Below are 112868 nucleotides of genomic sequence, written 5' to 3' on the forward strand. Positions count from 1 at the left end.
GCGCGGTGCAGGTGGAACACGACACCGGCGTCGACGTCGCCGCCCCGGGTGCCCATGATCAACCCGGATAGCGGGGTCAGCCCCATGGACGTGTCGATCGACCGGCCGCTGTGGATGGCCGCCGCGCTGGCCCCGTTGCCGAGGTGCAGGGTGACCAGGCACAGCTCGCCGAGCGAGCGCCCGAGGTGCTCCGCGGTCCGGCGGGCGACGTAGCCGTGCGAGATGCCGTGGAAGCCGTAGCGGCGGATCCGGTGCGCAGCGGTGATGTCCGCGGGAAGGGAGTACCGGTGGGCCGGCACGGGCATGCCTGCGTGCAGGGCTGTGTCGAAGACGCCGATCTGCGGCACCCCCGGGAACGCCTCGCGGGCGGCCTCGATCCCGCTCACGGCCGCCGGGTTGTGCAGCGGCGCCAGTGGCGCGAGCTCCCGGAGGTGGACCAGCGCGCGATCGTCGAGCACCGCCGGCGCGGTGAACCGGTCGCCGCCGTGGACGATCCGGTGCCCGACGGCGTGCAGCGGCGCGCCCGGCAGCATGGCGAGCACCAGCCGGACCGCCGTCGCGACGTCGGGCACCGGTCCGATCACCTCGTGGTCGGCCTCGCCGTCGCGCCCGCGCCGCGCGAGCTGGGCGCGCGCGTCCCCGATGCGTTCGACCTGGCCGGCCGCCAGCACCTCACCCGCGCGGTCCAGCCGGTACTTCAGGGTCGCCGATCCGGCGTTGAGTGCGAGCACGGTCGTCCCGGGCCGTTGCAGGGGTGTCACCGCAGCGGCCGGACCGGTCCGGTGACGTGCTCGGTGGCGGTCCGTCGCAGGTGCTCGGCCAGGTCGGTCAGCGTACGGGCGGTGGCCAAGGCCTCGCCGATGCGCGGTGCCCGTTCGTCGGTCATCTCCCCGATGACGGTGCCCTGCCCTGTGAGGTGGTCGGCGTCGCGCTGGTGCAGGTGCGCCTCGGCGTGGGTGATGCTCTCGACGCGGCGGATGTCGATCACGACCGTCCATCGCTGCACTCCGTCCACGGGTCCGTCCTCTCCTGCGTAGGTCAGGGGAGTCTGCTCCGCAAGGCGTGTGCGGACCAGGGCCGAACGTCCACGGTGACGAGACCGGACTGAGGCTGGTGACGGGTCTCAGGTCGCTGCTCTCGACGACCGCGTGGCCGACGGGACCGCGCACCGCCACGAGCGCGAAGACCCGGCGAAGACAGCGGGCGCGTGACAGCGGTCTCGCGGAAGACCGCACGCGCAGCGCTGTGGCACCCATGAACCGCTTGTCGCCCTTACCCGATCACGTTGCCACGGGCCGACGTCACCGACGCGCTGCGGGTCAGTCCCCGCCGTTGCGACGCAGACGGTCCATCTCGCGCCGAACGCGGTCCTCGCTCGGGTGCTCGGGGCGGTAGGTCTCCCAGGCGTGGGCGAGCAGCCCGGTCCCCCAGAAGAACATGGGGAAGATGGGCCAGAAGAACCCGACGTTCGTCCACGACCAGATCAGCACGATGAACGCGTTGATGGCGAGATAGACCATCACATGCCGGGCGAAGTCGGCTTTGCGCTTCAGTCGGGCAATCGCGCGTCCCCGCAGGTCCTCGGGCCCAGCGTGGTCGGCAGCACGCTGGTCGTCGTCGATGCTCATGGCGGGCTCCGATCCCTTGGCATGGACTGCGGCAGGAGGCCGTCGACCCGGCTGCCGGACCGGCGTCGACGGCCTCCCTCGTGCGTCAGGAGTGCTGGTGCACGTGCCCTTCCCACCGTGTGGCGGGCAGGGCCTCGGTGTGGATCAGGATGCCGAGTGCCCACGTGATCAAGATCGCGATCACGAACGCTGCCAACAGGGTCTGGTACTCGGTCCACATCGCGGCGACGCCGAGTGCGAGCGCGAGCACGCCCGCGGCGGTGGTGTCCTTCCAGGTGAACCTCATCTTCTCCACTTCCTTCCTGACCGGATCCAGCCTGGTCGCGAGCCGGGGCGCCCGGCAGGGACGCACGGCACAAGGTCGACGGGCCCTTCGGCGGACTGGTGGTACTTCGGTCCTGCAGCACTGAGCATCACCGGGTCCCGGAGCCCGGCAGGATCAGACCAGCCAACGATGCTGGGCGACGACGGCTCTGCTGCGGTCGCCCGAATCTTGCCGGGGCGATCCTCCACTCCGGCCACGGCTCGGTCTACACCTTCCGCGCCTACGCCCAACTCTGCGACCAGCTCGGGGTGACCCGCTCAGTGGACCTCGCTCAGCGGCTCACGGCCCAGCTCGGTGGCTTCATGGACCGAGTCCGAGGCGACAGCAAGCACCCGGACCAAGTCGATTCGGCCAAGTTCCACACCATCCTCCCGCACCCTGGTCGCGTGGCAGATCGGTGATCGTCGGAAACACCGCTCACTGCCCGACACCACAACTCGCAGCCGGCGCAGCGATGTGTCTTGAGGACGCCGTCGCCCTCGCAGATGAGCTCGGCAAGGCCAGGGCGTGGACCTCGGTGAGCTCAGTTGCCGGTGACGGCTACTTCCCCGGGGGTTCCTGGTGCGGGGCCGTCGGTCGCGCGGTCGAAGGCGTTGGTGTAGTCCACGTTGTGGCCGAGTGCGATCTGCCAACCGCCGTCGCTGTGGGCCATGGTCAACGAGAGCAGCCCGACGCGTTCGCCGACGGCGCGGCCGTCGCCGCCGCGACCGCCGCGGGTGCGCCAGCCCAGGTCGACCACCACGACGTCGGGAGCGACGACGGTGTCGGTGCGGCCTTCGACCGTCAGGGTCGCTTCGGCGAGCGGGCCGCCGAGGGGGAAGCGGTGGCCGGCTTCGATGCCCTGCCGGCCGGCCATGCGCCTGCCGAGCACGTCGACGAAGGACGCGGACTCGGTGAAGTCGGCGGCGAACCCGTGCGGGTCGTGCCGGTTGAATGCGGCGACCAGGCTCTCGACGATTGCGTCGACACGGTCGTGGTCGGTCGATTCCATGGTGTCTCCTTTCGCTACTGTGCGAGCGTGGGTGTTGCGCGTGACCAGGAATCGCCCTCGAGCGTGGTCAGAACGAATCTGGCCAGATCGGCGCGGCTGAGTTTCCCGCCGCCGCGCGGATTGGTGCCGTCAGCGACTCGGTAGTTCCCTGTGGCTGCGGTGTCGGTCAGCCGGGCCGGCCGCACCAGCGTCCACTCCAGCGAGCTCGCCCGGACGACCTCCTCCATCGCGCGCATGTCGGCGTACAGCTCACCGAAGAACAGTGGCCGGATCACGGCACGAAAGAAGACGGGTAATCCCGGATCGTCGATGGGCGCGCCGCCGGAGGAGATCACGACGAGGCGCTTCACGTTCGCGTCCTCCAACGCTGAGACCAAGGATTTCGCGCTCGCCGAGTACAAGCCGTCGGGCCGGCGGCCGGACCCGATCGTCGAGACGACGGCGTCGTGGCCTGCGACGGCCTCGCGCACGCTCGTTTCGTCGCGCACGTCGGCACGCACGACCCGCTGGGCGTCCGTCGCGAAGGTTCCCGGGTTGCGAACCACTGCCGTGACCTCGTAGCCGGCGGCCAGCAGCTCGTCGACGACGATCCGGCCCGTGCGCCCGCTCGCACCGAACACTGCGACCCGGGTGATGTCGGTCATCTGCTTGCTCTCCCCTCGCGCACCCAGACTTACAACATGTTGCTAGACTAGCAGCATGTTGCAAGACTCGCCGGGGGGCGACCTGCTGGACGTGCGACCCGATTCGCACCTGACCTATCTGATGGCGAAGGTCGGGCACCTCCTCGAACGCCGGATCGACAAGGCCGTCGGCCAGGTCGGACTGACCCTGCGCCAGTTCAGCGCCCTGGCCCACATCGCCCGCAGGCCGTGGCTGAGCAGCAGCGATCTCGCCCGACTCCTGCTCATCACCCCGCAGGCGGTGAACACTCTCGTGGCACGGCTCCTCGCGGCGGGCCTGATCGACAAGGCCCCGACCCGCCCGCGTCAACCTCTCGTCCTGACGCTGACCGACGCCGGACGCGACGCTCTGCTGCGCGCGGAGCCGCTCGCCACCGAGGCCGAAGCCGCCGCGCTCGACAGCCTCGGACCGGAGGAGGTCGCCGCGACCAGCGCCGTCCTGCTCCGGCTGCTCGATCGCTTGAGCGACAGCAATGACACCAGCTCGCGATGAATCACCGCGCATCACGCACCGACCTGGCGCGTCGTTGTCGGGATGCAGCGATCGCCTGGACGGGCCCTTCGGCGGCGCCGGAGGCGTCCATGTCGGCGAACAGGACACCGAACCGCCCCGCGACCTGCGCGGTCTCCGGCACCGCCCCGCAGCCGAGCCGGTCTGCGCCGGTGCGAGCGGCTTGTTCGAGTTCGCGGCCATCGGAGGCCCGGTAGGTGGTGCCGGGCCCACCCCTCGCGGGCCCGGCACACCGCTGTCAGCTGGTCAAGGAAACCCGCTTGAAGTCGACCGGCACGTCCAGCGCCACGTTGATGTAGTTCGTGAACACGTTGAGCGCCACGTGCGCCACCGTCTCGACGATCTCCTCCTGCCCGAGGCCCGCGCCACGGGCGGCCTGCAGGTCGGTTTCGTCGATCTGGCCGCGCTTGTCCACCAACGCGGCGGCCAGCTTCAGGACGGCGTCGGTGCGGGGGTCGTCGGAGCGGCCGCTCTGGGCCGCGGTCATCTCCTCGGTGGTGGCGCCGGCCTTCCTGCCGAGCATGGTGTGCGCGGACAGGCAGTAGTCGCAGCGGTTGCGGTCGGCGACGGCGATGGCGATCTGTTCGCCGATCTTGGCGCCGAGCGAGCCGTTGCCGAGTGCGCCGAACTGGGACCACATGCTCGTCAGGGCCGCGGGCGAGTTGGCGACGGCGCGGAACATGTTCGGCACCAGGCCGAAGGCGCCCTTGATCTCCGCCAGCGTTTCGGCGCGCTGGTCGGTTACCTGGTCGGGGTCGACGAGGTCGATGCGGGTCATGATCTCTCCTTGGGATCGGGTCAACTGCAAGTGCCGTCGATGGAGCAGACGGGCGTCGAAGTGGCGCCGGCGGGCGCTGAATCCAGCAGGCGGGCGACGGACGCCGCCAGCGTCATGTCGTCGACCGTGCCGAAGTGGCGGGCCCGGAGGGCGCCGTCGCGGTCGATGAGCACTGTGGACGGTGTGCCGCGCAGCCCGTAGCGGGCGAACGTGACCGGTGTGGGGTCGTTGCCTTCGTGAGCGTCGACGCCCACCGGGAACCCGATCCGGTATTCGTCCAGGAACGCCTTGAGCCCGACCGTGGTCATGGCCTCGTGGTGCTCGAACACGGTGTGCAGCCCGATGGTCGCGAGGTCGTCGCCGAAGGTCCGGGCCAGCCGGGTGACCTGGGGCAGGCCGTGGCTGACGCAGCCGGGGCAGAGCATCTGGAACGCCTCCAGCACGACCACTCGGCCGCGAAGGTCGGCCAGGGAGAGGGGCTCGCTGTTGAACCAGGCGGTGGTCGCCCAGGGCGGGGCGGGTGTGCTCATCTGCTTTCCTTCGCGGTATCGGGGGAATTTCCGTGGAGGCGGGCGATCTGGTCGTCGAGGTGACCGTCGAGGCGGCGCCGCAGCAGCGCGGCCCAGGAGTCGGGCAGCACGTCGGCGTGGTCGAGCAGGTACCGGGCGGCCGGCAGGTCGTCGCGGTCGACGTTGAGGACGCGGTGTGCTTCGGCGGCGGTGATGCCGTGGCGTGGGCGTTGCACGAGAGCGATGCGATCGCCGGCCTCGACGTGGCCGGCCCCGAGCACGCGACCGTAGAAGCCGGTCCGACCGGTGCGCTGCATGTGGACGGCCAGGTCGTCGACGCGGTGGTGCGCGGCGAGCCGGTGGCACGGGCGGCGCGGCTGGGTGGTCTGCAGCACGACGGTCCCCACGGTGTAGACAGAACCGAGTACGACGTCGCTCTCCAGCAGTCCCGTCGTCGTGAGGTTCTCGCCGAAGGCGGGCCAGACGAGCGGGCCGAGCAGCGGTGCCCAGGCCGCGTAGTGCTCGGCCGGGTACAGCAGGACCGCTCTGCCCGGACCGCCGTGGTGTTTCCGGTCGCCTTGCTCGTCGCCGGCCAGACCGAGCGGAGTGACGTCGACCGGCCCGTCGACGGGGGCTTTACGGATCCCCGACAGCAGGGCGCGACCGCGCCACGGCAGCGGGCGGACGGTGCCGACGGAGACGGCGAGGACCTTCACCGCGCACTGCCCACGGCGTGTTCGGCCCAGCGGCGCAGGATCCCCGTACCCGCGTCGGCCGCCGCCCGCGCCGCGGCCGGCTCGACGACGGTGCCCGCGGGCAGGTGCGGCGCGGCGCGGTCGAGCGCGTCGGCGTCGAACTCGACGTGGAACTGGAAGCCGTACGACACTCCGCAGCGGAACGCCTGGTTCGGGTACCGGGCCGAACTCGCCAGCAGGACACCGGTTTCCGGCAGATCGAAGGTGTCCTCGTGCCAGTGCAGCACGGGCAGGTCGGTCCCGGCCGCGCCCAGCACCGGGTCGTCGGCGACGAGCCGGACCGAACCCGCGCCGGCCTCGACCTCCGGCCCGCGCCGCACCTCGGCCCCCAATGCCGCCGCGAGCAGCTGTGCACCGAGGCAGACACCCAGCACGGGACGGCCGAGCTCGACGCACGCGGCGATCAGCTCCCGCTCTCCGGCCAGGGTCTCCTCCGACGCGCTCATCGGGCCGCCGAGGACGACCAACACGTCGAGCTCAGCCGCGTCCGGCAGTGCCTGGCCCTGGTCGACTCGCACCACGCGCACCTCGGCTCCGGCCGCGACCACGGCGGGCGCGATGAGGGCGGGTCCTTCGAAGGGAACGTGCTGGATCACTGCCGCCTTCACCCATGCCTCCTGGTTGTTGTGCCGCTTTCGCCAGCATGCCACAATCTAGCTAGGAGTCCTACCTATCTGTGAAGCGGGTCGAACGCAGCTGCACATCGTCGATCCCCCCTACCGCGTTGCGCGCGTCCTCGTTGCGGGTGACCAAGCGGCGCCCGCGGCATCCCCACACCAGGAAGAAGGAAGATGACACGTCACGACGACACTGGCCGGGAGCCCCTGACCACGGCTGCGGGTGCCCCGGTCGCGGACAACCAGGACAGCGCGACCGCCGGTCCGCGCGGGCCGGTGCTGCTGCAGGACCTGTGGCTGCTGGAGAAGCTGGCGCACTTCGATCGTGAGGTCGTCCCCGAGCGGCGGATGCACGCCAAGGGCTCGGGCGCGTTCGGGAGGTTCACCGTGACCCACGACATCACCCGCTACACCAGCGCCGCGCTGTTCGCCGGGGTCGGCACCGCGTGCGAGACGTTCGTGCGGTTCTCCACCGTCGCTGGGGAACGCGGCGCCGCCGATGCGGAACGGGACATCCGCGGCTTCGCCGTGCGCTTCTACACCACGCAGGGGAACTGGGACGTCGTCGGCAACAACACGCCGGTGTTCTTCTTCCGCGACCCGCTGAAGTTCCCCGATCTCGCCCACGCGGTCAAACGCGACCCGCGGACCAACCTGCGCAACCCGGAGAACACCTGGGGATTCTGGAGCAGCTTGCCCGAAGCCCTGCACCAGGTCACGATCGTGATGAGCGACCGGGGCATCCCGAAGTCCTACCGGCACATGCACGGTTTCGGCTCGCACACGTTCAGCATGATCAACGCTGACGGTGTCCGGCACTGGGTCAAGTTCCACTTCCGCACGCAGCAGGGCATCGAGAACCTCACCGACGACCAGGCCGCCGCCCTCATCGGTGGCGACCGCGAGTCCCATCAACGCGACCTCTACGAGGCGGTCGAACGCGGCGATCATCCGAAGTGGACGTTGTACGTCCAGGTCATGCCGGAAGACGACGCGGCGGACTACCGGTTCCATCCGTTCGACCTCACCAAGGTGTGGAGCAAGAAGGACTACCCGCTCGTCGAGGTCGGGGAGTTGGAACTGAACCGGAATCCGGGCAACTACTTCGCCGATGTCGAACAGGCCGCTTTCTCACCGGGCAACCTGGTGCCGGGGATCTCCGTCAGCCCGGACCGGATGCTGCAGGGCCGGCTGTTCTCCTACGGTGACGCTGCCCGCTACCGCCTGGGGGTCAACCACCACCAGATCCCGGTCAACCACCCGCGCGCGGCGGCGCTGGTCAACGCCTACCACCGCGACGGGGCGATGCGCGTGGACGGCAACCACGGCGGAGTGCCCCCGATCGAGCCGAACGGAGTCGGCCGGTGGCCGCAGCAGCCCGGCTACGCCGAACCGGGGCTGCCGGTGACCGGTGTGGCCGGCCGCTACGACTTCCGCGAGGACGACGAGGACTACTTCCGCCAGCCCCGGCGACCTGTTCCGGCTGATGTCGGCCGAGCAGCAACAAGTCCTGTTCGACAACACGGCCCGGTCCATCAAGGGCGCCCGGCCGGAAACGGTCGAATGCCACATCGCGAACTGCACCCGCGCCGACGCCGCCTACGGCGAAGGTGTCCGCAAGGCCTGCGAGGCAAACGGCGCACTCTGAGCCGGTTCGTGTTCGGGGCAGTCGGTGCGCAGTTCGGCGCGCGGCAACGGTGCCTGCAGCAGGTTGCAGTGGTGGGGCGCGGCGGGATCGAGGTGCACGTCGCGCCCGAAGAACCGGCACCCGGTGCACGTCCGCATCACCCCGACCACCCCCGCCTGCTGCAACCGGCCGATCACGTCGAGCACGGTCTGCAAGGTCGCCGCCCGATCGGCAACCGGCGTCGCGGCGAGCGCGGCCGTCAGCGGGTCGTCCCAGGTGGACAGCTCACGAGCGACCGAAGCGCCGGCGTCGGTCAACGACAGCACCCGCCGCCGGCCGTCGGTGGTAGGGGAGCGGGTCACGAACTCCTTGCGCTCCAGCGCCGCGATCGCGTCGACCATCGTCGGGGTCGTGACGTCGAACTCCTTGGCGAGTGCCCCCACCTCGCGACGTCCCTGCGGCTGCCGGGCCAGCGCGAGCACAGCCTGCTGCTGCAGCGGTGACAACCCCTGGCCCCGTGCGGTGCGCTGGGCCAGGGAGCGCAGGCCGTTCCCCAGCCGTTCGAGCGCGTCGGCCAGCCTGCGGTCGAGATCCGCATCGTGGTCCAGTTCAGTCATGCACCCACCTGGATAGGACTCCTATCCGCACAGGATACGCGGTCCCGAGAGCGAGGCAGGTCAGCCTCCTGCGTTTCTGCCCTTTCAGATCGCCCAGCAGCAAGCGCGGGACTTCACCCGGGAACCGGAGCCGCCCGCCCCGGTGCCCGCGTCCGGTCGGTCGCTGCAGCTGCACGGCGTCATCGGTTCAGCTGTGAGCGCGACCCCCAGATCCGGCTCTCGGATCAGCTCCAGGTTCGACCGGGGCGCGCACCGCGTCGGCAGTGTCGCGAGCCAGCCGCAGTGCTGTCTCGACGGCGGCGGAGTACGCCGGCCGGCGCCGCGGGCGCTCCACGTCTACCGGCTCCTCGTCGGCGGCAAGGTCAGCCACGACCGAGGAAGGGTCGATCATGGCCAGATCGCCGTGCTGAGTGAGGCCAGGTGTCGCGGAGCACGAATCTGCGCGCGCACCGGACGGCGCCGGGATCGGCCTCCGGGCGGGTCAGCGGTGCCGGTGTTCATGCTCGGGGTCGGGCGTGGGACGGACGGCGACGGTTGCCGGGGCGGACGGCGAAATACCCTGGGCACATGAACCGGTCGGTCGAAGAGGCGGAGCAGCGGATCACCCGCCGGCTCCGGGCGCTACGCCTCGAGCGTGGTCTGACGCTCGAGAAGGTGGCCGCGGCGGCCGATCTGTCACCCGGATATCTGTCCCGGGTCGAGAGCGGTCAGCGGGTACCGAGTATCGGTACGCTCGTTCTGCTGGCCCGCGCGCTGGACGTCAGCGTGGGTGCCCTGGCAGAGGAACCGCACGACGCCTCGCCGATTCTGCGGGGTGTGGAGGCGACCCGCTACGGCACCGGTGGCGCCGAGCTGATCCACCTGTCGCCCCCGGTGTCGGGAAACATCATCGAGGCGACTCGGCTGTCGCTCAAGGCGCGGGCGACGCCGCCGCGTCCGGTCCGGCACGGGGGAGAAGAGTGGCTCCACGTCGTCGGGGGGCGCCTGGAGCTCACGCTCGCCGGCGAGACGACTGTGCTGGAGGCCGGGGACTCCGCGCAGTTCCCCGGCGCGACCGAGCACGTACTGCGCGGCGCGCCGGATGCGGACGTGATCGTCGTGATCGCGGCTGCCCGGACCGGGCCACTGGCATAGGAGTTCCCGGACCGCCCCGTTCCGGGGTACTACGCCGTCGCCGCCGCGAACAGGCCCACCAGGGCGTGGTAGTCGATCACGGGTACGCGGGTGGCCGCCCGGACGGCGTCGGCCACCGCGGCCATCTCCCCGCACTCGAGGACCACTGCGCCGAGGTCGGGAACGTCCAGCAGGTCGATGATCTGGGCCGCGACCCCCGCATGGTCGAACGCCTCGGTGCGGTCCAGGACGGCGCGGCGGAAGGGTCCCTCGTGTTCCAGGCCGACCCGGAGCACGTCGGCCGCCCGGTCCGCCGGCACGCCGGGGATGTCGTCGGGTCCGGCGTATCCCAGATGGGCGTAGACCACCAGGAGGCGCCGCCCGGGCGGCAGAACGGCCAGCAGCATCGGCACCGCCAACAGCGGGGACGACACGACGGTCCGGCCGGTGGCCGCGGCAAGGCGGTGCTGTGCACGGGAGAGATAGCCGATCGTCGTGACGGCCAGACCTCCGATCCGTCCGTCCGACGCCGTGGCCAACGCGCGCTCGGTCTCGGTGACCAGGCTCGGGTCGGGCCCGCCCAGCTGGTCGGCGAGTGATCCGTGCCCCGGCGGGTAGGTGTGCGCGGCGGCGTCCGGTCGGGCGGCCGGGTCGGCCGCCGAGCCCGCGACGAACGGGCCCCCGTCGGGGGTGAGGACCAGGATGTCGGCCGTGCTGCCCCCTGCGGGGAGTGGGCGGCGTGCGACGGTGGGCGGTGGTGTCATGCGACGACCTTCCTCCGGTTCTGTCGGCGGGCGATGAGCACTGCGGACGCGGCGCCGACCAGCACGGTGGCCAGCAGGTAGAGCGAGAGCAACACCCAGCTCCCGGTGGTCCCGTACAGGGCCGCGGCGATGAACGGTGCGGGACCGCCGCCGAGGATGCCGGCGAGGTTGAAGGCGAGCGAGCTGCCGGAGTAACGGACGGAGGCCGGGAAGAGGCCGGTGAGGATGGTGGCCTCGTTGGCGAACATCAGCGCATAGGGCACCAGGCTGACCAGGATCACCCCGACGGCCAGAACGGTGTTCCCCGAGCTGATCGCAGCGAAGTAGACGAGGGACTGCACCGCCATCAGCGCCGCCCCGACGAGGTAGATCCGGATCGGGCCGAGGCGGTCGCCGAGATGTCCCATGAACGGTGTGATCAGCGCCGACAGTAGGGCGGCCACCGCCACCGACGCCAGCAACGTGGTCTGGCTCAGGCCACCGGCGTTGCGACCGTAGGTGTAGACGAACGACACGAAGACGTAGACCGGCGCCATCTCGCCGACCTTGAGGAACGCCCCGAGTGCGATTGCGCGCCAGTGCCAGCGGGCGGCTGTGAGGACGGGTGCCCGCTCCAGGCCGCCCTTCTCGCGGAGCTCGGTGAACGTCGAGGTCTCCGACAGCCCGGTGCGCATCCAGAGCCCGAGGAGCACGAGCGCCGCGCTGGCCAGGAAGGGGACGCGCCACGCCCACTCGATGAACGCCTCCGGGCCGGCGAGGCCACCGACCAGCAGCACCGAGGCGGTTGCGAGCGACGTTCCGAGCATGGCGGAGGCCTGGGGGAAGCTGGTCAGCAGTGCCTGGCGGCTGCTGCGGCCCGATTCGCCGGCCACGAGCACGGCGCCGCTCCACTCGCCGCCGACGCCGAAGCCCTGCAGGACCCGCATCAGCGCCAGAAGCAGCGGGGCGAACGCCCCGACGCTGGCGTAGCCGGGGGTGAGACCGATGCCGACCGTGCCCATGCCCATCAGCATCAGGGTCGCGACCAGGGCCTTCTTGCGGCCGAGGCGGTCTCCCATGTGTCCGAAGATCACGGCGCCGAGCGGTCGCGCGATGAAGCCGACGAAGAACGTGGAGAACGACAGCAGGACGCCGGCGAACACGCTGGACTGGGGGAAGAACACGGTCGGCAACACGATGGCCGCGACCACGCCGTAGAGCTGGAAGTCGTACCACTCGATGATGCTTCCGGCCGTGCTGGCCGCGACAGCTCGGCGCACGCTGGTCTTGGTGGGAGCGGCTGGAACTGCGTCTGTGACGGGCATCTCAACCTCCTCGAAGGTGTCCATCAGACACGAAACTGCCTCACTGGCAATACCGACCGATGTCCGATCGCGGAGCAGCGGTGGAGGGATGACGACTTGACGATATGTTGCCTCAGAGGCAACCTGTTGCCCATACGTGAGTTCGCAACGAGGAGGAACGATGACCGAGACCCCGGTGATCGGCGGTGTGGCCCCGGCCGACGAGGTGGAGCAGCTCGATCTCGACGATCTGCCCGAGCGCCGCGATTCGCTGGTCGAGGAGCGGGAGCACCGCAAGGGGCAACTGGCGATCGCGTTCCGGCTCTTCGCCCGGTACGGCTTCGACGAGGGCATCGCAGGCCACATCACGGCGCGTGACCCGGAGTTCCCGAACCGGTTCTGGGTGAACCCGTACGCCGTTCACTTCTCCCGGATCAAGGTCAGCGACCTGCTTCTGCTCGATGAGGAGGGCAAGGTCGTCGAGGGGCACAGGCGCACCAACAAGGCGGCGTTCTCGATCCACTCGACGATCCACGAGGCCCGCGATGACGTCGTGGCTGTCGCCCACGCCCACTCGCTGCACGGGCGGGCGTGGGCGGCATTGAACCGCCCGCTGGACCCGGTCATCCAGGAGTCGTGCGCGTTCTACGACAACCACGTCGTGTTCGACGAGTACAAGGGACTCGTCCTCGAGCGGGACGAAGGACAGCGGATCGCGGCCCGGCTCGGACCGAAGCGCGCGGCGATCCTGCGCCATCACGGCCTGCTGACGGTCGGCCGGACCGTGGAGGAGGCGGCGTGGTGGTTCATCACGATGGACCGTGCCTGCCAGATGCAGCTCATGGCGGAGGCGGCGGGCACGCCCCGCGTCATGACGGAGGAGGAGGCGACTCTCGCCTCGCGCCAGTTCGGCAGCACGAACATGGCGCGCAACAGCTTCCGGTTGATGGCCGATCTCCTCGTCGAGCAGGAGCCCGACGTCCTCGACTGACGGTCGACTGACGGCGATGGCGGGCGCCCGCAACCGGGAGGGCGACCGGCCCGGACAGCGGCACCCCGATGAACCTGCCGCTGCACGGCGAACCACCGCTCCGCGGCCCGGTCCGCGGTGCCTCCCGGTGGGCGATGAGGACGGGCGGTCCGGTGTGGGGCGGCGTTCGAGTCGATCGTGGGCGCGCTGGAGGGCGGATCGGCGACGGCGTTCTCCTCGGGGACCTCCATGGGTGGTTGTCGGGCAGCGCCACCAGCTTGGGTCCGGGCTACGGAACCTCACCTATCCCGCGCTGGCTGGAGCAGACGACGCGCTGCCGGCCGTCCGCGCGGGCCAGGTCGGGTCCAGCTCGCGTCGTGACCACCGCGGGGTGTCGACGTGATCACGCAAGTGGCCAGATCCAACTTTCAAGATCCGTTGACACGTGGCGGTGGCGCCCACCGCAGCGTGAGCAAACGCGGACGGGCCCTGAGACGAGGGGCCACGCTCGGTACGACCAGGACAATGTTGCGCGGTCAGACCTGTGCGTGGCGACCCTCGTCGAAGTGGCAGCTCGATCAAGCCGGTGCAGCCGAGCGCGTCAGAACTTGAAGGAGCTCACGTTCTGTGGCGTCACGACTGTTGCGGGCCCGAGGATGACGACACCGCTCTCGCCGACGGTGAAGTCGCCGAGTGATCCGGCTTTCAGGATGCTGCCGGCCTTCGGGTCGAGCTTGCAGGTGGCAAGGGCGGTGGCCGCGTGGAACGCCAGGTAGCCCAGATCGTTGACGTTCCACCAGATGTCTTGCACGTTCCCGCTCTTGATGTAGCTGCTGATGAGAGTGGCGGGTGCCAGCCCGGTCAGCTTGATGCGTCCGAGGTCGCCGGTCTGGCTGAGTGCCTCTGCTGCGGCCGGCAGGCCGATGCCGGCCGGCACGATGATGCCCTTGAGTTCAGGGTACGTCTGCGCGAGCTCGCGAGCCTTCTGTGCGTTGACGTCGGCTTTTTCCTCACCGTAGACCACGGTGACGAGTTCCATCCCGGAGAACTCCGGGTCGGACTTCAAGCGCTTCTGCATGTCGGCGATCCAGGCGTTCTGGTTGACCGCTGTCTGCGTCGAGGACAGGACCGCGAACTGTCCCTTCTTGTCGATCAGTGTGGCCATGCTGTCGAGCATCTTCTGTCCGAGTTCGGCGCTGTCGGCCTGGTTGATGAACAAGGACCGCGCATCTGCGGAGACGTCGGAATCGAATGAGATGACGTCGATACCGGCCTCGCGGGCGCGCTGCAACGCCGACGAGGCGCTGTTGAGGTCACTGCCGGAGATGGCGATGACGTCGACACCCTGGGAAACGAGCTGGTTCACGAACGGGATCTGGGCTGCGCCGGTCGCCTCGCTGGGCTCGGTGTAGATCACTTTCCCGCCGGATTCGGTGGCTGCTCGTTGGGCGCCGTCGCGGACGGTGGTCATGTACGGGTCGGTGCCGAGCTTGGGGATGATGCCGACCGTGATGGGACCTTGTGCGCACTGTGGCGCGGCACCGGTGCTGGCCGGGCCGCTGCCGGCGCAGCTGGCGAGGACTGTCCCGGTCAGGGCGAGCGCGGCGATGAGTGCCGTGGTTCGGATGGTGGCCATGTCGGTGCTCCTCATCGGTCGGGAGTGGGTACGTGAGGACCTGCCTGCAGGCAGGCGAGACCGTCGGCGGGCTCGTGCAGCAGGCGTCGCCTGCGGCGCTGACCACTGACTCGGGCCTGGATCTGTTCGGCGAGATTGGTGCCCAGAAGCGACAGGATCAGCACCAGGCCGATGGCGGTGGACTGGGCGTATCCGCTGACGCCGAGCAGCTGTAGGTAGCTGCGCAGCGTGGCGATCAGGGCAACGGCGAGCAGGACCGATGTCAGACGGCCTTTGCCACCGAGCACGCTGATCCCGCCGAGGAACACCATCGTCAGCGCGTCCAGCTCGAACCCGAGACCGCTGTCGGGGGAGGCCTGAGCGGTGCGTCCGGTCAGGATGACCCCGGCGATCGCGGCGACCCCGCCGGTGACGACGAACAGAGCCAGGACGAGCCGGCGCGAGCGCACTCCGGCGTAGTGCGCGGTCTCGGGTGACCCGCCGATCGCGTACAGCTGCCGGCCGGTGGGGGTCCGCTGCAGGACCACCGTGAAGATCGGGGCCAAGACCAGGAACGGCAGCAGGGCCAGCGGCAGCACGAGGCCCGGCACGTCGTCGTTGCCCAGCGCGATCAGGCCGGGCGCGATGTCGCTGATCGGCTGGCCGCCGACCGCGACGTAGCACAGCCCACGGAACAGGGCGAGCGTGCCGAGGGTGACCACGAGCGAAGGAAGCTTCAGCACCGTGACGAGCACTCCGTTGAGGGCACCACACAGAAGCCCTGTCCCAACCGCGACGACGACCGCGACGGCCACGGGAAGACCCGCCTGCAGCGCCATGCCGAGCGTGATCCCGGACAGGGCCGCCGTGCTCGCGACCGAGATGTCGATCTCTCGGCAGATCAGCAGTAGCGCCAGTGGCAGCGCGAACAGGGCTTTCTCCGAGATCTGCGCGAGTGAGGTCGACACGTTGAAGTCACCGAGGAACCCGGGCGCTGTGGTCGCGGCGAGAATGATCAGGGCGAGGAGGAGTACCGCAAGCAGCGTCTCCCATCGGGCGAGCAGTTGTGCCGCGCGTGCCGTGACTGGCACCTGTACTTCGGCCTTCACCGGCGCTGTCACCGTGTCCTTCTCGTGGCCTGGGCCGTTCGGGCGGCGACGATTCGGTCGAGCAGGATGGCGAGCAGGATCGCCGCACCGAAGACGGCCTGCAGGTACTGCGGGTTGAGCCGGGCGAGGGTGAGCGCGTTCTGCAGGACCAGCAGGGTCAATGTGCCGAGGGCGACGCCCAGGACGGTGCCGGATCCGCCGCGGAGCGCCACTCCGCCGACGACCACCGAGGCGATCACCGTCAGCTCCACACCGAGGGCGAGTTGGCCGTCCACGGTGGCATACCGCGACGCCCACAGCGCGCCGGCGATCCCGGCCAGCACGCCGGAGACGATGAAGGTGGCGAAGACTCGTCGTTGTACCGGAACACCGATCAGCGCTGCTCCATCGGGGTTGGAGCCGACGGCGAACACTTCGCGTCCTGCGACGGTGCGGCGCAGCAGCAGCGCCGCGCCGGCGCAGGCGATGGCGCCGATCCAGATGAGGATGGGTATCCCGAGGGGGCGGGCGGTGGTCATCTCCAGCCAGGCAGCCGGTACTGATCCTGCGGAGATCTGTTGGCCACTGGACACGACACTGCCCAGCCCGCGGAAAGCGGCGAGGGTCCCGAGCGTGGTGACGATGGCCGACACGCGGCCGTAGGCGACCAGCGCGCCGTTGATCGCGCCGCAGACGGCGCCGACGCCTGCGGCGAGCGCGATCCCGGCGATGACGGGCAGGTCGGGGTGGTCTCGCATGGTCACCGCGGCGAGGAAGGCGGTCAGCCCGATGACCGACGACACCGACAGATCGATGTTGCGGGTGAGCATGACCGCCATCTGGCCGAGCGCGACGATGCCGATGAGCGAGGCAGCGATGAAGAGGTCCTGCAGGTTGCCGAGGCTGAAGAACCGCGGGTTGACCACGCCGAGTGGCACGACGAGCACGAGCAGGGCGACGGCGAGGCTGGTCTGGCGCGCTTTCCACCACGGCGTGCGGAGCTCATCGGCATCGACCGTGCGCGGCCGCTGCGTCGGCGCGGCATCGTTCTCGGGTGGGGTCTCCGGGGGACGGGTCGCTGCAATGGTCTGCGGGTCCGGTTCGCCGGGCCGGTCCGTCGATCGGGACGACCGCTGCGGGAGTCCGAGCGCAGCAGCAGCAACGGACAGTTCGTCGGCGCGGCTGCCGTCGATCTCTGCGACCAGGCGTCCCTCGCGCATGACCAGGACGCAGTCGGACATGGTGAGGACCTCGGTCATGTCCGAGGAGATGAGCAGGATGGCGAGGCCGTTCTCGGCGAGCTCGGCCACGATGCGGTGCACTTCGGCCTTGGCGCCGACGTCGACGCCTTGGGTGGGTTCGTCGAGGATGAGCACCCGTGGCCGGGTGGCGAGCCACTTGGCCAGGACGACCTTCTGCTGATTGCCGCCCGACAGGGTCCGCGCCGGCTGATCGAGGCCCGCTGCTTTGAGCCGCAGCCGGTCGAGGAGTCCGGTGACGAGGCTGCGTTCCCGACCGTGATCGATGATCCCCATGCGGGCGGCGCTGGAGATGACCGGCAGCGTCGCGTTGTCCAGGATGGGGAAGTCCTCGATGAGGCTCTGCCCTCGCCGATCCTCGCTCAGGTAGGCCACGCCGCGGGCGATGGCCGTGGTTGGCGAGTCGGGCAGGTAGGGGGCACCGAACAAGTGCGCGGTGCCGGCGTCGGGTGGATCGACACCGAACAGGGCCCGCGCCACCTCGGTGCGACCGCTGCCGACGATGCCCGCCATTCCGACGACTTCCCCGCGCCGCAGCTCGAACGTGACGTCCTCGAACGCCCCGCTGCGGGTCAGGCCCTGGACCGACAGGACGACCTGGCCGATTTCCGCCGCCGCGCGCCGCTGTCCCAGCTCGACCTGACGCCCCACCATCGCGCGGACCACCGCATCCGGAGTGGTGTCGGCCGTTGCAGCACTCGCCACGAGGTGACCATCGCGCAGCACGGCGATGTCATCGGCGACGCGGAAGACTTCCTCGAGACGATGCCCCACGAACATCATCGCGACGCCATCGACGCGCAGACCGTCGACGATGGAGAACAGGCGATCCACCTCCGCGCCGCTCAGTGCGGCCGTCGGCTCGTCGAGCACGAGCACTCGCACCTCAGCGGCAAGGCAGCGCGCGACCTCGACGAGTTGCTGCTCTGAGGTGCTCAGGGTGCCCAGCGGAATGTCGGCACACCCGGACATGCCCAACCTGGCCAGCCACCGCTCAGCACCGAACAACATCGTGTCCGTGTCGACCCCGCCCCACGGCCGCCGGGGCAGGTGCCCGGTGAAGATGTTCTCCGCGACCGACAGGTCGGGAAACAGTCCCGGATGCTGGTGCACCACCCCGATGCCGCGCGAGAGGGCCAGCGCGGGCGAGCGCAGCACGACCTCCCGCCCCCCGATCAGGACTGCTCCCGCGTCCGGGCGATGGACCCCGGCGAGCAACTTGGCACACGTGCTCTTCCCGGCGCCGTTCTCGCCCACCAGCGCCAGCACTCGACCGGGCACCAGCGCCAGCGACACATCACGCAGTGCCACGGTCCCGCCGAACACCTTGCTCGCCCGGTGCAGCTCGACGACCGGCTCCCCGGGCACCCGAGGAACCGGGCTGCGCACGTGGTGGGCCGAAGCTGCTGACCGTGTAGGGGCGTCCACGACGACGCTCTCCTTACTTCCGAGGTTCGGTGGTGGAGGGCGACTATGCGGTATGGCAAGAGATTGCGCAAGGGTTTGCGCAGTCGCTCGCTCAGCGCGGTACCGTCCGCCGTGGCGGCTGTTGCGGGTGCACCGTGGAGCTCTCCCGCGCGCTGCCCGACCGCTGGTGAATGATCGTGCGCAAATCGTTGCTACCCTGCGGCTGTGCCAACTGGTCGCCGCCGTCCGATCACGATGGCCGACGTCGCCTCCAGCGCGAACGTGTCGGTGACCACGGTCTCCCACGTGCTCAACCGCACGCGGAAGGTCGCTCCACACACCGAGCAGGCCGTGCTGCGGGCAGTGGCCGCCACCGGCTACGTGCCCGACGACGTCGTGCGATCGATGCGGACCGTCGGCACCCGGATGGTGGGGCTGGCGCTGTCGCTCTCGCTCAACCCGTCGTTCACCGAGCTCGTGCTGAGCATCGAGCGCAGCCTGACGTTCTCGGGGTACTCCCTGCTGCTCACCGACACTCACGACGATCCTGAGACCGAGCTGCGGGCGATCTCCGACCTGCTCGCCCGCAACGTCGACGGGGTCATCCTGGCGCCCTCGGCCCAACCGGAACGGGCGCTGTCCTACTGCGCACAGCGCAACATCCCGGTGGCGGTCGTGGACCGGATGCTGCCCTCGCGGGACATCGATCAGGTTGGATCCGAGAACATCGAGGCGACCGCGAGCCTGGTTGACCACCTCGCCCGCAGCGGCCACCGCAAGGTGGCGATGATCAGCGGAAAGCCGGGGCTCACCACGAGCACCGAACGCACAACGGGTTACCGTCTCGGGCTCAAGCGCAACGGTCTTCGGTTCGCCCGCAAGTACCTGATCAGCGGCGACTCCACCGAGTCGGGCGGGTTCCAAGCGTTGCAGCAACTACTGGCACTTCCCGACCCGCCCACAGCCGTCGTGTCGGGCAACAACCAGATGACGATCGGGGTGATGGGCGCGGCCCGTTCCGCCGGCATCACCATCCCCGCAGACCTGGCCCTCATCGGCTACGACGACTTCGCCTGGGCCGACTTCTTCAGCCCGAGACTGTCCGTACTCGCCCAGCCCATCGACGCGATCGGCGACCAGGCCGTGCGCATGCTGCTCGATCGCATCGCCGACCCCGACACCCCGCACCGGACCGTCTCGTTGCGCCCTCAGTTCGTCCACCGAGACTCCTGTGGCTGCGCCGACCACAGCGAGCCCACGGAGCACACCGCAGCGTCCTGACCGCAGCAAGCCGGCCCGCGAGGCGTTGGCACCGGTCGTTGCGTTCACCCTGATCCCAGCCCTCACTCTCGACTGCCGGTCTGCGCGACGTATTGCGCAAACCGTTGCTATGCGGCAGGGTGACCGTCCACGCGCACGACGAGTGGATCGGATGTGGACACGACAATGCGCCAACGCTCGGTCGAGATCGACCAGGTCCCGCAGGTTCGGCACCTTGCGGACCTGGTCCAACGAGCGCGTGAGCTCGTTGTGGACGGGCAGCGCGTCATCCTGGGGATCACCGGCGTGCCGGGTTGCGGCAAGAGCACCTTGGCCCGGTGCCTGATGGATTCCCTTGCCTCGAACCCGCCCGACGGTCTGTCGGCCGGCGACTGGGTCGCGCACGTGCCGATGGATGGGTTCCACCTCGCGGAAAGCGAGCTGGACCGACTGGGCCGACTCGACCGGCAGGGCGCCCCGGACACCTTCGACGCGGCCGGGTACGTCGCGCTGCTGCGCCGGTTGGCCGCCGACTGCGGAGACGTCGTCTACGCCCCGGCGTTCGACCGCAGCCACGGGCTCCCGGTCGCCGGCAGCATCCCGGTCCCGCCGCAGGCGAGACTGATCCTCACTGAAGGCAACTACCTGCTGCTCGACCACGAATCGTGGCGACCGTTGCGGACGATGCTGGACGAGGTCTGGTTCTGCGATGCCGACGAGAACCGCCGCATCCAGCAACTGATCCTGCGCCACATCGTCTTCGGCAAGAGTCCCGCCGCTGCTGAGGCCTGGGCGCTGGGTACGGACGAGGCCAACGCGGCGCTGATCAGGGACACGCGTGACGCGGCCGACCTGGTCGTTCCCGATGCCGTGCTGAGGTCTCTGGCATCTCCCAGCCACGCCCGTCGGACGACCTCACGACGCACGGCCTCCTAGCCGCACGGGTCTCCTCAACGCACGGCCTCCTCAGCAACCTCCCACGAAAGGGCTCCGATGACGCAGCTGCCCACCCGACGTCGAACCGTCGCCGCCCTCAGCGCCGGCCTTCTCGCCACCTTCCTGCTCGCCGCCTGTGGCGGCGCTCCCAGCAGCGGCGCCGGTACGGACACAGCTGGCCGGCCGGTGGTCGGGCTGATCACCAAGACCGCCACGAACCCGTTCTTCGTCAAGATGCGGGAGGGCGCTCAGCAGCAGGCCGGACCGGCCGGTGTCGATCTGCAGGCCTTCGCTGGCCGCCAGGACGGCGACAACGAGTCCCAGGTGCAGGCGGTCGAGAATCTGCTCGCCGCGGGTGCCAAGGGCTTCCTCATCACCGCCAACGACACCAAGGGGATCATCCCGTCGATCGACCGCGCCCGGCAGGCCGGGATGCTGGTCGTCGCGCTGGACACTCCGCTCGAGCCGGCGAGCGCGGCCGATGCCACGTTCGCCACGGACAACTTCCAGGCCGGTGTGCTGATCGGGCAGTGGGCGAAGGCCAAGTTCGACGGAGAGGGCAAGACCGCCCGCATCGCGATGCTCGACGTCAACGCCAACCAGGTATCCGTCGACGTGCAGCGCGATCAGGGCTTCCTCACCGGGTTCGGGATCGAGGTGGGCGACAAGAACCGGATCGGTGACGAGTCGGACCCGCGGATCGTCGGTCACGACGCGACCAACGGTGACGAGGAGGGCGGGCGCACCGCGATGGAGAACCTCCTGCAGAAGGATCCCGCCATCAACTTGGTCTACACGATCAACGAGCCCGCTGCGGCCGGAGCCTACGAGGCACTCAAGGCCGCCGGTGTCGAGAAGCAGGTGACGATCGTGTCGGTCGATGGCGGCTGCCCCGGAGTGGCGGCGGTCAAGGCCGGCCGTCTCGGAGCGACCTCCCAGCAGTACCCGCTGAAGATGGCGCAGCTCGGGGTCGCGGCCATCGCCCAGTTCGCCAAGGACGGCACCAAGCCGACGCCGACCGCCGGCAAGGACTTCGTCGACACCGGGGTCAACCTCATCACCGACGTCCCCCAGGGTGGCGTCGCCTCCCAGGACACCGCGTTCGGCGCGCAGAACTGCTGGGGCTGAGACCGCTGCCGGGCGCGCGACCTCTCCGCCGACGACCACCTCGAGCTGGCACCGCGCACCACCCGCTGACCGCCCTCGACAGCCCTGCCGCGACCTGCGGGCGGGGTGCGGGCCGCCCCGATCGGGGACCAGACCAGCAGGCCACCAGTGCGGCCCGGACGCCAGGAAGGGACGAACGAGATCGTGAGCAGCATCTGGGGCACCTCCGCGGCCGCGATGGGGACGCACACGGACAAGGCGGCTGCGCCTGAGCGTTCCGCAGGGATGTCAGCCCGCATCAAACGCGTCTTGCACGCCCGGCCGATACTCGGCCCGATCGCCGTCCTGCTGTTGGCGATCGCGGTGTTCGCACTGGTCAGTGATCGATTTCTGGCTGCCGCCAACCTGGGCCTCGTGCTGGCTCAGGTCACCGTGATCGCCACCCTCGCGCTGGGCCAGACCCTCGTCATCCTGACTGCCGGCATCGACCTGTCCGTCGGAGCCATCGCGGTCTTCACCTCGATTCTGATGGCGAACGCGTCCCACTCCCTGGGAGTCAACGGCCTGGTCGCGCTGTTCGGCGGACTGGTGTCGGGCACCGTGATGGGCGTTGTGAACGGGCTGCTGGTGACCCGGTTGAGGCTCCCGCCGTTCATCGTCACCCTCGGCACGTTGAGCATCTTCTTCTCGCTCAACGCCGTTGTCTCGCGCAGCGAGACCATCCGCGGCGCCGAAATGTCACCAGTGCTGACCTGGACCGGGACCACCTTCCCGATCGGCGACTTCCGTGTCACCTACGGGTCGATCCTCATGCTCGCGTTGTTCGGTGCATTCATCTATGCCTTGAACAGCACCGCCTGGGGCAAGCACGTCTACGCCACCGGCGACGACATCGAAGCAGCTCGCCTGGCCGGCATCCGCACGGACCGGGTGCTGTTGTCGGTCTACCTCGTCGCCGGGCTGGTGTATGCGGCGGGTGCCTGGATCCTCATGGGCCGGCTCGCCTCGGCCAGCCCCAACGTCGGTGTCGAGTACAACCTCGACTCGATCACTGCGGTCGTCCTCGGCGGCACCAGCCTGTTCGGCGGACGCGGTCTCGTCGCCGGAACACTCGTCGGCGCCCTGATCGTCGGAGTGTTCCGCAACGGGCTGCAGCTCGGCGGCGTCGACGTCGTCTGGCAGGGGCTCGCCATCGGCGTGCTGGTTCTGATTGCCGTGGCCATCGACCAGTGGATCCGGAAGGTGCGCACATGACCGCCACCGACACCCGCACACCGGTGCTGCAGGCACGCAACCTGATCAAGAGCTACGGCGCTGTCACCGCACTCGCCGGCGCCGACCTCGACCTCTACCCCGATGAGATCCTGGCCGTCGTCGGCGACAACGGCGCCGGCAAGTCCAGCCTCATCAAAGCGCTGTCCGGGGCGCTCGTGCCCGACGCCGGGGAGATCCGCCTCGACGGTGAGCCCGTTCACTTCGCCACCCCGATGGACGGCCGACGGGCCGGTATCGAGACCGTCTACCAGACACTGGCGCTGGCACCGGGCCTCGACATCGCCGAGAACCTGTTCCTCGGCCGCGAGCTGCGCCGGTCCGGGTTCGTCGGCACCGTGCTGCGCCGGCTCGACCACAGACGTATGCGGGCCGAGGCCCGCCGGCACATGAGCGACCTCGGAATAGCCACCCTGCAAGACATCGGGCAGGCGGTCGAGAGCCTGTCCGGCGGTCAACGACAAGGCGTTGCAGTCGCACGTTCAACCGCGTTCGGCAGCAAGGTCGTGATCCTGGACGAACCTACCGCAGCCCTGGGTGTGAAGGAGAGCGACCGGGTCCTCCAACTGATCCGCGATGTCCGCGACCGCGGCCTTCCCGTCATCCTCATCAGCCACAACATGCCGCACGTGTACGAAATCGCCGACCGCATCCACATCCAGCGCCTCGGTAAGCGACTGACCGTCACGACCCCGCAATCGCACACGATGGCCGAAACCGTCGCGCTGATGACCGGAGCGATGCAACCAACCTGACCGCGGGCCTTGGGCGCGCCGTGACCGCGAGCAGTGTCAAGCGGGTGGCGCAGATTTACCATTTCGGGATGATGATCGCATTCCGGATCGCGGCGGCGCAGCTCGCCCTGCTTTCCGTCGGATTCGGCATCGCCGGGGTGCTCGGCGCTGAACACTTCGCCCGGACCGGTCGCATCTTGGGTGCTGAGTCGGGGTTCCCGAGCTATGACCCAGTCGGCTTCGAGCGCTGGGGCATCGAGGTCGGCGTCATCCCGGCGATCCTCGCCTTCGTCGCCGCCTGCGTGGTCGGCGTGATCGCCGCGATCTTCCTGTGGCTTCGAAAGACGGCCGTCGCCGGCGCGGTCATCGCCCTCGTCGCGACGGCTCTCCAAGCAGTCTTCTGGCTGGCCTTCGACCTGCCGTTCGGGCCGCCCGGAGGCGTCATCGTCGTCATCCTGACGGTCGTCGGCCTCGTCCTTCGGAGGCGTCGGATCTAGAGGTGCTGCGCGCACCGCTGGCCCGCCGGACCGCGATCGCCGCCGATGCGCCGCCCGTGCCGGCGGGCCCGGCGTTCTGGGGGGGAGAGCATGGGCCCCGGCTACGCCGGCGGGAGAACGAGCCTCCACTGAACCCGGCGCGGTTCACGGGCCGGCGGTCGCGGAGGCGGTGGACCGCCCGTTCACACCCCCGACCCGAGGTCGATGCCGAACAGCCGTGCCGCGTTGCCCAGCATGATCCCGGGTTTCACCGAGTCGCGGATCTCGGTCTTCTCCAGGTCCGCGGTCCAGCGCTCCGGGGTGAAGAGCGGGAAGTCGGTGCCGAAGAGGACCTTCTCCTTGAGCAGCGTGTTGGCGTAGTGCACGAGCTGCGCCGGCCAGTACTTCGGTGACCAGCCGGACAGGTCGATGTGCACCTGCGGCTTGTGCACGGCGATGGCCAGTGCCACGTCCTGCCAGGGGAACGACGGGTGCGCCATGACGATCGGCATGTCCGGGAAGTCGACTGCGACGTCGTCGAGGTGCAGCGGGTCGGAGTACTTCAGCCGGACCCCGCCGCCGCCTCTGGTGCCGGCGCCGACGCCGTTCTGCCCGGTGTGGAACAGGGCGGGGACGCGGTACTCGGCGAGCACCTCGTAGATCGGGTAGGCGGCACGGTCGTTGGGGTAGAACTCCTGGGTGCTGGGGTGGAACTTGAACCCGCGCATGCCGTAGGTCTCGATGAGCCGCCGGGCGATCGCGGCACCGCCCTTTCCGCGCAGCGGGTGGACGCTGCCGAACGGGATGATCGCGTCGCGGTGCTGCGCGGCGATCTCGCCGATCTCCTCGTTGGTCACGGCGTGCTCGGGCCGCTCGCCCAGCTGGTCGACGGTGAACGCCACCGCGGCCATCCGGCGCTCCCGGTAGAAGGCGGCCATGGCGTGCAGGTCCATGCCCAGGTGCTCGGAGCGGAAGTGGGCCTTTATCTCCTGCAGCCGGGCGCTGCCGGCGGCAGAGGCCGCGTAGTCCGTCGCGTACTGCACGTGGGTGTGCATGTCGATGCCCACCAGCCCGGCCCGGGCCAGCGCCTCGTTCTGCGCTGCCACGTGCGCCTCGTACCCGTTGGTCATGATCATTCTCCCTTGCCGAAGTAGTACGCGTGCGCCGCGGCCGACATCCGGGCCCGGACGTCGTGGTCGGGCACGAGCTGGGCGAACATCGCCACCTGCTCGGCGTAGCTCGTCGTCACCCGGGAGCCGACGAACGGCGCGTCCGTACCGAGGAACAGCCGCTCCGGCCCGGCGTGGCGCAGCAGTGTCGCCGCGCAGCGCGCCAGCAGCTCGGGCGCGACCGGGAAGCGGTGCGCCGCCGAGAGCTTCACCCGCACCCGCCCGGTGCCCAACGCCCGCAGCAGCGCCTGGCCACCCGCACCGGCGTAGCCGTCGGTGGGGCTCGGGTCGCCGAAGTGATCGACCACCACGTCCGTCCCCGCCGCGCACAGCCCGTCCAGCAGCGGCGCGAGCCGGTCCGGGTGCGCCTGCAACGCCTCCACGGTGTACCGGTTGGGGTCCGCGAGCAGGCTCATGGCCGAGACGACGGCGTGGGTGACGCCGGCGCACCCCATCAGCGCGACCAGCTCCTCGACCGGCAGCGCAACCGTCGGCCGGGTCCATGCCCGTCCGGCCACCGGCAGGTCCGAGGTGAAGACGTGGACGTGGCTGTCGACCAGGTGCGTCGTCACGCGGCCGCCAGGCCGTAGAGGCGGGCCGCGGTGCCCCCGAGAACCTCGGCGGCATCCCGCTCGGGCAGCCCGGCGACACCGGCGCGGGCCAGCGCGACCATGTCCGCGTGGGCGCCCGGGGTCTGGGTGACGTCGGAACCCCACAGCACCCGGCGGGCGCCGAACCGGTCGACGAGCCAGGCGATCAGCTCCGCGGGCTCGCGGCCGGCGGCGCGGAGCCAGGCGAAGTTCAGCGTCGTCACCTTGACGTGCACCTGCTCCAGCTCGGTCAGTGCCAGCAGCAGCTCCGACCCCGACCAGGGCTGCGGCCCGTCGGCGGTGACGCTCGCGACGTGGTCGAGCACGACCGGCACGCCCGGGAAGGCGCGGCAGACCTCGGGCAGGGCGCGCAGCACGTCGTCGCGGTTCCAGCGGTACACGTGCAGGCACAGCGACAGACCGGCACTCGCGGCCGCGGCCCACGCGCCGCGCGCCGCCGGCCCGGCGAACCAGCCGGTGCCCGCCGGCCCGCCGTGCCGGTCACCGCCCGGCGCAGTCAGCCGGATCGCGGCGGCGCCGTGCGCGGCCAGCTCCGCGACGGTGGCCGGCGCCTCCGGGGCCTGTGCGTCGATCACGCACATCGCGCGCAGCCGGCCGGGATGCCGCCGCGCGCTGTCCAGGACGTAGCGGTTGTCGTGCCCGTAGACGTGGGCCCGCTGCACGGCGACCGCGGCGGCCGCGCCGGTCGCGTCCAGCGAGGCGATCAGGCGCTCGGCCGTCATCGGGTCGTCCCGGACCGCAGCGGGGACCCGGCCCGATGGCGGGGCGAACGGGTACGCGGGATCGGTCGTGACGAGGTGGGCGTGCGCGTCGACCAGCATCGGGACCTCCGGTCGGTTCACGGGCGGCGCCGCCAGCGCAGGACCGGGGCGGGCGGTCGACCCGGCTCCGGCGCGGGGTCGTCGACGGTGGCGCGCAGGACGAGGAGGTCGCCGTCGAGGACGGCGTTGCGGACCAGGGTGGTGCCGATCCAGTTCGGGTAGATGCTCGCGTCGACATGATGGGCCACGCGGTCTCCCAGCCACTCGTAGCGCCCCGAGTAGCCGCCGTAGGTCGCGACGGCTGCCAGCCGCTCGCCGTCGGAGGCGGTCCGCCAGTTCTCCGCGGCCAGCAGCGGGCGCTCACCGGCCATGTAGTGCACGGCCATGTAGCCGTCGGCGGTGTAGACGAGCTGGCCGAGCGGCCGCGCGCCGAGTGGGTGCCGCTGCGGCGGTGGGGCGGCGGGCACCTCGTAGCCGACGAGCTCCCAGGCGCCGACCAGCCGCGCGGCTGTCACGGCCGCTCCCGGGTGCCGTGGACGCTCTGGGTGGTGCCCAGGTCGATCCAGGCGCTGAGCCGCACGCCGGGCCCGTCGAGCAGGCGGTCAGCCATGGACGGCAGCCACGTCCGGCGCCGGGTAGTCGGCGGCGTTGAGCACCCAGCCCGGTCTGGCCGAGAAGTCCGCGCGCGGCGGGCTGAAGATGTCGATGAGCTGGTGGGTGCCCTCGCCGAGCGCCTGGCTGGTGTGCTCGGTGGGCGGCGGGATGATCGCGACGGCCGGGCTGGCGACCTCGGCGTGCACGTCGGGGAGCCACTGCGAGCGCTTCCCCGTCCACGGGGTGCGGACGTGGTGGACGTAGTCGCCGGCCACGGTGAGCGAGCACTGCTCGAAGTCGTCGTGGTGGTGCGGGGAGAGCCGGTCGGGGTTGCGCGGACCGTCCTTCGGGTCCCCGAAGTTGACCATGAAGGCGCTGGACCGCACGATCCGGCCGAACCGGTCCGGGGCCTGCGGGTACGCCGAGTTCGGGTAGCAGCGGATCTTCGGGCCGTCGACCGGGTCGGGCCACGCCTGGAGCGGGGCCACCCGGGGGTGCGGCTCGGCGTAGTCGGCCGCGTTGTGGCAGCGGGGGAGCAGGTCGGCCGTCCGCACGTCGAAGAGGCGCACGACGTCGGCCTCGGTGTCCAGCGCGACGCCGCTGTCCCCGGCGGGGACGATCGCGACGCCGCGACCCGTCATGGCGGCGGCGGGCACGTCGGCGTGGTCGAGGTGCACGGTCGCCCCGTCGTGGGGAACGACGACGACGTACTCGTGCGCCTGCTGCGCGGCTGTGCGCTCCAGCCGGTCGCCCGCGACCGCGCGGGTGTAGGCGAGCACGAAGTTCTGCCCGCGCACGTACCAGGTGCGGCTGCCCCGCGCGGAGACCTCGGCCGGCGGGAGGTCCTGCAGCTCGAAGGCTGCGAACGGGGCGATCGGCTCGTCGGAACGGGCGGTGGCGGCCGGGGCGAGTGCGGCCCGTGGGTCCGTGGCGCTGTACATGGTCTTCCCCCTCAGGGCTCGTCCTCGATGCCGATCAGGAACGCCGGGTTGTCCCGCACGATCCGCTGCAGGTCCTTCTCCGGCAGTCCGAGGTCCAGCAGCGCCTCGCCCACCCGCAGGAACGAGTCGACCGGCATCGGGCGGCCGACCTGTCCGAGATCGGAGGCGAGCACGGTGTGCTCGGGACCGACGTCGGAGATCCACTGCATGAGGACCTCGGGCCCCCAGCGCACGTTGGCGACCTCCGGGTCGTACATCGCCGTCTCGTGCTCGACGAACGCGCCCAGCGCGGTGAACTCCCGGCACTGCGCCGGATCGGAGCCGATCACGAAGTTGGGGTGGCTGATCACCATCCGGCGCACACCCTTCTCCTGCGCGGCGGTGAACACCTCGCGGATGTCGGCCGGCGCCAGGTGCCCGGCCGAGAGCAGCGCGTCGCTCTCGACGACGAGGTCGATGACCCGCAGCACCTCGGGCAGCAGCGCACCCTCGGCGTCGCGGACGTCGATCTGGGTGGACGAGAGCGGGATCGTCGGGGTCGGGAAGCCGCCGCCGCGGTTGTGGTGGTCCACGTGCGCGGACGAGGAGATGGTGGGGAACCAGACGCAGCGCCCGCCCATGCGCAGCGAGAGCTCGACGGCGTAGGGGTTGATGCCGCCCACGAACTGGTTGAGCGCGATGCCGCCGAAGACCTGCGTGGACAGGCCGGCGAGCTGCTCGCGCATCGCCAGCAGGTCCAGCACCGTGTTGTGGTGGTGCGACTTCGCCAGGAAGGCGCGCATGCCCAGGCGGGCGCCGTCGCGGGCCGCCTCCACGTGGTCGAACCGCCGGGGCAGCGGGTTGGGGCCCGAGTGGCAGTGCAGGTCGACCAGGCCGTGCAGGACGCGTTCGATCGCAGGTCCGGGCATCAACCACACTCCGTTCGAGCAACACCGTCGTTGTAACGAATTGCGGACTTCCTGTACGATAATTGCGAACGCTGAGGCGTGCAAGGAGGCGACGTGGCGGACGAGGGCTACACCTGGGCCGAGATGATGGCGATCTCCATCGCGCACGAGATGGCCGACGGGGACTTCGGCTCGGTCGGGGCGGCTTCGCACATCCCGGCCGCCGGGCTGCGGCTGGCGCAGCTCACCCACGCGCCCGACCTCACCTTCTTCTGCGGGGGAAGCGGCGCGTCCAACCCGAAGATCGCGCGGCTGACCGAGTCGTCGGCCGACTACCGCAACCTGGTCACCAGCGAGTACCACTACAGCCTCGACGACGTCGTCGACTTCGAGACCGCGATCCGCTTCGACTTCGCCTTCCTCGGCGGCATGCAGATCGACAAGTTCGGCAACCTCAACATGGCGATGATCGGCGACTGGGCCCGGCCCAAGGTGCGCGGACCGGGCACGATCGGGCTGATCTTCACCGGCGGCTTCAAGACCAGCTACATCTACACCGAGCACCACACGCCGAAGGTGTTCGTCGACCGGGTCGACTTCGTCAGCGGCGCCGGCTGGCTCGACGGCGGCGACTCCCGCAGCAAGGTCTACCGGCCGGAGTCGGCGGGGCCGCGGCGGGTGTTCACCCCGCTGGGCGTGTTCGACTTCGAACCGGTCAGCAAGCACATGCGCATCCTGAAGATCCACCCGTGGACGACGGTCGCACAGATCCAGGAGGCCACCGGCTTCGAGCTGCTCGTCCCCGACGACGTGCAGACCGTCACGCCGCCGACCGCGCACGAGCTGGAGCTGCTGCGCACCCGGATCGACCGCGACGGCGTGCTGCGCCGTCACGCCGCGGTCGGCTGAGCCGTGGAGATCGCCGAGCCGGCGCCGCACCCGCACTCCCGGTACGTCGACGCCGACGGCATCCGCACCCACCTCCTCGACGCGGGGGACGGGCCCCCGCTGCTCCTGCTGCACGGGGGCGAGTACGGGGCAGCGGCGGAGCTGACCTGGGCGGGCTGCCTGCCCGCGCTGGCCGCGCGGCACCGGGTGCTCGCCGTCGACCTGGTCGGCTTCGGGCGCAGCGCCAAGATCCGCGACTTCGCGGGTGGGCAGCGGCGGCTCATGGTCCGGCAGGTGGCGGCCCTGCTCGCCGCCCTCGACGTCGAGCCGGTCGCCGTGGTCGGCACGTCGCTGAGCGCGCGCATGGTGCTCGACATGGCCGCCCGGCCCGATCCGCCGTGGCCGCTGCCCGCGATCGTCGCCGCCGGCATCGGACTGGCGGCGCCCGATGCGGCCGGCCGGGCGGTGCTGGAGGACTTCGACGGCACCCTCGACGGGCTGCGTCCGTCGATGGAGGTGCTGTTCCACGACCCGGCATGGCGCGACAGCGAGGAGTACCTGCGGCGCCGGCACGCCTTCACCGCGCTGCCCGGCGCGTGGGAGACCGCGGCCGCCGCCGCGGTGCGCTCCCCGCTGCGATCCGGCGACGAGCGGCGCGGGCACGTCCGCGCTCCGCGGCGCGACTACGGCAGCATCGCGGTGCCGGTCGCGCTCGTCCGGGGCGAGCACGACCGGCTCGTCCCCGACGCGACCTGGCGCGAGCTCGCGGCGCAGATCCCCGGCGCGCGCACGACCACGGTGCCCGGGGCGGGCCACTACCCGCAGGTCGAGCGGCCCGACCGGTTCGTCGCGGCGGTGCTGGGTTTCCTGGGCGCACTGCGGGTTCGTCGGTGACCGCCTCGCTGCACGTCGAGCGCGGCGGGCGCAGCGGGCCGTCGGTGCTGCTGCTGCACGGGTCCGGGGCGAGCGCGGCCGTGTGGGCGCCGGTGCTGGGTGCGCTGGCCCGCCGCGGCCTCGGCCTGCGCTGGATCACCGTCGACCTGCCGGGGCACGGCCGGTCCGCCCCGTTGCCGGAGTACGACCACCGTTCGTGCGCCGCGGCGGTCGCCGCCGCCGTGGCGCCCGACCGGTACGTCGACCTGGTGATCGGCCACTCGCTCGGCGGTCTCGTCGCGCTCGCGCTGGCCGACGGCACGTTCGGGGTGCGGGTCGGCGCCGTCACGGCGATGGCGATGAAGGTGCGCTGGACCCCCGAGGAGCTCGCCGGGCGCGCCGCGCTCGCCGCGAAGCCGCGGCGGGTCTTCCCCGACCGGGACGCGGCCGCGGAGCGGTTCGCCCGGGTGAGCGGGCTCGCCGCGATCGCGGAGGCCGATCTCGCGACCGGGATCCGTGCGGTCGACGGCGGGTTCGCGCTCGCGGCCGACCCGCGCGTCTCGGCCGCGCCGCCCGTGTCCGGGGTCGAGCTCGCGGAGGTGGTGGCCAGGGCGGCGGCGCCCGTCCGGCTCGTCTGCGGGTCCGCCGACCCGGCCGTCCGACCGACCGACATGTCCATGACGCTGGGCCGGCCGGTGCAGGTGGTGCCCGGTGCCGGCCACAACCTGCACCTGGAGCTTCCGGCTGTGGTCGTCGGTGTGATCGAGTCGCAGCTGCTCGCCGTCCGCCGACCGACCTGAGCCGCGGTTCCCCGAACCGAGACCGACCTGGAGCAACGATGCGCATCGAGACCCTGCTGCGCCAGAACGCCGTCCGCCGCGGGGACGGGCTCGCCGTGATCGCCGACGGCGGCCGGCTGACCTGGCGCGAGCTGGACCGCGCGAGCGACCGGCTGGCCAACGCCCTGGTCGCGCTCGGCCACGGCGAGCAGGAGCGGGTCGCGCTCGTGCTGGCGAACGACCACCGGGTCGTGGTCGCCTACCACGGGCTGTGGAAGGCCAACCTCGTCACGGTCGGCATCAACCCGCGGCTCACCGCGCCGGAGATGCGGCGGATCCTCGTCCACTCCGGGGCCTCGGTCCTGATCTGCGACTCACCGGTCGCCGTCGAGGCCGCTGCCGGCGCGCCGGCGATCCGCCGGATCATCACCGTCGGGGACGTGCCGTCCGGATCGGCGCGCGTGCCCGTCGAGGACTTCGACGAGCTCGTGGCGTCCGCCGACCCGACCCCGGTCCCGCCGACGGGCAGCGGCACCGACCTGCGTTCGCTGCGCTACACCAGCGGCACCACCGGTGCGGCCAAGGGCTGCATGGCCACGCACGAGCAGCAGCTGGCGAGCACGGCGAACTACCTGTGCGAGGTCGAGGTGCCGCGCAACGGCCCCACCTGGATCTCCCTGCCGCTGAGCCTCGGCGTCGGTGCCTCGTTCGTCACCACCACCGCCTACCTCGGCGTGCCGCTGCTGCTGCGCCGCCGGTTCGACCCGGCCGCCTTCGTCGACGACATCGCCGAGCACGGCGTCGTCCACACGTTCCTGGCGCCGACGATGCTGGTCGACCTGGTCGCCGCGCTGCCCGCACTGGACGCCGAGCGGGCGCGCGCGCTCCGGCTGATCGGCTACGGCGGTGCCGCCAGCTCCTGGGACCTGGTGCGGGCGCTGACAGCCGTGCTCGACGTCGGGCTCTACCACGCGTTCGGGGCGACCGAGGCCGGCGGGTTCAGCGCTTTGCTGACTCCGGAGGACCATCGCCGGTTCCTCGCCGCGGGGGCCACGTCGATCGTGCCGGTCGGGCGGCCGGCGGCGTTCGCCGACGTCACGATCGTCGACGGGAACGGCGCCGAGGTGGCACCGGGCGAGGTCGGCGAGATGCGGATCCGCTCGCCCGCCGTGTTCTCCGGCTACTGGAGCCAGCCGGAGGTGACCCGGACGGTGCTCGCCGACGGCTGGCTGCGGCTGGGCGACATGGCCCGCCGCGACGAGGAGGGCTACATCTACCTGGCCGACCGCGCGCAGGGCGTGATCCGCTCCGGTGCGCAGAACGTCTACGCGGGCGAGGTCGAGGCCGTCCTGCAGAGCTGCCCCGGCGTGCACCGGGCGGCCGTCGTCGGGGTGCCGGACGAGCGCTACGGCGAGGCGGTCAAGGCGCTCGTGCAGCGCGTGCCCGGCAGTGGGCTGACCGAGCAGCAGATCCTCGAGCACTGCGCGACGCAGCTGTCGCGCTACAAGCGGCCCCGCGAGGTGGAGTTCGTCGCGGAGCTGCCCGTCGACGACGGCGGCAAGATCAGGAGAGCGGAGCTCGCCGGCAGCACCGGGCTGGTGCTGCTCGGCGCGACGAAGGAGCCACGCCCATGACCAGCAGCAAGGTGACCACGCCCGAGGAGGCGGTCGCCGACATCCCGGACGGCGCGACGATCGCGCTCGGCGGCGTGCACTCGCACAACAGCCCGATGGCGCTGGTCAACGCGCTGATCCGGCGCGGGGTCAAGGACCTGGAGCTGATCCCGACGCCGAGCGGCGGGCCGCCGGTCGACATGTTGATCGCGGCGGGGTGCGTGCGGAAGCTGCACGTCTCCTACGTCGGGTTGGAGTTCCTGGGGCTGGCGCCGAACTTCCGCCGGGCCGCGGAGCAGGGGACGATCGAGATCGTCGAGGGCGACGAGGCCTACGTCGTCTACGGGTTCCGGGCCGGCGCGAGCAGGCTGCCGTTCCTGCCGCTGCCGCCGCTGTACGAGGGCACCGACCTGCCCAAGGTCAACCCGATGATCCGCACGACGACCGACCCGTACACCGGGGCGGTGGTGACGACCGTGCCCGCACTGCGCGCGGACTACGGCCTGTTCCACGCCCAGGTCGTGGACCGGAAGGGCAACACGCAGATCTTCGGCCAGCGCAAGTTCGAGGACGTGATGGCGAAGGCCAGCGACCACGTCATCGTCTGCGCCGACGAGATCCTCGACGAGTACGCGCCGGCGCCCGACCCGCGGATCGTCTCCATCCCCGGGGCGATCGTGGAGCGGGTCGCGCACGCTCCGTACGGGGCGCACCCGCTCTCCTCGCCGGGCCACTACGGCTACGACCGCGAGCAGCTCGTCGCCTACCGCGACCTGGCCGTGGCCGACGACACCAAGAGCTACCTGCAGCAGCACGTGTACTCGGTGGACAGCCACGCCGAGTACCTGGAGCAGCTCGGCGTGGGCCGGCTGCTGGGGCTGCGGCAGACCTTCCGCTGAGTTCTCACCAGGCGTAGGCCTCGGGGGCCGGGCCGGGGCCGGGGAAGAGCTCGTCCAGCCGGGCGAGGGTGTCCTCGTCGAGGGTGACGGCGAGCGCGCCGGTCGAGGCGTCGAGCTGCTCGACGGTGCGCGGCCCGATGATGGTGGCTGCAACGCCGGGACGGGCCAGCAGCCAGGCCACGGCGACGTCGGCCGGGGCGTGCCCCAGCTTCGCGCAGAGGTCCTCGTAGTCCGCGATCTGCGCGCGGTGCCGCTCCAGCTTGGCCAGGCGCTTGCCCCGGTGCGTGGCGATCCGAGCCCCGGGCAGCGGCTCACCCATCCGCTGCTCCGCCTCCTTGCGGAGGATCCCGCCGAGCAGTCCGGCGTCGAGCGGCGACCACGCCATCATCCCGACGCCGTAGTGCGCGCAGGAGGGCAGCACCTCCAGCTCGGCGGTGCGCTCCAGCAGGTTGTAGATGGTCTGCTCGCTGACCAGCCCGGTGCCGCCGCGGCGTGCCGCGGCCTCCTGGCCGGCTGCGATGTGCCAGCCCGGGTGGTTGGACGAGCCCACGTAGACGATCTTGCCCTGGGCCTTGAGCAGGTCCATGGCTTCCCAGATCTCCGGCCACGGCGTGTGCCGGTCGATGTGGTGGGGCTGGTAGAGGTCGATGTGGTCGGTGCCGAGCCGGCGCAGCGACGCCTCGCACGCCCGCCGGATGTGCAGCGCGGAGAGCCCCTGGTTGTTGGGCCAGTCGGCCATGCGGCCGTAGAGCTTGGTGGCCAGCACGGTGCGTTCGCGGCGGCCGCCGCCCGTGGCGAACCACTTCCCGATGATCGTCTCGGTGAGGCCCTCGCCGAACCGCCAGCCGTAGACGTCGCCCGTGTCGATCACGTTGATGCCCAGCTCGTGGGCGCGGTCCATGATCGCGAAGGCGTCCTCGGCGGTGGTCTGGGTGCCGAAGTTGTCCGTGCCGAGGACGAGCCGGGACACCGTCAGCCCGCTGCGTCCGAGATGGGTGTACTCCACGGGTCTCCCTCGCGCGACGATGCGGTTGTCCATCTATCGGACTTTGGGTCCGATAAATGAGTAGATCCATGGTAGCGTCGATCAGCGGCCGAGGTAAGGGGAGGCGCGATGGACACCGTCCGGTCCGGCCGTCCCGACGTCGTCGACGTCGCGGCGACGGCCGAGCACACCCACGTCGACGGGGTCGCCCGGGCGGGAGGTGGGCCGGCGTTCCCCGACCACCACCCCGGCGACGGCACGCTGGTGGCGACGATCGAGCAGACGAGCCCCGCCCTGCTGGAGCACGCCGTCGCGGGCGCGGTCGCCGCGCAGCCGGCGTGGGCGGCCACGGCGCCGCACGAGCGGGCACGGATCCTGCGCACCGCGGCCGACCTGGTCGACCGCGACGCCGAGCGGCTCGTCGCGCTGGTCGCCCTCGACAACGGCAAGACCCTCGCCGAGGCCCGCGGCGACGTGGCCGTCGCGGCCGCGCACCTGCGCAGCGCCGCCGCCTGGGCGCCGCTGCTGGAGGGCGCGACGCTGCCCGCCGACGGCACGAGCCTGCGGATGACCTTCCGCGAGCCCGTGGGCGTGGTCGCCGCGGTGGTCCCGTTCAACGCGACGCTGATGTTCGCCGCGCAGAAGGCCGGCCCGGCGCTCGCCGCCGGCAACGCGATGGTGCTCAAGGCCCCGGAGCTGAGCCCGCTGGCCGCGCCGGAGCTGGCCGCCCTGCTGGTCGAGGCAGGCCTGCCGGCAGGGTTGCTGCAGGTGGTGCAGGGCGCCGGCGACGTCGGTCACGCGCTCGTCACGCACCCGGCCGTGGCGATGGTGTCGTTCACCGGCAGCACCGCCGTCGGCCAGCAGGTGATGCGCGACGCCGCCGACGGGTGCAAGCGCGTCCTGCTCGAACTGGGCGGGAAGTCGGCGAACATCGTCTTCGCCGACGCCGATCTCGACGCCGCCGTGCACGCCGCGGTCGGCGGGGTGTTCCGCAACGCCGGGCAGCGCTGCTTCGCCGGCTCGCGGCTGCTGGTGGCCGACTCCGTCGCCGACGAGGTGGTCGACCGGATCGTCGCGATCGCCGAGGGGATCCGGGTGGGCGACCCGTTCGACCCCGACGCGCAGCTGGGCTGCGTGATCTCGCCCGACCACGAGCACCGCATCCTCGCCATGACCGCCGCGGCCGCCGCGCAGGGCGCCCGCGTGCTCACCGGCGGGGCCCGCCCGCCGGGCGTGCACCCGGGCGGGGCGTTCGTCGCGCCGACCGTGCTCGACGTCCCCGACGACCTTCCGGCGGTACCCGACATCGTGCGCGAGGAGGTCTTCGGACCGGTGCTCACCGTGCAGCGGTTCCGGTCGCCCGAGCAGGCCGTCGCGCTGGCGAACGACACGCCCTTCGGCCTCGTCGGTGGGTGCTGGACGCGCGACGTCGAACTGGCGCTGGGCACGGCGCGGGCGGTCCGTTCGGGCTACTTCTGGATCAACTCCTACGGCGCGCTCGCGCTCGACGCCCCGATCGGCGGCGTCGGTGCCTCCGGGGTGGGGCGCGAGCTGGGGCGGATCGGGCACGAGGCCTACACCGAGCTCAAGACCGTCGTGATCGACACCGCGCCGCATCGCCAGCCGCGCTGGTACTGAGAGGAGCGCCGATGTCAGCGCACTACCGCGCCGCGGTCGTCCGCGAGGCGCACGGGCCGATCCGGATCGAGGAGGTCCCGCTGCGCGAGCCGGTGGGCGACGAGGTGGCCGTGGAGGTGACGGCCTGCGGGTTGTGCCACAGCGACGTGCACTTCATGCACGGCACCTCGGGCACCGCGTTCCCCTACGTCGTCGGGCACGAGGTCGCCGGTCGGGTCGTCGCACTCGGGCCGGACGCCGTCGGGCCGGCGCTCGGCGACACCGTGGTGGTGGCCCCGATGATGGCGTGCGGCCGGTGCCGGCAGTGCGCCGGCGGGCGGCCGCAGGCCTGCCCGGACCGGTTGCTGCGCCGGCCGCCGATCCTGCTCGGCGACGGCACTCCCGGCACCGGCGTGCTCGGGGTGGGCGGGCTGGCCGAGCGGGTGCTGGTACCGGCCCGCAACGCGATCCCCATCGATCCGCGGGTGCCGCCGCCGGTGGCGGCCCTGCTCGGGTGTGGGGTGCCGAGCGGGTACGGCGCCGCCGTGCACACCGCGGCGGTCGGCCCGGCCGACGACGTGGTGGTGCTCGGCTGCGGCGGGGTGGGGGTCGCGGCGGTGGCCGGCGCCGCGGCTGCCGGTGCCGCGCGGGTGATCGCGGTCGACGTCCGCCCCGAGAAGCTCGCGGTGGCGCGCGTGTTCGGGGCCACCGACGTCGTCGACGCTGCCGCCGGGGACGCGGTTGCGGCCGTGCGGGACCTGACGGGCGGGCGCGGCGCCGACGTCGTGCTCGACGCCGTCGGCGGGGCGCGCACGTTCGCGACCGCGGTCGATATGCGTGCGCCGGGCTCCCGGATGGTCGTGGTGGGCGCGCCGCGGACCGGCGAGGTGGCGGAGCTGGGCCTGCGCGAGCTGTTCCTCACCGGCGGCTCGATCCGGGTGTCGATCTGGGGCGACTGCGACGCCGCCCGCGACCTGCCGCTCCTCGCCGCCCGCTACCTGGACGGGTCGCTGCCGCTGGACCGCTACCTCACCGGGACGTTCGCGCTGGACGCAGCGGCCGAGGGCTACGACCGGCTGCTCGCCGGGGAGGGACTGCGCGGGGTCGTCGTGCTCGGTTGACAACCCGTGAACCACCCTCGAAACTTGTAACAGAATACGGACTTGATGTCCGATAATTGAGAAAGGATCGGTGATGGTCGACACCGCCGTCCTGCGGGCGCCCCGGTCGCTGAACCACATCGCGTACCCGACCTGGGACTCCCAGCGCACGCACGACTTCTACACACGGGTGCTCAAGTGCCCGTTCCTCGCCGCGATCCGCCTCGACGTCGTGCCGTCCAGCGGCGAGCGCACCCCGTACCTGCACACGTTCTTCGGCCTGCACGACGGCGGCGCGATCGCCTTCTTCGAGGTCGACGGGCTCGACCGGCCGATCCCGGACGGCATCCCGTCGTGGATCCGGCACATCGCGCTCGACGTCGACTCCGTGGAGGAGCTCGACGCGTGGAAGGCGCACTTCGCGGCCGAGGGCGTCGAGACGGTCGGCATCGTCGACCACGACGGTGTGTGGGAGTCGCTCTACCTCTTCGACCCCAACGGGGTGCGGGTGGAGCTGACCGTCCAGACCCGGCCGCTCACCGACGACGACGCCCGCTCCGGGGCCGAGGTCCTCGCGGCCTGGAACGCGCGCCCGCGTTGATCGGCGCACCGATCTCGGCACCGAGCGAAGGGGGGAGCCGTCCGTGCTGATCCGCGAGCTGCTGGCGATCACCATGCCGCCCGGGCAGCGCCTGGACATCAACTCCGGGGTGGCGCGCCTGTCCGGCAAGATCTGGGCGGCGCTGTGGCGCGACGACCGCATCCGCCCCACGACCGCCGTTCTGATCGTCCACCCCAGCTCGAACTTCCTCGGGCACTACGCGCTGCCCGGGCTGGCCGAGCGCGGGGTGGCCGCGGTCGGGCTGTGCACCCGCTACGTGGGCAACGACTCCGCGCTGATCATGGAGAACTGCGTCCTGGACATCGGGGCCGCCGTCGCCCACCTGCGTGCGGCCGGCTACTCCCGGGTCGTGCTCGTCGGCAACTCCGGCGGGGGCGGGCTGGCCGCGCTCTACCAGCAGCAGGCCGAGCGGCCGACGATCACCGCCACGCCGGCGGGCGACCCGGTCGACCTGGCCGGCCTGCAGCCCGCCGACCGCATCGTGCTGGCCATGGCGCACCCCGGCCGGGCCACCGTCTACACCGAGGGCCTGGACCCGGCGATCACCGACGAGCAGCTGCCGTTCGACCGCGACCCGGAGCTCGACATGTTCGCCGTGCCGCCCCCGTACTCGGCCGAGTTCGTGGCGCGCTACCGGGAGGCGCAGCTGGCCCGCAACCGGCGCATCAGCACCTGGGCCGCCGACCAGCTGGCCGGCCTGGAGAAGCACCGCCGCGGCGACCTCGCGCCCGACGACCTGCCGTTCGTCGTCCACGGCACCGCGGCCGACCTGCGCTTCACCGATCTGTCCCTCGACCCGTCCGACCGGGCACCCGGCACGCTCTGGGGCGACCCGTGGACGGCGAACTTCCGGCCGGCCTCCCTGGGCCACCTCACGAGCCTGCGCTCCTGGCTGAGCCAGTGGAGCTACGACCACAGCCGGGCCAACGCCTACCGCTGCCTGCCCGACGTCGCCGCCCCGGTGCTGATCGTGCACGGCACGGCCGATCGCGCGGCATTCCCCAGCCACGCCCGCGGCATGTACGAGGCCGCCGATCCGCGCCGCCGGGAGCTGGTGGAGATCGCCGGTGCCGATCACTACTTCGCCGGGCGGCCGGACCTGGTCGAGGTCATGTGCGACCGCATCGCGGACTGGAGCCGGGGATGACCGGCGACGAGGTGATCCGCGCCGACGTGGCCGTCGTGGGGGCGGGCCCGGTCGGGCTGACGGCCGCGCTGGCACTGGCGCGGCAGGGGGTCTCGGTCGCGGTGCTGGAGGCCCAGGCGCAGCTGAGCACCGAGTGGCGGGCCTCGACGTTCCACCCGCCGACGATCGAGATCGCCCGGCACCTGGGCGTGGTCGACGCGATGCTCGACGCCGGCATCGTCGCGCCCCGCTACCAGGTGCGGGACCGGCGCACCGGGCTGATCGCGGAGTTCGACCTCGACCTGCTCGCCGACGAGACCGACTACCCGTTCCGGCTGCAGCTGGAGCAGTACAAGTACACGCAGATCGTCCGGGACGCGCTCGCCGCCGATCACCCGGACGTCGTCGTGCGGTTCGGCTGCCCGGTCACCGACCTGCGACCCGACGGCGACGGCGTCGTGCTGGAGACCGACACCGGGCCGGTCGCGGTCGCGGACTGGGTGCTCGGCGCCGACGGTGCCCGCAGCACCGTCCGCAAGGTGCTGGGCTGCCCGTTCGACGGGCTCACCTACGAGCACCGCTACCTCGTGCTGTCCATCGACTACCCGATCGAGACGCTGATGCCGGGCATCTGCGACGTCAACTACATCTCCGATCCCGCAGAGCACCTGCTGGTGCTGCGGGTGCCGGACGTGTGGCGGGTGGTGGTGGCGGTGCCGCCGGGGGTGCCCGGCGAGGAGGCCGTCTCGGACGCGTACGTCGATGCCCGGTTGCGCGGGCTGTTCGGCGAGGTGCCCGACCTGGTGCTGCGTGAGCGCAAGGTGTACGCGGTGCACCAGCGCGTGGTCGACTCCTTCCGGCACGGCCGGGTGCTCCTGCTCGGCGACGCCGCGCACGTCAACAGCCCGATGGGCGGGATGGGTCTGAACGGCGGGATCCACGACGCCTTCGACCTGTCGGTGCAGCTGCCGGCGGTGCTGTCCGGCGCCTGCGGTGCCACCGACGGCCTGCTCGACCAGTGGGCGCAGCGGCGGCGCAAGGCGGCCGTGGAGACCGTCCAGGAGATCACCCACCGGACCACCACCGCGCTCGGGGAGCAGGACGAGGCCGAGCGCGCGCGCTTCCGAGAACAGATCGCCGCGACCGCGGCGGATCCCCGACGGGCCAAGGAGTGGTTGATGGACGCGGCGATGATCGCGAACGCGCGGACGTACGACCTGCCGGCGCGATGACGACCGGGTTGCGGAGCGTCGCTGCGGCGCTGGGGGTGGCGGCCGAGGTCGCGGCGGACGACCTCGCTGTCGTCGTGGGCGATCGCGAGCTGACCCACGCGCAGCTGCACGAGCGGGCGGCGCGGCTCGCCGGGGCGCTGGCCGGGCGCGGGATCGGACCGGGTGACGTCGTCGCCGTCGGCCTGCACAACGGTGCGGAGTACCTGGAGACGGTGCTCGCCGCGTTCCGGCTCGGCGCCGTGCCCGTCAACGTCAACTACCGGTACCGGGAGCCGGAGCTGCGGTACGCGCTGGAGTACACGTCGGCGGCGGCGCTGGTCGTCGACGAGTCGCTGGCCGACGTCGCCCGGGCCGTCGTCGCCGACCTGCCCGGGGTGCGCGTGCTGCTGCAGGTCGGTACGGAGGCGTACGCGTCCGCGGTCGCGGGTCCGGCACTGCCCGCCGACGACGCCGAACGCGGCGACGGCATCATCCTGCTCACCGGCGGCACCACGGGACGCCCCAAGGGCGTCGTCTGGGACCGGGACGGCCTGCTGGGCATCCTGAGCTCGGTGTTCCGCCTCCACGGGATCCCGGCACCGACCAGCCTCGCCGAGGTGGCCGCCGGGGTGACCGAGCTGGGTCGGCGTGGTGATCGCCCGGTGGTCGTGCCGATGTCGCCGATGATGCACGGCACCGGCTTCTTCAACGCGATGCGCACGCTGCTGGGCGGGGGCACGGTCTGCTTCGCCACGTCGCGCTCCCTGGACGCCCACGAGGTGTGGGGCATCGTGGCGCGCCGGCGGGCCACGGAGATGGTGATCGTCGGGGACGCGTTCGGCCGGCCGCTGGTCGACGCGCTCGCGGACGCCGAGCAGGCCGGCACCCCGTACGACATCGGCTGCCTGCGGCGGATCACGAGCTCTGGGGTCACGTGGAGCGTCGCGGTGAAGCGGGAGCTGCTCGCCCGCGGCGCCATGACGCTGGTCGACAACATCTCGGCATCCGAGGGCGGCCCGTTCGGGATCTCCGAGGTGAGCCGCGTGGAGGACCTCGCAGAGGGCCGGTTCACGCTCGCGTCGGTCGCACGGGTGCTCGACGAGGAGGACCGCGACGTCGTCCCGGGGAGCGGGCAGGTGGGCGTGCTGGCCAGCGCCGGGCCGCAGCCCGTCGGGTACCTGGGTGATCCCGTGCGCACCGCCCGCACCTGGCGGGTGATCGACGGCGTGCGGCACGCGGTGCCCGGCGACCTCGCCACCGTCGAGGCCGACGGGCGCCTGGTGCTGCTCGGTCGCGGTGACGGCGTGGTCAACACCGGCGGGGAGAAGGTGTTCCCCGAGGAGGTCGAGCAGGCGCTGCTCGCCCATCCGGCGATCACGGACGCGGTCGTCGTCGGGGTGCCGGACCCGCGGTGGGGGCAGATCGTCACCGCGCTCGTCGCACCCCGCGCCGCGCTGCAGGGCCTCACCGACGCGGAGCTGACGGCGCACCTCGGTGAGCGGCTCGCCCGCTACAAGCACCCGCGGCGGCTGGTCCGGGTCGACGAGGTGCCGCGCACGACCGCGGGCAAGGCCAACCGCGCCCGCGCGCGGGAGATCGCGACCGGCCAGCCGTTCACCGTCGAGAGCGGGCACGTGCGGGCGTTCGCGAGGGCGCTCGGCGACGCCGGGCCGGGGATCCCGCCGACGTTCCCGATCGCGTTCGCGCACGTCGACGAGGACTGGCCGCTGGTGATGCGGCCCGGGCGGCCGTGGCACGGGTCGGGCGCAGGGCCGGGGGAGTCGCGGGGCAGCGGCGGCCTGCACGCCGAGCAGGAGTTCACCTACCACCGCCCGCTGGGGGAGGGGGAGACGCTCACCGCGCACAAGAGGGCGGGCCGGACGTGGACGAAGGCGGGCCGCTCGGGCGTGCTCACCTTCACCGAGCGGCACATCGACTTCCTCGACGCGCAGCAGCAGCCCGTGGTCCGCTCGACCACGGTCACCGTGACCACCGCGCCGACCCAGACACCGGCGAGCGAGGAGGCTCCATGACCAGCACCCTGTCGAGCACGGTCGCCGTCGGCGACACCCGCGCCGAGGAGGTCGTCACCGATCTCAAGCGCACGCAGATCGTCATGTACGCGGGCGCGTCGGCCGACTTCAACCCGCTGCACACCGACGAGCCGTTCGCGCGCGAGACCGCCGGCAACCCGACGGTCATGGCGCACGGCATGCTCGTGATGGGGCTGGCCGGGCGGGTGCTCACCGACTGGTTCGGCCACGAGAACGTGCGCCGGTACCGGGCCCGTTTCGTGGCCCCCACCTGGCCGGGCGACACGCTGACCGTCACCGCGACCGTCACGGCGGTCGACGAGGTCGACGGGCAGCGGCTCGCCGAGGTCGAGCTCGTCTGCGTCGCGGGCGCCGACCGGCGGGTGCTCACGGGTTCGGCGACGGTCGCGGTGACCTGAGGTGTTCCACACCGGCGGGTTCGACCAGGTGGTCGACGTCGCGGTGCTGGGGCTGGGCAACGCCGGCGCGGTCGCGGCGGTGACCGCGCACGACCGGGGTGCGCAGGTGCTGGTGCTGGAGAAGCAGGACGCCGCGACGCACCGGCCCAACAGCCGCTACGCCGCGGGCTTCTTCCTCGTGCCCACGGACGTCGCCGGCGCCTGCCGCTACCTGGCCGCGTCCTACGCGGTCAACGGCGAGGTCGTCGACCCGGAGCTGATCGCGACCTGGGCGCGGGAGACGGCGCGCAACCCCGAGTGGCTGGGCGCGCACGGCGGCGAGTACGCGGTGCTCGACCTGCACGGCGAGCACGACACCCTGCCCGACCACGGCGCGGTCACCGTCTACAGGGCGCGGCCCGGCCGGCAGCCCGACGGCTACACCGGGTGCCCCTTGCACGGGCTGCTGCGGTGGCTGGTGGCGGACCGCGGGATCGAGGTGCGCCACGGCGCGCGGGCGACGGCGCTGCTCACCGACGCCACCGGAGCGGTGGTCGGCGTGCAGGTCGACGCGGCCGACGGGCCGTCCCGGATCGGGGTGCGCCGAGGCGTCGTGCTCGCCGTCGGTGGCTTCGAGGCCGACGACGCGCTCAAGACCCAGTACCTGCCCGCCACCCCCGTGCACTTCTACGGCACCCGGCACAACACCGGCGACGGCATCACCATGGGCCTCGACGTCGGGGCGGCGCTGTGGCACATGAACGTCTGGCCCGGGCACTTCGTCGCGCGGTTCCCCGGTGACGGCTACGGCGGCGGCACGGCGATCGACCTGTGGGGGTCGGGGCGGTTCGGGCCCGATCCCGCCGTCCGGCCGCCGGGCGCGGTCTTCGTCGACGGAGGTGGGCGGCGCTTCCTGCCCGAGCCGGGGCGACAGCACGCCGCGACCCTGCACCTGCTCGCCATGGACGCCGGACGACTGACCCGACCGCGCATCCCGACCTGGTGGATCTTCGACGACGCGCGCATGGCGCGGGCCCCGCTCGTGCCCACCTACTCCGGGCCGGCCGGACCGGTCGGGGACTACGCGTGGAGCTCCGACAACCGCGCGGAGCTGGCTCGCGGATGGATCCACAGCGGCGGCTCGGTCGCCGAGCTGGCCGGCGCGTGCGGGCTCGACCCCGACGCGCTGGTCGCCACCGTCGAGCGGTACAACGCGCTGTGCGCCGCCGGCCACGACGTCGACCACGGCCGCGACCCGGCGACGCTGACACCGCTGGTCGGGGACCGGTTCTACGCGGTGGCGCTGTGGCCGGGCGGGTCGCACACCGTCGGCGGTCCCCGGCGGGATGCGGCAGCGCGCGTCGTCTCGGCCCGGGGCGGCCCGGTCGCCCACCTGTACTCGGCCGGCGAGCTCGGGTCGATCCACGGCCTGCTGTACCCCGCCGGCGGTGCCAGCCTGGCGGAGTGCCTGGCGTTCGGCCGGATCGCCGGCGAGTCCGTCGCGGCGGATCGCACCGGGGTGCGGTAGGCGCGCCGCGCACGTCCCGGGCCGGGGCCCGAGTACGGTGTCCCGGACACGCGCGGCGGCCGATGCGGCCGGGCGCGATCGGTCCGGGGTGGAGGGCAGGGCGCCGTGGCGCCGCGAGAGCAGGGGGTGCAGCGCGTGTCCGCTGAGGGACGCGAGCCGGCCGGCGCCTCCCAGGGCGGGTCGCTCACGCTGGACCGCGGGCTGCGGCTGCTGGAGCTGCTCGCCGCCGAGGACCGGGACATGACGGTCGCCGAGCTCGCCACCGCGCTGGGCGTGCACCGCCAGGCGGTCTACCGGCTGCTCACGACGCTGCGCACGCACCGACTGGTCGCCGAGGGCAGCGCCGGTCGGTACCGGCTCGGGCTGGGCGTCATGCAGCTGGCCAGGCAGGCGAACCCGCAGCTGCGCCGCGCCACGATGCCGTTCCTGCGGCAGCTGGCCGAGGAGCTGCAGTCCACCGCGCAGTGCGTCGTCGCGGAGGGCGACGACGCGGTGGCGCTCGCGGTCGTGGAGCCGCCGGACTCGGTCTTCCACCTCTCCCAGCGCAGCGGTGCACGCCACCCGCTCAACCAGGGTGCGAGCGGGCTGGCCATCCTCATGGCGCGCCGCGCCGCGCCTGCCGACCCCGACGAGGTGCGGGAGGCGCGCGACGTCGGCTACGCCGTCTCCTACGGTGCGCTGACCGCCGGCGCCGTCGGGGTGGCGGCGCCGCTCTACGACGGCGACGGGCACACCCTCGACGCGGCCATCGGCATCGTGTCGATGGCCGAGGTCGACGTCGACCGCGTGGGGCGACGGTTGATCGAGGTCGCCGGGCTCATCGCCAACGCCGGCATCTGACCGGCGCGCACCCGCACCCCCCGAACCCTGCCGGCGACGGCCCACGAGGCCCGCGAGGCTCCCGTTCCGCTCGGCGAGTCCTGCATCCCGGCCGGCGAGTCCGAGCGGAACCGCGCGCTCGCGCAGTCGCCGTCCTTGACGTGGCACCCGACACAGTGCACCATCCTTGCCACAAGGGCGTAACAGATTGTCCAACTATCGGACGTTGCCCGCCCGGGGTCGGACGGAGACGAGCATGAGCGGACGGATGATCGCGCGTCGCCTCGGCGGCGGTGTGCTCGTCCTCTGGCTGGTCTCGCTGGTCACCTTCCTCATGGTCGCCCTGATCCCCGGCGACCCGGCCCAGGTGATCGCGGGCGAGAACGCCACCATCGCCGACGTCGAACGGATCCGCGCGCAGCTGGGCCTCGACCGGCCGGTCCTCGAGCAGTACTTCTCCTGGCTGGCCGGGGTGCTGCGCGGCGACCTGGGGCGGTCGCTGTTCACCGGCCGCCCGGTGACCTCGACGATCGTGCTCGCGGCGCCGCCCACCCTGGCCCTCGCCACGGCCGCGGTCGTGGTGGCCCTGCTCATCGGTGTCACGGCCGGCGTGCTCGCCGGCCTCGCGCAGGGCAGCTGGCTCGACCGCACGATCTCCAGCCTGGCCACGCTCGGCATCGCGATGCCGAGCTTCTGGGTCGCGATGCTGCTGGTCACGGTGTTCGCGCTGGGCCTGGGCTGGCTCCCGGCCACCAGCTACGCGCCGATGTCCCGCGGCCTCGGCACGTGGGCGTCGCACCTCGTGCTCCCGGCGGTCGCGCTGGGCCTGGCCACCGCCGCCGAGCTGGCGCGACACACCCGCGGCTGCGTCGCCGACGTGCTGACCCGCCCCTACGTGCGGACGGCCCGGGCGCGCGGCGCGGCCACCGGCTGGCTCGTGCGTCGGCACATCCTGCGCAACGCCGCCATCCCGGTCGTCACCGTGCTCGGCCTGCAGACCGGCCGCCTGCTCGGCGGCACGATCGTCATCGAGGCCGTCGTCGGCATCTCGGGGCTGGGCACCCTCGCGGTGAACGCGGTGCTGCAGCGCGACTACCCCGTCATCCAGGGTTACGTGCTGTTCTGCGCGGTCGCCGTGGTGCTCGTCAACCTGATCGTCGATCTGGCCTACGGCTGGATCAACCCGAAGGTGAGGACGGCATGACCACCGCCCGTCACGGCGACGTGGACGCGCCGCTGCCGACCGCTGCGGTCCCCATCGGTCCGCCGCGCCGCCGCAGCCGCACCCGGGTGGCGCGGGAGGTGCTGCGCAGGCCGGCGAGCGCGGTCTCGATCGGCTTCGTCCTCCTGCTCGTCGTGCTGGCGCTCGCCGGCCGGTGGATCGCCCCGCACGACCCGGATGCACAGGACCTCGGCAACCGGTTCGCCGGCCCGAGCTGGACCCACTGGTTCGGCACCGACGACTTCGGTCGCGACGTCGCGAGCCGCATCATCAACGCGGCCGCGGTGACGATCAGCGCACCCGCGATCTCGGTCGGGCTCGCCGTGCTGATCGGCCTCCCGCTGGGGCTGTGGGCGGCGGTCCGCGGCGGCTGGGTGGACGCGCTCGCCGGACGGCTGGCCGACACGGTGCTCGCCCTGCCCGCGCTCGTCGGTGCGCTGGCGATCGTGGCGGTGCTCGGGCCGGGCCTCGTCACGACCATGATCGCGGTCGGCATCATCTTCGCGCCCGGCCTGTTCCGGGTGGTGCGCGGCGCCGCGCTGGCCGTCACCGAGGAGACCTTCATCCGCGCGGCCGCCGCGGTGGGCTCGTCCCGGCGCCGGACGCTGTGGGTGCACGTCCTGCCGAACATCGCCGCCCCGCTGTTGGTGCAGACGACGATCCTGATGGGCGTCGCCCTGCTGGTCGAGGCGAGCCTGAGCTTCCTCGGCCTCGGTGTGCAGCCCCCGGATGCCAGCTGGGGCTCGATGCTCAAGGCCGCCTACGCCAACCAGTTCGACGCGCCGTGGTCCGTCGTCCCGCCCGGCGTGGCGATGGTGGTGACGGTGCTGGCGTTCAACACGATCGGCGACGCGATCCGCGACGCCGTCGGCCTGCGGAGGCGCACATGACCGGCGCTGCACCTCGGACCGCCGGGGCGCCCCTGCTCGCCGTCGAGGGGCTGACGATCGACCTGCCCGGGCAGCCCGGTCTCGTGCAGGACGTCGGGTTCGAGGTGGGCCGCGGTCGCTCGCTGGCCCTGATCGGCGAGTCGGGCTGCGGCAAGACGCTCACCTCGATGGCCATCCTGCGGCTGCTGCCGCCGGGTCTGCGGATCGCGAGCGGCCGGATCACCTTCGCCGGCACGGACCTGCTCGGCTGCACCGAGCGCGAGCTGCGCGCCGTGCGCGGCGGCCCGGTCGGCGTCGTCTTCCAGGAGCCGATGAGCAGCCTCGACCCGACCATGACGGTCGGGGAGCAGATCGCCGAGGCGCGGCTGCTGCACCTCGGGGAGCGCCGCGCGGTCGCGCTGCGCCACGCCGTGGAGCTGCTCGACCGCGTCGGGATCCCCAACGCGACCCAGCGCATGCGGTCCTACCCGCACGAGCTGTCCGGCGGCATGCAGCAGCGGGTGATGATCGCCGCCGCGATCGCGTGCGACCCGCAGCTGGTGATCGCGGACGAACCGACGACCGCGCTCGACGTGACCATCCAGGCCGAGATCCTCGGCCTGCTGCGCGACCTGCAGCGCGACCTCGACCTCGCGGTGCTGCTGGTGACCCACGACCTGGGAGTGGTCGCCGACTTCTGCGACGACGTGGTGGTGATGTACGCCGGGCACGTCGTCGAGCGCGCGAGCATCGACGAGCTGTTCTACAGCCCGGGGCACCCGTACTCGGGTGCGCTGCTCGCGGCGGTGCCGCAGTCGGGCAGCCCACGGACCCGGCTGAACGTCATACCGGGCCGGGTGCCGCCCGCCGGGCGCTTCCCGGTGGGCTGCCGGTTCCAGCCGCGGTGCGGCCACAGCCAGGCCGAGGTGTGCGGCCGTCCCCAGCCCGACAGCGTGCTCGCCGGCACTCACCGCAGCCGGTGCGGACGGGTCGCGAGCGGGGCGCTGACGGTGGAGGGGGTGTCTCGTGGGTGAGCCGGAGGTGGCCGTCCGCGTGCGGAACCTGCGCAAGACGTTCCCGCTGACCCGCTCGCTCCTCGGTCGGACGCTGCGCGCCGTCCGCGCCGTCGACGGCGTGGACCTGGAGGTCGAGGCGGGCACCACGCTCGGCCTCGTCGGCGAGTCGGGATCGGGGAAGACCACGGTCGGGCAGTTGATGGCGCGGCTGATCGAACCCGACGACGGCACGATCGAGGTCGGCGGCCGGGACGTGACGCGGGTGCGGGGGAGCGCGCTGACCGAGTTGCGGACCCGCCTGCAGTTCATCTTCCAGGACCCCTACGGCGCGCTGGACCCGACCAAGACGGTCGGGCACGCCGTGGCCGAGCCGCTGCTGATCCACGGCCGGGTCGCGCGCGCCGGCATGGACGAGGCGGCGGCGCGGCTGCTGGAACGGGTCACGCTGGACCCGGGGTTCGTGGAGCGCTACCCCGACGAGCTGTCGGGAGGGCAGCGCCAGCGCGTGTGCATCGCCCGCGCGCTGGCGCTGGGCCCGGACGTCCTCGTCGCCGACGAGCCGACGTCGGCGCTGGACCTGTCCACCCGCTCGGAGATCCTCAACCTGCTGCTCGACATCCAGGAGGACAGCGGCCAGGCCGTGGTGCTGGTGTCGCACGACTTCGCCACCGTGCGGCACCTCGCCCACCGGATCGCGGTGATGTACGTCGGGCGGGTCGTCGAGGAGGGCGACGCCGCCGAGATCGCCGAGGAGCCGCTGCACCCGTACACCCGGGCGCTGTTGTCGGCGGTGCCGGTGCCGAATCCCGACGTGCAGCGCGCGCGCCGGCGCATCGAGCTGCACGGGGATCTCCCCGACCCGGCCGCGCCGCCGTCGGGGTGCCGGTTCCGCAGCCGGTGCCCGGTGGTGATGCCCGAGTGCGCCACGACCGACCCGCCCCTGGTCCGCGTCGGTGCGCGGCGCCGGGTCGCCTGCCTGCGCTACCCGGCGGCCACGAGCCCGTCCGACGTCGTCGAGCCCCCAGGGGCCGGCACCCAGATCGTCACGGCGCCGGTCCGGCGCTGACTCCCCACCAACGGCCTCGGGGGACGCCGGCGGTGCAGGCAACACCCCGTTCAGCTGACCAGTGGAGGTCCCCGTGAGGAGCCGTGCAGCAGCGCTGTGGAGAGCACGTCGAGTCGGGATGAGGAGCGGGGCGCGGTGCGTGGCGGTCGCCGCGGCCGCGGCGCTCGTGCTCGCCGGCTGCGGTGGCGGGCAACCGTCGTCCGCGGGCGGCGACTTCGACCCGGCGGCGGTGTTCCGATACGGGGTGCCGGGCAACCCGACGTCGTTCGACCCGCGCCAGTCGGCGCCCCTGGACCCGGTGTTCCTCGACGTGGTCTACGAGAGCCTGATCGGGCGCACGCCGGCCGGGGAGATCAAGCCCGGCCTGGCGACGAAGTGGGCGTTCTCCGCCGACAACACGGTCCTGGACCTCGACCTGCGCGAGGGCGTGTCCTTCCACGACGGCGAGAAGCTGGACGCGGCCGCCGCGGTCGCGTCCATGGAGGCGCTGCGGGCGCGCGGCACCCAGGCGTCGGCGCTGAAGACGGTGGCGAAGGTCGAGGCCACCGGCCCGTTGTCGATGCGGATCACCTTCACCCAGCCGGCCGGCTACATGCTCAACGTGCTGGCCGGCGAGGCGGGGATCGTGGTCGCGCCGAAAGCGCTGCAGGACCCGCAGCTGGGCACGAAGCCCGTGGGGACGGGCGCGTTCCGGCTGACCTCGCTCGAACAGGGCCGCGTCACGTTCACGAAGTTCGACGGCTACTGGGACGCGGCGCGGACGACGATCGGCGGCATCGAGATGCCGATCTTCGCCGACGAGCCGACGCGGCTGCGCGCGGTGGTGTCCGGCCAGATCGACGGCACCACGATCTCGGCCGGGCAGGTGCGCGAGGCGCAGGCGCGGGGCCTGTCGCTCGTCAAGGGCCCGATCAGCCAGCTCAACGGCATCCTGCTCAACACGTCGAAGGGCGAGCTCGGCGATCCACGGGTGCGCAAGGCGCTGATGTACGCGATCGACCGGAAGGCGATCGCCGACAGCCTCTTCGACGGCGGCTGCACCCCGATCGTGCAGCCCTTCGCCGAGGGCTTCTGGCCGAACGTGCCGGCGCTCAACGACGTCACGCCTTACCACGACGTCGCGAAGGCGAAGAGCCTGTTGGCCGAGGCGGGCCATCCGGACGGGATCTCGTTCGAGATCGTGCACGGACCCAACACGACCTACCAGAACCTGTCGCAGGCGCTGCAGGCGCAGCTCGCCGGGGCCGGGATCAAGGCCACAGTGCGGGTGCTGGAGTTCAACCAGCAGATCGAGGCCCGCCGGACCGGCAACTTCACGGCGATGGTGTCGCTGATGCAGGCCGGGCGACCCGATCCCAGTCAGTTCGCCGTCGACTTCTACAGCCCGGGCGGCAACTACAACCCCGGCGGGTTCGCGGTGGCGGGTGTGCCCGACCTGCTGGCGAGGTCGCGCGCCAGCAGCGACAGCACCGAGCGGGCCGCGCTCACCCAGCAGATCTTCGCCGACGTCTTCGCGGCCGGCCCGCCCGTGATCCCGGTGTGCGGCGTGCAGTGGGTGGCCGCGTTCCGGCAGGGCGTGACGGGGTTCGAGGTGCCGAAGTTCGGTGACTACGACTTCCCGTCGATCAAGATCAGCAAATGATCGCGCGGGTGGCACTGACGGACGAGAGGCAGGAATGGAACGCATCGATCTGACCGGGCGTGTGGCCGTCGTGACCGGGGCCGGCCGCGGCCTCGGCCGCGCGTACGCGGAGGGGCTCGCCCGGGCCGGTGCCGCGGTCGTGGTCAACGACCTCGACGAAGCGGCGGCGAACGAGGCGACGGAGGCCATCGTGGCCGCCGGCGGGAGCGCCGTCGCCCACGTCTGCGCGGTCGGGCCGACCGCGGCCGCGGACGGGCTCGTCGCGCGGGCGGTGGCGGAGTTCGGGCGGCTCGACGTGATGTGCGCGAACGCCGGCGCGCTGCGCGACCGCACGCTGCTCAAGATGACCGACGAGGACTTCGACGTGGTGGTCGACAGCCACCTGCGCGGCACGTTCACCTGCGGTCGGGCCGCGGCGCGGCGGTTCCGCGAGCAGGGCGATGGCGGCCGGCTGATCCTCGTCGGCTCGCCGGCGGGTCAGCTCGGCGGGTTCGGCCAGACCGCGTACGCCGCGTCCAAGGCCGCGATCATCGGGCTGGTGCGGGTGTGGTCGGTCGAGCTCGCGAAGTACGGGGTGACGGTCAACGCCGTCGTGCCCAAGGCGCTGACCAGGATGGCCGCGACGATCCCCGCGCTGACCGACATCGTCGCCCAGGTGGAGGCCGGCGGGCCCGTGCCGGAGCGCCTGCGCAAGGAGGGCACCGGCACCGTCGAGGACGTGGTGCCGCTGGTGGTCTACCTCGGCTCTGCGGAGTCGGCCGGCGTGACCGGCCAGTACCTCGGTTTCGGTGGTGATCGGCTGGCGATCTGGGCCCATCCCCAGGAGTCGTTCGTGACCCACCGCGAGGGTGGCTGGACCGCCGAGCAACTGGCGGCGGACTTCGCCGACTGGACCGGGCGGCTGCAGGACCACACCCGCCGTTCGGCCTGAGCAGGGCGTCCAGTGCCGGGCCCGAGGGCATCTGCTCAGCAAAATGCCTGCCGGCAGGCATATACTTGACGGGTGTCGACGACGGAGCGGTGTCCGGGCAGGTCCCTCTCCGACGAGGCGCACGCGCCGCCGGTGGCACGTCGCCGCTGGCTGACCTTCGCCGTGGTCGCGATCGGGCTGCTGATGGCCTCGATCGACCAGACGGCCGTGGCGACCGCGCTGCCCGCGATCGGGGCCGACCTGGGGAGCTCGCTGGCCTGGAGCAGCTGGACGATCACCGTCTACGCGCTGGGCCAGATCATCGCGATGCCCGTGTGCGGCCGGCTGTGCGAGCAGTTCGGGCGCAAGCGACTGTTCGTCGTCGCGGTGGCGGTGTTCACCCTCGCCTCGGCCACGTGCGGGCTGGCCGACCACATCGCGGCGCTGGTGGGTGCACGCGCGGTGCAGGGGATCGCGGCCGGGGCGATCCTGCCGGCGGCGACGGGGCTGGTGGCCGACAGCTTCGGGGCGCAGCGCGACCGCGCGGTCGGCATGTTCACCACGATCTTCCCGGTGGGCGCGATCGTCGGTCCGATCGTCGGCGGCGTGCTGGTCAGCGTCGCCGGGTGGCGCTCGATCTTCATGGTCAACGTGCTGCCCGGGGTGGTGCTGTGCCTGCTCGCCGCGCTGGTGATCCGGGAACGGCGGCAGGCCCGGGAGCGCCAGGTGATCGACTGGTGGGGCATCGCCCTGCTGGTCGTGCTGTTCCTGTCGGCCATGACCGCCGCCGCCCGCCTCGGCACCGGCCGCCTGGTCGACCCGCTCGCGCTCGGCGCGGTCGGTGTCGCCGCCGGTGCGCTGGCCGTGTTCGTCCGCCACATCCGGCGCGACCCCGCCGCGGTGATCCCGGCCCGGCTGGTGGTCGGGAACCTGTTCGGCCGGATGAACGTCGTCAACGTGGTGTTCGGAGCGTCGGCGATCGGGTTCTCCGCGCTCGTCCCGCTCTACGCCGAGCTGCGCTACGGCATCGGCCCGCTCGCGGCCGGTGGACTGCTCACCGCCCGGGCCGTCGGCATGATCGGCACGTCGGGCCTGTCGGTGTGGTTGATGCGGCGCACCGGGCAGCGGGTGCTGATCAGCGGCGGGTTCGGCCTGATCGGCGCCGGGCTGCTGCTGCTCGCCGTGCCGGTCGCGGCGGGCGCGCACGTGTGGCTGATGGTCGCGGCCGGGATCACCGGGCTCGGGATGGGGATGGCCGCCCCGGCCGCCAACAACGCGGTCATGCACCTGGCGCGCGGGGAGATCGCCGCCGTGTCCGGCCTGCGCGGCATGTTCCGCCAGAGCGGCGCCATCGTCACGGTCAGCCTGATCACCGCGATCGGCACGGCGAGCAGCGCGCCGGCGGACATCACGGCGTGGGCGTTCGTGGCGCTGGCCGGGCTGCTGCTCGCCGCCGCCCCACTCGTGCTGCGCGTACCCGACCGCCGCGAGGGTTGGTAGCCTCCACCGCCGGTCGGAGCAAGGGGTTGCGGGTGGACAGCGTGATGCCGGAGGTCGATGCCGAGTCGGCCGCTCGACTCCGTCGGGTCGTGGTGCGGCTCGCCCGCACGCTCAACGGGTCGGCCGCGGCGGAGGGTCTGACCCCGACCCAGGCGTCGGTGCTGGCGACGATCGGGTTCCGCGGGCCGCTGCAGCCGGCCGCGTTGGCCGACGTCGAGGAGGTCAACCCGACGATGATCTCGCGGATCGTGAGCAAGCTCGACGATCAGGGTCTGATCCGGCGGCTCCCGCACCCGGACGACCAGCGGGCAGTGCTCGTCGAGGCCACCACCGCGGGCCAGGAGACCAGTGCGCGCATCCGCCAGGCGCGCACCGAGGTGGTGACCGGGTTGCTGCACAACCTGTCGCCGACGTACGCGCGGGCGGTACTGGACGCGCTGCCGGCGCTGGAAGCCATGGCGGGGCTCGGCAGCGACACCTGAGCGCTACCGGACGGTCGAGCCGGCGTCGATCGGCAGGCTCACCCCGGTGACGTAGCGCGCCTCGTCGGAGACGAGGAACAGCACCGCGTTGCTCACGTCGCGCGGATCGACCCAGGGCACGGGCAACGCGTTCATGTCCTGGCAGCGTTGCCGCACGTCGTCGCGGCCGGGGGCGGCGAGGTCCGGCCGGAACAGGGCCCACATCGCGTCGTTCATGATCATGTCTGTGTCGACGCCGGTGGGGTGGACGCAGTTCACCCGGATCCGCCGCGGCGCGAGCTCGACGGCCAGGCTCCGCATCAGACCGACCACCCCGTGCTTGGCCGCGACGTAGTGCGCGAGGTTCGGCCGGGCCCGCAGGCCGGCCGCGGAGTTGGTCAGGACGATCGATCCGCCGTCCCGCAGGTGCGACAGGGCGACCGCTGCGGTGTTCCAGACGCCCGTCAGGTTGATGTCGATCATGTCGCGCCACATGGCGTCGGTCAGCTCCCCGACGCCGGCGAAGCTGAGGATCCCCGCGTTGGCGCACACGACGTCGAGCCGGCCGAGCTGGGCGACGCCGGCGTCGAGCGCCTCCTGGAGAGCGGCCCGGTCGCGCACGTCGACCTGGGCGGCGACGATGCGCCGGCCCAGCGCCTCGACCTCGGCGACGGTCTGCTCCAGGTCCGCCGGGTCGGCGAGCTCGTAGGGCACCGACCCGACCGGCGCGCAGATGTCGACCGCGATGACGTCGGCACCCTCCTCGGCCAGGCGCACCGCGTGGCTGCGGCCCTGCCCGCGGGCTGCGCCGGTGATGAACGCGACCTTGCCCGCGACCCGTCCGGGCACGGCGTCACCTCTCACGGGTTGGTCATGCGAACGGTCGTGAAGTCGTAGTCGCCGAGGACGGAGACACCGACCCCGTGGGTGACGTGCTCGGCATCGGCCTCCACGTAGCCGGGGAAGCAGACCGGGATCACCGGCGGCCCGTCGGCGGCGACCGCGGCGACGAGGCGCTGCACCGGCACCTGGCGCTGCTGCACGTCGGCGGACTGCCGCGCCTGCGTGACGAGCTCCTGTCCGCCGGGCTCGCTGAAGCCGCCGGGGTTGAAGACACCGCCGGGCAGGTAGAAGTCGGTCAGGAACGTGGTCGGGTCGGGCCGGCCGGACTCGTACTGGCCGGCCACCGCGTCGAAGTTGCCCGACTGGCGCAGGGCGGTGAGCGACGGGTTGTCCCTGATGTCCAGCCGCACCGTCACCCCGATCGCGGCGAACTGCCCCTGCAGGGCCTCGGCGAGCCGCTGGAACGTCGTGATGTTGGAGACGGCGAGGGTGAAGGTGAAGCCGTGCGGCAGGCCGGCCTCGGCGAGCAGTGCCCGCGCCCGGACCGGGTCGTAGGTGGCGGCGTCGGAGCGATCCGCGGGGCGGGCCCAGTAGCCGCTCGGGTAGGGCTGGCTCGCCGCGGCGCAGTGCCCTCCGTACAGGGTGTCGGCGATCGTCGCGCGGTCGACCGCGAGGTTGAGCGCCTGGCGGACCTGCGGTGCAGCGAACTCCGCACGGCTGGTGTTGAGCAGGATCGCGTGGATGGCGGTGCGGTTGTAGATCGTGGTCGTCAGCCCGGCCTGCTCGGCCTGCGCGATCTGGGTCGGGAACAGGAACGACGAGTCCAGCTCGCCGGAGCGCAGCGCGCTCAACCGTGCGGTGTCGTCGGGGAAGCCGTGGATCTCGATGCCGTCCAGCGCGATGGCGCCGGCGTTCCAGTACCCGTCCCACTTCGTGTAGGTCGTGCGTCCGCCGGTGAGCTCGGTCAGCCGGAAGGGGCCGGCGCCGACCGGCTTGGTCGCGAGGTCGGCGCTGGTCAGGTGGGCCGGGGAGATCATCATGCCGGTCTCGCTCGCCAGCACCCCGAGCAGGTGCCCGCCCGGTGCGCCGAGCCGCAGGACGACGTGCGTGGCGTCGATCACGTCGACCCGCTCGAGCTCGGTGAGCGTGCGCGAGACGAGCGAGCCGGGGGCCTTCGCCGCCTCGAGGTTCGCGCGCACGGCGGCCCCGTCGAACGGGGCGCCGTCCTGGAACCGCACCCCGGAGCGCAGCGTGAGCGCGAGGCTGCGCGCGTCGGGGGAGAGCGACCACTCCGTGGCGAGCCCCGGTGCGTAGCCGCCGTCGCTGGTGGACTTGATCAGCGTGTCGTACAGCGGGGACAGGAAGATGTTGTACGCGGGCGGGCTCTTGCGCGGGTCCAGCGTCACGGGGTCGCCGCCGAAGCCGACGCGGAAGATCACCGGTCGATCGTCGGGCCCCGCGCTGCACGCGGCGACCAGCAGGATCAGCGCCGCCATCCCGGCCGCGCACATCGTCCGCCACGCACGAGACATGGGACCGCTCCTTCGGGGTGCCACAGTGCACGAGATTGACTTCTTGATTATCGGACAAGTTGTCCGATAAGTAAAGTGGGAACGAGCCTGTTCGATCTGCCGTCCGGCGGTCGGGGATGCACGACGTCCCCGCGCACTGACCGGTTCCTGCGTCCCGGCGACGATCTCGGCGGCGGCGTGCAGAACCCCGGTGCGGGGGCCTGGCCACAGCTACGGACGGGGGCGACCGGATTCGACACGCCGCTCGGTGTGCAGCAGGCAGGCGACGCGGTGCCGGTCCCCGCCCAGCCCGGGGTCGGTCGTCGCGCACTCCGGCATCGCGAAGCCGCAGCGGCTGCGGAACCGGCACCCGGACGGCAGCGCCGTCGGGTTGGGCACCTCGCCGTGCAGGACGATGCGCCGCCGCGCCCGCTGCACCGCCGGGTCGGGCACGGGCACGGCGGAGAGCAGGGCCTTCGTGTACGGGTGCAGCGGGTTCGCCACGACGTCGGCGGTGGGCCCCTCCTCGACGACGCGCCCCAGGTACATGACGGCGACGCGGTGGGCGAGGTGCTGGATGGTCGCGAAGTCGTGGGAGACCAGCAGGATCGACAGCCCGGTCTCCTGCTGCAGCGTCAGCAGCAGGTTGAGGATCTCCGAGCGCGTCGACAGGTCGAGGGCGGAGGTCGGCTCGTCTGCGACGAGCAGCCACGGCTCCAGCGCCAGCGCCCGGGCGATGCACACGCGCTGGCGCTGCCCGCCGGACAGCTGCTCGGGGTAGCGGCGGGCGAGCCCGGGATCCAGGCCCACCCGCACGAGCAGGTCCTCCGCGGCCGCGAGCATCCCGGCGCGGCGGACCCGCCCGTGCACCAGCAGCGGTTCGGCGACGGCGTGCGCGATCGTCTTGGTCGGGTCGAGCGAGCCGAACGGGTCCTGGAACACGACCTGCAGGCTGCGGCGAACCCTGGTCAGCTCCCGCCCGCGCAGCCGGGCCGTGTCGCGCCCGTCGAGCACGACCGTGCCCTCGTCGGGGCGCTCCAGCAGCGACACCAGCCGGCCGAGCGTTGACTTGCCGGAGCCGGACTCGCCGACCACACCGAGCGTCATCCCGGCCGTGACGTCGACGTCGACGCCGTCGACGGCGCGCACCTGCGTCAGCGGGCGGCCGAACGCGCCGCGGGCGCCGGGGTAGGACTTCACCAACCCACGGGCGCGCAGGCCGCGCGCGTCGAGAGCGGGGCGGGTCGTCTTGACGATCCCGGTGGCCGCGTGCTGTGCCCATGATTCGCTCGCAAGCTCACTCATCGCCGCCCCCTCGCGGACATGACGTCGCGGATCACGTCGCCGATGGTGTTGAACGCCAGCACCGTGATCACCACGGCGATGCCCGGCGGCAGCACCGACAGCGGTGCCTCGAACTGGTGGTCGTACGCGGTGCGCAGCATCGATCCCCAGCTGGCCGCAGGCGGCTGCACACCGAGGCCGAGGAAGCTCAGGCCGGCCTCCGCCAGCAGCGCCAAACCCCATCAGGATCGTGGCCTGCACGAGCAGCGGAGCGGCCACGTTGGGCAGCACGTGCACGCCGAGGATGCGGTGGGTGGGCGAGCCGATGGAGCGGGCGGCGTCGATGAACGGCTCCTCGGCGACGGCCATCGCCGCGCCGCGCACGACCCGGAACAGGCTGGGCGCGAACACGATGCCGAGCGCGATCATCACATTGGTGAGGCCGGGACCGACCACCGCGATGATCGCCAGCGCGAACGCGAGGCCGGGCAGGCTGAGCAGCGCGTCGGCGATCCGGCTCAGCACGGTGTCGACCCAGCCGCGCGACAGCCCGGCCCACAGGCCGGTGGGCACGCCGAGCAGCAGCGCCACGCCGACCGAGATCAGCGGGGCGAGCAGCGCCAGCCGGATGGCGTGGATCAGCCGGGACGCGACGTCGCGGCCGAGGTCGTCGGTGCCGAGCCAGTGCTCGCCCGAGTAGGGCGCGAACGCGTCGGACAGGTCCTGAGCGAGCGGGTCGTGGGGAGCGACCCACGGCGCCAGCGCCGCCAGCACGATCAGCAGCAGGACGAAGCCCAGCGCCACGACCCCGGACGGGCGCCGCAGCAGCTGCCGCGCTGCTCTGCGCCACGGCGACTCGACGGGCGGCGCCGCCACCGGCGGGAGGGCGGTGAGCGTCATGAGGTGCGCACCTTCGGGTTGAGCCAGCTGTACATCCCGTCGACGAGGAGGTTGACCACGACGACTATGGCGGCGGCGAGCAGCACGTACCCCTGCAGGATCGGGAAGTCGCGCTGCAGGATCGCGTTGATCGCGAGCGTGCCGAGCCCGTCGACCCCGCACACCATCTCGATGACGATCGAGCCGCCGAGCAGGCGTCCGGCCTGTAGGCCGAGCACGGTGACCACCGGGATCGCGGCGTTGCGCAGCACGTGGTGGCGCACCAGCCAGGACGAGCCGGCGCCGCGGGCGCGGGCGGTGCGGATGTAGGGCCGTTCGAGCACGTCCGCGACGCAGCCGCGGGCGTGCCGGGCGAGCTCGGCACCCGTCGCCAACCCGAGGGCGGTCGCCGGGATGACGATGTGGGCGAGCCACGTGCCGATCCCGTCGCCGATCGGGGAGTAGCCGGTGGCCGGCAACCACGGGTTGACCAGCGCGAACATCAAGACCAGCAGCATCCCGATCCAGAACCCGGGCACGATCCCGACGGTGGCCAGCAGCGACACGGCCCGGTCCACCCACCCGCCCTGGCGCAGGCCGGCCACGATGCCCGCCGGCACCCCGACGCCGACCGCGATCACGAGCGCGACGAACGTGATCGACAGCGTGGCGGGTGCCGCGCGCAGGATGGCCTCGGTCACGGGGTGGCCGGTGAACACCGAGCTGCCGAGGTCGCCGTGCAGGACCCCGCCGAACCAGGACAGGTACTGGCTGACCAGCGGCCGGTCCAGGCCCAGCTGGGTGCGGATCTCCTGCACGCGCTCCGGGGTGGCGTTGTCGCCCGCGACGAGCTCGGCGGGGTCGCCGGGCACCAGTTGCAGCAGGGAGAACGTCAACAGCGAGACCAGCCACAGCACCACCAGCCCGCCGCCGACGCGCGTGAGCACGTACGCCGGCCTCATCGCGCTCCTCCGGCGCCGGTTCCGCCGCCCATCAGGCGGGGTTGACGCCGACACCCACGAACTTGGTGTCCAACGTCATGTCGAGGTCGTGGACGGTGTCGCGGTACGCGGCCAACCGCTCCGAGGAGCAGATCGGCAGGACCGGCGGACCGGCGGTGGTGACGGCCTCCATCAGCTTGTGCATGGCCGGTCCGCGCACCGCGGGATCGGAGCTGGACGACGACTCGGCGAGCAGCGCTGCCGTGCCGGGCAGGTCGAAGCGGCCCGGGTTGAAGATCCCGCCCGGCAGGTAGAAGTTCTGGACGAACGCGCTCTGGTCGGGTCGGGCGTGCAGGTAGACCGACACCGTCGCGTCGAACTCGCCCTTGCGCCGGGCGGTGACGAACTGGACGTTCTCCATCGGGCGCAGGCGCACGTCGATGCCGATCTCCCGCCACTGCGACTGCAGGATCTGGCCGACCTGCTGGTAGTTCTGGGCGGTGCCGATCTGCAGTTCCATGCTGAAGCCGCTGACGCCGGCCTCGGCCATCAGCGCCTTCGCCCGCGCGAGGTCGAACTGCGCCGCCGGGAGCTTCTCCAGCTCGGGGGAGTAGGCCCAGTCGTTGCGGGCGAAGGGCTGCGCGCTGGGTGTGCAGCCCGCGGTGCCGAAGACGTTCTCGGCGAGCGCGGTGCGGTCGAGGGCGAGCATCATCGCCTGCCGGACCTTCGGGTTGCCCAGCTCGCGGCGGCCGGTGTTCACCAGCACCCCCCAGAACGACTCGGACGTGCGCGCGTGCAGGACCGTCAGCCCGCTCGACTCCACCTCCTTGACCTGCGACGGGATGATGAACGCGGTGTCGAGCTGGCGGGAGCGCAGCGCGCGCAGCCGGGCGCTGTCGTCGATGAAGACGTCGATGTCGACCCCGCTGACCTTGACGGCGTCGGCCTTCCAGTACCCGGGCCACGCCGTGAACTCCAGCCGCGGTCCCTCGAACTTGCCGAGCTTGTACGGGCCGGCGCCCGCACCGGTGCGGGACAGGTCGTCGCCCAACCGGGCCGGGCTGATGATCATGCCGGCTTCGCCGGCGAGTATCCCGAGCATGGGCGCGGGGGCGCCGGCGAGCCGGAACCGGACGTGCCGGTCGTCGACGGCCTCGACCGACTCGACGCCGGCGAGCTGGGTGGAGAAGTTGGTGCCGCCGGCCTTCGCGGCGTCGATGTTCGCCTTCACCGCGGCCGCGGTGAACGGGGCACCGTCCTGGAACGTGACGCCGGCCCGCAGGGTCAGCTCCAGCGTGCGGCCGTCCGGCGAGAGGGTCCAGCTCTCCGCGAGCGCGGGCTGGAACGTGCCGTCCGGCGCCCGCTGGATCAGCGTGTCGTAGAGCATCCCGATCCACTGCGCCTCGTACGGCGCGGACTTGCGCGGATCCAGCGACGACGGGATCGCGCTGGCGCCGATGGTGAGCCGGTGGCGCCCCTGCGCGTCCGCGCCGCCCCCCGACGGCGAGCCGCACGCGGCCAGCGAACCGGCCATCACGAATGCGGCGAGGAGTGCGAGCAGTCGGGCCTTGAGCGATGCCATGGCGTTCCTGTCCGTGAAGGGGCGTCGTCGCCCGGGACGGGTGCGGGGGGTCAGACGGTCGCGACGGGGCGGGTGACGGGATCGCCGTCGGCGGCCCGCGCGCAGCGCACGGTGCGCCGCTCAGCGAGGGTGGTCTCGTGCTGCGGGGCGAGGCAGCGCGCGTCCCCGCCGTGCGCGCAGCGGGGTTCGAAGCGGCAGCCCGCCGGGAAGTGGCCCGCTGCCGGCACGCGCCCCCGGATGACGGGGAGCAGCGTGCGCGGGTGGCCGGTCTGCGGGACGGCGTCGAGCAGTGCCCGCGTGTAGGGATGGGCGGGGTCGGCGAACAGGTCGTCGACACCGGCCCGTTCGACGACGGTGCCGGCGTACATCGCGACGACGCGGTCGCAGAAGTCGGCGACCACGCCGAGGTCGTGCGTCACCAGCAGCACGGCGATGCCCTGCTCGCTGCGCAGCTCGCGCAGCAGCTCCAGGATCTCGGCCTGGATGGTGACGTCGAGCGCGGTGGTGGGCTCGTCGGCCAGCACGAGGTCGGGGTCGCAGGCGATCGCGGACGCGATCATGACCCGCTGCTGCATGCCGCCGGACAGCTCGTGCGGGTAGGAGTCCAGGCGCCGCGCGGCGTCGGCGATGCCGACGCGGTCGAGCAGCTCCTTCGCCCGCACGCGGGCGACCCTGCGGCTCTCGCCGAGGTGCAGCCTGCGGGCCTCGGCGATCTGGTCGCCGACCCGCATCGTCGGGTCGAGGCTGCTCATCGGCTCCTGGAAGATCGCGCCGATCGTGCGGCCCCGCACCGCGCGCAGCTCGCGGGCGGAGCAGCGCAGGAGGTCACGGCCGGCGAGCAGGATCTCTCCGCCGGTCACCGCGAAGCCGCGGGGGAGCAGCCCGAGCACCGCCATCGCCGTCATCGTCTTGCCGCAGCCGGACTCGCCGATCAGCGCGACGGACTCGCCCGGCGCCACCGCGAACGTGACGTCGTGGATGAGGCCGCGCTGGACGGTCTCCCCCGTCAGGTCGATGGAGAGGTCCGACACGGCGAGCAGCGGCTCGCGGGCAGGTGAGCTCATCGCACTCCCTCGCTGACGCTCGGTCGGCGCTGCGCGAGGCGCTGTGTCGATGATTCGCTCGCAAGCTCGCTCACGTGCACTCCCTCGCTGACGCTCGGTCGGCGCTGCGCGAGGCGCTGTGCCGATGATTCGCTCGCAAGCTCACTCATCGGGGGACTCGATCCGTTGCTCGACGACGTTGTGCGAACGGCCCTGAAGATCGGGTTCGAGCGATCGTACGGTGCGGGAACGGGTCGCTCCCGCGACAAGAACGGCGCCTACGGTTGCGTTCCGCTCAACGTTCGGCCGCTGACCGGGCGCCGGTGATCACGGGAACACGACCGTCCGCTGCCCGTGGAGCGCGATCCGGTTCTCGGAGTGCCAGCGCACCGCACGCGCCAGCGCCCGGCTCTCCACCTCCCGCCCGCGAGCGGTGAGCTGGTCGGGATCCAGCGAGTGGTCGACCCGGGTCAGCTCCTGCTCGATGATCGGGCCCTCGTCGAGCTCCGCGGTGACGTAGTGGGCGGTCGCCCCGATCACCTTCACCCCGCGCGCGTGCGCCTGGTGGTAGGGCTGGGCGCCCTTGAAGCTGGGCAGCATCGAGTGGTGGATGTTGATGGCGCGACCCTCCAGGTGCTTGCACGCGTCGTCGGTGAGGATCTGCATGTAGCGGGCCAGCACCACCAGCTCCACGCGCTCGCGGTCCACCAGCTCCAGCAGCTCCGCCTCCGCCTGCGGCTTCGTCTCGGGCGTCACCGGGATGTGCCGGAACGGGATCCCGTAGCTGTCGGCGAGCCGGCCCGCGTCGGGGTGGTTGGACACCACCGCGACCACGTCCAGGTGCAGGTCGTCGATCGAGGTGCGGAACAGCAGGTCGTTGAGGCAGTGCAGGTGCCGGCTCACCATCAGCACCACCCGCGTCCGCTCCGCGGGGTCGACGAGCTTCCAGGTCATGCCGAACCGCTGCGCCAGCGGGCCCATCGCGGCCCGCACGGCGTCGAGATCGACCTCCCCGTCGACACTGCTGAACTCGACCCGCATGAAGAACGTCCCGCTGCCGAACTGCTGGCTCGCGACGATCGTGCAGCGCTGCTCCACGAGCAGCCCCGACACCGCGTGCACGATGCCCGGCACGTCCGGGCACGACAGCAGCAGCACACCACGCGTGCTCATGACACCTCCTGCAAACTCGGCTCGGTCCGGTTGCGCGCGGCGGCGACGGTGCTGCGCAGCAACCACGCGTCGGTGACGGGTCCGACGCCGCCGGGCACCGGGGTGAGCGCCCGCGCCCGTGGCGCGACGGACGTCGCGTCGACGTCGCCGACCGTGCGGACCCGCCCGTCCGGCCCACGCACGGCGTTGATCCCGACGTCGATCACGACGGTGCCCGGGGTGACGTGCTCGGCGCGGATCAGCCCGGGCCGGCCGGCGGCGACGATCAGCACGTCGGCCCAGCGCGTGTGGCGGCCCAGGCCCCGGGTGCGGTCGGCCCACTCGTCCACCGACTCGACGACGGCCTCCCGCGCGCAGCCCAGTGCCACCGCCGGCCGGCCCACGGTGTTCGACCGGCCCACCACGACGATGCGGGACCGGTGGTAGAAGTCCGCGCGGGCCTCGCCGACGTCGTCGAGCCAGGTGTCGAGCAGGTGGAACACCGCGGCCGGGGTCGGCGGCACGAACCGGGGCACCCCGAGCGCGAGCAGCCCGGCGTTCTCCGGGTGCACCGCCTCGACGTCCTTGGCAGGGTCGAGCGCGGCGAACACCGCGGCCTCGTCGACACCCGGTGGCAGCGGCCGCAGCAGCAGGATCCCCGAGACGGCCGGGTCGGCGTTCAGCGCGGCGACGGCGTCGAGCACCTGCTGCTGGCCGGCGTCGGGCGGCAGCTCGCGGGCCGTGTGGCCGATGCCGAGCCGCCCGGCCAGCGCCTGCAGCCGGCGGTGGTAGAGGGCGCTGCCGTGGTCGCCACCGGCGACGAGGGTGGCGAGCACGGGCGCAGTGCGCAGCGCGGCCACCTCGTCGGCGAGGCCGGCCAGCAACGCGCGGGCGCAGCCGTGGCCGTCGATCAGGTGGGCCGTCATGCCGCGTCCGCCAATCGGGCCAGCCACTCCTGCCGCCACCGCTCGGTCGCGGCCAGCTCGTTGAACGTGAAGACGTGGATGCCGGCCAGCGCACCGCCGAGTGCGAACTCCGGCCCGAGCGCGGTGAGCAGCCGGTCGGGCCGGTACCCGCCCGGCAGCAGGAACCGCCACACCAGGTTCTGCTGCTTGGCCAGGAACCTGGCCGACTGGCCGAGGCCCAGACCGGCCGAGATGCGCACCAGCTTGGCGCGGGCGACCGGGCCCGGCACGCCGACCCGCACGGGCAGCGGGGACGCGCGCGCCCACCGCGCGGTCGCCGCGGCGTCGAAGCAGATCTGCGTGACGACGTGCGTGGCGTGCGGGGCCTTCGCCGCCAGCGCGCGCTCGACGAGGCCGTCGCCGATGCGGGCGTGCCCCTCGGGGTAGCCGGCGATCCCGACCGACGCGAACGGGCGACCTGCCCGGTCCAGCGCTGCCAGCAGGCTCAACGCGTCCGGGAACGGGCCGGCCGGGGCGGGCGCGTCGCCGGCGATGACGAAGACGTCGTCGACGCCTGCCTCCCGCAGCTGGGCGACGACGTCGGCCAGGTGGGCCTCGTCGCGCACGAGGCGCGCCGCCAGGTGCGGCGCGACCCGGTAACCGCCGCGGCGCAGCCGCGCCGCCAGGTCGAGCGTGGCGGCCAGGCCGCGGGCCTCCGTGGTCGTCACCGTGAGCGGCACGTCGCGCGGCACGTGCACCAGCACCGACGCCTCCGCGCCGGACAGGGGCAGCACCTCGTACGACGCCCCCTCCAGCGCCTGGGCGAGCGCGGCGCGCGGGGCCAGTTCCAGCGGCCTCACGACGGCACCCGCTGCCAGGCGAGCACGGGCTCGATCTCCGCCGCCGCGGCCGGCCCGTACGCGGAGCGGAGGCGGTCGAGGTCCCGCTCGGGATCGAGCCGCCACTCCTGCGCGCCGGCCGTCTCCAGCACAGTCACCGCGACGAGCGAGCCCAGCTGAGCGGCCCGCTCCGGGTCGAGCCCACGCCCGATCCCGGCGAGGAACCCGGCGCGGAACCCGTCACCGACCCCGGTCGGGTCGACCACCTCCCGCGCCGGCACCGGGTCGACGTGGATGCCGGCGTCACCGGTGACCAGCAGCGCACCCTTCGCGCCGAGCGTCGTGATGCGCGTGTCGACGCGCTCCGCGACGGCGGCCGCGTCCCAGCCCGTCCGGTGCTGCAGCAGCTGCCACTCGTACTGGTTGGTGAACAGCCAGCGAGCGCCGTCGACGAGCGCGCGGCACTGGTCGGCGTCCAGCCGCGGCAGCTGCTGCGACGGGTCGGCGGCGAACGGCAGGCCCAGCTCGCGCGCCTCCGCGGTGTGGGCGAGCATCGCCTCCGGGTCGTCCGCGCCGACCAGCACCAGCGCCGGCTCGTGCGCGGCCACCAGCGGGGCCAGCCGGATCGTGCGCGCCTCGCTCATCGCCCCCGGGTAGAACGACGCCAGCTGGCACTGGTCGTCGTCCGTGGTGCAGGTGAAGCGCGCAGTGTGCGCGGTCGCCGAGACGTGCGCGGCGCTGCAGTCGACGCCGTGGTGCCCCAGCCACTCCCGGTACTCGACGAAGTCGGCCCCGACCGCGGCGACCAGCACCGGCGCGGCGCCCAGCACGCCCAGGCCGTAGGCGATGTTGGCGGCCACCCCGCCGCGGCGCACCACCAGGTCGTCGACGAGGAAGCTCAACGACAGGTGCGCGAGCTGATCGGCGACGAGCTGGTCGGCGAACCGGCCCGGGAAGTGCATGAGGTGATCGGTCGCGACCGAGCCCGCGACCAGCACGGGTGCGCGCTGTGCCGATGGTTCGCTCGCAAGTGCGCGCTGTGCCGAGGGTTCGCTCGCAAGCTCGCTCACTGGCCCGCCGCCGCGCGCAGCGCCGCGGCCCGGTCGGTCCGCTCCCACGGCAGGTCGACGTCTGTGCGCCCGAAGTGCCCGTACGCCGAGGTGGGGGAGTAGATCGGCCGGTGCAGGTCCAGGTCGCGGCGGAACGCTGCCGGCCGCAGGTCGAAGTGCTCGGCCACCAGCTTCTCCACCAGGCGGCGCTCGACGGTCTCGGTGCCGAACGTGTCGATCATCAGCGACACCGGGCGGGCCACGCCGATCGCGTACGCCACCTGCACCTCGGCGCGGCGCGCGAGCCCCGCGGCCACCACGTTCTTCGCCACCCACCGGGCGGCGTAGGCGGCCGAACGGTCCACCTTCGACGGGTCCTTGCCGGAGAACGCGCCGCCGCCGTGGCGGGCGAACCCGCCGTAGGTGTCGACGATGATCTTGCGGCCGGTGAGGCCGGCGTCGCCGACCGGTCCGCCGATGACGAACCGGCCGGTCGGGTTCACCAGCAGGTCGGCGCGCAGCGCGTCGGCGTCGTACAGGTCGGGCGGCAGCTCCGCGGTGACCACGTGCTCCCAGATGTCGGCGACGAGCTGCTCGTGCGTCGCCTCCTCGGCGTGCTGGGTGGACACGAGGACCCGCTCGATGCCGACCGGCGCGCCGTCGACGTAGCGGACCGAGACCTGGGTCTTGCCGTCCGGGCGCAGGTAGCCCAGCGTGCCGTCGCGGCGGACCGCGGCCAGCCTGCGGGCGAGCCGGTGGGCCAGCGCGATCGGCGTCGGCATCAGCTCCGGGGTCTCGTCGGTCGCGTAGCCGAACATCATCCCCTGGTCACCGGCCCCGGCCAGGTCCAGCTCGTCCGACGAGCTGCTGCTCTCGTACGCGCGATCCACGCCCTGCGCGATGTCGGGCGACTGCCCGTCCAGCGCGACGAGCACGGCGCAGCTGTGCCCGTCGAAGCCGTAGGCGCCGTCGTCGTAGCCGATGCGGTTGACGGTCTCGCGGACGATGCCGGTGTAGTCGAGCCGGTCGCGGGTGGTGATCTCCCCGGCCAGCACGACCATGCCGGTGGTGATCAGCGTCTCGCAGGCCACGCGGGAGAGCGGATCAGCGGCCAACGCGGCGTCGAGGACGGCGTCGGAGATGGCGTCGGCGATCTTGTCGGGGTGTCCCTCCGTGACCGACTCCGAGGTGAACAGCATGTCGTGCGGGGTGGACTGGGTCATGGGGCTGCTCCTTGGGAGACGGTGTGCAGGGCGGGCAGGGAGGCTCGGACGAGCTCGGCGCCGGCCACCATCGCGGCGAGCTTCGCCCTGGCCACGGCTCCGGAGAGGTGCCGCAGCCCGCAGTCGGGGTTGACGACGAGCCGCTCGGGGGGCACGAACTCCAGCGCCCGCCGGATGCGCTCGGCGACCGTCTCGGGCGTCTCGACGTGCGGGCTCTTCACGTCGACGACGCCGATACCGAGGTCGCGGTCCCACCGGGCGACCACCGGCAGGTCGGCACCGCCCTTGCGGGCGAACTCGAGCACGAGGTGGTCGACGGCGGCGTCGAGCACCGCGGGGAACAGGAAGTCGTAGTGCCCCTCCCACGACGGGCGGGCGTAGCGGTTGCCGTAGCAGACGTGCAGGCCCCAGGAGACCGGCACGCCGGCCGTGACGGCGTTGATCGCCTCGACGGCCACACCGATCTCGTCGGGGTGGCCGGCGAGGAACGGCTCGTCGATCTGCAGGCGGGTGGCGCCCGCGGCGGCCAGTGCGTGCGCCTCCGCGTTGAGCACGCGGGCGACGGCGAGCGCGAGCGCGCGGCGGTCGCCGTACGCCTCGTCGCGGATGCGGTGGGCCAGCGAGAACGGCCCGGTGAAGGAGAACGTGATGGGCCGGTCGGTCTGGCCGGCGGTGAAGGCGTAGTCGTCGGCGAGCCCGAGGGTGCCGGCCGGCTCCGGAAGGGGCGCGGTGATCCGCGGCTCGTAGTAGTCGAAGTAGAAGTCCTTGGTCGTGCGCGGGATCTCGATGCCGGCCATCCGGGCCAGCAGGTAGTCGACGTCGTTGTCGCGGCGCAGCTCGCCGTCGGACACGATGTCGATGCCGGCCTGCTCCTGGTCGCGCAGCGCCGCCTTGATCGCGGTCTCGTGCACGTCCTGCAGCTGGGCGTGGCTCAGCCGGCCGCGGAACCACTCGGTCTTGATCCGGGCCAGCCACTCGGGCACCGGCCAGGAACCGATGACCGTGGTGGGGAGCAGGACGGTCACGTCAGTCACCGACCTGCGCGGTCATCGTGACGATGTTGCCGCCGTTGCGGTGCCGGAAGCGCTCGTAGCGCACGTCGAACCCGTGCCGCCGGCCGACGTGGGCCAGCAGCGGCCCGTTCACCCAGTTGACGACGGAGCCGTCGTACTTGCCCGGTCCGCGGAAGTGCGTGCGGTAGCCCTCGGCCGCGGTGACGAACAGGTCGTGGCAGACCAGGCGGCCGTAGGGGTGCAGCAGCCGCAGGCTCTCGACGAAGCTGGTCAGGGCCCCGTTGCTGACGTGCATGCGCAGGTCGGCGCCGGACTCCAGCAGCGGGCCGAGCAGCTCCCCGCCCAGCTCGGTCTCGGCGCCGTGGAACGAGCGCAGGGTCGGCGTCGAGAGGGCGTAGGTGTCGAGCCCGGCCAGCGGCACGTACCGCTCCTCGAGCCGCAGCGCCGCCCACACCCGCTGCCAGAAGTCGACGGCCGCGTCGACGTCGGACAGGTGCTGCGGTGCCGCGTCCGGCAGCAGCGCGGGCCCGAGCCGCAGCAGCTTGTGCACGAGCGCCGGCAGGTCCGCGACGTCGACGGCGACCGAGGCCGCCAGCTCCGCGGCCGCGTCGGCGGGCAGGTAGGCGCGGGTCTCCACGCAGTACGTGCGTCCGCCGAGGTGCGCGACCTCGTCGGTCGGCAGGTTGTCGTAGACGTTGGAGACGTAGACCAGGAACACCTTGTACTGCAGGAACCCCAGCGCGGTGCACGGCCGCACGGCGTCCAGCGCGAACGCACTGACGTGGTCGAGGTGCTCGGCGACGGTCTCGCGCGCCAGGTCCAGCACGTGCTGGGAGTAGTCGCACATGAGGTACTGCAGGCGCTGGTAGTAGCCGCGGCCGTGCTCCTCGTCGCGGGCGCGGAACGCGTCGAGGAACACCTTGGCCTGGTTGCCGTTGCCGACTCCGAGCTCGACGACGTACAGCTCGTCGGGCAGGGCGTTCGTGGCGGCGAGCCGGTCCCAGACGGTGAACAGCTCGTCGATCAGCTCGCGGGCGGCGTCGGTGTTGCGGGCGTCGCTCTCCCCGCCGGGCAGCGCCTGCTCGTAGCCCTGGCCGCTGGCCTTCTCCCACAGCTCCAGCGCCGCCCAGTAGAGAGCGTTGAAGTCCCAGATGCAGCTCTCGCTGCCGCGCCCCCAGTCCTCCAGCAGAACGTGCCCGGAGCGCTGCTGCAGCCGGGCCGCGGCCAGCTCCTTGAGTGGTGCGCCGCCGCTGTGCTCGAGTGCGGCGGCTCCGCCGCTGCGACGGACGTCGACGGCGATCTCCAGGTCGTCCTCGCGGGCGCCCATCGGCATCGGTACGGGCACGGTGCCCGGCCGCGGCTCGCGCGGCGTGTGCAGGATCGGGCGGACGTCGACGACGTCGCGGAAGTTCGCGCGGTACTGCACCCAGTCGGCGACCACCCGCACCCGGTCCAGGTCGGCCGTGCTCTCGCTCAGCGCCTCCAGCACCGGTACCACGGACGCGCCGATGTCGACGGGCTGCTCGGCCCGCAGACGGGTGTGGGGCCGGAAGTCGACGAGCATGGCGATCACCTCTGGCGAATGACGGGAAACGGCATTTCGTGCAATCGGAAGTGGTATCCGGTGCCGAACGCAATCCAGGCTCGCAGGCGTTCCGATGCTGCGGTATCGGCTGCGATTCCAATTCCGGGGCGGCTGCCGTTGGGTGGTTCCACAAACGGGCCACCAACCGCCGCGATATGCCCGTGAGCTGGGCGAATACCTCAATCAAGGGTGCGGAAAACTCAACGGTCGGCCCGCTCGTCGTGACCCGGGAAGCCCGTCCCGACCTGCGGTTGTGGTGCCCCACAATGGTGGAGACCACGCGTGGTGAAGCAGTTGCCCGCTGCCGCTGCGCAGTTCTAGTGTCGCGTAAACGATGTTCGTTGACCTGGTCTGCAGTGGTCGAGTAGGTCGTCGGCGGTCTTGGTCCAGACGAACGGGTGGCAGCGTTCGTTCCAGCCGTCGATGAACCGGCCGATCGCGGCGATCAGGTCCTTGACGCTGCTGTAGCTGCCGCGGCGGATGGCCTGGCGGGTGATGATCGAGAAGAAGACCTCGACCAGGTTCAGCCACGAGCCCGAGGTCGGGGTGAAGTGCAGGGTGATCCGCGGGTTGCGGGCCAGCCACGCGCGCACGGCAGGGTGTTTGTGGGTGGCGTAGTTGTCGACGACCAGGTGCAGTTTCCGCCGCGGGTAGGCCTTGGCGACCTGTTTGAGGAAGCGCAGGAACTCCTGGTGGCGGTGCCGTGGCAGGCACACCTGCTCAACTCTGCCGGTGGCAACCTCCAGCGCGGCGAACAAGGTGGTGGTGCCGTGGCGGACGTAGTCGTGGGTCTGTTTCTCCGGGATCCCGGGCCGGATCGGCAGGATCGGCGCGGTCCGATCCAGGGCTTGGACCTGGGACTTCTCGTCCACGCAGAGCACGACGGCCTTGTCGGGCGGGTTCAGATACAGACCCACGACGTCGCGGACCTTGGCTTCGAGTTCGGGGTCGGTGGAGAACTTGAACGTCTCGGCCTTCCAGGGCTGCAGCCCCCACCGGCGCCAGATCTTGCCGATCCACACGTGCGAGATCCCCAGCTCGACACCGAGCAACCGCGACGACCAGTGCGTCACCGCGAGCCGCTCCGGTGGCGGTTCCAGCGTCGCGAGCACCACCGCGACCTCGTCGATCACCGCCGGCCGGCCCGGCTTCGGGCGATCCTCCAGACCCGCGATGCCTTCTGCGGCGTAGCGCTTCTTCCACCCGATCACCGTCGGCTTCGATACCCCGACCCGCTCCACGATGTCCTTGACCGCGACCCCGTCCGCGGCCAGCAGCACGATCCGCGCTCGCTGCGCGAGCCCGGCCGGAATCGAGGTAGCACGCAACCACGACTGCAGAACCTCACGATCCCGCCCCGGCACCTCCACCGACACAGTCAACGCCACACACCATGATCCCGCGAAGCAGCCTGCCGGTAAAGCTATCTAGTTACCGAGCCACTAGCGTGCGCGCCATGCCGGCCGGGGACCATTGCGCGTACGCGCGCGACGTCGTCGCGACCTGCCACCGGATCTCCGCGGCCGTGGCCCGCGGCGCCGATCCCGCGGCCGTCGCGGAGATCCTCGCGGCCGGTCTCGGCGCTCCCGTCACGGTGCTCGACGGCGCGCGGGTGGTCGCCGCGGTGGGCCCGGTCCTGGGCCTCTCCGACGGCGTGCTCGCGGCGATCCCCGTGGGCGCCGGCCACGTCGTGGTCGGCGGGCCGCCGTCGGACCTGCGGCAGCTCGCCGCGGAGCACGCCGCGCTGGCCTGCGCCGTGGCCGGCGGTTCCGGCGGCGCGGCGCGGCGCGACCTCGTCGAGGCGCTGCTGCTCGGCCGTCGCCACGACGACGGCGAGGTCGAGCGGTGGGCCGCGCACCTCGGGCACGACGGGCGCCCGCACGCCGTCGCCGTGCTGGCGGGCGAACCGTCGGTCGCCGAGGCCGTGGTGCGTCGACGAGCGCCGGACGCGATCGTCGCCGCGCGCGTGGACGAGCTCGTCGTCATCGTCGCGGCGGACGACGGACCGGCCGCGGTGGACCGGGCCGTCGTACTGGCCGAGCGCGCCGGCCGGCCGGCCGGGATCGGGGAGGCGCACCGGCGGGCCGTCGACGTCGCCCGCTCCTACGGGGAGGCGCGCCGCGCGCTGGCGGTCGCGCAGCGGGCCGGGTCCGGCCAGGTGGTGGCGTTCCGCGACCTGGGCGTCAACCGGCTGCTGGCGCGGTTCCCCGACGCGGGTGAGCTGCGCTCGTTCGGCGAGGAGGTGATCGGCCGGCTGCTCGACGAGGAGGCCGCCACCGGCATGCCCTACCTCGCCACTCTCGTCGCGTACTTCCAGGTCAACAGCAGCCCGAGCCAGGCGGCCCGGCGCCTGCACGTGCACCCCAACACGATCGCCTACCGGCTGCGGCGGATCGAGGAGCTGACCGGCCTGCGGCTGGGGGTGCAGCGCGACCGGCTCATGGCCGAAGTGGCCGTCGAGATCGTCGAGGGGTTGGGTCGAGCCTGACCCGTCAGGCGCTGGCTCGCGCCGTCGCCCGTCCTTCGGCCAGCAACCACTTGCGGAAAGCGGTGAACGCCTTGCGGTGCGGCCGATCGGCGGGGTACACGAGGTAGAACTGCGTGCGCGGCCGGCGCACCTGCGGGAACGGCATCACCAGCCGCCCTGCGGCCAGGTCCGGCTCTACGAACGGCAGCGGGGCCAGCATCACCCCGTGCCCCGCGGCGGCAGTCTGGTAGGCCAGCGTCGAGTCGCCGAAGGTGGGGCCGCGGGTGACCGCGATGCCGTCCAGCCCGACGGCGTCGAACCAGATCTTCCACAGGTGCGGCGACGCCGCCGAGCGCAGGAACCCGTCGCCGGGCAACCGCTTCAGGTCCGACGGGTCGTCGAGCCGGTACTCCGCGACGTAGCCGGGGCTGCAGACGAGCACGAGGTCGGCGTCGACGACGAGGTCGGCGTCCGAGCCGGGCCACGGGCCCGACGCAGCCGGCCGGATCTCCGCGTCGACGTCGGTGCGCCCGAAGTCGGCCGGGTCGCTGGAGGTGACCAGCTCCAGCTCGATCCACGGCTGGCTGCGGCGGAACCGGGTCAGCCGCGGGATCAGCCAGGTGCTCGCCAGCAGCGTGTACGAGCGGATGTTGAGCGCCTCCTCGGCCCGCCACCGGCCGGTCGCCTGCCCGGTGGCCTCGGCGATCGCCGAGAGGTGCTCGGTGACCGAGCGCAGGTAGCGCGCGCCGACGTCGGTCAGCTGGATGGTGCGGCCCTCGTGCCGGAACAGCGCCACCCCGAGCCACGACTCGAGAGCGCGCACCTGCCGGCTCACCGCGCCCGGCGTGACGTACAGCTCGGCGGCCGCGGCGCGGATGCTGCCCAGCCGGCCGGCGGCCTCGAAGCTGCGCAGGGCGTTGAGCGGCGGCAGGTGCAAACCACCATCGCCGCGCTGCGCCGCCACTCCGCGAGTCTCGGCGACGGGTCGTCGACCCGTCAACCACCGCGCAACAGTTGCCGCCAGCTCAACAGTCATGCCCTTTTCGTCGCCGTCGGGGCTGCTCCACCGCGCCTAGTCTCCGGTGGAACCCACCGTCGGCGAGGACAGGGAGCACGGCATGGCGCACCCCCTCGACGGCGTCCGCGTGATCGACCTCGGCCACCACGTGGCCGGGCCGCTCGCCGCGACGATGCTCGCCGACCAGGGTGCCGACGTCGTCCACATCGATCGCCCGGGCGCCGCGCCGGGCCCGTCCGACGCGTTCTACCAGCGCGGGAAGCGCCGGCTGACCCTCGACCTGCACGACGCCGCCGACCTGGCCGTCGCCCGCCGGTTGTGCGAGCGCGCCGACGTCGTCGTCGAGAACTTCCGGCCGGGAGTGCTCGAGCGCCTCGGCCTCGGCCACGGGCAGCTGGACGCGCCCCGGCTGGTGCACCTGTCGCTGCCCGGGTTCGGCGCCGACGACCCGCGGCACGACCTTCCCGGCTGGGAGTGCGTGATCGACGCGGCCACCGGCAACTGCCGGCTGCGCGCCGGCGAGGCCCCGGACGGCTGGGACCCGGCGCGGCCCACGTACTCCGCCGTGCCGGCGGCGTCGAACATCGCGGCGTTCCTCGGGGTGGTCGGCGTGGTCGCGGCGCTCGTCGAGCGGGAGCGCTCCGGCCGCGGCCAGCACGTGACCGTGCCGCTGGCCGACGCGGTGTTCGAGCTGATCGGCGACGCCGGCGCGTTCCCCACCGCGCAGGGCATGCCCGTGCCGCGTCCGCTGGCGATGCACGGCAGCGGCACCTACGCCTGCGCGGACGGCCGGTACGTGCAGTTCAACCCCATCGGCGCCAGCCGCCGCTTCCTCGGCTGGCTGCTGGACGCCGCCGGCCGGCCGGAGTGGGCGGCCATCACCGACGACGGCGAGCTGCGCACGCACCTGACCGCGCTGTTCGCGTCCCGGCCAGCGGCGGAGTGGGCGGAGCTGGGCGCGCGGGCCGGTGTGCCGCTGGCTCCCGTGCGCACCGCCGCGGAGTGGCTGGCAACGCCGGAGGCGATCACGTCCGGTGCGCTCGCGCGCCTCGACGACCCGCTGCTCGGGCCGACCACCATGGCCGGGGCGGCCGTCGAGGTCGTCGGGTCGCCGCCCCCGCTGCGCCCCCGCCGGCTGCCGGACGCCGACCACGCGGCGGTCGTGGCGGAGCTCGTCACGGCACCGGCCGGGCCCGCGCCACGGGAGGGGGAGCGGGACCGGCCGCTGGCCGGCCTGCGCGTGCTCGACCTGACCCAGATCCTCGCCGGGCCCAGCAGCGGGCGGCTGCTCGGTGAGCTGGGCGCGCACGTCACGAAGATCAACGCGCCGCAGCGGCGCATCCACGCGCACGGTGCGGTCAACCGCGGCAAGGACACGATCCTGCTCGACGTCGAGCACCCGGCCGGGCAGGCCGTGTTCTGGGCGCTCGCCGAGCAGGCCGACGTGATCATCGCGAACTTCCCGCCCGGCACCGCCGAGCGCTACGGCATCGGCGCCGCGCACGTGCGGGCCCGCTGCCCGCACGTCGTGCACGTGTCGGTGAGCTGCTACGGCACCGAGGGCCGCGGCTACGAGACCCAGGCCCAGGCGTGCACGGGCATCACGACCCGGGCCGGCGGTGACGGGCGGCCCGCCGTCCTCGGCCCGTACAACGTGCTCGACTACGGCACCGGCGTGCTCGCCGCCTACGCGGCCGTGCTGGGTGTGCTGCACCGGGAGCGGACGGGCGAGGGCCTCGCGCTGGCCACCTCGCTGGTGCGGACGGCGAGCCAGCACCAGGCCGGGCTCTTCTTCCAGCCCGGGGCCGAGCCGGCGGGGCCGGAAGCGCTGGGGGAGCACCCGCTGCACCGGTTCCACCGCGCGTCCGACGGCTGGTTCGCCCTCGGCGCCACCCCGACCGACCTGCCGCGGCTCGCCGAGGTGCCCGGCCTGCGCGAGGTGGCCGGGCACACCGACCAGGACAAGCTCGCCGCCGTCCTGGAGGACCTGTTCGCCCGCCGCCCGGTCGCGGAGTGGGAGCGCGACCTGCAGGCCGCCGGGATCGGCGCGCACCGCGTCGTCGAGCTGGCCGAGCTGATGGCCGACGACACCGCCCGCGCCCGCGGGCTCGTCGTCACCCAGGTCTCCGAGGAGGTCGGCGAGGTGACCGCGCCCGGGATCACGATCGGGATGTCGGCCACCCCGCTCGCCGTCGGCGCCCCCGCGCGCCGCCCCGGCTCCGACGCCCGCCGCGTGCTGGACCGCATCGGGATGGGCGACGCGCTGCCGGATCTCGAGCGCGCGTGGGCCGTCCAGACCACCGGGCTGCCCGACGGGTGGCCCGCACCGACCTCACGACCGGGAGCCACCGCGTGACCGCACCATCCTTCGACCTGCTGATCCGCGGCGGGCACGTGCTCGACCCGGGCTCGGGCCTCGACGGCCGCCTCGACGTCGGCGTCATCGACGGCCGGATCGCCGCGATCGGCCCCGACCTCGATGTGACCGCCGCGCGTCGGGTGATCGAGATACGCGGCGCCGGCCGCTACGTCGTGCCCGGGCTCGTCGACATCCACACCCACGTCGCGCACGGCGCCACCACCCCCGGCGTCGGCATGGGCTGCTGCGATCCCGACGACGTCGGCGTGCGCTCCGGCGTCACGACCGTCGTCGACTGCGGCTCGGTCGGCGTGGCCAACATCGGCGTCTTCCCCGTGCACGTGCTGCCGAAGGCCGCCACCCGGGTCGTCGTGTTCGCCAACATCGGCAGCTACGCCCACACGATGCCGGGCTGGTCGGACCTCGCGAGCCTCGACGACATCAACGAGGCCGCGATCGCGTCCTGCGTCCAGCACAACCCGGGCCTGGTGTCGGGCATCAAGCTGCGCCTGGTCGGCGACATCGTCACGGAGGTGGGCGAGCGGATCGTCGACCTGTCCAAGAAGGTGGCGCGCGAGCACGGGGTGCCGCTGATGGTGCACATCGGCGACCTCAAGGCGGCCGACCGCCCGCGCCCCGACCGCATGGCCGAGGTGACCCGGCACCTGCTGGAGGTGCTCGAACCCGGCGACATCCTCACCCACCTCTGCACGCCCAACCTCGGCGGCGTCATGGACGACGTCGACTCCACGTTCCCGTTGCTCACCGAGGCCCGCGCCCGCGGGGTGGTGCTCGACCCGGCGCTGGGCATGGGCAACTTCGGCTACGCCGTCGCGAAGGAGCAGGCCGAGCGCGGGCTGCTGCCCGACACGATCTCCAGCGACGTCACGCTGGGCGGGCAGAAGTTCCACAGCCTCGTCGAGTGCATGGCCAAGTTCATGGCCGTCGGCTACACCTTCCGCGACGTCGTCGCCATGACCACCGGGCGCGCCGCCGCGGCCGTGGGGCTGCAGGACGAGGTCGGGGCCATCGCCGTGGGGCGCACCGCCGACCTCACCGTGCTCGACCTCGTGTCCGGCGACTTCACGTTCACCGACACCACCAAGGCCCGCTTCTCCGGCGAGCACGGCATCGTCCCCGTCCACACGGTCCGGGCCGGGGAGCTGGTCGCGCCCGGCTGGGGCACCCACCCGTGGGGCTTCCTCCCCGAAGGAGCAGCGCGATGACCCTCGCCCCCGCCCGCACCGAGCTGCGCTACGCCGTCGACGACCGCTGGGGTCGGGTGCCCGAGCAGCTCGCGCACCGCGACGTCGCCGCGGTCGACGTCACCCCGGACGACATCGTCTACCTGTTCACCCGCGACCGGAACGGCGTCGTCGTGCTCGACACCGACGGCACCGTGGTCACGGCGTGGGGCGACGGGATCTTCCACACCCCGCACGGGCTCACCGTCGCCCCGGACGGCACCGTGTACTGCGTCGACTGCGGTGACCACACCGTCCGCCGGTTCACCCCGGAGGGCCGGCTGCTGCAGACCATCGGCACCCCCGGGCTGGCGTCCGACACCGGGTACGGCCGGCGCGGGCCGACCGTCGTGCACCTCAACGAGACCGTGCAGCGCCCCGGCGGCCCGTTCAACGGCTGCACCAACCTGACCGTGGCGCCGACCGGCGAGCTGTTCGTCGCCGACGGCTACGGCAACTGCCGCATCCACCGGTTCACCGCCACCGGCGAGCTGATCGGCTCGTGGGGCGGGATCGGCACCGGCCCCGGCGAGTTCCACCTCCCGCACGCCATCTGCGCCACCGCCGACGGCCACCTCCTCGTCGGGGACCGGGAGAACGACCGCATCCAGGTCTTCGACCTCGACGGCACCTACGTCGCCGAGTGGACCGACGTGCAGCGCCCGTGCGACATCGCCGTCGACGCCGGCGGGCTGGTGTACGTGGCCGAGCTGTGGCGGCCCAGCGGCAACGCCTCGTTCACCCGGGGCGCCACGACGACCGACCGGCCCGGCCGGGTCACCGTTTTCGACCGCAGCGGCCAGGTGGTCGCCCGCTGGGGCGCGTCGACGGTGATGCGCGACGCGCCCGGCAACTTCATCGCCCCGCACGGCATCGCGGTCGACTCGACGGGCGCGGTCTACGTCGCCGAGGTCACCGGCACGTTCGGCGTCTCGCTGGGCCGGGTGCCCGCCGACATGGCCGACCACCAACTGCAGAAGTTCACCCCCATCGGCTGAGCACGGCCGAGGAGCACCGGACGGCGAACCCGCCGCTCCGGCGGACGGTCCTGCGCACTTTCCCGCGCTGCCACCGGAAGGACGAAACGATGATGCGCAACGACGGACGGGTCCGCACCTCGCACGGCGGCAACCTGCCGCTGCCGAAGGACCTCAGCGCGCTGGTCAACGCTCCCGAGCGCGACGAGGCTGCGATCGCCGAGCGGCTGCCCACCGCGATCCAGGAGGTCGTCGACCAGCAGCTCGCCGCCGGCCTCGACGTGATCAACGACGGCGAGTACGTCAAGGCGGGCGCCGCCGGCGCGTACGCCGGGTACATCCACGCCCGCGTCACCGGCTGGGAGGTGCGCGAGCCCGGCTCGCTGCCGCCCAAGCGCGGCGGGGTGGCCGAGCGCGACCGCGCGCTCTTCCCCGGCATGTACGAGTCCGGGCTGTGGCTGTCCGGGTCCGGCGGTCCGGTCCGCCCCGGCTTCTCGACGCCCGGCAAGCCGGTGTCACCGATGCGGCAGCGGGTGTGCGTCGAGCCGGTGCGCTACGTCGGGCACGCGGCGATCGCCGCAGACATCACCGCCCTGCAGCACGCGCTCAAGGCGCGTGACGACGCCGATCACGCCGAGGGCTTCATCGCCGCCCTCGGCCCGCTGAGCCTCGGCGCGGGTGCGATCAACGAGCACTACGCGTCGGAGGAGGAGTACCTGATGGCCGTGGCGGAGGTGGTGCGCGAGGAGTACCGCGCGATCACCGACGCCGGCCTGGTGGTGCAGATCGACGAGCCGGAGTTCCTCACGACCTGGACGTTCTACCCGGAGTGGAGCGTCGCCGACCTGCGCCGCTACCTCGGGCTGGCCGTGCAGGTGATCAACCACGCGGTCGAGGGGTTGCCGACCGAGCTCGTGCGGTTCCACTGCTGCTGGGGCAGCGGGCACCGGCCGCACACCACCGACATCGAGTTCAAGCACGTCGTCGACCTGCTGGTGCAGATCGACGCGCAGACCTACGCGTTCGAGGCGGGCAACGTCCGGCACGCCCACGAGTGGCGCGTCTGGGAGGACGTGACGCTGCCCGACGGCAAGCAGGTCATGCCCGGCGTCGTCTCGCACGCCACCGACCTCGTCGAGCACCCCGAGCTGGTCGCCGAGCGCATCACCAACTTCGCGAGCGTGCTGGGCCGGGAGAACGTGCAGGCCGGTACCGACTGCGGCATCGGCTCGCGGGTCGGGCACGAGGAGATCGTGTGGGCGAAGCTGCGCTCCCTCGGCGAGGGCGCACGGATCGCGAGCGAGCGCCTCTGGGGCTGAGGTGAACCAGCCCGTGCGGATCCTTCGCTGCAGCGCCCGCACAGGAAGGCAGCGCAGCGATCGCCGGCAAGGGGATGTCGACCCACGATCGCGGCCGCGCTCTGCCGCACCGCGCACGGATCACGGAGGACATGTGGCGCAGCGCCAGAGGTGCGGTCCCAGCCGCGCCAGCAGGTGGCCGGCCGCGCCGAGTACCAGCAGCCGGGCCAGGGCCGTGGTGAGCGCGCCGAGAGCGTGCTCGCCGACGTCGGGGCCGCGCTCTGCGAGTGCTTCGCGGAGATCCGCCGGCGGCTCGCCAGGGCGCCACCCGCCGCGCGTCCGTGGCGGGGTCGACGGCGATCACCCCGCCGCCGAATGCCCCCACCCGGTCACGGCGACCGGGCTGTATGTGGCGGGGCGCGGCGACCACACCCTGCCGCCTGATCGTGGTGATGCTCAACCGGCGCGCTGACCGGCACCGCCGCGACCAGCACCTGCTGTCGGCCTGCTGATCGACCGGACGACGGGCGGGAAGAAGCCGAACGCGAGGGTGACCGCTGCGCAAACCCGGACTGCCGGCAAGTACTGATGATCACCGACCCGGAGCGGAAGCGTTGCGGGCGCTGCCAGCACCAGGCCCGCACCCAGGCGAGCGCCACCTACGCGCCGGCTGCAGCCGGTTGACCTCCCATCGCCCTGGAGGACCAGGCGGAGGCGGCTCGAAGGCGTAGCTCGTCCGGGACTCACGTCTGGGGGGCTTCGGGCTGATCGTCTGGGTTGTTGAGCTGGCCGGGGTCAGACTGCGCTGATGGCTGATCCGCCGGTCTCCGCGTCGGGCGGAGTGCTGCCGGGTGGGTTCGTGGCGCCGATGCTGCCCACCGTCGGCCCCGTCCCGACCGGCTCGGGTTGGGCGATCGAGATCAAGTTCGATGGCGTGCGCGCCACCAGCCACACCGGCCCGGATGGGTTGCGGCTGTGGAGCCGGAACGCCCGCGACATCAGCGCCTCCTATCCCGAGATCGCCGGCGCCGGGCAGGGCCTCGAGCCCGGTCTCGTGCTCGACGGGGAACTCGTCGCGCTGGATGCGCAGGGCCGCCCGGACTTCGGTTTACTGCAGCACCGGATGGGGGTGGCGCGCCCGTCGCCGGCGCTGCGCGGGCAGGTCCCGGTGCAGTACGTGCTGTTCGACGTGCTCGGCCGCGACGGGGTGTGGCTGACCGAGCTCCCCTACGTGCAGCGGCGCTCGATCCTGACCGGCTTGGACCTGGACCGGCCGGGGCTGCGGGTGCCGGCGAACTTCGTCGACACCTCGGGCGAGGTGGTGCTGGCCGCGGTGGCGCAGCAAGGGTTGGAAGGGGTCGTCGCGAAGCGGCTGTCGTCGACCTACCAGCCCGGCCGGCGCACCCGCGCGTGGATCAAGACACCGATCCGCCACAACGCCGAGGTCGTCATCGCCGGCTGGTATCCGGCCACCGGTGCCCAGCACGTCCTCGGATCGCTGCTGCTGGCAGCCCATGACGAGAACGGCGAGCTGGTGCACGTCGGCGACGTCGGCACCGGCTTCACCGACACGGCACGACACGCGCTGCTGCTGCAGCTGGCCCCGCTGGCCCGTGACGACCCGCCCATCACCGGGGCCATGGTCCGGGGATGGCGCGGCGCGCGTCCGCGCCGAGGTCCGATCCACTGGGTGGCCCCGAGGCTGGTCGGCGAGATCGAATACCGCTCCTTCGGCCGCGACCGGGCGTTTCGACACCCGTCCTGGCGTGGACTGCGCCCGGACCGCGAGCCCAACGAGGTGAGGCTGCCCGTCCGCTAGTCGTGACGGCCTACGCGGCCCGGTCCCGCTCGACGAGCGGTCGCTGATGCGGGCTCGGCCCACGAGCACGAGGTGTGTCGAGGTGGCAGCGATGCTCGCGAGGTCGGCGGTCTCGGTGTCAGCGCGAGGGCTGTCCGTCGTCGAAGACGACGGCGACCTCGGACGCGGCGACCCGATGCCCCGCTTCGCAGAGGACCTGGACCTCCATCGCTGCCCCGCAGTCCGCGTGCACCATGTGCACCCGGTGCGTCTTCGGTCGGTGTTTGTCGCCCCAGGCGCCCATCGCGATCAGGATGGGCAGGAGGTCCTCGCCCGCGTCCGTGAGGACGTACTCGAACCGTTGCCTCTGGGCGGGCTCCTGGTAGGGGCGTTTGGTGAGCAAGCCCTCGTCGACGAGTTTCCGCAGCTGGCCGGCTGTCACCGACTCGGTCAGGCCGGTACGTCGGACGAACTCGTCGAAACGGGACGTGCCGTACGACGCCTCGCGCAGCAGCAGGATCGTCGACCGGCGGCCGAGCACGGTGACTGCCCGCTCGATGGGGCAGGCGTCGTCGAACTCGGCTGGGTACTGGTTCGCCGCCTCTCGGGCCACCTGCAGCATCACGACGCAACCCTACGCATGACTCGCCTTCTCCGTAGCCAGGTTCCCGCGCGGCCCGGCGACCGAACCTGGATCACCGGGGGTAGAGCGCGACCGCTCCGCCCCACAGCGCTCCGGCGTTCAACCGGTCGGGGAAGCGTTCCAGCATCGCGTCGAAGAATCCGAGCGCAGAGTCGTGCTGCGCGAGCAGGCTCTGCGCGACGTCCAGGTACTGGCGCGTCTCGGCGATCGTGCGGGTCGCGTCGTCGTCGAGTTCCTCGTTCTTGTGGCCGGCGACGACGTATCGGGGGTTCAGCGCCTCGACGATGTCGATCGCCCTGCGCCACTGGTCGATCCCGTCGCCGGTTGCCTCCCGCAGGAACTGGTGGACTCCGTTGTAGATGACGTCTCCTGCGACCACGAGGTCGATCGCGGGTGCGTGCAGCACGCTGGTGTCGTCGGTGTCGCTATGGCCGACCTCCACGATCCGCAGCTCGTTTCCTTCCAGCTCGAACCGGTTGCCGTCCGGCACCACCGCCGTCACCGGTGTGTCGACGGCGATCTGCCCCGGGAAGAGCGCGTCCCAGAACGCAGGGCGGATGGACACGTTCAGCTTCATCTGATCGATCGTGCCCGCGGACGCCAGCATCTGGGCCCCGAAGCGGGCCGCGAGCTGCGGGCCGCCGAACCAGTGGTCGCCGTGCCCGTGGGTCACGAAGATGTGGGTGAGCCTCTTCCCACTCGCTTCGACCCAGTCGCCGACCGCGGTCGTCTGGTCGATCGTCAGCGGTGGGTCGACGAGGACGGCGTCGCGTTCGCCCGAGATCAGGGTCGTCGAGAGCGGGGAGAACATGCGCTTGTCGCCGTTCGGCACGAGGTCGATGACGCTCTGCGGGATGGGAGCGGCGACGAAGACGTCATAGGTGATGTTCGCGAGCACGGCAGTTCCTTCCGAGACGGTGGGGCCCCGACACGGGCGAACCAACTCTGACTACACATTCCTGCAGCCAGCCTAGCGGTTGGCTATGGATTCACGAAGTCAGCTCGGTCACACGTGCGCCTGTGCGCTTGCCAGGGTCTCGTGGGCAACGCACGACGAGTTCCGATCACTCGCCGAACCCACCCTCGCCACCGGCGTCATCGCACTGGTCGTGCTGTTCACGATGCAACGGATGTACGGAATGCTCCTGCGGCACCCTCGATTCGCTGCGGTGATCACTCCGCGGCCGGTTCTGCTCATGCTCGACGGCCGGCTGGATGCCAGCGCCCTCCGTAGGAACCGGCTGACGGAGGACGACCTGCGTCAGCGGCTGCGGGAAGCCGGCGTCGCCCGTCGCGATGACATCCACTGCGTCGTCCTCGAGCGCAACGGCTGCATCAGCGTGGTGCGCGCCGCGAGTGAGGTCGACTCCTGGATCACCCAGGACCTGACCTCGGCGCGCGGTGTCTCGCGGACACCCGCGTCGACATGGGGTCGTCCGGCACGAGACATCCGCGATGTCGGAGTTCTCGGTCACCGATGTCGATGCCGCGGAGTCTGCGCGGCCTATCCGTCGCCTGAGTGATCGACATACTGTCCACAGTTTCTGCCCGCTTGACCTGCTGACTGTGCGGCGGTTGACTCGCCGACATAATGTGTACACACTTCAGTGGTGACGACGATCGCGCGCGATGGTTCCGAGGATCAACGTTCCCCGTCTGTGGTCGGGTCGGGTCGGCTGGCCGGGAAGCGGGTGTTGATCACCGGCACCGCCGGTGGTCAGGGCGCGGCGGCGCAGGCCGCGTTCGTGCGCGAGGGTGCCCGGGTGATCGGCTGCGACGTGCAGGCCGGCGCGGCCGAACGCACCGCCGCGGCGCTCGCCGAGCAGGGTTTCGATGTCGCCGGGGACACCGTCGACCTCGCCGATGCTGCGGCCGCGGCTCGTTGGGTCGACGAGTCCGCCGAGCGGCTGGGCGGTATCGACGTGCTCTACAACAACGCGGCCGGGGCCGGGTTCGCGCCGTTCGCGGACATGTCGCTCGACCTCTGGAAGCACGTGCTGCACGTCGAGCTCGACATCGTCTTCCACACCACCCGGCCGGCGTGGCGACACCTGCTGGCCACCGGTAACGCGTCGGTGATCAACACGGCGTCGATGTCGGGGGAGCGGGGCATCGCGCCGCTGGGGCAGGCCGCGCATTCCGCGGCCAAGGGTGGGGTGATCGCGATGACCCGGACCTTGGCCGCCGAGGGCGCTGCCCACGGTGTGCGGGTGAACGCGATCTCGCCCGGGTTCGTGAAGAGCCCGGCGACCGACAAGTTCGTGGGCGACGAGCTGCGCGCGTTCCAGATGGGTATGCACCTGATCCGCCGCCCCGGCACCGGTGAGGACATCGCGCACCTCGCGGTCTACCTGGCCTCGGACGAGTCGGCGTGGGTCACCGGCCAGAACATCTGCATCGACGGCGGGGTCACGGCGGGTTTCCGATGAGCAGCCAACCGCACCCGAACGCGCCGCTCCACGTCGGCGACTGGACCTGCTACACCGCAGCTCCGGACCAGAGCCTCGAGCTGTTCGAACGGGCTCGTGCTCAGTGCCCGGTGGCGCACAGCAGCGGCCACGACGGGTTCGTCATGCTCCTCGACTACGCCGACGTGCGCCGGGCGATGCGCGAGCACGCGGTGTTCTCCTCCGAGCCGCAGGTGTTGCGGCCGATGCTGCCGCGCAAGCCGATCCCCGGGCTGGAGACCGATCCGCCGCAGCATGCGCAGTGGCGGGCGCTCTACAACGCGGCCGTGGCCCCGCGGGCGGTCGCCGCGGTGGAGCCGTTCGTGCGCGCCGACATCAACCGGCACATCGACGCGTTCATCGGCCGTGGGTCGGCCGATCTCGTCGACGAGCTCACCGAGCCCGTCCCGGCCGAGGCGATCTGCCATCTCGTCGGGCTGGACGACGACCTCGTGCCGCAGGTGCGCGAGCTGGCGATCGCGATGTTCGCCGCACAGGGCGATCCCGAGGAGTTCGGCCGCCGCCAGGCCGAGTTCGGCGCGGTCACCGTGACCGAGTTGCACAAGCGGCGGGCACAGCCGCGTGAGGACTACCTGACCGAGCTCGCGCACGCCGAGGTCATGGGGCGTGCGCTGGACGACGACGACCTCGTCGTCCTGATGGCGGCGTTCCTGGGCGCCGGCCACCACAGCACCACGTCGGCCATGACCAGCATGCTGTTCGAGGTCTACTCCCGCCCGGACGTGCTGGCCGCGGTGCTCGCCGACCCTGCTCTGGTCGTCGTCGCCGCCGAGGAGGCGCTGCGGCTGCGCCCGCCGTTCTTCGGGTTCTTCCGGCGGACCGTGACGCCGGTCGACGTGGCGGAGGTGCACATCGATGTAGGGACCGACGTCTACCTGGGCTGGGCGGCGGCCAACCGCGACCCTCAGGTCTTCGACCGGCCGGGGGAGTTCCGACTCGACCGCTCGCACAACCGGCACGTCAGCTTCGGACACGGCATCCACACTTGCCCCGGCGCCGCGCTTGCGCGCATGGAGATGCGCGTCCTGCTGCAGGAGATGCTGCGCCGACTTCCCGACCTCCGCATCGAGGCGAGCGAGCTGGTCTGCGAGTTCGGCGGCGGCGACTACGCCTTCGCGGCGCACCTGCCGGTGACGTTCCGCCCGCCTGGACCCGACAGCGGCGCCACCTGACCGTACCGGGCAGGCGGTGTCCCGCGTGGGCGGGCTTCTGCTTGTCCGCCTAGTGCGCACACTTTGCGGCGCACAGGTCAGCGCCCCCGGATGGCGACGGTGGGACTCAGGCGACCGGCGGCGCGGTGCCGGTGCCACCGCAGAGCAGTTCCAGCGCGGCGTCAACGCAGGGGGTGCCGCGGCCAGGGGCGTGTGCCTCGACGACCCGGCGTGCGGTGCCGGAGAGGTGGTGTGCCATCGTGCGGACGGCGGCCTGTCCATCGCCGTCCCGGACGGCGTCGAAGATCGACTGGTGTTCGCGCTGGCGGGCTTCGAAGTCCTGGGTGTGGGTGAGCTGGTCGATCCGTACGTAGCGTTCGCTCTGCTCGGCGTAGGAGCTGATCGTGCGCAGTACCGGGGTGCCGCTGCGGCCGACGAGCAGGCGGTGGAACCGCCGGTGGGCGAGGGCCCAGCTGGCCATGTCGCCGGCGCGGTAGGTCCGGTCCATCTCCTTGAACGCGGCGGTGGCTGCGCGGGACTCCTCGCGGGTGAGACGGCCGGCGGTGACCCGGGCGCCGAGCGCCTCGAGGGTGACGCGGGCGGCGTAGAGCGAGTCGAGCTCCTCGGCGTCGAGGCCGAGCACGACGCTGCGCTGGTTGGGCTCGGCCGAGACCAGGCCCTCCTCCTGCAGCATGCGGAACGCCTCACGCAGGGGGGTCCGCGACACGGCCAGCACGCGGGCCAGCTCGGCCTGCTTGAGCTGGGTGCCCGGGGGGACGGTCCCGGAGATGATGAGGTCGCGCAGGTAGGCATGGACGCTCACGCTCGTATGGCGTGGATCCGCGATGCGCAGGCCCTCGCGGCCCGCCAACAGCTCGCCAATCGACACCCCATGAGTGTATGCACGCCGTGCCGCCCAGGCTAACTGGCCTGGCCAGCTTGACTCCGACCGACAAACTGTGCACACTTCATGCATGTCCAACGGTGGTCGCGTGCAGGGCAAGGTCGCGTTCATCTCCGGTGCGGCACGTGGCCAGGGCCGCTCGCACGCCGTCGGCCTGGCCCGGGAGGGCGCCGACGTCATCGCCTTCGACGTGTGCGGGCCCGTCGAGTACTCGGGCGTGCCGGCGGCGAGCGCGGACGATCTCGCCGAGACCGTCGAGCTCGTGGAGAAGGTGGGCGGGCGGATCGTGGCCGGGCAGGCCGACGCCCGCGACGTCGACGCCGTCCGTGAGGTGTTCGAGCGCGGCGTGGGCCAGTTCGGCCGCGTCGACGTCGTGGTCGCCAATGCCGGGATCCAGGGGCTTGCTTCGGCCACCGCCGACGACTCCGAGGACAACTGGCGCGCGGTGCTCGACACCAACCTCACCGGGGTGTGGAACACCGCGCGCGTCGCCGTCCCGCGGATGGTCGCCCAAGGCGAGGGTGGGGCGATCCTGCTGGTCAGCTCCTCGCTCGCGCTGAAGGCTGCGCCCAACTTCGGCGCCTACTCGGCGGCCAAGCACGGGGTGGTCGGCCTGATGCGCTCGTTCGCGGTCGAGTTGGCCCAGCACTCGATCCGGGCCAACTCGATCCACCCGACCACCGTGCCGACGCCGCTGCTGCTGAACGAGAACAACTGGCGCATCTTCCGACCGGACCTGGAGAAGCCGCAGCTCGACGACGTCATCGACCTCTACCGCGGCATCAACTTGCTGCCGGTGCCGTGGGTGGAGAGCGAGGACATCACCCACGCCGTGGTCTACCTGGCCTCCGACGAGGCCCGCTACGTGACCGGCGTCGCGCTGCCCGTGGACGCCGGGATGTCGATCAAGTAGTGCTCGCGAGGTGCCGCCACAGCCGCTCCAGCAGGGCCGGCCCGGCGGCCTGCCACGCGGCGATCTCGTCGTCGTCGAGCGTGCGGGCGGCGTGGCCCGCGATGGCCAGCCGCACCCGGCAGGCTGCGTCCAGGAGCCACATCCGCGCGACGGCGAGGCCGGGGGAGGCGCCCGTGGTGAGTGCTCCGTTGCCGCGCAGCAGCACCGCGTCGGCGCCGCCGAGCGTGCCGGCCGCGGCCGTGGCCAGCTCGGCGGTGCGCAGGAGCCGGGCCACCGGGTGGACCGGCACCCGCCGGCCCAACCAGGCAGCCTGGCCGTGCAGCGGAGTGAGCTCCGCGCAGACCGCGGCCGCCGCGAACGCCGACTCCGGCTGCGCCCGCGCGACCGCACCGACGTCCGGCCGGGCCCGGTAGATCGCCACGTGCGCCCAGGTCTCCGGTGCGGCGTCCGCGGGTAGCCGGTCCGCCGCAGGGTCGACGGTGACGAGCCCGTCCATGGTCACCGCGGCGGGCGCGACCGGCGGCGTGACCACGACGTGGTCCCCGATCCGCGCCGACACGTGCCCGAACGCCGTGACGAGGCCGTGCCGGGCCAGGGTGCGGGCGGCCCGGACGACCTCCTCACGGATCTGCAGCTCGAACGCGTCGGTCACGAGACCGCAGCGGTCTCCTGCGACTCCGCCTGGAGGGTGGCGAACAGCGGGGCGAGGTCGATGTGGATGCGCAGCGACGAGACCAGTCCGTCGGGGGCGCGGTCAAGGATCGACACGCAGGGCAGCGGGACGGCCGCGCCGCCCTTCGTGGTGTAGTGCGTGACCACCTCGAGCACGCACGTGGTGCCGTCGTTGACGTCCCACCGGTTGCGCACCTCGTGGCGCAGGCCGCCGATCAGCGAGAAGAACCCGCCGATCGCCTCCTTGATCGCCGCTCGGCCCACGGCGGGTGGGTTGTTGGCGAAGACGACCGTGGCGTCGCTGGTGTGGCGGGCCACGTACTCGTCCAGCCGCATGGCGTCGACGTCGGCGTAGTAGTCGGTGATCCAGTCGGACATCGTCGTACCTTCCGGTCGGGGACCTGTCGGAATGCCGGGACGGTGGGGATCAGACGGTGGCACCGCCGGCGATGCGCCGGACGGCATCGAGCGTGGCGGCGACCGCGGCGCGGTAACCGTCGGTCATCTGGTCGGCGTGCTCCCGCTCGCCCGCCGACCCACCCGGCTCGCCGGCCACCACCAGTGCGAAGCTGAACCGCAGCACCAACTCGGACTCGTCCCCCTCGATCTCGTTCGCGATCGTGCCCAGCACCGGGCCCGCGGTGCGGGTGAACACCACCCGATGTGGCTCCTCGAGGGTGATCCGCTCGGAGAACGCCTGCCCGCGGTAGACGATGTCGCGGTCGAACACGGTGTCGGACAGGCGCGCGGTCACCACGCACTCGGTCATCGACGGGACGAACGGCAACGCGTTGTCGGCCTTCTGCACCAGCCCGTCCCACAGCATCTCGCGGGTGATCACCGGATGGCCCGGCTCGTTGACGGGGACAGCGTGCGTCACGAAGATCATGCGCTGTTCGCCTCCTGTGCGCGCAACTGCGGTTGGGTGCTGGGCTTGCGGGTGGGTCCGAGCCACATGTCGATCGAGCCCGGCTCTGCGGGATCGAAGAACCGTGGCGTCCACGCGGCCTCGTCGGTGATCCGCCGGACGCCGTAGGAGTACTCGTAGGTCAGCCCCTCCGGGCCGAGGAAGTAGATGAAGATCGCCCCGGACTGCGGGTGCCGGCCCGGCCCCTGCTCGATCTGCACGCCGTGCTCGGTGAGGAAGTGCCAGTTGCGGAAGACGTCGTCGATCTCGGCGACCTGGAAGTTCACGTGGCAGAGGCCCGGCTCCGCGCCCTTGAACACGGCGAGCTTGTGGTGCACCTCGTCGATGCGCATCAGGCAGGCGGCGTCACCGATCCAGTCGGAGACGCGCGCGTTGAACGTGGTGGACCAGAACCGGTAGGCCTCCGCGGTGTCGGGGGCGTCGAGGCAGAGGTGACCGAACTCGGTGATGCCGGCGTGTCGCGCGACCTCCACGGGGCGGGCCAGCGTCTGCTGGCCGACGACCAGCTCGATGCGGTTGCCGAACGGGTCGTCGAACCCGACGAACGCCCCCACCCGTCGCGACCGCGACTCGTCCGCGGTGCCGCGGCGCACGGCGAACCCACGGGTCTCCAGCTCGGTCTCGGCCAGCGCCAGCGCGTCCTCGTCGCGCACGCTGAACGCGGAGGCGATCACGCCGGAGCCGCCCTCGACGAACGCCAGGCAGTGGTGGCGGGCGTCGGCCCGCAGGTGCGCGACGCCAGGCTCCCCATCGACGTCGTCCACCCGTTGCAGCCCCACCACGTCCACCGCGAACCGGACCGCACCGGCGAGATCCGCCGCGCCCGATCGCACGTACGCGATGTCGGTCAGCTCGATCATGCTCGTCCTCCCGTCAGCGCCGTGGGGGCTGCCCCGATCAGAGTGGATACACTTATTGTCGTTGTCAACCCACGCTGCGTGCCTGGGTTGCGATCGGCGGGACATGGAGGGACTGGATCGTTCCGGTAACGGAACTATAGCGGGGAGCCTTGCCGACCACCTCAAGACTGCATACAGTTTCCCCCATGTCGTCGTCGACAACCGCGAAGCTGCTGGGCTGCGACTACTGGCTCGTCGTGTCGACCCCGCACGCGTCGACGACGGCCGAGGACATCGGTGCCCACGTCGACGAGCACATCGGCTGGCTGCTGTCGCTCGAGGAGACCGGCAGCCTGCTGATGTCGGGTCCGTTGGTGGACGGCCCCGAGGTGCGGGCCGGATGCGGGATGACCGTGCTGCGTGCCGTCGACGCGGCCGAGGCGCGAGCGCTCGCCGAGCAGGACCCGTTCGTGCGGGCCGGTCTGCGATCGTTCGACCTGTTCCTCTGGCGGATCAACGAGGGGTCGGTCGGGATCACGGCGTCGCTCGGGACGGGGACGTTCCGGTGGCACTGAATCTGGCGCTGAGTCGCGAGGTGGCGATCGTCGAGGCGGCACCGGCGGAGGGACAGATGCGATGACCACGGTCGGAGTGATCGGGTTGGGCCGGATGGGCCTGCCGATCGCGATCAACCTGATCGAGCGAGGCTTCGACGTCATCGGCTACCGCCGTCACCCGGGCCCGGAGTTCGCAGCGGCCGGCGTCGCGCCGGCGGACTCGCCGGCCGATCTCGCTGCCCGGTCGGACGTGATCGTCTCGATCCTGCCCGGCATCGACGCCGTACGTGAGGTCGTGCTCGGCCCGTCGGGCACGCTCACGGCGCTGCGCCGCGGCACGGTTCACATCGAGATGAGCACGCTCGACGTGCAGGCGAAGGCGGCGGTGCGGGATCTGGTACAGGAGGCGGGTGGTGATCTGCTGGACGCCCCGATCAGTGGCAGTCCGAGCATGGTCGCTCCTCGGATGGCGACCACGTTCGCCTCGGGCAACGCGGAGAGCGTCGAGGCCGTGGCAGAGGTACTGGCGGCGATTTCGGGGCCGTGGGTACCGGCAGGAGAGTTCGGGCGAGGTGTGCACTTCAAGTACATCGCGAACCACCTGCTGGCCGTGCACACCGTCGCCGCTGCGGAAGCGATGGCGATGGCGAAGCGCTCCGGACTCGATCTCGACGTCGTGCAGCGCACGATCGACGAGTCCATCGGCGGCTCGGCGGTGTTCCGCCGATTCGGCCCGCGCATGCGCAAACGAGAGTGGTCGCCCGCGCCAGGACCCATCGACACCCTGCACGCCATCCTCGAGCAGATAGCCGAGCACGGCCGGCGGCTGGGGGTGCGCACCCCCACCTTCGATGCCGCCAAGCGGGAGTTCGACCTGGCCGTCGCCGACGGCTGGGGCCAGCTCGACGTCTCCAGCGTGCACGACCGACTGGCCGATGCCGAGGACTGACGAGCCGACCGGTCCGACGCGACACCGGCGTGCGATGGGCGGAGTCGGCCGAGGACGAGGTCGGTCCGAACGCCGGCGATCGCGGCTCGTGCTGACCCAGCAGTTCCTCGGCCCGGTCCGCGACTGCGTCGATGGTGGTCCGGATCGTGGTCCCTGCTCGGTCAGACCCTTGCAAAAGGGCCGGCGGCCACCGAGCGCGCCTGGCGTGAACGTCGCAGCGGGGATCGGGTCAGTGGTCGAGTGACGGTGGGTCGATCGGACCCCACTGGTTGACGGTGGCGAGGTCGACCTCCCAGGTCTTGGGGCCCATGGGGTGTTCCTCGTGCCACGGCCGCGGCTCCCACTGCCCGGTGCGCTCGTCGTGCACGACGTCGATCTGGGTGAACAGTTCGACGACGTTGCCGTCGGGGTCGCGGTGGTAGGTGAACAGGTTGTGGCCGGGGCCGTGCCGCCCGGGGCCCCAGTGCAGGCGGCGGCCGTTCTGCGCGAGGTGGTCGAGCATAGCGATGAGGTGGTTGGGGTCGCGCATCTCGTAGGCGATGTGGTGCATGCCCTGGAACTTCTGGCTGGCCATGAAGTTGGCGGCGTGGTGGTCGGCGTTGCAGCGCAGGAACACGAAGAAGTCGCCGACGGTGTCCGACCACCGGAAGCCGAGCAGGTCCTGGTAGAAGTCCTGCATCGGCGCGAGCTCGGGCGTGTAGGCGGCGACGTGGCCGAGCTTGGTGGGCCGCAGCGGGGTGTACCCGGCGACCCCCGACGGGTCCTGGCTGGTCATGAGGTGCAGCGGTACCCCGGTGCCCGGCTCTTCCAGCACGAGCACGTCGGGGGTGCCGGGGCCGATGTCGCTGCGCCGCTGGGTGTCGTAGCCGGCCTCCTTGAGCCGGCGGGCGGCGTCGTCGAGGTCCTCCCACAGCTCGTACCCGACGATCGTGCGCGCCTTGCCCTCACCTTTGGTGATCACGACGCAGTGGTGGTCGGTGCCGGTGGTGAGGAACGCGCCCTGCGGGGATTCCTCGACGAGGTGGAAGTCGAGCACCTTGGTGTAGTACTCGACCATGCGCGCCACGTCGGGGGTTTCGAACCCGACGTAGCCGAGCTTGGAGACGCGGACGGCGGTCATCGTGCGGGTCCTCTCATGGGTGTCTCGGTGACAGGGTTGCGCAGCCGGCCGATGCCGTCGATCTCGGCGACGACGTCGTCGCCGGGTTGCAGGAAGTCCCGGTGCGGGTAGCCGACACCGGCAGGCGTGCCGGTGGCGATGACGTCTCCGGGTTCGAGGGTGACGGTGGCGCTGGCCGCGGCGATGAGCTCCCAGATTCCGGTGACCATGTCGGTGGTGGTGGAGTCCTGCTTGACGACCCCGTTCACCGACAGTCGCAGAGCGATCCGGTGCGGGTCGTCCACGAGCCAGTCGGGGACGATGCCGGGCCCCATCGGGCAGGACGCGTCGCCGGCCTTGGCGCGCATCCAGTCGTGCGCGAACGGCGGGGCGACCGGGTCGGTGCGGGCGAGCTGGTCGCGCGCGGAGACGTCGTTCACCACCGTCCAGCCGGCGACGTGCTCACGGGCCCGCGCGGGGGTCACGTCGGTGGTGCGGCGGCCGATCACGGCGGCCAGCTCGACCTCCCAGTCGATCATCCGGTCGGGGCGGGTCGGCAGCAGGATCGGCTCGTCCGGGCCGATGACCGAGGTGGTGGGTGGTTTGAAGAAGAAGTACGGGTCGACCGCGCCGGATGGCCGCTCGACGCCCATCTCCTGCAGGTGCGCGTAGTAGTTGGCGCCCGCGCAGAGCACCTTGCGCGGGTAGCGCAGCGGCGCGAGCAGCACGGCGTCCTCGACGGGGGCGAACTCGCCCGGAGCGAGCGTCCGCAGCGTGGGGGAGAAGACGTCCCACGCGTCCAGGACGTCGAGCATCGTCAGCCCGGCGAACTCGGCCGGTCCTCGCAAGACCATCTCCCCGGCGAGGATGCCGATCTCCGCTTTCGCCGGATCGCCCTGGTGGTAGGTGACCAGCGCCCACGGTGGTTCACGCAGGTCGTCCGCGTTGTCCTGACTCGGCATCGGAGCCCCCCTTCAGGAACCAATAGTGCACACACTTTGGGTGCGAGGTCAACGTCCCTCCCACCGGGTGGCGACCGGCCTGTCGATGCTCAGCGATTCCTTGATCGGCGCGCGGGCTGGCGACGATGTGCACCTCGGCGAGGTGCTGGCTCGTCGGCCCGGCGCGACGCGTGCGAGGCAACAAGTGTATGCACGATCGGTATCGGGGCGGTGGGCTGACGGCCCTTCGCCCTGGCCGAGCGACGGCGAGGTTCGGCGACCCGCTCCGACGAACTCGCCATCACCTACCGCGCCGCCACCGTCCTCGGTGCCGGCATCACCTGGTCACGCCTGTGGGGAGGCACGCCCTGCGACGGGGACCGGGTCCGTGGTGTCGGTCAGCCCTGACAGCCGCTGGAGGAGCGCCGGTGTGATCGGGCGGTAGGCCTTCGGATCCACCGGGTTCAGCCAGTGCGCCGCCCGGATCCGCCGCGGGATGTTCAGGCCGAGGTCGCCGAGCACCTCGTCCACGTTGTGCAGGGAGAACGGGATGATCTTCGTGCCGCGGCAGTGGTGGGTGTCGGTCGCGGCGTCCATGAACGCCAGCTGCTCGGCCACGGCCTGCCGCATCTGCGCGGGCTCGGGGCGGGCCACCGCGCCGACCAGGTCCGCCGCGATCCACAGCGCTGCCATCTCGGCGTTGAGCGGGGAGAAGAACGACGAGTTGTAGCCGTTGAAGTACAGACCCGGGACGTCGACGGGCAGGATCTGGCGGTAGAGCGCGAAGTTGCCGCGCTCGTCGAGCACGCGAGCGGTGACGTCCGCGTCGAGGAACGGCACGCCCTGCCGGAACCCGGTCGCGCACACCACGACGTCGGCGGGGAGCACGGTGCCGTCGACGAGTTCGGCGATCGGTGCGCCCTCGCGCGCGCCGAGGCGGGCGATGGTGCTGTCGCGGTGCACGGTGATCGTGCCGTCGCGCACGCCCTCGAAGAAGCCCTCCGACGCCAGGCCGATGGCGCCGCGGACGATGTCCTCCATCTGCCCGGCCGGCAGCAGGCCGAGCTCCTTCAGTCCGAACTGGCGCACCGAGATCGAGCCGACCGAGTTGAGGAGGCTGCGCCGCACGCCGTTGCCCGGCCCGTGCAGGAACTTCTCGAACCCGCGCAGCCGGATGTAGCGGAACAGCGCCTCGCCCATGCGCGTGAGCAGCAGCATCTTGAAGTTCACGACGCCGCCGACCTTGCGCGGCACCTTCCACAGCATCTGCCGCGCCACGACGTCGGTGGACGCGGTGGTTCCGGCGATCGCGGCGGCGATGTCGCACGCCGACTTCCCGTAGCCGACGACGACCACGTGCTTGTCGCGGCCCTCCTCGGCGCTGTGGAAGTCGGAGCCGGCGCACAGGCGCCCGCCCGCCGCGGTGAACTCGGCCAGCCCGGGGTACTCGGGGACGGCCGGTTCGCAGAACACACCGTTGGCGACGACGAGCCGGTCGAAGCGCTCGCTCGCGCCGGCCGTGCGAACCGTCCACCCGGTACCGTCCGGCGCGGCCGAGGTGACCTCGGTGCCCAGCCGCAGCCGCGGGCCGAGCCCGAACACGTCGACGTACGAGGCGAGCCACTGCTGGACCTGCTCGCCGGTTGGCCACTCCGGGTAGGCGCGCGGCATCGGATGGTCGGAGAACGCGTACTGCGCCTTCGGGCTCTGCGTGGTGAGCCCGGGGTAGCGGCGGGTGGCGCTCCAGACACCGCCGACGTCCCGGGCGCGGTCGTAGACGACGACGTCGTGGCCGGCCTGCTGCAGCACCTTGGCGGTGGTGAGGCCGGCGACGCCGGCCCCGATGATCGCGATCCGCATCAGGACGCCTGTGGCGGGAGCTGCAGCTCGATGCCGAAGTCGGCCATGATCCCCTTCAGCACCGCGATGTCCTTCGGGCCCGGCGGGAGATCGGCGAGCGCCTGGTAGTAGTCCTCGAGCCCGGCCGGCGACACCACCGAGATCACCCGCGCCTCCTCCTTCGAGGAGTTCGTGAACGTGTGGATCACGTTGCGCGGCAGGAAGAGGTAGTCGCCGTGCTCCAGCACGAAGTCCTGCCCGCCCAGGTGGACGTCGAGGCGCCCGGCGATGCAGAGGAACGACTCGTCCTCGCGAGTGTGCAGGTGCGGCGGTGGACCCGAGGTCTGCGCCGGCACGGCGTACTCGAACATCGAGTAGGCGTCGTGTGTCGACTTGCCGTTCGTCTTCATCGTGATGCCCAGCCCGATCGCCGGGATCTGTCGACCGTCGCGGGACGCGAGCATGTATCCGCCGCCGAGGCTCACCGTGATCTCCTTCTGCCCGGGTGTGTCGGGGACCACAGCGTGTGGCACCGACTGGCGGGGACAAAGCCGGCGTCCCGGTCAGCGGGACACGGGCCTAGCGTCGGGCCGAGTACGCCCGCGAGGACGCGGCCGCGGCCAGCCGCACCGCAGGCCCGGTGCGGTCGGGCGTGACCAGTGCCGAGGGTCCGGTGACCGACAGCGCCGCGACCACGTCACCGAGCGGGCCGAAGATCGGCGCGGCCACGCAGGTCACCCCCACGTTGCCCTCCTCGCGATCCACCGCCCAGCCGCGGTCGGGGATCGCGGCGAGCTCGCGCAGCACCGCTTCGGACGTCGTCAGCGTGCGCCGGGTGCGCGCCGGCATCCCGGCCTCCAGCACGGCGGTGACGGTGGCGGCCTCGGAGTAGGCGAGGATCGCCCGGCCCAGGCCGGAGCAGTACGCCGGGATCGTGCCGCCCACCTGCGAGAGCATCGGCATCGGCCGGTGCCCGGTGATCTTCTCGACGACCAGGATCTGCGTGCCGTCGAGCACCCCGAGCTGCACCGTGGTGCGTGTCGCGACGTGCAGGTCCTGCAGGAACGGCAGGACCGACTCGCGCAGCTCCAGGCGCACCGGGGCGAGTCCGGAGAGCTCGAAGATGCGGTTCCCGATGCGGTAGCGATCGGCCGGCTTGTCGAGCCAGCCCAACCGGATCATCCGGTCGGCGGTGCGGTGCGTGGTCGATCGGGGCAACCCGCACCGGGCGACGAGCCCGGCGAGCGTCAGCTCCCGATGGGTGTCGTCGAACGCGCCCAGGATCGCGGCGGCCCGGTCGAGGCCGCCCATGGCGTCCCCGCCGTCCCGCTGCGCGGGACTCACGGTCGACTCCGGCGTCGCACGCGGCCCAGGCTAGCCGGGACGGATCGGGTTCGGCATCGGAGTTCGACACATGACCACACGCACCGCCGTCGTCGGCGGGGGTGGCAGCGGCATCGGCTACGCCTCCGCCGCGGCACTGGGACGAGCCGGACACCGGCTGGTGATCACCGGACGGCGCACGGAGCCGCTGGTGGCGGCCGCGGAGCGGTTGCGGGCCGACATCGGCGCCGACGTGACCCCGGTCGTCGCCGACGTCACCGATCCCGGCTCGGCGAAGGCCGTGCTGGGCGCTGCCGGTGCGCTCGACGTGCTCGTCCTCAACGCCGGCGGACCGCCGCCCGGCCGCGTCCTCGACGTCGACGACGCGGCCTGGCAGCACGCGTTCGAGCTGCTGCTGCTCGGGCCGCTGCGGCTGGCCCGGCTGGCGCTGCCGGACATGGCCGCGCGCGGGTTCGGCCGGGTCGTCGTGGTCACCTCGACCGCGGTGCGCCAACCGCAGCCCGATCTCGCCATGTCCGTAGTGCTGCGGTCGGCCATGACCGCGGCGGCGAAGCTGCTCTCCCACGAGTTCGCCGCCGGCGGAGTGACCGTCAACTGCGTGGCGCCCGGCTCGACCGACACCGAGCGGAGGGCGCAGATCATCGCGGCTCGCGGGCCGGACGCCGACGCCGTCGACCTCGCGCACGTCCCGGCCGGCCGGGCGGCCACTCCCGGCGAGATCGCCGCGGCCGTGGCCTTCCTGGCATCACCGGAGGCGAGCTACGTCAACGGGACCGTGCTCACGGTCGACGGCGGACGGACGGAGACGATCTGATGGCTCTCTCGGGACCCGGCTTCAGCCTGGGGGAGTTCCTCGGCTCCCTGTCGGACACGGTGCGGCCGAGCACCTTGCGCCCGGTCGTGGTGCACGCCGACGAGCTGGAGCCGCTGCCGGCCGGGCAGGTGCACAACCCGTCGGCGCTCGCGATCGTCGGCCGGTTGCCGACGACGACGTTCGAGATCTTCCGGCAGACGATCCCGCCGGGGGAGAGCTCGGACATGCAGCGCCACCACCACGAGACCGTGCACTATGTGATCTCCGGGTCGGGCCACAGCGAGATCGAGGACGACACCGCGGCGTGGGCGACCGGTGACTTCGTCTACACCCCGCCGTGGACCTGGCACCGCCACTACAACGACTCGGCCGAGCACCCCGTCGAGTTCCTGACCATCGAGAACTCCCGGCTGCTCGCGCTGCTCGGCGTGGGCAGGCGGCAGAGCGCCGGCCTGGCCACCCTCGCCGAGGCGCGGGCCCGATTCGCGGAGGAGACACCGTGACCCACATCAGCATCTGGGGCGAGCTGGCCGACGTCGACCACACGCTGCGCCACGTCGACGTGAGCGGTGTGCGCACCCGCGTCCTGCAGGCCGGCACCGGGCCCGATCTCGTGCTGCTGCACGGCACCGGCGGGCACCTGGAGGCCTACGCCCGCGACATCGCCGGCCTGGCCGCCGACTTCCGCGTGACCTGCTACGACATGGTCGGGCACGGCTGGTCGGACCTGCCCGACCGCCCGTTCACCATCGACGTCCTCTCCGACCATCTGCTGGGCACGATGGACGCGCTCGGCATCGACACGGCGCACCTGTCCGGCGAGTCGCTGGGCGGCTGGGTGGTCGCGTGGACCGCCGCGCACCACCCCGACCGCGTCGAGCGGTTGGTGCTCAACACGCCGGGCAACATCGCGAACAAGCCCGAGGTGATGGCAAGGATGCGCGACAGTACCCGTGCCGCCGTGCAGGACCCGAGCTACGCGACCGTCCGATCCCGGGTGGAGTTCCTGTTCCACCACGAGGAGCTGGTCACCGACGAGCTGGTGCGGCTGCGCCAGGCCGTGTACACCCGGCCCGGGTTCCGCCGCTCGGTGGAGAACATCCTCGTGCTGCAGGACCCGCAGGTGCGCAAGGCGTTCGCGTGGGACCCGTCGTGGGTCGCGCGGATCACCGCCCCGACGTTGCTGCTGTGGACGGAGCACGACCCCACCGGCGGGCTCGACGAGGCCGATCTCCTGCTTGGCTGGCTGCTCGACGCGCGGCTGCACGTGATCGCCGACGCCGGGCACTGGCCGCAGTGGGAGAAGGTCGAGGAGTACCTGCAGGCCCACCACGACTTCCTGCTCCTCGGCAAGGACCCCTCATGAGCGAGCGTGCGAGCGAGTCATGGGCACAGCGCCGACCGAGCGCCGGCGAGGGAGTGCGATGAGCGAGCTCGTCGGCTTCGTGGGGATGTCGCACTCGCCGTTCGCGACGATGGCCCCGCCGGCGTCCCCGGACGCCCCCGGGGCCGCGTTCATGGCAGCTACTCGTCGGGTCGCCAAGGCCGTCGCGGAGCTCGCGCCCGACATCGCCGTCGTGATCGGGGTCGACCACTTCCACGCCAACTTCTACGACGTCATGCCGCCGTTCGTGCTGGGCGTGGAACAGGCCTCGGGGTTCGGCGACTTCGGCACCACGCCCGGGCAGCTGCCCGTGGCCGGCGAGCTGGCCTGGACGGTGCGCGACGGTCTGACCGCCGCCGGGTTCGACATCGCGCTGTCGTACGCGCTGACCGTCGACCACGGATTCGTGCAGAGCTACGAGATGGCGGGCGCCGGAGGGCTGCCGATGGTTCCGCTGATGGTCAACACGGCGGCGCCGCCGCTGCCGGGTCTGGGCCGCTGCGTCGCGCTCGGCCGCGCGCTGGGCGACGTGCTGCGCGCCGCGCCCGGTCGGCAGCGGGTGCTGGTGATCGGCAGCGGTGGGCTCTCGCACTGGCTGCCGTCCAACGACCCGCGCAGGCTCGACGGCGACCGGCGTACCTCGGTGATCCACGGGCGCGCGGACGTTCGCGCCGTGGCCGCCGTGCGCGAGCCGCGGGTGCGCGCCATGGCCGGCAACCCGGCCGCGCGGGTTGCCGACGTCTGGGACAGCTGGTTCCTGGACCGCCTCACCGCAGGCGACGTCGACGGCGTCGCGGCGATCGGCGACGCGCAGCTGGAGCGCGATGCCGGCTCCGGCGGGAACGAGGTCCGCACCTGGCTGGTGGGTCAGGCGGCGGTCGCACGGCCACTGGTGTGGACGGCCTACGAGCCCGTGCCGGAGTGGATCACCGGCATGGGCGTGGGATGCACGTTCGGCGTTGCCTGACCGCTCTCCGCCCCGTGGGCCGTTCAGTGGATGCACTTCGTGGTGGGCCGACCCGTCCCGCTCACCGGGACGGCCGCTCGGGGAGCGCCTCGACCCCAGCGGATACTCGCCGCGCCAGGTACGCGGGGCGCCGGCGCCATGGACGCGCCGGCCGACGAGGAGGTGGCCGATGACGGCTCTGCCCGAGGCGGTTCCGGTGCTCGCTCCGGCCGATGCGGCGGCGGTCGAGGTGGCAGTGGCGGCGTTCCGCGGCATCCAGCGCGGCGCCGCGACCGGCATCTGGGACGACTTCGTGGATCTGCTCGCCGAGGACGTCCGGATCATGATCCCGGTGCCGGCGAGCGAGGAGAACGCGCCGGAAGGGGTGCTGCGCGGCAAGGACGTCGCCCGGCAGATGTTCACGAACCGGCACGTCGAGAAGGTGCAGGGGGCGGTGCTGGAGGGCAAGCGGATCACCGCCAACGGCTCGGTGGTCTCGATCGAGAGCCGGGTCGAGGGCAACCTCGGCGGCGAGGTGGTGGCGAACCACTTCGTGTTCGTCTTCGAGGTGGCCGCCGGCGGCGAGATCGCCTCCATGTACGAGTACGCGACGTGGACGGCGAAGGGTCCGCACAGCGGCTGGGGGGACCCGGCGTTCGCCCGGGACGCATTCGCGGGGACGGTGCTGCCGTACGGGGGATGACCGGAGGATCCAAGTCATCAACCGTTGACTTCGTCGCGGAGGAGTGCCATCGTGGAAGTCAACGGTTGATGACATGGAAGGTGTGGACACATGCCGGCGAAAGTGCTGCAGACCGGGCTCGACCCGGACGTGATCGACTACTCGTCACCGGAGTTCGCCCGTTTCACCGGGCTCACCCCCGAGGTGCTGCGCAAGGCCAACGACGACAACGTCGCCGCCCTTCGCGCGGCCGGGTTCGACGTCGACAACGTGCTGCTCGATCCCGCCACCGCGGTGGCCGCGGTCCGCGCGGCGGTGACCACCACCCGTTACGACGCCGTGCTGATCGGCGCGGGGGTGCGCATGGTCGCGAGCAACACGCTGCTGTTCGAGGAACTGGTCAACCTCGTGCACGTCGAGCTGCCCGATGCCCGGTTCGTGTTCAACGAGGCGCCCGAGGCCACGCCGGACGACATCCTGCGCTGGTTCGACTCGGCTGCGGCTACCGGCCCACGGGCTCGGTGAGGTAGCGCAGCAGCGTCGGACCGAGCCACTCGAGCAGGTCGGCGCGGCTCATCGTCGCCACGGCCGGCACGCCGAGCACGTAGCGCACGAACGCCAGCCCCAGCATCTGTGACCCGACGAGAGCGGCCCGCCGCGCCGGTTGGTCCAGCGCCGCGGCGGCCAGCGCGGGCTCGGCCTGGGCGAGCAGGGCGTCGCGCAACGCGTCGGCCGCGGGCTCGCTGGTGGCCGCCGCGCGCAGCAGGGCGAGGAAGTTCGGGCTGTCCTCGAAGAGGTCGAGGAAGCGGTCCACCAATGCAGCGGCGATCCTCTCGGGCGGGAGCCCGGCGAGGTCGGGCAGCCGGATCTCCACCCGCGCCGCCTCGGCGAACAGGCCGGCCTTGTTGCCGAAGTACCGGATCACCAGCGCCGGATCGACGCCGACCTCGGCGGCGACCGAGCGGATCGTCACGCGCTCGAAGCCCTCGCGCGCGAACTGGCCGCGGGCGGCGGCGAGGAGGTCGGTGCGGGTCTGCTCCGACGAGCGGGGACGGGCCATCTCCGGAGCATATGTCACCAATTGTTGACTCGAGGGAGAACCCACATGGAACGCACCGAGGTGCTCGTCGTCGGCGGCGGCCCGACCGGCCTGATCCTTGCCGGGGACCTCGCGCGGGCCGGCCGCTCGGTGGTCGTGGCCGAGCGCTGGCCCAGCCGCAACCCGTCCAGCCGCGCGTTCGCCACGATGCCCCGCACCGTGGAGCTGTTCGAGTCACGCGGGCTCGCCGGGCGACTGGTGGCAGTGGGCGCGAAAGCCTCGCGGGTGAACCTGTGGCCCGGGGCGGCGGTGCGCCTGGACCTGCTCGACACACCCCACCCGTACGTCGTCGTCACCCCGCAGACCAACGTCGACGAGATCCTGGAGGACTACGCCCGCGAGCAGGGTGCGCGCATCCAGCGCGGTGTCGAGGTCGTCGCGCTCGGGCAGGACGCGGACGGCGCCACGGTGGTCACGCGGCCGAAGGACGGGGGAGCCGAGGTGCGGTGGCGCGCCGACTACGTCGTCGGCGCCGACGGTGCGCACAGCACCGTGCGGACGCTGCTCGGTGTCGGGTTCCCCGGCAGGCAGGTGCTGTCCTCGGTGGTGCTGGCCGACGTGCTGCCCGCGCATCCGCCGGCCGAAGAGGGGCTCACGCTCGGCAGCACGCGGGAGTGCTTCGGCTTCCTCGCCCCGTACGGCAACGGCTGGTACCGCTCGATGACGTGGGACCGTGCGAAGCAGCTGCCCGACGACGCCCCCGCCGAGGACGCCGACATCCGCGAAGTGCTCGACCGGGCCATGGAACGTGCGGTGGGCGTCGAGGAGATCGGCTGGCGGTCGCGGTTCAGCTGTGCCGAGCGGCAGGTCGAGCGGTATCGGCACGGTCGGGTGTTCCTCGCCGGCGACGCCGCGCACGTCCACTCGCCGATGGGCGGGCAGGGCATGAACACCGGCATCCAGGACGCGGTCAACCTGGCCTGGAAGCTGGCCGCGGTGTTGACCGGGGCCCCTGACGAGGTGCTCGACACCTACCACGCCGAGCGCCACCCGATCGGTCGCCGGGTCCTGGTGCAGAGCGGCGCGATGATGCGCGCCGTCACGCTGCATCCGCGGCCCGCGCGTCGGATGCGCACGATCGTCGGCACCCGGCTGCTGAACTGGCGGCCGTTCGCGAGCCTGGTGGCCGGCAGCTTCTCCGGCGTCGGCCTGCGGTACGGGCGTCGCGGGCCCGTGGGCACCCGCGCCACGCAGATCCCGCTCGTCGAGGGCACAGTGCTGAAGCAGCTGGGCACGCTCGGGTTCCTGCTGATCCGCGAGCAGGGCGCGGCCGCCGTCGACGTCGAGCTCGCGCAGGCCGAGCGCGCCGATGCCGGGCCCGCCGTGCTCGTCCGGCCCGACGGGTACGTCGCGTGGGCCGGGCCGCGTGTCGTGGACGACGGCTGGCGGTCCGCGTACGCGCGCTGGACGGGTCTCGCACCTGATCGATCAGCTGTCCACGCAGACCTGCAGCTCGGGGAAGATCGGAAGGACGGAACCGTTCGGTGACGTCGCGGACCCGCACCGGATCGACGTCGACGTCGCGACACAGCCGGCGGGTGAACCCGAGATCCGTACTCGCGTCGGGTGGCGATCCCCGTGCCGGACGCTCCTTCGGCTGAACGGATCGGCCCTCGTCTGACTCCGAGTGCACGGCGCACGTGCTCACGCGATGGCCCGCATGCCGGGCGGCTCGCGCCGCAGGGGCGCCGCGTTGCCCGCGACGGGCTAGCGCCGGCTGCAGACGTCGTCTGGCCGCGATGGGGAGGGCGTCGCAGATCGCGGACGGATCAGCGCGCCGACGACGGACGCCCCGCCGGCCGGGACCACCGGCACGGACGTCGCCGTAGCCGACGAAGCGGTGCGTCGATGACGGTCGCGCAGACCGACGGGCGCACCCTCCTCGTCGCCGCGACGGACGACGACGTTCGGGTCAGGTAGGCCGCGAGGCTGAAGTGCTCTCCGACGGCCGCGCCACTGGCCAGGTCTAGCACCCTCAGGGTCGTGTCGCTGCGGGCGATGCCGCCGTCGGCGGCGAGGACGACCGGGTGGCCGTTGCACTCGCCGATCGTGGCGGCGTCCGTCTTGACCTGCCCGGCGCCGCGTTCGGAGTTGAGCTGGGCCGACTACCGCATGCAGCTTGGCCGGCCAGCGCAGTGGACGGACGAGGACCGGGCGATCATGAACGGCGGGGTCAGCCCTCGTCGACGGCGACGCCGTAGCGGACGGCGAGCTCCGCGAGACCGTCGTCGTAGCCCTGTCCGATGGCGCGCAGCCGCCAGGACTCGTCGCGGCGGTAGATCTCCGCGAGCAGAAGTGTGCGCTCGGTTGTGGCGGCGTCGAGGGTAGCGGTGGCGGCGGTGACGAGGTCGCTGTCGACGGCGAGGGTGACGGCGCCGAGGTCGCCGAACGTCGCGTCGCCGGCGAGTGCAGCGGCGATGACGATCTTCGTGTGGTGTTCCTCGACCAGGGACAGGTCGACGCGGATGCTCTGCTCGCTGTCGCCGTCCACGGACAGCGTGACAGCGCCGTGGTCGCTGGCGGGGGCGTTGTAGAAGACGAAGTCCTCGTCGGCGACGACGCGTTCGTCGGCGTCGACGAGGAACGCGACGACGTCGACCTCGGTGCCGTCGGCGAGAGCGTCGGCGCGCCATGCCGCGTTGACCGTCCACGCGGCCGCCTCGGGCAGGTCGATGACCTCGCCGCGGACCATGACCGGCACGCCGGGCCCGGCGGTGTCGCTGCGGTGACGCCCGACGTAGGCCGCGAGCTCGGTGTCGGCTGATGCTGTCGGAGCGCTCTCGGTGGCGGGGGCGGGCAGCGTGATGCCGAGGGCGACAGATCCGGTGTGGACCGGCAGGCCCGTTTCGCGGATCCGGTAGAGCCGCCGGTCGGTCTCGCCGCCGGCCATCAGCACGACGTCGGTGACCGCGGCGGTGAAGTTGACCGCGGCGTTCCCGCCCTGTGCGGCGACCTCGGCGCGCACCTCGGCCGCTTGCTCGTGGGTGCCGCCGATGATGAGGACGCGGCGACCGTGCAGCGGGCCGCGCGGGGCTGTCCTGATGCGTGGTCGAGGCGTGGTCGTCCGGGTGGTTGCGCTGGTCACGGGCTCGCCCGGACGGACGTCGGCGAGCAGGCGACGCAGCGTGGCCTCGTCGATGACGGGGATGCCCTCGGCGCGGGCCCGCTCGGCCTTGCGCGTGCGGTACTGGGGGTTGTTGGTGACGAGCACGCTGGTCAGCCGGTTCACGGAGCGGCCGACGTCGAGTCCGGCCGCGACCAGTTCGTCGACGAGCTGCTCACGGGGCACGCTGACGACGCCGGTGACCGCGACGCGCATGCCCTGCACGAGCGGACCGTCGGTCTGGAGTCGACCGGGGTTGCGCCACGGGCACCGCGCCGTGGCCGGCCGCGCGGGGCCGGAGCTGATCTCGCCCTTGCCGTCGCAGCCGACGAGGGGCAGTGGCAGGTCGAGCCGGGCGGCGAGCAGCAGGCTGTGGGTGAGGATGCGGGACAGCACCTCGACGTCGTCGAGCGCGTCGTGGGCACGCTGCTGCGGCACACCCCAGTACCCGGCGAGGGTCCCCAGTTTGTGATCGGGCACCGCGAGACCGAGTCGTCGGCTGAGCGCGAGCGTGCACAGCCGCCGTTCGACGGGCAGCTTGAGCCCGGCCCGCTCGACCTCGGCGGCGAGGAACCGGTGATCGAACGCGGCGTTGTGGGCGACGAGGATCCGCCCGTCCAGCATCTCGAGCAGATCGGGCGCGATCTGCTCGAAGCTCGGCGCGCCCGCCAGCCGCTCGCGGGTGAGACCGTGGATGTGCACCGGCCCGGGGTCCACGCCCGCGTCGACGAGCGTGTGGAACCGCTGCTCAGGGCGTCCTGCTGCGTCCAGGGCCACCGCGGCCACACTGAGGACGCGACCAGTGTCGGGTTGGAAACCCGACGTCTCGACATCGACGACCGCCCAGGAGTGGTCGGTGTCGCGGAGCAGCTCGGTCGCCGCCGTGGTCACCCTCGAACCTCCTGCGCACGTGTGGGTCGCGCGCCACACGGAGGCGGTGACCGTGGGGAGCCGTCACCCTTCCGTCGTCGCGAACGCACATGCCCCTTCGCTGCAGACCGACCCGCTGTTACTCGGTGCGAGCACGTGAATCCGGTACGTGCGCTGATCGCACACGTCCGACCAGGCGGAGGTAACGTCCGTTCGGATCGTCACGAATGCGCAGAAGCTTCGATCATGCTCTCGCCGGCCGCGGTCCCGCCGCGACGTCGTCAGCTGATCGGGTGGACCACCCCATGGGGTGGCCGCGACTGCGCCTCGCACGCACTCCGCTACGGTCGGTCGCGTCCACGGTCGGGGGAAACCGGAGACGTCGGGTGGGCACGGCTCCGGTCGGGTGACGACCGCAATGGAGCGACGACGTGGCGAAGCTGCACGTTCTGGGGGACTGGCACGGGCCGGGTGAGGAGAAGGCCGCGCGGAGACTTGCGGCCGACCTGCCCGACGGCTGGGACATCGTGGCCGGGCGCAACGTGCCGGACGGCATGAGCACCGTCGACATCGATCTCATCGTCGTCTCGCCGCGCGCGGTCTACGTCATCGAGGAGAAGGCGTGGGGCCCCCACGTCATCGTCGGTGAGGTCGCCTGGTTCGTCGGTGGCGACCGGCGGCACAGCCCGAACAGCCAGGTCCAGCATGCAACGCGGGTGCTGGCTGGACGGATCAAGAGCCGAGTACCGGACTGGCGCGACATCGAGCGGGAGTTCCCGCGGGGGCACTACGTCGTGCGCGGCCACGTGCTGATGTCGCACGACAAGCTGCTCCTTGAAGGTGCGAACGAACTCGGTGCGGATGTCGTCCTGTGCCTCGAGGATGCCGCGACGACCCTCCAGCGACTCGACGCCACTTGCCCGGCTGCGATGGGTGCTCGTCGCAAGCAGCTGATGGCATTCCTGCTGGGGCTCAAGCGGCGCGGTCCGGCCGCGTCGCCCGTGCAGATCTACCAGTACCGGGTCGAGGGCAAGCCGATGAGTCGCGGCAACGCGGTCGTCTACAGCGCCCGCACCCCCGGCGGGGGGCTGGTCGGGCTGTTCCTCGTGCCCATCGCCGCCGCGTCCGACCCGGCGGCGGCACGGCTGCTCGCCACCCGCGAACACGACGCTCTCGCCGCCCTCGCCGCAGCGGACCGGACCTGGGGCGTGCAACCCTGGTTCCCTTGGGAGGGCTACCTCGTCACGCCGGTCACCGTCCTCATGGACGGCACCAGCCTCGCCAAGCTCACGCGCTCGCGGCGGCACGTCGACGCGTCAGGGCGAGTGCCGGTCGAGGTCGGTGTTCCGGTCGTCCGGGACGCGTTCCAGGCCCTCGCGGACGTCCACGAGCACGGCATCACCCACCGGGCGCTCCAGCCGTCCAGCATCGAGGTCACGCCCGAGAACAGGGTGCGGTTCAAGGACTTCGACCGCGCCCACCTGCCGTCGACGCAGACCATTGCGCCCGCCCTTGACGACACCCATCCGTCGGCGGCCTTTCACGCCCCGGGCGTGACGATGGAGATGTTCCGGCCGGCTGACGACCTCTACAGTCTGGCGCTCTGCCTGGTGCAATGGCTGTACTGCGATCCCACCGACAAACCCGACCACGACCTCGCCCGCCGGCGGGCCGCGGAGTATCCCGAGGTCGGTGAGGTGCTGAGCCGATGCCTGGCGCGTGGGTCGGGCGAGCCGTTCTCGGCAGCCGAGGCCGTCGCCGCGCTGACGCCCGAGCAGCCGGCACCTCCAGCGCCCGACCCCGAGCCCGTGGACGTCGTCGAGGAAGGCGCCTTGCTCGGAGGTCGGTACCGACTACTGCGGGTCCTCGGCGAAGGCGCCTGGGCCGTCACCTGGCTCGCCCACGACGAGAACCTCGACGAGCGCCGCACGGTGAAGCACCTGCGGCCCGGCCGCACGACCCCGGAGCAGGTCAGGACCGAGTACGACACCGCGGCGGCGCTGCGCAGCTTCCACTGCGCCCGGATGCACGACCGGCTCGCGAAGCCCGAGCCCGGTTGTCTCGTGCAGGAGTACGTCCCCGGGGAGACGCTCCACGACCTGACCAACGGCCGCCCGCCCCTCGAGAGGGAACAGGCGCGCCGCATCGCGATCGACGTGCTCACCGGCCTGGCCGACGCGCACACCCGGTCGATCTATCACCGCGACGTGAGCCCGCACAACATCATCGTGCGCGACGACGGGCAGGCTGTCCTGATCGACTTCGGGCTCGCGTCCCGAGCCGACGCCGCACAGTCGGCGGTCGGTTCGCCGCCCTACACTGCGCCTGAGGTCTGGACCCGGCGCACCTGGTCGCCTGCCGCCGACGTCTACAGCGCGTCGGCGGCGGTGCTGCAGGCCATGCTCGGCCGGCTGCCTTACGCCGGACCGGGCATCGAGGAGCGGCGCACGCTGGTCCCCCCGACGTCCGAGCACTTCGGGCGGTACGGGCAGGCGCTGCTCGACGTGCTCTACCGCGGGATCGCATACGACCCGGCCGACCGCCCGTCCGACGCGCGGGCGTTCGCCGAGGAGGTGCGACGGGCGAGCGACATCGTCCCCGCGGTGGGCCGCCGCGTCGTCAACCCGACTGTCGCCGCGCTGCGCGGGCTCTATAGGCACAGCCGGATCGGCAATGCCGGCAACCGCGGGCTCGACGACGCGTTCGCGAGGGACACCTACGTCGCGACGAGGCTCGACTCTGAGCTGTTGCCGGCGATCGTCCGCGGTGCGCTCGACGTCGTCGTGCTGTCCGGCAATCCCGGCGACGGCAAGACCTCGTTCCTGGTCAACGTCGGCGCCGAGCTCGACCGGGCTGGCGCGGTCACGCTGCACAGCGACGCCGCCGGCTGGCGCCGCCGGCTCGGGAGCCGCACGTTCGCGGCCGTCTACGACGCGTCCGAGTCGCATGGCGATCTCACCTCGGATGCCCTGGTCGAGCAGGCCTTCGAACCCAGCGCTGAAGGCGAGGACGAGCACACCGTGTTGCTGGCCGCGAACGACGGCCGCATCGCCCAGTTCTGCGCCGACCACGGCGAGCGCTACCCGGAGGTCACGGCTGAACTGGAGCGCCAGCGGCTCGGCGCGGCGGTTGCACCGGATGCGCGGATCGTGCTCGTGGATCTCAAGCGTCGCGCGCTGGCCCTGCCTGACCTGGACGGACGCTCGCTCGGGGTCAACGTCCTCTCGGAGCTGACCGTGCTGCACCGCTGGGAGGTGTGCAGCGGCTGCGAGGTCCGTGAGGTGTGCCCGATCAAGCGCAACGCCGAGCTCCTTCGCGCGGGGCAGGCCCGCCGAACGGTCTCGGAGCTGCTGCTCACCAGTCACCTGCGGCGTCGCCGACGGGCGACCGTCCGCGACGTGCGATCGGCGTTCGGGTGGTTGATCACGGCGGACCGGTCCTGCGAGGAGGTGCACGACGACGTCGAGAGCGGCCGCGATCCCGGACCCGGGCGACAGGCGTTCGACCTGGCGTTCGACGCGGCGAGCCGTGACTACCTCGTGCAGGAGTGGGCGGAGCTGGACCCCGCGACGCTGCCGGCGCCCGCACTGGCGCGCGCCGCGCGCACCAACCGCCGGGTGGTGCCGGACCTGGCAGGGCTCGACATCGACACGATGACCCACCTGAAGCGCGCCGCCCTGTTCGGTGCGTGGCCGGTCCCCGGGGCCGAGCACGAGGTGCGCAGCTACCGCCACCTGCCGGCATTTCTCGACGCGCTCGCCGATCCGGCGACCGGCCTCACCCGGATCCTGCTCGGCGTCTCGCGGGTGCTCGCGTTCGTCGGTTACCAGGACGAGGGGCACCTCGCCCTGCGTGACCGGGTCTTCGACGACCCCGCGGTCCGGTCGATCGTCGTCGTGAAGGAGCTCCCAGCGACCGAGTTCCGGCTGATCGGCCTGACCGGCGCGGCGCCGTTCGTCGAGTCGTTCCCCGACCAGTTGGAGCTGCGGCACCTCCGGTCCGGGGCGCGGTTGCGGATCACCCTGGACACCGCCGAGCTGCTCCTGCGTTCCGCCGACGGCGAAATCCTCGGCGACCTCGCTTCGGCGGCGTTGCGGCAGGAGATCCAGGGCTTCGGCGATCGCCTCCGGCTCCAGCCCGCGCGCACGGTCAAGATCGTGGATGGAGCCGGGTCGTCGGTCACCGCCACGGCTACGCCCGACGGCCGCATCGTCCGAGAGGTCTCCTGATGACGATCACGCTGCCCGTGCCGCTCCGCACCTACCAGTACCGCCCACTGACGGTGTTCTCCCTGCTTGATACCGATCCCGACCGGGTGCTGCCCTCCCTGTTCGAGATGTGTGTGAAGGGCGGCCGGTCGAGCCGGTCGCGCACCGACGCCCGCGACTACCTCGGATACCGCCAGGCATTGCTCGACAGCGGTGCTGTCAGCGGGTTCAGCGAGAAGCGCGACCTGGCGTTGCTCGACGGCTGGCTGCGCTCCTGTGTCGTCGACATGGGCACGGTCGGCCGGTCTGGGACCGGAGAGCAGATGCTCTCGATCGCCCCGCTCACGCTCGCCGCCTACCGGGCCGGGCTCCCCAAGGAGCGCACCCGGCACCGCGGCATCGACGACGTCGTCTACCGCCTGCTGCTCGACGCGGTCGCCGCCGATCTGGCGGACGCAGGCCCCGGTGCGCCCACCGCCGCACTGCGCGAGCTGGTCACCCGCACCCTCGGGCGCGGCCTGGCCATCGGACCAGCGCCCACCTGGGAGCCGCGTCTTGATGACCCGGCCGAGCTCGACGTCGGCGCGCTGCTCGCGTTCCGGTTCGTCGAGGGATTCGCGATGGGGGACGCGCGGGAGGTGGCGTCGACCGCGCCCGACAGTCCACTGCCCGGCGTCACCGCCGCCCTGGGCAGGATGTTGCTCGACCACCTGCGGGTCTACGGCGACCGACTTCCGGTGCCCGCTTTGATGTCGAGCTTCGCTGCCCTGATGACGATCGGCGTGCTGGGATACACCCAGCGCGCTGATGCTGCGGCGCGCGAGCTGCTGCGAACCGGGGAAGCACCACCTGACATGGGGGACGGTGCTGCCCCACCCTCCCCGCTGGAGCTCTACTGCGACTTCACCGGCGTCCTCGGGTCCGAGTCCGACCGGATGTCGAGGGCCTGCGTCGCGCGGGACCTGGACCGCGTCCGACTCGCGTTCCGCGACCGCATGACGTTCGTCGTCGTCGAGAACGCGCTGCCGCGCATCCCGGCCGAAGCAGAGCGGCGTGGTGAGCTGTCGGCAGCGGCGCGCCTCGTCCAGCTCGCGCAGCTACGAGAGCACAAGCGGATCGAGTCGTACGCCGAGAACCGGATCGACGACCTCGTCGCCCAGGCGCAGTCGTCGCCCGATGCGACCGGCCCCGACCTGGATCTGCTGGAGCGCCTGCAGCGCTCCGACATCGCCGAGCTCGACAAGCTGCTCGACCTGCTGGAGCACGTCAACCAGGACAAGGCCGTGCGCAACGCGGCGGCCTGGTTCAAGTCGGTGGGCGGTATCGAGAAGCCGTACGGACTGCTCCGCGGGGATGTCCGCAACCGCAGGTCATGGCGCTACGCGCCGGGCGACGAGCTGCTGACGGCGTTGCTGCTGGCGGTGTTCGTCGAGCCGGGCGGGTCGGGTCACTGTGCCGCGATGCCGCTGCGCGACGTCCTCGCCGCGCTCGCGCACCGATTCGGCATCCTCGTCGACCGCCCGCCGGCGTTCCTCGACGGTGCCGAGGCCCGCGAGGCTGCCACCGCCAACCGGGAAGCGTTCACGCAGCGGCTGCAGCTACTGGGCTGCTTCGACAGCCTGTCGGACGACTTCTCCGTGCAGATCGTCCGCCACCCCCTCGGAGACCCCGCATGACGCGCACGTCCGCCGATCCGCACACGCTCCCCGACATCGTCCTCAGAGCAGTCGCCGAGCAGATCGCGACCGCCATCGACGGTCGTGAGGCCGGCCACTGCACACGCATCGACAGCATCCGCCGTGCGGACGCGGCGCAGCTCGTCGATCTGCTGCGGGAGCGGTTGCCCTACGGGGCCGCGGACGTCCATGTTCTGGTCGATCGTGTCGGCGAAGCCGATGGCAAGCTGTCGGTGCCCGCCGAACGGGCCGTCGAGCTGCGCAACCGCAAGGAACGACCGCTGATCCTCATGGTGCCGGTCGGCAGCGGTTCGGCGGCCAGCTCCCTCGACAACAGCTTCGCCCGCATCGACGTGACCCGTCTCCTGGCCACCGCCGCGGATGCGCTCCTGGAGTCGGTCGGGGATCAGGAACTGCAGGCCGGGGTACGCCAGGTGGCGCGCGAGCTGGGCCGCACCCGACCCGTCGAGGCGTGGGCGCGCTTCGTGGCGGCAGTGGCGGCAGAGCCCACATGGGAAGCTGCCGGCGCCGCGTTGTGGGAGGTCGGCCTGATCCCCGATCTCGGCGGGCCCGAACTGGTCGGGAGGTTGTCGCGCAACGCCGCCTGCGTGCGCGCGATCGCGCGTCCTGGACGTGCTGTGGCGTCGGTGGCCGACCGGCTCACGACCGCAGCGCTGGTGGATGGCCCGGCTCGCGATCGGATCATGCGCTTCCTGACCCGGCCCGAGATCGACCTCTCGGACGCCCCGATGTGGGCCGCGCTGCTCCCTGGCGACCTGACGTTCGAGGTGTGGCCCCTCGTTGACCGGCCTCCGACGGAGCTGAACAGCGTCCGGCTCGATGCATTCCTCAAGGACGACGGCACGCTGCGCGCCGGAACCCGGCTGAACCAGGAGGGGCCGGGCGAGCTGCCCTACGTGGAGACCGGCCCGGACACGCCAGGTTCCGTGCTGGTCAAGTGGCGGACCGACCCCCCGACCACCGCCGGGGTCGACCGCTGGCTGCTGGAGGTACTGCCGCCGGCGGACCTGCGCGATCCCGATGCTGCCCCGGTCGCGCGACAGACCGTCAAGGGCGACAAGAACCGCGCAACCATCCGCATCGACGTCGCCGAGGAGGACGTGGCCGACAACGGCCTGGTCGTGGTTCGCCTCACCGCGATCGACGCCGACGGCCAGCCGGTGCTGCTGCGCAGCGGCGGCGAAGCCGTCGACGAGAGCCAGCAGTTCGCCCTCCGCTGGGAGGAGGACCCGGTCGGTGGCGTGAGCCGCCGCGCCTCGGCCCCGTCGCTCGCGCAGGCGCGGCTGGACGCCGCCCTCGACGGGCAGGACGATCTCGCCGAGGGCAGCCCGACCTGGAGCAGC

General features: G+C 72.2%; 105 protein-coding genes and 1 pseudogene (2 of these 106 cut by a window edge). 54 read left to right on the forward strand and 52 right to left on the reverse strand.

Annotated features, from left to right (window positions below; all coding sequences use genetic code 11):
* The 6 genes from ACQEVB_RS39090 to ACQEVB_RS39115 form a co-directional block, all read right to left on the reverse strand.
* On the reverse strand, window positions 1–731 hold the 5' portion of the coding sequence (locus ACQEVB_RS39090; protein ID WP_432984410.1) for an acetate/propionate family kinase. It extends 487 nt beyond the left edge of the window; only the first 731 of its 1218 coding nucleotides appear in the window; its start codon is at window positions 729–731; its stop codon lies off the left edge, out of view.
* Between the two features lie 26 nt (window positions 732–757).
* Window positions 758–1015, reverse strand: a complete 258-nt coding sequence (locus ACQEVB_RS39095; protein WP_432984413.1) for a dsRBD fold-containing protein — start codon at window positions 1013–1015, stop codon at window positions 758–760.
* Window positions 1016–1319: 304 nt separating this feature from the next.
* Window positions 1320–1628, reverse strand: coding sequence for a 2TM domain-containing protein (locus tag ACQEVB_RS39100; protein ID WP_432984416.1), 309 nt, complete (start codon window positions 1626–1628; stop codon window positions 1320–1322).
* A gap of 85 nt (window positions 1629–1713) precedes the next feature.
* Entirely contained in the window at window positions 1714–1914 is a 201-nt protein-coding gene (locus tag ACQEVB_RS39105; RefSeq protein ID WP_432984419.1) for a hypothetical protein, read from the reverse strand.
* Window positions 1915–2476: 562 nt separating this feature from the next.
* Complete coding sequence (locus ACQEVB_RS39110; protein ID WP_432984422.1) at window positions 2477–2944, reverse strand: SgcJ/EcaC family oxidoreductase; 468 nt, start codon at window positions 2942–2944, stop codon at window positions 2477–2479.
* 14 nt (window positions 2945–2958) lie between these two features.
* Entirely contained in the window at window positions 2959–3588 is a 630-nt protein-coding gene (locus ACQEVB_RS39115; RefSeq protein ID WP_432984425.1) for an NAD(P)-dependent oxidoreductase, read from the reverse strand.
* A 55-nt stretch (window positions 3589–3643) separates the two neighbouring features.
* Here ACQEVB_RS39115 and ACQEVB_RS39120 point away from each other — a divergent pair, with 55 nt between their 5' ends.
* On the forward strand, window positions 3644–4120 hold the full coding sequence (locus tag ACQEVB_RS39120) for a MarR family winged helix-turn-helix transcriptional regulator (protein ID WP_432984428.1): 477 nt from the start codon (window positions 3644–3646) through the stop codon (window positions 4118–4120).
* 256 nt (window positions 4121–4376) lie between these two features.
* On the opposite strand, the gene ACQEVB_RS39125 is transcribed toward ACQEVB_RS39120, so the two are convergent.
* From ACQEVB_RS39125 to ACQEVB_RS39140, 4 genes are read right to left on the reverse strand one after another with little or no spacing between them, the layout of a single operon-like run.
* Window positions 4377–4916 (reverse strand): carboxymuconolactone decarboxylase family protein, encoded by a 540-nt coding sequence (locus tag ACQEVB_RS39125; RefSeq protein WP_432984431.1) that lies wholly within the window; start codon window positions 4914–4916, stop codon window positions 4377–4379.
* 20 nt (window positions 4917–4936) lie between these two features.
* Entirely contained in the window at window positions 4937–5446 is a 510-nt protein-coding gene (locus tag ACQEVB_RS39130; protein ID WP_432984434.1) for a peroxiredoxin family protein, read from the reverse strand.
* Complete coding sequence (locus tag ACQEVB_RS39135) at window positions 5443–6141, reverse strand: MOSC domain-containing protein (protein ID WP_432984437.1); 699 nt, start codon at window positions 6139–6141, stop codon at window positions 5443–5445. Before ACQEVB_RS39135 ends, ACQEVB_RS39130 begins: the two co-directional genes overlap by 4 nt.
* Window positions 6138–6788, reverse strand: coding sequence for a type 1 glutamine amidotransferase (locus ACQEVB_RS39140; RefSeq protein ID WP_432984440.1), 651 nt, complete (start codon window positions 6786–6788; stop codon window positions 6138–6140). The genes ACQEVB_RS39135 and ACQEVB_RS39140 overlap by 4 nt, the downstream gene beginning before the upstream one ends.
* A 183-nt stretch (window positions 6789–6971) precedes the next feature.
* Between ACQEVB_RS39140 and ACQEVB_RS39145 the strand changes: the two are divergent.
* Window positions 6972–8445: pseudogene (locus tag ACQEVB_RS39145) on the forward strand (catalase).
* Here the strand turns inward: ACQEVB_RS39145 and ACQEVB_RS39150 are convergent.
* Window positions 8397–9041 carry a MarR family winged helix-turn-helix transcriptional regulator gene (locus tag ACQEVB_RS39150; RefSeq protein ID WP_432984443.1) on the reverse strand — a complete coding sequence of 215 codons (645 nt, stop codon included), beginning with the start codon at window positions 9039–9041 and terminating at the stop codon, window positions 8397–8399. The pseudogene ACQEVB_RS39145 and the gene ACQEVB_RS39150 sit on opposite strands and share 49 nt — an antisense overlap.
* Window positions 9042–9608: 567 nt before the next feature.
* On the opposite strand from ACQEVB_RS39150, the gene ACQEVB_RS39155 reads away from it, so the two are divergent.
* Complete coding sequence (locus ACQEVB_RS39155) at window positions 9609–10175, forward strand: helix-turn-helix domain-containing protein (RefSeq protein WP_432984446.1); 567 nt, start codon at window positions 9609–9611, stop codon at window positions 10173–10175.
* A 29-nt stretch (window positions 10176–10204) separates the two neighbouring features.
* Here ACQEVB_RS39155 and ACQEVB_RS39160 read toward each other — a convergent pair whose 3' ends face one another.
* Both ACQEVB_RS39160 and ACQEVB_RS39165 read right to left on the reverse strand, forming a co-directional pair.
* Window positions 10205–10918 (reverse strand): hypothetical protein, encoded by a 714-nt coding sequence (locus ACQEVB_RS39160; RefSeq protein ID WP_432984449.1) that lies wholly within the window; start codon window positions 10916–10918, stop codon window positions 10205–10207.
* Window positions 10915–12222 (reverse strand): MFS transporter, encoded by a 1308-nt coding sequence (locus tag ACQEVB_RS39165; RefSeq protein ID WP_432984452.1) that lies wholly within the window; start codon window positions 12220–12222, stop codon window positions 10915–10917. Before ACQEVB_RS39165 ends, ACQEVB_RS39160 begins: the two co-directional genes overlap by 4 nt.
* A gap of 160 nt (window positions 12223–12382) precedes the next feature.
* On the opposite strand from ACQEVB_RS39165, the gene ACQEVB_RS39170 reads away from it, so the two are divergent.
* Window positions 12383–13192, forward strand: a complete 810-nt coding sequence (locus ACQEVB_RS39170; protein WP_432984455.1) for a class II aldolase/adducin family protein — start codon at window positions 12383–12385, stop codon at window positions 13190–13192.
* Between the two features lie 580 nt (window positions 13193–13772).
* Here ACQEVB_RS39170 and ACQEVB_RS39175 read toward each other — a convergent pair.
* The 3 genes from ACQEVB_RS39175 to ACQEVB_RS39185 are packed head-to-tail and all read right to left on the reverse strand — an operon-like array spanning window position 13773 to window position 18501.
* On the reverse strand, window positions 13773–14807 hold the full coding sequence (locus tag ACQEVB_RS39175) for a substrate-binding domain-containing protein (RefSeq protein ID WP_432984458.1): 1035 nt from the start codon (window positions 14805–14807) through the stop codon (window positions 13773–13775).
* 11 nt (window positions 14808–14818) lie between these two features.
* Window positions 14819–15907, reverse strand: coding sequence for an ABC transporter permease (locus ACQEVB_RS39180; RefSeq protein WP_432984461.1), 1089 nt, complete (start codon window positions 15905–15907; stop codon window positions 14819–14821).
* Window positions 15904–18501 (reverse strand): ATP-binding cassette domain-containing protein, encoded by a 2598-nt coding sequence (locus ACQEVB_RS39185; protein WP_432984464.1) that lies wholly within the window; start codon window positions 18499–18501, stop codon window positions 15904–15906. Before ACQEVB_RS39185 ends, ACQEVB_RS39180 begins: the two co-directional genes overlap by 4 nt.
* A gap of 264 nt (window positions 18502–18765) precedes the next feature.
* On the opposite strand from ACQEVB_RS39185, the gene ACQEVB_RS39190 reads away from it, so the two are divergent.
* From ACQEVB_RS39190 to ACQEVB_RS39215, 6 genes are all read left to right on the forward strand, one after another.
* The gene (locus ACQEVB_RS39190; protein ID WP_432984467.1) at window positions 18766–19821 is read left to right on the forward strand and encodes a LacI family DNA-binding transcriptional regulator; all 1056 of its coding nucleotides are present in this window, start codon (window positions 18766–18768) and stop codon (window positions 19819–19821) included.
* 165 nt (window positions 19822–19986) lie between these two features.
* Complete coding sequence (locus ACQEVB_RS39195) at window positions 19987–20736, forward strand: nucleoside/nucleotide kinase family protein (protein ID WP_432985508.1); 750 nt, start codon at window positions 19987–19989, stop codon at window positions 20734–20736.
* Window positions 20737–20793: 57 nt separating this feature from the next.
* Entirely contained in the window at window positions 20794–21864 is a 1071-nt protein-coding gene (locus ACQEVB_RS39200) for a sugar ABC transporter substrate-binding protein (protein ID WP_432984470.1), read from the forward strand.
* 183 nt (window positions 21865–22047) lie between these two features.
* On the forward strand, window positions 22048–23097 hold the full coding sequence (locus tag ACQEVB_RS39205; RefSeq protein WP_432984473.1) for an ABC transporter permease: 1050 nt from the start codon (window positions 22048–22050) through the stop codon (window positions 23095–23097).
* Window positions 23094–23870: an ATP-binding cassette domain-containing protein gene (locus ACQEVB_RS39210; protein ID WP_432984476.1), complete on the forward strand. Its 777-nt coding sequence runs from the start codon at window positions 23094–23096 to the stop codon at window positions 23868–23870. Before ACQEVB_RS39205 ends, ACQEVB_RS39210 begins: the two co-directional genes overlap by 4 nt.
* A gap of 68 nt (window positions 23871–23938) precedes the next feature.
* Window positions 23939–24346 carry a hypothetical protein gene (locus ACQEVB_RS39215; RefSeq protein ID WP_432984479.1) on the forward strand — a complete coding sequence of 136 codons (408 nt, stop codon included), beginning with the start codon at window positions 23939–23941 and terminating at the stop codon, window positions 24344–24346.
* 182 nt (window positions 24347–24528) lie between these two features.
* Here ACQEVB_RS39215 and ACQEVB_RS39220 read toward each other — a convergent pair whose 3' ends face one another.
* The 6 genes from ACQEVB_RS39220 to ACQEVB_RS39245 form a co-directional block, all read right to left on the reverse strand.
* A complete protein-coding gene (locus ACQEVB_RS39220) occupies window positions 24529–25455 on the reverse strand; it encodes an amidohydrolase family protein (protein ID WP_432984484.1) in 927 nt (308 codons plus the stop codon).
* A gap of 2 nt (window positions 25456–25457) precedes the next feature.
* Window positions 25458–26066 (reverse strand): amidohydrolase family protein, encoded by a 609-nt coding sequence (locus ACQEVB_RS39225; protein ID WP_432984487.1) that lies wholly within the window; start codon window positions 26064–26066, stop codon window positions 25458–25460.
* Entirely contained in the window at window positions 26063–26926 is an 864-nt protein-coding gene (locus ACQEVB_RS39230) for an amidohydrolase family protein (RefSeq protein ID WP_432984490.1), read from the reverse strand. Before ACQEVB_RS39230 ends, ACQEVB_RS39225 begins: the two co-directional genes overlap by 4 nt.
* Before the next feature lie 17 nt (window positions 26927–26943).
* Window positions 26944–27381 (reverse strand): lipocalin-like domain-containing protein, encoded by a 438-nt coding sequence (locus tag ACQEVB_RS39235; protein WP_432984493.1) that lies wholly within the window; start codon window positions 27379–27381, stop codon window positions 26944–26946.
* Window positions 27382–27468: 87 nt separating this feature from the next.
* Window positions 27469–28401, reverse strand: a complete 933-nt coding sequence (locus ACQEVB_RS39240; protein ID WP_432984496.1) for a hypothetical protein — start codon at window positions 28399–28401, stop codon at window positions 27469–27471.
* Window positions 28402–28412: 11 nt separating this feature from the next.
* Window positions 28413–29309 (reverse strand): DUF6282 family protein, encoded by an 897-nt coding sequence (locus ACQEVB_RS39245; protein ID WP_432984499.1) that lies wholly within the window; start codon window positions 29307–29309, stop codon window positions 28413–28415.
* Between the two features lie 93 nt (window positions 29310–29402).
* Between ACQEVB_RS39245 and ACQEVB_RS39250 the strand changes: the two genes are divergently transcribed.
* The 5 genes from ACQEVB_RS39250 to ACQEVB_RS39270 are packed head-to-tail and all read left to right on the forward strand — an operon-like array spanning window position 29403 to window position 34340.
* Window positions 29403–30197, forward strand: a complete 795-nt coding sequence (locus ACQEVB_RS39250) for a CoA-transferase subunit beta (protein WP_432984502.1) — start codon at window positions 29403–29405, stop codon at window positions 30195–30197.
* A 3-nt stretch (window positions 30198–30200) separates the two neighbouring features.
* Window positions 30201–31070, forward strand: coding sequence for an alpha/beta fold hydrolase (locus ACQEVB_RS39255; protein WP_432984505.1), 870 nt, complete (start codon window positions 30201–30203; stop codon window positions 31068–31070).
* A complete protein-coding gene (locus ACQEVB_RS39260; protein WP_432984508.1) occupies window positions 31067–31849 on the forward strand; it encodes an alpha/beta fold hydrolase in 783 nt (260 codons plus the stop codon). Before ACQEVB_RS39255 ends, ACQEVB_RS39260 begins: the two co-directional genes overlap by 4 nt.
* Window positions 31850–31887: 38 nt before the next feature.
* Window positions 31888–33462, forward strand: a complete 1575-nt coding sequence (locus ACQEVB_RS39265) for a class I adenylate-forming enzyme family protein (protein ID WP_432984511.1) — start codon at window positions 31888–31890, stop codon at window positions 33460–33462.
* A complete protein-coding gene (locus tag ACQEVB_RS39270) occupies window positions 33459–34340 on the forward strand; it encodes a CoA transferase subunit A (protein ID WP_432984514.1) in 882 nt (293 codons plus the stop codon). The genes ACQEVB_RS39265 and ACQEVB_RS39270 overlap by 4 nt, the downstream gene beginning before the upstream one ends.
* Before the next feature lie 4 nt (window positions 34341–34344).
* On the opposite strand, the gene ACQEVB_RS39275 is transcribed toward ACQEVB_RS39270, so the two are convergent.
* On the reverse strand, window positions 34345–35346 hold the full coding sequence (locus tag ACQEVB_RS39275; protein ID WP_432984517.1) for an aldo/keto reductase: 1002 nt from the start codon (window positions 35344–35346) through the stop codon (window positions 34345–34347).
* Window positions 35347–35454: 108 nt separating this feature from the next.
* On the opposite strand from ACQEVB_RS39275, the gene ACQEVB_RS39280 reads away from it, so the two are divergent.
* The 17 genes from ACQEVB_RS39280 to ACQEVB_RS39360 all read left to right on the forward strand — a co-directional run bounded on the left by ACQEVB_RS39280 (window position 35455) and on the right by ACQEVB_RS39360 (window position 54486).
* The gene (locus tag ACQEVB_RS39280; RefSeq protein WP_432984520.1) at window positions 35455–36963 is read left to right on the forward strand and encodes an aldehyde dehydrogenase family protein; all 1509 of its coding nucleotides are present in this window, start codon (window positions 35455–35457) and stop codon (window positions 36961–36963) included.
* Between the two features lie 11 nt (window positions 36964–36974).
* A complete protein-coding gene (locus ACQEVB_RS39285) occupies window positions 36975–38063 on the forward strand; it encodes a zinc-binding dehydrogenase (RefSeq protein WP_432984523.1) in 1089 nt (362 codons plus the stop codon).
* A 73-nt stretch (window positions 38064–38136) separates the two neighbouring features.
* A complete protein-coding gene (locus ACQEVB_RS39290; RefSeq protein ID WP_432984526.1) occupies window positions 38137–38643 on the forward strand; it encodes a VOC family protein in 507 nt (168 codons plus the stop codon).
* Window positions 38644–38686: 43 nt separating this feature from the next.
* The gene (locus ACQEVB_RS39295) at window positions 38687–39811 is read left to right on the forward strand and encodes a hypothetical protein (protein WP_432984529.1); all 1125 of its coding nucleotides are present in this window, start codon (window positions 38687–38689) and stop codon (window positions 39809–39811) included.
* Entirely contained in the window at window positions 39808–41022 is a 1215-nt protein-coding gene (locus ACQEVB_RS39300; protein WP_432984532.1) for an FAD-dependent oxidoreductase, read from the forward strand. Before ACQEVB_RS39295 ends, ACQEVB_RS39300 begins: the two co-directional genes overlap by 4 nt.
* The gene (locus ACQEVB_RS39305) at window positions 41019–43034 is read left to right on the forward strand and encodes an AMP-binding protein (RefSeq protein ID WP_432984535.1); all 2016 of its coding nucleotides are present in this window, start codon (window positions 41019–41021) and stop codon (window positions 43032–43034) included. The genes ACQEVB_RS39300 and ACQEVB_RS39305 overlap by 4 nt, the downstream gene beginning before the upstream one ends.
* The gene (locus tag ACQEVB_RS39310) at window positions 43031–43453 is read left to right on the forward strand and encodes a MaoC/PaaZ C-terminal domain-containing protein (RefSeq protein ID WP_432984538.1); all 423 of its coding nucleotides are present in this window, start codon (window positions 43031–43033) and stop codon (window positions 43451–43453) included. The genes ACQEVB_RS39305 and ACQEVB_RS39310 overlap by 4 nt, the downstream gene beginning before the upstream one ends.
* A gap of 1 nt (window position 43454) precedes the next feature.
* Window positions 43455–44960 (forward strand): FAD-dependent oxidoreductase, encoded by a 1506-nt coding sequence (locus tag ACQEVB_RS39315; protein ID WP_432984541.1) that lies wholly within the window; start codon window positions 43455–43457, stop codon window positions 44958–44960.
* A gap of 135 nt (window positions 44961–45095) precedes the next feature.
* Window positions 45096–45800, forward strand: coding sequence for an IclR family transcriptional regulator (locus tag ACQEVB_RS39320; protein WP_432984544.1), 705 nt, complete (start codon window positions 45096–45098; stop codon window positions 45798–45800).
* Window positions 45801–46035: 235 nt separating this feature from the next.
* The gene (locus ACQEVB_RS39325; protein ID WP_432984547.1) at window positions 46036–46983 is read left to right on the forward strand and encodes an ABC transporter permease; all 948 of its coding nucleotides are present in this window, start codon (window positions 46036–46038) and stop codon (window positions 46981–46983) included.
* Window positions 46980–47891: an ABC transporter permease gene (locus ACQEVB_RS39330; protein WP_432984550.1), complete on the forward strand. Its 912-nt coding sequence runs from the start codon at window positions 46980–46982 to the stop codon at window positions 47889–47891. Before ACQEVB_RS39325 ends, ACQEVB_RS39330 begins: the two co-directional genes overlap by 4 nt.
* The gene (locus ACQEVB_RS39335) at window positions 47888–48904 is read left to right on the forward strand and encodes an ABC transporter ATP-binding protein (RefSeq protein WP_432984553.1); all 1017 of its coding nucleotides are present in this window, start codon (window positions 47888–47890) and stop codon (window positions 48902–48904) included. The genes ACQEVB_RS39330 and ACQEVB_RS39335 overlap by 4 nt, the downstream gene beginning before the upstream one ends.
* Entirely contained in the window at window positions 48897–49952 is a 1056-nt protein-coding gene (locus ACQEVB_RS39340; protein ID WP_432984556.1) for an ABC transporter ATP-binding protein, read from the forward strand. Before ACQEVB_RS39335 ends, ACQEVB_RS39340 begins: the two co-directional genes overlap by 8 nt.
* A 118-nt stretch (window positions 49953–50070) precedes the next feature.
* A complete protein-coding gene (locus ACQEVB_RS39345; RefSeq protein WP_432984559.1) occupies window positions 50071–51594 on the forward strand; it encodes an ABC transporter substrate-binding protein in 1524 nt (507 codons plus the stop codon).
* Between the two features lie 34 nt (window positions 51595–51628).
* Window positions 51629–52525 (forward strand): SDR family NAD(P)-dependent oxidoreductase, encoded by an 897-nt coding sequence (locus tag ACQEVB_RS39350; protein WP_432984562.1) that lies wholly within the window; start codon window positions 51629–51631, stop codon window positions 52523–52525.
* 72 nt (window positions 52526–52597) lie between these two features.
* Window positions 52598–54004, forward strand: a complete 1407-nt coding sequence (locus ACQEVB_RS39355) for an MFS transporter (RefSeq protein ID WP_432984565.1) — start codon at window positions 52598–52600, stop codon at window positions 54002–54004.
* Window positions 54005–54036: 32 nt separating this feature from the next.
* On the forward strand, window positions 54037–54486 hold the full coding sequence (locus tag ACQEVB_RS39360) for a MarR family winged helix-turn-helix transcriptional regulator (protein WP_432984568.1): 450 nt from the start codon (window positions 54037–54039) through the stop codon (window positions 54484–54486).
* 3 nt (window positions 54487–54489) lie between these two features.
* Here ACQEVB_RS39360 and ACQEVB_RS39365 read toward each other — a convergent pair whose 3' ends face one another.
* The 14 genes from ACQEVB_RS39365 to ACQEVB_RS39430 form a co-directional block, all read right to left on the reverse strand.
* Window positions 54490–55314, reverse strand: a complete 825-nt coding sequence (locus tag ACQEVB_RS39365; RefSeq protein WP_432984571.1) for a mycofactocin-coupled SDR family oxidoreductase — start codon at window positions 55312–55314, stop codon at window positions 54490–54492.
* A gap of 11 nt (window positions 55315–55325) precedes the next feature.
* Window positions 55326–56840 carry an ABC transporter substrate-binding protein gene (locus tag ACQEVB_RS39370; RefSeq protein ID WP_432984574.1) on the reverse strand — a complete coding sequence of 505 codons (1515 nt, stop codon included), beginning with the start codon at window positions 56838–56840 and terminating at the stop codon, window positions 55326–55328.
* A gap of 210 nt (window positions 56841–57050) precedes the next feature.
* Complete coding sequence (locus ACQEVB_RS39375; protein ID WP_432984577.1) at window positions 57051–59003, reverse strand: oligopeptide/dipeptide ABC transporter ATP-binding protein; 1953 nt, start codon at window positions 59001–59003, stop codon at window positions 57051–57053.
* Window positions 59000–59944: an ABC transporter permease gene (locus ACQEVB_RS39380; protein ID WP_432984580.1), complete on the reverse strand. Its 945-nt coding sequence runs from the start codon at window positions 59942–59944 to the stop codon at window positions 59000–59002. The genes ACQEVB_RS39375 and ACQEVB_RS39380 overlap by 4 nt, the downstream gene beginning before the upstream one ends.
* A 31-nt stretch (window positions 59945–59975) precedes the next feature.
* Window positions 59976–61505, reverse strand: coding sequence for an ABC transporter substrate-binding protein (locus tag ACQEVB_RS39385; RefSeq protein WP_432984583.1), 1530 nt, complete (start codon window positions 61503–61505; stop codon window positions 59976–59978).
* Between the two features lie 50 nt (window positions 61506–61555).
* On the reverse strand, window positions 61556–62569 hold the full coding sequence (locus ACQEVB_RS39390) for an ABC transporter ATP-binding protein (RefSeq protein ID WP_432984586.1): 1014 nt from the start codon (window positions 62567–62569) through the stop codon (window positions 61556–61558).
* 306 nt (window positions 62570–62875) lie between these two features.
* Window positions 62876–63721 (reverse strand): formyltetrahydrofolate deformylase, encoded by an 846-nt coding sequence (gene purU / locus ACQEVB_RS39395; protein WP_432984589.1) that lies wholly within the window; start codon window positions 63719–63721, stop codon window positions 62876–62878.
* Window positions 63718–64626: a bifunctional 5,10-methylenetetrahydrofolate dehydrogenase/5,10-methenyltetrahydrofolate cyclohydrolase gene (locus ACQEVB_RS39400; protein ID WP_432984592.1), complete on the reverse strand. Its 909-nt coding sequence runs from the start codon at window positions 64624–64626 to the stop codon at window positions 63718–63720. Before ACQEVB_RS39400 ends, purU begins: the two co-directional genes overlap by 4 nt.
* Complete coding sequence (locus ACQEVB_RS39405; protein ID WP_432984595.1) at window positions 64623–65465, reverse strand: methylenetetrahydrofolate reductase; 843 nt, start codon at window positions 65463–65465, stop codon at window positions 64623–64625. The genes ACQEVB_RS39400 and ACQEVB_RS39405 overlap by 4 nt, the downstream gene beginning before the upstream one ends.
* Window positions 65462–66406, reverse strand: coding sequence for a carbohydrate kinase family protein (locus tag ACQEVB_RS39410; protein ID WP_432985511.1), 945 nt, complete (start codon window positions 66404–66406; stop codon window positions 65462–65464). Before ACQEVB_RS39410 ends, ACQEVB_RS39405 begins: the two co-directional genes overlap by 4 nt.
* A gap of 104 nt (window positions 66407–66510) precedes the next feature.
* Window positions 66511–67716, reverse strand: a complete 1206-nt coding sequence (gene metK / locus ACQEVB_RS39415; RefSeq protein WP_432984598.1) for a methionine adenosyltransferase — start codon at window positions 67714–67716, stop codon at window positions 66511–66513.
* Window positions 67713–68741, reverse strand: a complete 1029-nt coding sequence (locus ACQEVB_RS39420) for a hypothetical protein (RefSeq protein ID WP_432984601.1) — start codon at window positions 68739–68741, stop codon at window positions 67713–67715. The genes metK and ACQEVB_RS39420 overlap by 4 nt, the downstream gene beginning before the upstream one ends.
* 1 nt (window position 68742) lies before the next feature.
* Window positions 68743–70293, reverse strand: a complete 1551-nt coding sequence (locus tag ACQEVB_RS39425; RefSeq protein WP_432984604.1) for a hypothetical protein — start codon at window positions 70291–70293, stop codon at window positions 68743–68745.
* Between the two features lie 338 nt (window positions 70294–70631).
* The gene (locus tag ACQEVB_RS39430) at window positions 70632–71702 is read right to left on the reverse strand and encodes an IS630 family transposase (RefSeq protein ID WP_432966308.1); all 1071 of its coding nucleotides are present in this window, start codon (window positions 71700–71702) and stop codon (window positions 70632–70634) included.
* A gap of 68 nt (window positions 71703–71770) precedes the next feature.
* Between ACQEVB_RS39430 and ACQEVB_RS39435 the strand changes: the two genes are divergently transcribed.
* On the forward strand, window positions 71771–72802 hold the full coding sequence (locus tag ACQEVB_RS39435) for a PucR family transcriptional regulator (RefSeq protein ID WP_432984607.1): 1032 nt from the start codon (window positions 71771–71773) through the stop codon (window positions 72800–72802).
* 4 nt (window positions 72803–72806) lie between these two features.
* On the opposite strand, the gene ACQEVB_RS39440 is transcribed toward ACQEVB_RS39435, so the two are convergent.
* Complete coding sequence (locus tag ACQEVB_RS39440) at window positions 72807–73745, reverse strand: LysR substrate-binding domain-containing protein (protein ID WP_432984610.1); 939 nt, start codon at window positions 73743–73745, stop codon at window positions 72807–72809.
* A 154-nt stretch (window positions 73746–73899) separates the two neighbouring features.
* Between ACQEVB_RS39440 and ACQEVB_RS39445 the strand changes: the two genes are divergently transcribed.
* The 5 genes from ACQEVB_RS39445 (at window position 73900) to ligD (ending at window position 81496) form a co-directional block, all read left to right on the forward strand.
* Window positions 73900–76155: a CaiB/BaiF CoA transferase family protein gene (locus ACQEVB_RS39445; protein WP_432984613.1), complete on the forward strand. Its 2256-nt coding sequence runs from the start codon at window positions 73900–73902 to the stop codon at window positions 76153–76155.
* Window positions 76152–77384: an amidohydrolase family protein gene (locus ACQEVB_RS39450; RefSeq protein WP_432984616.1), complete on the forward strand. Its 1233-nt coding sequence runs from the start codon at window positions 76152–76154 to the stop codon at window positions 77382–77384. Before ACQEVB_RS39445 ends, ACQEVB_RS39450 begins: the two co-directional genes overlap by 4 nt.
* On the forward strand, window positions 77381–78400 hold the full coding sequence (locus tag ACQEVB_RS39455; RefSeq protein ID WP_432984619.1) for a peptidyl-alpha-hydroxyglycine alpha-amidating lyase family protein: 1020 nt from the start codon (window positions 77381–77383) through the stop codon (window positions 78398–78400). The genes ACQEVB_RS39450 and ACQEVB_RS39455 overlap by 4 nt, the downstream gene beginning before the upstream one ends.
* 89 nt (window positions 78401–78489) lie before the next feature.
* Window positions 78490–79698: a hypothetical protein gene (locus ACQEVB_RS39460; RefSeq protein ID WP_432984622.1), complete on the forward strand. Its 1209-nt coding sequence runs from the start codon at window positions 78490–78492 to the stop codon at window positions 79696–79698.
* A 787-nt stretch (window positions 79699–80485) separates the two neighbouring features.
* Window positions 80486–81496: a non-homologous end-joining DNA ligase gene (gene ligD, locus ACQEVB_RS39465; protein ID WP_432984625.1), complete on the forward strand. Its 1011-nt coding sequence runs from the start codon at window positions 80486–80488 to the stop codon at window positions 81494–81496.
* A 118-nt stretch (window positions 81497–81614) separates the two neighbouring features.
* Here the strand turns inward: ligD and ACQEVB_RS39470 are convergent, their stop codons facing one another.
* Both ACQEVB_RS39470 and ACQEVB_RS39475 read right to left on the reverse strand, forming a co-directional pair.
* Entirely contained in the window at window positions 81615–82097 is a 483-nt protein-coding gene (locus tag ACQEVB_RS39470) for a winged helix-turn-helix transcriptional regulator (protein WP_432985514.1), read from the reverse strand.
* Window positions 82098–82170: 73 nt separating this feature from the next.
* Window positions 82171–83016 carry an MBL fold metallo-hydrolase gene (locus tag ACQEVB_RS39475; protein ID WP_432984628.1) on the reverse strand — a complete coding sequence of 282 codons (846 nt, stop codon included), beginning with the start codon at window positions 83014–83016 and terminating at the stop codon, window positions 82171–82173.
* A gap of 211 nt (window positions 83017–83227) precedes the next feature.
* On the opposite strand from ACQEVB_RS39475, the gene ACQEVB_RS39480 reads away from it, so the two are divergent.
* The 3 genes from ACQEVB_RS39480 (at window position 83228) to ACQEVB_RS39490 (ending at window position 85758) form a co-directional block, all read left to right on the forward strand.
* The gene (locus tag ACQEVB_RS39480; RefSeq protein ID WP_432984631.1) at window positions 83228–83641 is read left to right on the forward strand and encodes a DUF421 domain-containing protein; all 414 of its coding nucleotides are present in this window, start codon (window positions 83228–83230) and stop codon (window positions 83639–83641) included.
* A 135-nt stretch (window positions 83642–83776) separates the two neighbouring features.
* Window positions 83777–84547 carry an SDR family NAD(P)-dependent oxidoreductase gene (locus ACQEVB_RS39485; protein WP_432984634.1) on the forward strand — a complete coding sequence of 257 codons (771 nt, stop codon included), beginning with the start codon at window positions 83777–83779 and terminating at the stop codon, window positions 84545–84547.
* Window positions 84544–85758, forward strand: a complete 1215-nt coding sequence (locus ACQEVB_RS39490) for a cytochrome P450 (protein WP_432984637.1) — start codon at window positions 84544–84546, stop codon at window positions 85756–85758. The genes ACQEVB_RS39485 and ACQEVB_RS39490 overlap by 4 nt, the downstream gene beginning before the upstream one ends.
* Window positions 85759–85864: 106 nt before the next feature.
* Here the strand turns inward: ACQEVB_RS39490 and ACQEVB_RS39495 are convergent, their stop codons facing one another.
* Window positions 85865–86560, reverse strand: a complete 696-nt coding sequence (locus ACQEVB_RS39495) for a GntR family transcriptional regulator (RefSeq protein WP_432984640.1) — start codon at window positions 86558–86560, stop codon at window positions 85865–85867.
* 151 nt (window positions 86561–86711) lie between these two features.
* Between ACQEVB_RS39495 and ACQEVB_RS39500 the strand changes: the two genes are divergently transcribed.
* Entirely contained in the window at window positions 86712–87554 is an 843-nt protein-coding gene (locus ACQEVB_RS39500) for a mycofactocin-coupled SDR family oxidoreductase (protein WP_432984643.1), read from the forward strand.
* On the opposite strand, the gene ACQEVB_RS39505 is transcribed toward ACQEVB_RS39500, so the two are convergent.
* From ACQEVB_RS39505 to ACQEVB_RS39520, 4 genes are read right to left on the reverse strand one after another with little or no spacing between them, the layout of a single operon-like run.
* Entirely contained in the window at window positions 87547–88206 is a 660-nt protein-coding gene (locus ACQEVB_RS39505; RefSeq protein ID WP_432984646.1) for a class II aldolase/adducin family protein, read from the reverse strand. The genes ACQEVB_RS39500 and ACQEVB_RS39505 overlap by 8 nt on opposite strands.
* Window positions 88203–88604, reverse strand: coding sequence for a nuclear transport factor 2 family protein (locus tag ACQEVB_RS39510; protein WP_432984649.1), 402 nt, complete (start codon window positions 88602–88604; stop codon window positions 88203–88205). The genes ACQEVB_RS39505 and ACQEVB_RS39510 overlap by 4 nt, the downstream gene beginning before the upstream one ends.
* A 49-nt stretch (window positions 88605–88653) precedes the next feature.
* On the reverse strand, window positions 88654–89115 hold the full coding sequence (locus ACQEVB_RS39515) for an SRPBCC family protein (RefSeq protein ID WP_432984652.1): 462 nt from the start codon (window positions 89113–89115) through the stop codon (window positions 88654–88656).
* On the reverse strand, window positions 89112–90014 hold the full coding sequence (locus tag ACQEVB_RS39520; RefSeq protein ID WP_432984655.1) for a VOC family protein: 903 nt from the start codon (window positions 90012–90014) through the stop codon (window positions 89112–89114). Before ACQEVB_RS39520 ends, ACQEVB_RS39515 begins: the two co-directional genes overlap by 4 nt.
* A 185-nt stretch (window positions 90015–90199) precedes the next feature.
* On the opposite strand from ACQEVB_RS39520, the gene ACQEVB_RS39525 reads away from it, so the two are divergent.
* Together ACQEVB_RS39525 and ACQEVB_RS39530 are read left to right on the forward strand one after the other, a co-directional pair.
* Window positions 90200–90568, forward strand: coding sequence for a YciI family protein (locus ACQEVB_RS39525; protein ID WP_432984658.1), 369 nt, complete (start codon window positions 90200–90202; stop codon window positions 90566–90568).
* Window positions 90569–90629: 61 nt separating this feature from the next.
* A complete protein-coding gene (locus ACQEVB_RS39530; RefSeq protein ID WP_432984661.1) occupies window positions 90630–91499 on the forward strand; it encodes an NAD(P)-dependent oxidoreductase in 870 nt (289 codons plus the stop codon).
* Between the two features lie 229 nt (window positions 91500–91728).
* Here the strand turns inward: ACQEVB_RS39530 and ACQEVB_RS39535 are convergent, their stop codons facing one another.
* The 5 genes from ACQEVB_RS39535 to ACQEVB_RS39555 form a co-directional block, all read right to left on the reverse strand.
* Window positions 91729–92619, reverse strand: coding sequence for a VOC family protein (locus ACQEVB_RS39535; RefSeq protein ID WP_432984664.1), 891 nt, complete (start codon window positions 92617–92619; stop codon window positions 91729–91731).
* The gene (locus ACQEVB_RS39540; protein ID WP_432984667.1) at window positions 92616–93560 is read right to left on the reverse strand and encodes a fumarylacetoacetate hydrolase family protein; all 945 of its coding nucleotides are present in this window, start codon (window positions 93558–93560) and stop codon (window positions 92616–92618) included. Before ACQEVB_RS39540 ends, ACQEVB_RS39535 begins: the two co-directional genes overlap by 4 nt.
* A 324-nt stretch (window positions 93561–93884) precedes the next feature.
* On the reverse strand, window positions 93885–95399 hold the full coding sequence (locus ACQEVB_RS39545) for a flavin-containing monooxygenase (RefSeq protein WP_432984670.1): 1515 nt from the start codon (window positions 95397–95399) through the stop codon (window positions 93885–93887).
* A complete protein-coding gene (locus ACQEVB_RS39550; RefSeq protein ID WP_432984673.1) occupies window positions 95399–95863 on the reverse strand; it encodes a cupin domain-containing protein in 465 nt (154 codons plus the stop codon). The genes ACQEVB_RS39545 and ACQEVB_RS39550 overlap by 1 nt, the downstream gene beginning before the upstream one ends.
* A 94-nt stretch (window positions 95864–95957) precedes the next feature.
* On the reverse strand, window positions 95958–96722 hold the full coding sequence (locus ACQEVB_RS39555; RefSeq protein WP_432984676.1) for an IclR family transcriptional regulator: 765 nt from the start codon (window positions 96720–96722) through the stop codon (window positions 95958–95960).
* A 70-nt stretch (window positions 96723–96792) separates the two neighbouring features.
* Here ACQEVB_RS39555 and ACQEVB_RS39560 point away from each other — a divergent pair, with 70 nt between their 5' ends.
* From ACQEVB_RS39560 to ACQEVB_RS39585, 6 genes are all read left to right on the forward strand, one after another.
* Complete coding sequence (locus ACQEVB_RS39560) at window positions 96793–97536, forward strand: SDR family oxidoreductase (RefSeq protein WP_432984679.1); 744 nt, start codon at window positions 96793–96795, stop codon at window positions 97534–97536.
* Entirely contained in the window at window positions 97536–98039 is a 504-nt protein-coding gene (locus tag ACQEVB_RS39565; RefSeq protein WP_432984682.1) for a cupin domain-containing protein, read from the forward strand. The genes ACQEVB_RS39560 and ACQEVB_RS39565 overlap by 1 nt, the downstream gene beginning before the upstream one ends.
* A complete protein-coding gene (locus tag ACQEVB_RS39570) occupies window positions 98036–98902 on the forward strand; it encodes an alpha/beta fold hydrolase (RefSeq protein WP_432984685.1) in 867 nt (288 codons plus the stop codon). The genes ACQEVB_RS39565 and ACQEVB_RS39570 overlap by 4 nt, the downstream gene beginning before the upstream one ends.
* A gap of 58 nt (window positions 98903–98960) precedes the next feature.
* Window positions 98961–99887, forward strand: coding sequence for a 2,3-dihydroxyphenylpropionate 1,2-dioxygenase (locus tag ACQEVB_RS39575; protein ID WP_432984688.1), 927 nt, complete (start codon window positions 98961–98963; stop codon window positions 99885–99887).
* Window positions 99888–100056: 169 nt separating this feature from the next.
* On the forward strand, window positions 100057–100569 hold the full coding sequence (locus ACQEVB_RS39580; RefSeq protein WP_432984691.1) for a nuclear transport factor 2 family protein: 513 nt from the start codon (window positions 100057–100059) through the stop codon (window positions 100567–100569).
* Between the two features lie 90 nt (window positions 100570–100659).
* Entirely contained in the window at window positions 100660–101073 is a 414-nt protein-coding gene (locus ACQEVB_RS39585) for a hypothetical protein (RefSeq protein WP_432984694.1), read from the forward strand.
* On the opposite strand, the gene ACQEVB_RS39590 is transcribed toward ACQEVB_RS39585, so the two are convergent.
* A complete protein-coding gene (locus ACQEVB_RS39590) occupies window positions 101051–101608 on the reverse strand; it encodes a TetR family transcriptional regulator (protein WP_432984697.1) in 558 nt (185 codons plus the stop codon). The genes ACQEVB_RS39585 and ACQEVB_RS39590 overlap by 23 nt on opposite strands.
* A 45-nt stretch (window positions 101609–101653) precedes the next feature.
* On the opposite strand from ACQEVB_RS39590, the gene ACQEVB_RS39595 reads away from it, so the two are divergent.
* Window positions 101654–103135: an FAD-dependent monooxygenase gene (locus tag ACQEVB_RS39595; protein ID WP_432984700.1), complete on the forward strand. Its 1482-nt coding sequence runs from the start codon at window positions 101654–101656 to the stop codon at window positions 103133–103135.
* A gap of 685 nt (window positions 103136–103820) precedes the next feature.
* On the opposite strand, the gene ACQEVB_RS39600 is transcribed toward ACQEVB_RS39595, so the two are convergent.
* Window positions 103821–105641 carry a TerD family protein gene (locus tag ACQEVB_RS39600; RefSeq protein WP_432984703.1) on the reverse strand — a complete coding sequence of 607 codons (1821 nt, stop codon included), beginning with the start codon at window positions 105639–105641 and terminating at the stop codon, window positions 103821–103823.
* Window positions 105642–106051: 410 nt separating this feature from the next.
* On the opposite strand from ACQEVB_RS39600, the gene ACQEVB_RS39605 reads away from it, so the two are divergent.
* The 3 genes in view from ACQEVB_RS39605 to ACQEVB_RS39615 are tightly spaced (each overlapping or abutting the next) and all read left to right on the forward strand, a layout consistent with a single transcriptional unit that may run on beyond the window.
* Complete coding sequence (locus tag ACQEVB_RS39605) at window positions 106052–109849, forward strand: protein kinase domain-containing protein (protein ID WP_432984706.1); 3798 nt, start codon at window positions 106052–106054, stop codon at window positions 109847–109849.
* Entirely contained in the window at window positions 109849–111504 is a 1656-nt protein-coding gene (gene mads7, locus ACQEVB_RS39610) for a methylation-associated defense system protein MAD7 (protein WP_432984709.1), read from the forward strand. Before ACQEVB_RS39605 ends, mads7 begins: the two co-directional genes overlap by 1 nt.
* Window positions 111501–112868, forward strand: partial view of a helicase HerA domain-containing protein gene (locus ACQEVB_RS39615; protein ID WP_432984712.1) — the start only. The gene runs 3588 nt beyond the window's last position; the window shows 1368 of its 4956 coding nt (coding positions 1–1368); it begins with the start codon at window positions 111501–111503; the stop codon falls past the right edge of the window. The genes mads7 and ACQEVB_RS39615 overlap by 4 nt, the downstream gene beginning before the upstream one ends.

The organism is Pseudonocardia sp. CA-107938, from assembly GCF_050936315.1.
Taxonomy (GTDB): domain Bacteria; phylum Actinomycetota; class Actinomycetes; order Mycobacteriales; family Pseudonocardiaceae; genus Pseudonocardia.

Excerpts from the sequence above, each read along its gene's own strand:
- ACQEVB_RS39560 (WP_432984679.1), top strand. The coding sequence starts at position 96,793 with ATGACCACACGCACCGCCGTCGTCGGCGGGGGTGGCAGCGGCATCGGC.
- ACQEVB_RS39400 (WP_432984592.1), bottom strand. The coding sequence starts at position 64,626 with ATGACGGCCCACCTGATCGACGGCCACGGCTGCGCCCGCGCGTTGCTG.
- ACQEVB_RS39410 (WP_432985511.1), bottom strand. The coding sequence starts at position 66,406 with ATGCACTTCCCGGGCCGGTTCGCCGACCAGCTCGTCGCCGATCAGCTC.
- ACQEVB_RS39515 (WP_432984652.1), bottom strand. The coding sequence starts at position 89,115 with ATGATCTTCGTGACGCACGCTGTCCCCGTCAACGAGCCGGGCCATCCG.
- ACQEVB_RS39210 (WP_432984476.1), top strand. The coding sequence starts at position 23,094 with ATGACCGCCACCGACACCCGCACACCGGTGCTGCAGGCACGCAACCTG.
- ACQEVB_RS39595 (WP_432984700.1), top strand. The coding sequence starts at position 101,654 with ATGGAACGCACCGAGGTGCTCGTCGTCGGCGGCGGCCCGACCGGCCTG.
- ACQEVB_RS39155 (WP_432984446.1), top strand. The coding sequence starts at position 9,609 with ATGAACCGGTCGGTCGAAGAGGCGGAGCAGCGGATCACCCGCCGGCTC.
- ACQEVB_RS39535 (WP_432984664.1), bottom strand. The coding sequence starts at position 92,619 with ATGACCGCCGTCCGCGTCTCCAAGCTCGGCTACGTCGGGTTCGAAACC.
- ACQEVB_RS39195 (WP_432985508.1), top strand. The coding sequence starts at position 19,987 with ATGCGCCAACGCTCGGTCGAGATCGACCAGGTCCCGCAGGTTCGGCAC.
- ACQEVB_RS39540 (WP_432984667.1), bottom strand. The coding sequence starts at position 93,560 with ATGCCGAGTCAGGACAACGCGGACGACCTGCGTGAACCACCGTGGGCG.
- ACQEVB_RS39345 (WP_432984559.1), top strand. The coding sequence starts at position 50,071 with ATGAGGAGCGGGGCGCGGTGCGTGGCGGTCGCCGCGGCCGCGGCGCTC.
- ACQEVB_RS39115 (WP_432984425.1), bottom strand. The coding sequence starts at position 3,588 with ATGACCGACATCACCCGGGTCGCAGTGTTCGGTGCGAGCGGGCGCACG.
- ACQEVB_RS39280 (WP_432984520.1), top strand. The coding sequence starts at position 35,455 with ATGGACACCGTCCGGTCCGGCCGTCCCGACGTCGTCGACGTCGCGGCG.
- ACQEVB_RS39170 (WP_432984455.1), top strand. The coding sequence starts at position 12,383 with ATGACCGAGACCCCGGTGATCGGCGGTGTGGCCCCGGCCGACGAGGTG.
- ACQEVB_RS39325 (WP_432984547.1), top strand. The coding sequence starts at position 46,036 with ATGAGCGGACGGATGATCGCGCGTCGCCTCGGCGGCGGTGTGCTCGTC.
- ACQEVB_RS39520 (WP_432984655.1), bottom strand. The coding sequence starts at position 90,014 with ATGATCGAGCTGACCGACATCGCGTACGTGCGATCGGGCGCGGCGGAT.
- ACQEVB_RS39330 (WP_432984550.1), top strand. The coding sequence starts at position 46,980 with ATGACCACCGCCCGTCACGGCGACGTGGACGCGCCGCTGCCGACCGCT.
- ACQEVB_RS39290 (WP_432984526.1), top strand. The coding sequence starts at position 38,137 with ATGGTCGACACCGCCGTCCTGCGGGCGCCCCGGTCGCTGAACCACATC.
- ACQEVB_RS39490 (WP_432984637.1), top strand. The coding sequence starts at position 84,544 with ATGAGCAGCCAACCGCACCCGAACGCGCCGCTCCACGTCGGCGACTGG.
- ACQEVB_RS39565 (WP_432984682.1), top strand. The coding sequence starts at position 97,536 with ATGGCTCTCTCGGGACCCGGCTTCAGCCTGGGGGAGTTCCTCGGCTCC.
- ACQEVB_RS39215 (WP_432984479.1), top strand. The coding sequence starts at position 23,939 with ATGATGATCGCATTCCGGATCGCGGCGGCGCAGCTCGCCCTGCTTTCC.
- ACQEVB_RS39230 (WP_432984490.1), bottom strand. The coding sequence starts at position 26,926 with ATGCTGGTCGACGCGCACGCCCACCTCGTCACGACCGATCCCGCGTAC.
- ACQEVB_RS39265 (WP_432984511.1), top strand. The coding sequence starts at position 31,888 with ATGCGCATCGAGACCCTGCTGCGCCAGAACGCCGTCCGCCGCGGGGAC.
- ACQEVB_RS39105 (WP_432984419.1), bottom strand. The coding sequence starts at position 1,914 with ATGAGGTTCACCTGGAAGGACACCACCGCCGCGGGCGTGCTCGCGCTC.
- ACQEVB_RS39305 (WP_432984535.1), top strand. The coding sequence starts at position 41,019 with ATGACGACCGGGTTGCGGAGCGTCGCTGCGGCGCTGGGGGTGGCGGCC.
- ACQEVB_RS39130 (WP_432984434.1), bottom strand. The coding sequence starts at position 5,446 with ATGAGCACACCCGCCCCGCCCTGGGCGACCACCGCCTGGTTCAACAGC.
- ACQEVB_RS39530 (WP_432984661.1), top strand. The coding sequence starts at position 90,630 with ATGACCACGGTCGGAGTGATCGGGTTGGGCCGGATGGGCCTGCCGATC.
- ACQEVB_RS39545 (WP_432984670.1), bottom strand. The coding sequence starts at position 95,399 with ATGCGGATCGCGATCATCGGGGCCGGCGTCGCCGGCCTCACCACCGCC.
- ACQEVB_RS39245 (WP_432984499.1), bottom strand. The coding sequence starts at position 29,309 with ATGCCCGGACCTGCGATCGAACGCGTCCTGCACGGCCTGGTCGACCTG.
- ACQEVB_RS39575 (WP_432984688.1), top strand. The coding sequence starts at position 98,961 with ATGAGCGAGCTCGTCGGCTTCGTGGGGATGTCGCACTCGCCGTTCGCG.
- ACQEVB_RS39525 (WP_432984658.1), top strand. The coding sequence starts at position 90,200 with ATGTCGTCGTCGACAACCGCGAAGCTGCTGGGCTGCGACTACTGGCTC.
- ACQEVB_RS39335 (WP_432984553.1), top strand. The coding sequence starts at position 47,888 with ATGACCGGCGCTGCACCTCGGACCGCCGGGGCGCCCCTGCTCGCCGTC.
- ACQEVB_RS39470 (WP_432985514.1), bottom strand. The coding sequence starts at position 82,097 with ATGCTGCAGGTGGCCCGAGAGGCGGCGAACCAGTACCCAGCCGAGTTC.
- ACQEVB_RS39460 (WP_432984622.1), top strand. The coding sequence starts at position 78,490 with ATGATGCGCAACGACGGACGGGTCCGCACCTCGCACGGCGGCAACCTG.
- ACQEVB_RS39580 (WP_432984691.1), top strand. The coding sequence starts at position 100,057 with ATGACGGCTCTGCCCGAGGCGGTTCCGGTGCTCGCTCCGGCCGATGCG.
- ACQEVB_RS39285 (WP_432984523.1), top strand. The coding sequence starts at position 36,975 with ATGTCAGCGCACTACCGCGCCGCGGTCGTCCGCGAGGCGCACGGGCCG.
- ACQEVB_RS39445 (WP_432984613.1), top strand. The coding sequence starts at position 73,900 with ATGGCGCACCCCCTCGACGGCGTCCGCGTGATCGACCTCGGCCACCAC.
- ACQEVB_RS39110 (WP_432984422.1), bottom strand. The coding sequence starts at position 2,944 with ATGGAATCGACCGACCACGACCGTGTCGACGCAATCGTCGAGAGCCTG.
- ACQEVB_RS39390 (WP_432984586.1), bottom strand. The coding sequence starts at position 62,569 with ATGAGCTCACCTGCCCGCGAGCCGCTGCTCGCCGTGTCGGACCTCTCC.
- ACQEVB_RS39165 (WP_432984452.1), bottom strand. The coding sequence starts at position 12,222 with ATGCCCGTCACAGACGCAGTTCCAGCCGCTCCCACCAAGACCAGCGTG.
- ligD (WP_432984625.1), top strand. The coding sequence starts at position 80,486 with ATGGCTGATCCGCCGGTCTCCGCGTCGGGCGGAGTGCTGCCGGGTGGG.
- ACQEVB_RS39380 (WP_432984580.1), bottom strand. The coding sequence starts at position 59,944 with ATGAGGCCGGCGTACGTGCTCACGCGCGTCGGCGGCGGGCTGGTGGTG.
- ACQEVB_RS39120 (WP_432984428.1), top strand. The coding sequence starts at position 3,644 with ATGTTGCAAGACTCGCCGGGGGGCGACCTGCTGGACGTGCGACCCGAT.
- ACQEVB_RS39375 (WP_432984577.1), bottom strand. The coding sequence starts at position 59,003 with ATGACGCTCACCGCCCTCCCGCCGGTGGCGGCGCCGCCCGTCGAGTCG.
- purU (WP_432984589.1), bottom strand. The coding sequence starts at position 63,721 with ATGAGCACGCGTGGTGTGCTGCTGCTGTCGTGCCCGGACGTGCCGGGC.
- ACQEVB_RS39270 (WP_432984514.1), top strand. The coding sequence starts at position 33,459 with ATGACCAGCAGCAAGGTGACCACGCCCGAGGAGGCGGTCGCCGACATC.
- ACQEVB_RS39385 (WP_432984583.1), bottom strand. The coding sequence starts at position 61,505 with ATGGCATCGCTCAAGGCCCGACTGCTCGCACTCCTCGCCGCATTCGTG.
- ACQEVB_RS39300 (WP_432984532.1), top strand. The coding sequence starts at position 39,808 with ATGACCGGCGACGAGGTGATCCGCGCCGACGTGGCCGTCGTGGGGGCG.
- ACQEVB_RS39455 (WP_432984619.1), top strand. The coding sequence starts at position 77,381 with ATGACCCTCGCCCCCGCCCGCACCGAGCTGCGCTACGCCGTCGACGAC.
- mads7 (WP_432984709.1), top strand. The coding sequence starts at position 109,849 with ATGACGATCACGCTGCCCGTGCCGCTCCGCACCTACCAGTACCGCCCA.
- ACQEVB_RS39500 (WP_432984643.1), top strand. The coding sequence starts at position 86,712 with ATGTCCAACGGTGGTCGCGTGCAGGGCAAGGTCGCGTTCATCTCCGGT.
- ACQEVB_RS39370 (WP_432984574.1), bottom strand. The coding sequence starts at position 56,840 with ATGTCTCGTGCGTGGCGGACGATGTGCGCGGCCGGGATGGCGGCGCTG.
- ACQEVB_RS39150 (WP_432984443.1), bottom strand. The coding sequence starts at position 9,041 with ATGACTGAACTGGACCACGATGCGGATCTCGACCGCAGGCTGGCCGAC.
- ACQEVB_RS39350 (WP_432984562.1), top strand. The coding sequence starts at position 51,629 with ATGGAACGCATCGATCTGACCGGGCGTGTGGCCGTCGTGACCGGGGCC.
- ACQEVB_RS39510 (WP_432984649.1), bottom strand. The coding sequence starts at position 88,604 with ATGTCCGACTGGATCACCGACTACTACGCCGACGTCGACGCCATGCGG.
- ACQEVB_RS39310 (WP_432984538.1), top strand. The coding sequence starts at position 43,031 with ATGACCAGCACCCTGTCGAGCACGGTCGCCGTCGGCGACACCCGCGCC.
- ACQEVB_RS39175 (WP_432984458.1), bottom strand. The coding sequence starts at position 14,807 with ATGGCCACCATCCGAACCACGGCACTCATCGCCGCGCTCGCCCTGACC.
- ACQEVB_RS39200 (WP_432984470.1), top strand. The coding sequence starts at position 20,794 with ATGACGCAGCTGCCCACCCGACGTCGAACCGTCGCCGCCCTCAGCGCC.
- ACQEVB_RS39425 (WP_432984604.1), bottom strand. The coding sequence starts at position 70,293 with ATGCTCGTCGACTTCCGGCCCCACACCCGTCTGCGGGCCGAGCAGCCC.
- ACQEVB_RS39160 (WP_432984449.1), bottom strand. The coding sequence starts at position 10,918 with ATGACACCACCGCCCACCGTCGCACGCCGCCCACTCCCCGCAGGGGGC.
- ACQEVB_RS39125 (WP_432984431.1), bottom strand. The coding sequence starts at position 4,916 with ATGACCCGCATCGACCTCGTCGACCCCGACCAGGTAACCGACCAGCGC.
- ACQEVB_RS39435 (WP_432984607.1), top strand. The coding sequence starts at position 71,771 with ATGCCGGCCGGGGACCATTGCGCGTACGCGCGCGACGTCGTCGCGACC.
- ACQEVB_RS39220 (WP_432984484.1), bottom strand. The coding sequence starts at position 25,455 with ATGACCAACGGGTACGAGGCGCACGTGGCAGCGCAGAACGAGGCGCTG.
- metK (WP_432984598.1), bottom strand. The coding sequence starts at position 67,716 with ATGACCCAGTCCACCCCGCACGACATGCTGTTCACCTCGGAGTCGGTC.
- ACQEVB_RS39585 (WP_432984694.1), top strand. The coding sequence starts at position 100,660 with ATGCCGGCGAAAGTGCTGCAGACCGGGCTCGACCCGGACGTGATCGAC.
- ACQEVB_RS39590 (WP_432984697.1), bottom strand. The coding sequence starts at position 101,608 with ATGGCCCGTCCCCGCTCGTCGGAGCAGACCCGCACCGACCTCCTCGCC.
- ACQEVB_RS39240 (WP_432984496.1), bottom strand. The coding sequence starts at position 28,401 with ATGTACAGCGCCACGGACCCACGGGCCGCACTCGCCCCGGCCGCCACC.
- ACQEVB_RS39100 (WP_432984416.1), bottom strand. The coding sequence starts at position 1,628 with ATGAGCATCGACGACGACCAGCGTGCTGCCGACCACGCTGGGCCCGAG.